Source organism: Sporobacter termitidis DSM 10068 (assembly GCF_900130065.1).
Classification (GTDB): domain Bacteria; phylum Bacillota; class Clostridia; order Oscillospirales; family Oscillospiraceae; genus Sporobacter; species Sporobacter termitidis.
This window is the reverse complement of the sequence record NZ_FQXV01000002.1, coordinates 169,798-285,140: the sequence shown is the minus strand read 5'-3', so window position 1 is coordinate 285,140 and position 115,343 is coordinate 169,798. Positions and strand designations below refer to the sequence as shown.

Annotated in this window: 94 protein-coding genes and 1 tRNA gene (1 of these 95 running past the window's edge); 56 read left to right on the top strand and 39 right to left on the bottom strand. The window is 59.1% G+C overall.

What is annotated here, in order from left to right; all coding sequences use genetic code 11:
* From BUB60_RS04840 to BUB60_RS20370, 11 genes are all read left to right on the top strand, one after another.
* Positions 1 to 639, top strand: partial view of an ATP phosphoribosyltransferase regulatory subunit gene (locus tag BUB60_RS04840; protein ID WP_073076524.1) — the 3' portion only. The gene continues 486 nt to the left of window position 1, outside the view; 639 of the gene's 1,125 nt are visible here — the last part of the coding sequence; the start codon falls outside the window, past its left edge; it ends in the stop codon at positions 637 to 639.
* Positions 623 to 1,267 carry an ATP phosphoribosyltransferase gene (gene hisG / locus BUB60_RS04835; RefSeq protein ID WP_242941153.1) on the top strand — a complete coding sequence of 215 codons (645 nt, stop codon included), beginning with the start codon at positions 623 to 625 and terminating at the stop codon, positions 1,265 to 1,267. Before BUB60_RS04840 ends, hisG begins: the two co-directional genes overlap by 17 nt.
* On the top strand, positions 1,264 to 2,538 hold the full coding sequence (hisD, locus tag BUB60_RS04830; protein ID WP_073076523.1) for a histidinol dehydrogenase: 1,275 nt from the start codon (positions 1,264 to 1,266) through the stop codon (positions 2,536 to 2,538). Before hisG ends, hisD begins: the two co-directional genes overlap by 4 nt.
* 14 nt (positions 2,539 to 2,552) lie before the next feature.
* Positions 2,553 to 3,635 carry a histidinol-phosphate transaminase gene (hisC, locus tag BUB60_RS04825; RefSeq protein WP_073076522.1) on the top strand — a complete coding sequence of 361 codons (1,083 nt, stop codon included), beginning with the start codon at positions 2,553 to 2,555 and terminating at the stop codon, positions 3,633 to 3,635.
* 231 nt (positions 3,636 to 3,866) lie between these two features.
* A complete protein-coding gene (gene hisB, locus BUB60_RS04820; protein WP_073076521.1) occupies positions 3,867 to 4,454 on the top strand; it encodes an imidazoleglycerol-phosphate dehydratase HisB in 588 nt (195 codons plus the stop codon).
* 97 nt (positions 4,455 to 4,551) lie between these two features.
* The gene (hisH, locus tag BUB60_RS04815; RefSeq protein WP_073076520.1) at positions 4,552 to 5,169 is read left to right on the top strand and encodes an imidazole glycerol phosphate synthase subunit HisH; all 618 of its coding nucleotides are present in this window, start codon (positions 4,552 to 4,554) and stop codon (positions 5,167 to 5,169) included.
* An 11-nt stretch (positions 5,170 to 5,180) separates the two neighbouring features.
* Positions 5,181 to 5,912, top strand: a complete 732-nt coding sequence (gene hisA, locus BUB60_RS04810) for a 1-(5-phosphoribosyl)-5-[(5-phosphoribosylamino)methylideneamino]imidazole-4-carboxamide isomerase (protein WP_073076519.1) — start codon at positions 5,181 to 5,183, stop codon at positions 5,910 to 5,912.
* Positions 5,909 to 6,667 (top strand): imidazole glycerol phosphate synthase subunit HisF, encoded by a 759-nt coding sequence (gene hisF / locus BUB60_RS04805; RefSeq protein ID WP_073076518.1) that lies wholly within the window; start codon positions 5,909 to 5,911, stop codon positions 6,665 to 6,667. Before hisA ends, hisF begins: the two co-directional genes overlap by 4 nt.
* 225 nt (positions 6,668 to 6,892) lie before the next feature.
* Positions 6,893 to 7,540, top strand: coding sequence for a bifunctional phosphoribosyl-AMP cyclohydrolase/phosphoribosyl-ATP diphosphatase HisIE (gene hisIE / locus BUB60_RS04800; protein ID WP_073076517.1), 648 nt, complete (start codon positions 6,893 to 6,895; stop codon positions 7,538 to 7,540).
* Positions 7,541 to 8,356 carry a histidinol-phosphatase HisJ family protein gene (locus BUB60_RS04795; protein ID WP_073076516.1) on the top strand — a complete coding sequence of 272 codons (816 nt, stop codon included), beginning with the start codon at positions 7,541 to 7,543 and terminating at the stop codon, positions 8,354 to 8,356.
* Positions 8,357 to 8,497: 141 nt separating this feature from the next.
* Positions 8,498 to 9,748: a hypothetical protein gene (locus tag BUB60_RS20370; protein ID WP_073076515.1), complete on the top strand. Its 1,251-nt coding sequence runs from the start codon at positions 8,498 to 8,500 to the stop codon at positions 9,746 to 9,748.
* A gap of 2 nt (positions 9,749 to 9,750) precedes the next feature.
* Here the strand turns inward: BUB60_RS20370 and BUB60_RS04785 are convergent, their stop codons facing one another.
* Positions 9,751 to 10,308 carry a CBO0543 family protein gene (locus tag BUB60_RS04785; RefSeq protein WP_084726248.1) on the bottom strand — a complete coding sequence of 186 codons (558 nt, stop codon included), beginning with the start codon at positions 10,306 to 10,308 and terminating at the stop codon, positions 9,751 to 9,753.
* A gap of 95 nt (positions 10,309 to 10,403) precedes the next feature.
* Positions 10,404 to 10,904 (bottom strand): CBO0543 family protein, encoded by a 501-nt coding sequence (locus BUB60_RS04780; RefSeq protein WP_073076514.1) that lies wholly within the window; start codon positions 10,902 to 10,904, stop codon positions 10,404 to 10,406.
* 211 nt (positions 10,905 to 11,115) lie between these two features.
* Here BUB60_RS04780 and BUB60_RS04775 point away from each other — a divergent pair, with 211 nt between their 5' ends.
* Both BUB60_RS04775 and BUB60_RS04770 read left to right on the top strand, forming a co-directional pair.
* Positions 11,116 to 11,982, top strand: coding sequence for a tocopherol cyclase family protein (locus BUB60_RS04775; protein WP_242941152.1), 867 nt, complete (start codon positions 11,116 to 11,118; stop codon positions 11,980 to 11,982).
* A 36-nt stretch (positions 11,983 to 12,018) separates the two neighbouring features.
* Positions 12,019 to 13,014 (top strand): SPL family radical SAM protein, encoded by a 996-nt coding sequence (locus BUB60_RS04770; RefSeq protein WP_143162268.1) that lies wholly within the window; start codon positions 12,019 to 12,021, stop codon positions 13,012 to 13,014.
* Between the two features lie 12 nt (positions 13,015 to 13,026).
* On the opposite strand, the gene BUB60_RS04765 is transcribed toward BUB60_RS04770, so the two are convergent.
* Positions 13,027 to 13,905 (bottom strand): metallophosphoesterase, encoded by an 879-nt coding sequence (locus BUB60_RS04765; RefSeq protein ID WP_073076511.1) that lies wholly within the window; start codon positions 13,903 to 13,905, stop codon positions 13,027 to 13,029.
* A gap of 183 nt (positions 13,906 to 14,088) precedes the next feature.
* On the opposite strand from BUB60_RS04765, the gene BUB60_RS04760 reads away from it, so the two are divergent.
* From BUB60_RS04760 to BUB60_RS04725, 8 genes are all read left to right on the top strand, one after another.
* Positions 14,089 to 15,591 (top strand): NCS2 family permease, encoded by a 1,503-nt coding sequence (locus BUB60_RS04760; RefSeq protein WP_073076602.1) that lies wholly within the window; start codon positions 14,089 to 14,091, stop codon positions 15,589 to 15,591.
* Positions 15,592 to 16,123: 532 nt separating this feature from the next.
* Complete coding sequence (locus BUB60_RS04755) at positions 16,124 to 17,206, top strand: ABC transporter ATP-binding protein (RefSeq protein ID WP_073076510.1); 1,083 nt, start codon at positions 16,124 to 16,126, stop codon at positions 17,204 to 17,206.
* Positions 17,207 to 18,118, top strand: a complete 912-nt coding sequence (locus BUB60_RS04750) for a carbohydrate ABC transporter permease (RefSeq protein ID WP_200796597.1) — start codon at positions 17,207 to 17,209, stop codon at positions 18,116 to 18,118.
* 11 nt (positions 18,119 to 18,129) lie between these two features.
* The gene (locus tag BUB60_RS04745; RefSeq protein ID WP_073076509.1) at positions 18,130 to 18,957 is read left to right on the top strand and encodes a carbohydrate ABC transporter permease; all 828 of its coding nucleotides are present in this window, start codon (positions 18,130 to 18,132) and stop codon (positions 18,955 to 18,957) included.
* A gap of 29 nt (positions 18,958 to 18,986) precedes the next feature.
* Positions 18,987 to 20,369, top strand: coding sequence for an extracellular solute-binding protein (locus BUB60_RS04740; RefSeq protein WP_073076508.1), 1,383 nt, complete (start codon positions 18,987 to 18,989; stop codon positions 20,367 to 20,369).
* A gap of 72 nt (positions 20,370 to 20,441) precedes the next feature.
* On the top strand, positions 20,442 to 21,275 hold the full coding sequence (locus BUB60_RS04735; RefSeq protein WP_073076507.1) for a glycerophosphodiester phosphodiesterase: 834 nt from the start codon (positions 20,442 to 20,444) through the stop codon (positions 21,273 to 21,275).
* An 85-nt stretch (positions 21,276 to 21,360) separates the two neighbouring features.
* Positions 21,361 to 22,035, top strand: coding sequence for a glycerophosphodiester phosphodiesterase (locus tag BUB60_RS04730; protein WP_084726245.1), 675 nt, complete (start codon positions 21,361 to 21,363; stop codon positions 22,033 to 22,035).
* Between the two features lie 552 nt (positions 22,036 to 22,587).
* A complete protein-coding gene (locus tag BUB60_RS04725; protein WP_073076506.1) occupies positions 22,588 to 24,192 on the top strand; it encodes a peptide chain release factor 3 in 1,605 nt (534 codons plus the stop codon).
* Positions 24,193 to 24,254: 62 nt separating this feature from the next.
* On the opposite strand, the gene uraA is transcribed toward BUB60_RS04725, so the two are convergent.
* The 6 genes from uraA to BUB60_RS04695 all read right to left on the bottom strand — a co-directional run bounded on the left by uraA (position 24,255) and on the right by BUB60_RS04695 (position 31,209).
* Positions 24,255 to 25,550 carry a uracil permease gene (gene uraA / locus BUB60_RS04720; RefSeq protein ID WP_073076505.1) on the bottom strand — a complete coding sequence of 432 codons (1,296 nt, stop codon included), beginning with the start codon at positions 25,548 to 25,550 and terminating at the stop codon, positions 24,255 to 24,257.
* A gap of 260 nt (positions 25,551 to 25,810) precedes the next feature.
* Positions 25,811 to 26,851 (bottom strand): DUF4340 domain-containing protein, encoded by a 1,041-nt coding sequence (locus BUB60_RS04715; RefSeq protein ID WP_073076504.1) that lies wholly within the window; start codon positions 26,849 to 26,851, stop codon positions 25,811 to 25,813.
* Positions 26,851 to 28,320: a Gldg family protein gene (locus BUB60_RS04710; RefSeq protein ID WP_084726244.1), complete on the bottom strand. Its 1,470-nt coding sequence runs from the start codon at positions 28,318 to 28,320 to the stop codon at positions 26,851 to 26,853. The genes BUB60_RS04715 and BUB60_RS04710 overlap by 1 nt, the downstream gene beginning before the upstream one ends.
* Positions 28,321 to 28,334: 14 nt before the next feature.
* Positions 28,335 to 29,237: an ABC transporter permease gene (locus BUB60_RS04705; protein WP_073076503.1), complete on the bottom strand. Its 903-nt coding sequence runs from the start codon at positions 29,235 to 29,237 to the stop codon at positions 28,335 to 28,337.
* On the bottom strand, positions 29,234 to 30,238 hold the full coding sequence (locus BUB60_RS04700; RefSeq protein WP_341444140.1) for an ABC transporter ATP-binding protein: 1,005 nt from the start codon (positions 30,236 to 30,238) through the stop codon (positions 29,234 to 29,236). Before BUB60_RS04700 ends, BUB60_RS04705 begins: the two co-directional genes overlap by 4 nt.
* Positions 30,239 to 30,447: 209 nt before the next feature.
* Positions 30,448 to 31,209, bottom strand: a complete 762-nt coding sequence (locus BUB60_RS04695; protein WP_073076501.1) for a TatD family hydrolase — start codon at positions 31,207 to 31,209, stop codon at positions 30,448 to 30,450.
* A 126-nt stretch (positions 31,210 to 31,335) separates the two neighbouring features.
* Between BUB60_RS04695 and secG the strand changes: the two genes are divergently transcribed.
* Positions 31,336 to 31,566: a preprotein translocase subunit SecG gene (gene secG, locus BUB60_RS04690; RefSeq protein ID WP_073076500.1), complete on the top strand. Its 231-nt coding sequence runs from the start codon at positions 31,336 to 31,338 to the stop codon at positions 31,564 to 31,566.
* A gap of 73 nt (positions 31,567 to 31,639) precedes the next feature.
* Here secG and pduL read toward each other — a convergent pair whose 3' ends face one another.
* Positions 31,640 to 32,212 carry a phosphate propanoyltransferase gene (gene pduL, locus BUB60_RS04685; RefSeq protein ID WP_073076599.1) on the bottom strand — a complete coding sequence of 191 codons (573 nt, stop codon included), beginning with the start codon at positions 32,210 to 32,212 and terminating at the stop codon, positions 31,640 to 31,642.
* A 198-nt stretch (positions 32,213 to 32,410) separates the two neighbouring features.
* Here pduL and BUB60_RS04680 point away from each other — a divergent pair, with 198 nt between their 5' ends.
* The 3 genes from BUB60_RS04680 to BUB60_RS04670 all read left to right on the top strand — a co-directional run bounded on the left by BUB60_RS04680 (position 32,411) and on the right by BUB60_RS04670 (position 36,586).
* A complete protein-coding gene (locus tag BUB60_RS04680) occupies positions 32,411 to 33,016 on the top strand; it encodes a helix-turn-helix domain-containing protein (RefSeq protein WP_073076499.1) in 606 nt (201 codons plus the stop codon).
* A gap of 24 nt (positions 33,017 to 33,040) precedes the next feature.
* The gene (gene lepA / locus BUB60_RS04675; RefSeq protein WP_073076498.1) at positions 33,041 to 34,846 is read left to right on the top strand and encodes a translation elongation factor 4; all 1,806 of its coding nucleotides are present in this window, start codon (positions 33,041 to 33,043) and stop codon (positions 34,844 to 34,846) included.
* Between the two features lie 321 nt (positions 34,847 to 35,167).
* Complete coding sequence (locus tag BUB60_RS04670; RefSeq protein WP_073076497.1) at positions 35,168 to 36,586, top strand: copper amine oxidase N-terminal domain-containing protein; 1,419 nt, start codon at positions 35,168 to 35,170, stop codon at positions 36,584 to 36,586.
* 228 nt (positions 36,587 to 36,814) lie between these two features.
* Here the strand turns inward: BUB60_RS04670 and uvrA are convergent, their stop codons facing one another.
* The 3 genes from uvrA to BUB60_RS04655 all read right to left on the bottom strand — a co-directional run bounded on the left by uvrA (position 36,815) and on the right by BUB60_RS04655 (position 44,263).
* On the bottom strand, positions 36,815 to 39,646 hold the full coding sequence (uvrA, locus tag BUB60_RS04665) for an excinuclease ABC subunit UvrA (RefSeq protein WP_073076496.1): 2,832 nt from the start codon (positions 39,644 to 39,646) through the stop codon (positions 36,815 to 36,817).
* A 61-nt stretch (positions 39,647 to 39,707) separates the two neighbouring features.
* Positions 39,708 to 41,045 carry a 2-hydroxyacyl-CoA dehydratase gene (locus BUB60_RS04660; RefSeq protein WP_073076495.1) on the bottom strand — a complete coding sequence of 446 codons (1,338 nt, stop codon included), beginning with the start codon at positions 41,043 to 41,045 and terminating at the stop codon, positions 39,708 to 39,710.
* Between the two features lie 278 nt (positions 41,046 to 41,323).
* Entirely contained in the window at positions 41,324 to 44,263 is a 2,940-nt protein-coding gene (locus BUB60_RS04655; protein ID WP_073076494.1) for an acyl-CoA dehydratase activase, read from the bottom strand.
* A 281-nt stretch (positions 44,264 to 44,544) separates the two neighbouring features.
* Between BUB60_RS04655 and pyrE the strand changes: the two genes are divergently transcribed.
* From pyrE to uvrB, 4 genes are all read left to right on the top strand, one after another.
* The gene (pyrE, locus tag BUB60_RS04650; RefSeq protein WP_073076493.1) at positions 44,545 to 45,198 is read left to right on the top strand and encodes an orotate phosphoribosyltransferase; all 654 of its coding nucleotides are present in this window, start codon (positions 44,545 to 44,547) and stop codon (positions 45,196 to 45,198) included.
* Positions 45,195 to 45,869: a RadC family protein gene (radC, locus tag BUB60_RS04645; RefSeq protein WP_073076492.1), complete on the top strand. Its 675-nt coding sequence runs from the start codon at positions 45,195 to 45,197 to the stop codon at positions 45,867 to 45,869. Before pyrE ends, radC begins: the two co-directional genes overlap by 4 nt.
* A 99-nt stretch (positions 45,870 to 45,968) precedes the next feature.
* Positions 45,969 to 46,766, top strand: a complete 798-nt coding sequence (locus BUB60_RS04640; RefSeq protein WP_073076491.1) for an inositol monophosphatase family protein — start codon at positions 45,969 to 45,971, stop codon at positions 46,764 to 46,766.
* A 200-nt stretch (positions 46,767 to 46,966) separates the two neighbouring features.
* Positions 46,967 to 48,937 carry an excinuclease ABC subunit UvrB gene (gene uvrB, locus BUB60_RS04635; RefSeq protein ID WP_073076490.1) on the top strand — a complete coding sequence of 657 codons (1,971 nt, stop codon included), beginning with the start codon at positions 46,967 to 46,969 and terminating at the stop codon, positions 48,935 to 48,937.
* 1,074 nt (positions 48,938 to 50,011) lie between these two features.
* Here uvrB and BUB60_RS04630 read toward each other — a convergent pair.
* The 11 genes from BUB60_RS04630 to BUB60_RS19660 all read right to left on the bottom strand — a co-directional run bounded on the left by BUB60_RS04630 (position 50,012) and on the right by BUB60_RS19660 (position 60,026).
* Entirely contained in the window at positions 50,012 to 51,445 is a 1,434-nt protein-coding gene (locus tag BUB60_RS04630) for a HAMP domain-containing sensor histidine kinase (RefSeq protein WP_073076489.1), read from the bottom strand.
* Entirely contained in the window at positions 51,442 to 52,131 is a 690-nt protein-coding gene (locus BUB60_RS04625) for a response regulator transcription factor (protein WP_073076488.1), read from the bottom strand. Before BUB60_RS04625 ends, BUB60_RS04630 begins: the two co-directional genes overlap by 4 nt.
* Before the next feature lie 259 nt (positions 52,132 to 52,390).
* Positions 52,391 to 52,840 (bottom strand): GtrA family protein, encoded by a 450-nt coding sequence (locus BUB60_RS04620; RefSeq protein WP_159435342.1) that lies wholly within the window; start codon positions 52,838 to 52,840, stop codon positions 52,391 to 52,393.
* Complete coding sequence (locus BUB60_RS04615; RefSeq protein ID WP_073076487.1) at positions 52,800 to 54,131, bottom strand: AI-2E family transporter; 1,332 nt, start codon at positions 54,129 to 54,131, stop codon at positions 52,800 to 52,802. The genes BUB60_RS04620 and BUB60_RS04615 overlap by 41 nt, the downstream gene beginning before the upstream one ends.
* Before the next feature lie 17 nt (positions 54,132 to 54,148).
* Positions 54,149 to 54,391 (bottom strand): RNA-binding S4 domain-containing protein, encoded by a 243-nt coding sequence (locus tag BUB60_RS04610; RefSeq protein WP_073076486.1) that lies wholly within the window; start codon positions 54,389 to 54,391, stop codon positions 54,149 to 54,151.
* A 232-nt stretch (positions 54,392 to 54,623) separates the two neighbouring features.
* The gene (locus tag BUB60_RS04605) at positions 54,624 to 54,899 is read right to left on the bottom strand and encodes an HU family DNA-binding protein (protein WP_073076485.1); all 276 of its coding nucleotides are present in this window, start codon (positions 54,897 to 54,899) and stop codon (positions 54,624 to 54,626) included.
* Between the two features lie 54 nt (positions 54,900 to 54,953).
* Complete coding sequence (mazG, locus tag BUB60_RS04600) at positions 54,954 to 55,763, bottom strand: nucleoside triphosphate pyrophosphohydrolase (RefSeq protein WP_073076484.1); 810 nt, start codon at positions 55,761 to 55,763, stop codon at positions 54,954 to 54,956.
* A 56-nt stretch (positions 55,764 to 55,819) separates the two neighbouring features.
* A complete protein-coding gene (locus tag BUB60_RS04595; RefSeq protein ID WP_073076483.1) occupies positions 55,820 to 57,445 on the bottom strand; it encodes a putative polysaccharide biosynthesis protein in 1,626 nt (541 codons plus the stop codon).
* Between the two features lie 262 nt (positions 57,446 to 57,707).
* The gene (locus BUB60_RS04590) at positions 57,708 to 58,703 is read right to left on the bottom strand and encodes an ATP-binding protein (RefSeq protein ID WP_073076482.1); all 996 of its coding nucleotides are present in this window, start codon (positions 58,701 to 58,703) and stop codon (positions 57,708 to 57,710) included.
* Positions 58,704 to 58,705: 2 nt separating this feature from the next.
* Complete coding sequence (locus BUB60_RS04585; protein WP_073076597.1) at positions 58,706 to 59,647, bottom strand: DnaD domain protein; 942 nt, start codon at positions 59,645 to 59,647, stop codon at positions 58,706 to 58,708.
* 124 nt (positions 59,648 to 59,771) lie between these two features.
* Entirely contained in the window at positions 59,772 to 60,026 is a 255-nt protein-coding gene (locus tag BUB60_RS19660) for a hypothetical protein (protein ID WP_143162267.1), read from the bottom strand.
* 33 nt (positions 60,027 to 60,059) lie between these two features.
* Here BUB60_RS19660 and BUB60_RS04580 point away from each other — a divergent pair, with 33 nt between their 5' ends.
* The 11 genes from BUB60_RS04580 to BUB60_RS04530 all read left to right on the top strand — a co-directional run bounded on the left by BUB60_RS04580 (position 60,060) and on the right by BUB60_RS04530 (position 72,337).
* Positions 60,060 to 62,150 (top strand): U32 family peptidase, encoded by a 2,091-nt coding sequence (locus tag BUB60_RS04580; protein ID WP_073076481.1) that lies wholly within the window; start codon positions 60,060 to 60,062, stop codon positions 62,148 to 62,150.
* On the top strand, positions 62,150 to 62,731 hold the full coding sequence (locus BUB60_RS04575; RefSeq protein ID WP_073076480.1) for a Maf family protein: 582 nt from the start codon (positions 62,150 to 62,152) through the stop codon (positions 62,729 to 62,731). Before BUB60_RS04580 ends, BUB60_RS04575 begins: the two co-directional genes overlap by 1 nt.
* A 36-nt stretch (positions 62,732 to 62,767) precedes the next feature.
* Complete coding sequence (mreC, locus tag BUB60_RS04570) at positions 62,768 to 63,622, top strand: rod shape-determining protein MreC (RefSeq protein WP_073076479.1); 855 nt, start codon at positions 62,768 to 62,770, stop codon at positions 63,620 to 63,622.
* Position 63,623: 1 nt separating this feature from the next.
* Positions 63,624 to 64,127, top strand: a complete 504-nt coding sequence (locus BUB60_RS04565) for a hypothetical protein (RefSeq protein ID WP_073076478.1) — start codon at positions 63,624 to 63,626, stop codon at positions 64,125 to 64,127.
* Positions 64,128 to 64,167: 40 nt separating this feature from the next.
* Positions 64,168 to 66,249 (top strand): penicillin-binding transpeptidase domain-containing protein, encoded by a 2,082-nt coding sequence (locus BUB60_RS04560; protein WP_073076477.1) that lies wholly within the window; start codon positions 64,168 to 64,170, stop codon positions 66,247 to 66,249.
* A gap of 198 nt (positions 66,250 to 66,447) precedes the next feature.
* Positions 66,448 to 67,200 (top strand): septum site-determining protein MinD, encoded by a 753-nt coding sequence (gene minD, locus BUB60_RS04555; protein WP_073076476.1) that lies wholly within the window; start codon positions 66,448 to 66,450, stop codon positions 67,198 to 67,200.
* A 35-nt stretch (positions 67,201 to 67,235) separates the two neighbouring features.
* The gene (locus tag BUB60_RS04550) at positions 67,236 to 67,637 is read left to right on the top strand and encodes a methylglyoxal synthase (protein ID WP_073076475.1); all 402 of its coding nucleotides are present in this window, start codon (positions 67,236 to 67,238) and stop codon (positions 67,635 to 67,637) included.
* 79 nt (positions 67,638 to 67,716) lie between these two features.
* A complete protein-coding gene (gene hisS / locus BUB60_RS04545) occupies positions 67,717 to 69,081 on the top strand; it encodes a histidine--tRNA ligase (protein ID WP_073076474.1) in 1,365 nt (454 codons plus the stop codon).
* Positions 69,082 to 69,108: 27 nt separating this feature from the next.
* Complete coding sequence (aspS, locus tag BUB60_RS04540; RefSeq protein ID WP_073076473.1) at positions 69,109 to 70,899, top strand: aspartate--tRNA ligase; 1,791 nt, start codon at positions 69,109 to 69,111, stop codon at positions 70,897 to 70,899.
* Positions 70,900 to 70,935: 36 nt separating this feature from the next.
* Positions 70,936 to 71,304, top strand: coding sequence for a hypothetical protein (locus tag BUB60_RS04535; protein WP_073076472.1), 369 nt, complete (start codon positions 70,936 to 70,938; stop codon positions 71,302 to 71,304).
* Positions 71,305 to 71,518: 214 nt separating this feature from the next.
* Entirely contained in the window at positions 71,519 to 72,337 is an 819-nt protein-coding gene (locus BUB60_RS04530) for a ParB/RepB/Spo0J family partition protein (protein ID WP_073076471.1), read from the top strand.
* A 108-nt stretch (positions 72,338 to 72,445) separates the two neighbouring features.
* Here the strand turns inward: BUB60_RS04530 and BUB60_RS04525 are convergent, their stop codons facing one another.
* Both BUB60_RS04525 and nifJ read right to left on the bottom strand, forming a co-directional pair.
* Entirely contained in the window at positions 72,446 to 73,462 is a 1,017-nt protein-coding gene (locus tag BUB60_RS04525; RefSeq protein WP_073076470.1) for a glycosyltransferase family 2 protein, read from the bottom strand.
* Positions 73,463 to 73,597: 135 nt separating this feature from the next.
* A complete protein-coding gene (gene nifJ / locus BUB60_RS04520) occupies positions 73,598 to 77,161 on the bottom strand; it encodes a pyruvate:ferredoxin (flavodoxin) oxidoreductase (RefSeq protein ID WP_073076469.1) in 3,564 nt (1,187 codons plus the stop codon).
* A gap of 260 nt (positions 77,162 to 77,421) precedes the next feature.
* Between nifJ and BUB60_RS04515 the strand changes: the two genes are divergently transcribed.
* The 15 genes from BUB60_RS04515 (at position 77,422) to wecB (ending at position 96,352) form a co-directional block, all read left to right on the top strand.
* Positions 77,422 to 77,877: a GNAT family N-acetyltransferase gene (locus BUB60_RS04515; protein WP_073076468.1), complete on the top strand. Its 456-nt coding sequence runs from the start codon at positions 77,422 to 77,424 to the stop codon at positions 77,875 to 77,877.
* 56 nt (positions 77,878 to 77,933) lie between these two features.
* Positions 77,934 to 78,455, top strand: a complete 522-nt coding sequence (gene dcd / locus BUB60_RS04510; protein WP_073076467.1) for a dCTP deaminase — start codon at positions 77,934 to 77,936, stop codon at positions 78,453 to 78,455.
* A gap of 22 nt (positions 78,456 to 78,477) precedes the next feature.
* The gene (locus BUB60_RS04505) at positions 78,478 to 79,998 is read left to right on the top strand and encodes a YifB family Mg chelatase-like AAA ATPase (RefSeq protein ID WP_073076466.1); all 1,521 of its coding nucleotides are present in this window, start codon (positions 78,478 to 78,480) and stop codon (positions 79,996 to 79,998) included.
* Positions 79,999 to 80,078: 80 nt separating this feature from the next.
* Positions 80,079 to 81,251, top strand: coding sequence for a tRNA uracil 4-sulfurtransferase ThiI (thiI, locus tag BUB60_RS04500; RefSeq protein ID WP_073076465.1), 1,173 nt, complete (start codon positions 80,079 to 80,081; stop codon positions 81,249 to 81,251).
* Between the two features lie 90 nt (positions 81,252 to 81,341).
* The gene (locus BUB60_RS04495; RefSeq protein WP_073076464.1) at positions 81,342 to 82,598 is read left to right on the top strand and encodes a competence/damage-inducible protein A; all 1,257 of its coding nucleotides are present in this window, start codon (positions 81,342 to 81,344) and stop codon (positions 82,596 to 82,598) included.
* A 277-nt stretch (positions 82,599 to 82,875) separates the two neighbouring features.
* On the top strand, positions 82,876 to 85,083 hold the full coding sequence (gene recD2, locus BUB60_RS04490; protein WP_073076463.1) for an SF1B family DNA helicase RecD2: 2,208 nt from the start codon (positions 82,876 to 82,878) through the stop codon (positions 85,081 to 85,083).
* Positions 85,084 to 85,132: 49 nt separating this feature from the next.
* Positions 85,133 to 85,783, top strand: a complete 651-nt coding sequence (locus tag BUB60_RS04485; protein ID WP_073076462.1) for a ComF family protein — start codon at positions 85,133 to 85,135, stop codon at positions 85,781 to 85,783.
* Positions 85,784 to 85,973: 190 nt separating this feature from the next.
* Positions 85,974 to 87,002: a rod shape-determining protein gene (mreB, locus tag BUB60_RS04480; RefSeq protein WP_073076461.1), complete on the top strand. Its 1,029-nt coding sequence runs from the start codon at positions 85,974 to 85,976 to the stop codon at positions 87,000 to 87,002.
* A gap of 159 nt (positions 87,003 to 87,161) precedes the next feature.
* Positions 87,162 to 89,075: a molecular chaperone HtpG gene (gene htpG / locus BUB60_RS04475; protein ID WP_073076460.1), complete on the top strand. Its 1,914-nt coding sequence runs from the start codon at positions 87,162 to 87,164 to the stop codon at positions 89,073 to 89,075.
* A gap of 253 nt (positions 89,076 to 89,328) precedes the next feature.
* Positions 89,329 to 89,400, top strand: a tRNA-Cys gene (locus BUB60_RS04470).
* Positions 89,401 to 89,826: 426 nt separating this feature from the next.
* Entirely contained in the window at positions 89,827 to 92,160 is a 2,334-nt protein-coding gene (locus tag BUB60_RS04465) for a SpoIIE family protein phosphatase (RefSeq protein WP_143162266.1), read from the top strand.
* 74 nt (positions 92,161 to 92,234) lie between these two features.
* Complete coding sequence (locus BUB60_RS04460) at positions 92,235 to 92,507, top strand: translation initiation factor 2 (protein ID WP_423242343.1); 273 nt, start codon at positions 92,235 to 92,237, stop codon at positions 92,505 to 92,507.
* A gap of 184 nt (positions 92,508 to 92,691) precedes the next feature.
* A complete protein-coding gene (locus BUB60_RS04455; protein WP_073076457.1) occupies positions 92,692 to 93,969 on the top strand; it encodes an amidohydrolase in 1,278 nt (425 codons plus the stop codon).
* Positions 93,966 to 95,225, top strand: coding sequence for an adenosylhomocysteinase (locus tag BUB60_RS04450; protein WP_073076456.1), 1,260 nt, complete (start codon positions 93,966 to 93,968; stop codon positions 95,223 to 95,225). The genes BUB60_RS04455 and BUB60_RS04450 overlap by 4 nt, the downstream gene beginning before the upstream one ends.
* A 29-nt stretch (positions 95,226 to 95,254) precedes the next feature.
* Complete coding sequence (gene wecB / locus BUB60_RS04445) at positions 95,255 to 96,352, top strand: non-hydrolyzing UDP-N-acetylglucosamine 2-epimerase (RefSeq protein ID WP_073076455.1); 1,098 nt, start codon at positions 95,255 to 95,257, stop codon at positions 96,350 to 96,352.
* Positions 96,353 to 96,429: 77 nt separating this feature from the next.
* On the opposite strand, the gene BUB60_RS20580 is transcribed toward wecB, so the two are convergent.
* From BUB60_RS20580 to BUB60_RS04410, 7 genes are all read right to left on the bottom strand, one after another.
* Positions 96,430 to 97,530 (bottom strand): methyl-accepting chemotaxis protein, encoded by a 1,101-nt coding sequence (locus tag BUB60_RS20580; RefSeq protein WP_242941158.1) that lies wholly within the window; start codon positions 97,528 to 97,530, stop codon positions 96,430 to 96,432.
* Positions 97,511 to 98,533 carry a cache domain-containing protein gene (locus BUB60_RS20575; RefSeq protein WP_159435341.1) on the bottom strand — a complete coding sequence of 341 codons (1,023 nt, stop codon included), beginning with the start codon at positions 98,531 to 98,533 and terminating at the stop codon, positions 97,511 to 97,513. Before BUB60_RS20575 ends, BUB60_RS20580 begins: the two co-directional genes overlap by 20 nt.
* Positions 98,534 to 98,590: 57 nt before the next feature.
* Positions 98,591 to 98,764 (bottom strand): MerR family transcriptional regulator, encoded by a 174-nt coding sequence (locus tag BUB60_RS04430; protein WP_073076452.1) that lies wholly within the window; start codon positions 98,762 to 98,764, stop codon positions 98,591 to 98,593.
* 197 nt (positions 98,765 to 98,961) lie between these two features.
* Positions 98,962 to 100,386, bottom strand: a complete 1,425-nt coding sequence (locus tag BUB60_RS04425) for a glycoside hydrolase family 18 protein (protein ID WP_073076451.1) — start codon at positions 100,384 to 100,386, stop codon at positions 98,962 to 98,964.
* Positions 100,387 to 100,458: 72 nt separating this feature from the next.
* Positions 100,459 to 101,634, bottom strand: a complete 1,176-nt coding sequence (locus BUB60_RS04420) for an AlbA family DNA-binding domain-containing protein (RefSeq protein WP_073076450.1) — start codon at positions 101,632 to 101,634, stop codon at positions 100,459 to 100,461.
* Between the two features lie 69 nt (positions 101,635 to 101,703).
* A complete protein-coding gene (locus tag BUB60_RS04415) occupies positions 101,704 to 103,518 on the bottom strand; it encodes an ABC transporter ATP-binding protein (RefSeq protein ID WP_073076449.1) in 1,815 nt (604 codons plus the stop codon).
* Between the two features lie 201 nt (positions 103,519 to 103,719).
* Positions 103,720 to 104,988, bottom strand: a complete 1,269-nt coding sequence (locus BUB60_RS04410; protein WP_073076448.1) for a hypothetical protein — start codon at positions 104,986 to 104,988, stop codon at positions 103,720 to 103,722.
* A gap of 113 nt (positions 104,989 to 105,101) precedes the next feature.
* Between BUB60_RS04410 and BUB60_RS04405 the strand changes: the two genes are divergently transcribed.
* Positions 105,102 to 105,836: a MerR family transcriptional regulator gene (locus BUB60_RS04405; RefSeq protein WP_341444131.1), complete on the top strand. Its 735-nt coding sequence runs from the start codon at positions 105,102 to 105,104 to the stop codon at positions 105,834 to 105,836.
* A 121-nt stretch (positions 105,837 to 105,957) separates the two neighbouring features.
* Here the strand turns inward: BUB60_RS04405 and BUB60_RS04400 are convergent, their stop codons facing one another.
* The 6 genes from BUB60_RS04400 to BUB60_RS04375 all read right to left on the bottom strand — a co-directional run bounded on the left by BUB60_RS04400 (position 105,958) and on the right by BUB60_RS04375 (position 115,171).
* On the bottom strand, positions 105,958 to 109,947 hold the full coding sequence (locus BUB60_RS04400; RefSeq protein WP_242941151.1) for a PolC-type DNA polymerase III: 3,990 nt from the start codon (positions 109,945 to 109,947) through the stop codon (positions 105,958 to 105,960).
* 27 nt (positions 109,948 to 109,974) lie between these two features.
* Positions 109,975 to 111,027 (bottom strand): flavodoxin-dependent (E)-4-hydroxy-3-methylbut-2-enyl-diphosphate synthase, encoded by a 1,053-nt coding sequence (ispG, locus tag BUB60_RS04395; RefSeq protein ID WP_073076446.1) that lies wholly within the window; start codon positions 111,025 to 111,027, stop codon positions 109,975 to 109,977.
* On the bottom strand, positions 111,020 to 112,081 hold the full coding sequence (locus BUB60_RS04390) for a M50 family metallopeptidase (protein ID WP_242941150.1): 1,062 nt from the start codon (positions 112,079 to 112,081) through the stop codon (positions 111,020 to 111,022). Before BUB60_RS04390 ends, ispG begins: the two co-directional genes overlap by 8 nt.
* 31 nt (positions 112,082 to 112,112) lie before the next feature.
* The gene (locus BUB60_RS04385; RefSeq protein ID WP_073076444.1) at positions 112,113 to 113,264 is read right to left on the bottom strand and encodes a 1-deoxy-D-xylulose-5-phosphate reductoisomerase; all 1,152 of its coding nucleotides are present in this window, start codon (positions 113,262 to 113,264) and stop codon (positions 112,113 to 112,115) included.
* A 339-nt stretch (positions 113,265 to 113,603) separates the two neighbouring features.
* Complete coding sequence (locus BUB60_RS04380) at positions 113,604 to 114,422, bottom strand: phosphatidate cytidylyltransferase (RefSeq protein ID WP_073076443.1); 819 nt, start codon at positions 114,420 to 114,422, stop codon at positions 113,604 to 113,606.
* Complete coding sequence (locus tag BUB60_RS04375) at positions 114,419 to 115,171, bottom strand: isoprenyl transferase (protein ID WP_073076442.1); 753 nt, start codon at positions 115,169 to 115,171, stop codon at positions 114,419 to 114,421. Before BUB60_RS04375 ends, BUB60_RS04380 begins: the two co-directional genes overlap by 4 nt.
* Positions 115,172 to 115,343: the final 172 nt, after the last annotated feature.

Below are 115,343 nucleotides of genomic sequence, written 5' to 3'. Positions count from 1 at the left end.
GCGCAGAAGGCGCCGGTCCTCAAATGCATCAGCGAGAAAAACGCGCCGGAGATCGAAAAGCTGGGCGCCGCGCTGCGCATCCGCCCGGACGACTGCGAAAAGCTCATGACGCTGGCCACGCTGTACGGGCCCTTTGAGGAGACTGTGGGCACGCTCCGCAGGATCGGCGGTAAAGCCACGGAGGGCGCCGTCCGGGAGCTGGAGGACGTCTTTGAGACGGTCCGGCGGCTGGGCGGCGGCCGGAACATGTATCTGGACTTCTCCATCGTCAACGACATGAGCTATTACAGCGGTATCATTTTTCAGGGCTTTGTGGACGGTATCCCCACGGGGGTCCTGTCCGGCGGCCGGTACGACAACCTGATGCAGCGCTTCGGGAAAAAATCGGGCGCCATCGGCTTTGCCGTTTACCTGGACCTCCTGGAGCGGTTGGAGGCGCCGCGCCGGGCGTACGACGTGGACGTCCTGCTTTTATACGGCGACGATACCGCGCCGGAGGCGCTGGCCGCGGCGGTCCGGACCCTCGCGGACGAGGGCCGCAGCGTCCGGGCGCTCAAAGGGCCGCCGGATCATATCAAATACAGGTTTTTAGCCACATTGAAGGACGGGAGGCTTGAGGGACTTGACGCAATTTATTAATATCGCCCTCCCGAAGGGCCGCCTTGGGGAAAAGGTCTACGCCATCTTCGAGGCCGTGGGCTACGGCTGCCCGTCCATTCTGAACAACAACAGAAAGCTGATCTTTGAAAACGAGGAGAACTGTGTCCGCTACTTCTGGGTCAAGCCGTCGGACGTGGCCATTTACGTGGAGCGGGGCGCGGCGGACCTGGGCGTGGCCGGCAAGGATATTCTGCTGGAATACCGCCCGGACGTCTATGAGCTCCTCGACCTGGACGTGGGCAAATGCCGCATGTGCGTGGCCGCGCAGAAGGGCTTCCGGGACGATCTGGACAGGACGCTCCGGGTCGCCACGAAATTTTCAAAAGTCGCCAAGGACTTTTACGCCGGCCAGAGCCGGGAGATCGATATCATCAAATTAAACGGCTCCATCGAGCTGGCCCCCATCCTCGGCCTGTCGGACGTGATCGTGGACATCGTGGAGACGGGGACGACGCTCCGGGAAAACGACCTGGAGGTGGTGGAAACGATCACCGGCATCAGCGCCCGGCTTATTGCCAATAAGGTCAGCCACAAGTTCAAATACGAGGAAATCAGCCGGCTTGCCGCCCGCGTGGCCGGCTATATCAAAGAGGGGGCAATGAGATGATCAGGATATTTAAATACAGTGACATTGACAAATCGGCGATCTTTATGCGGAGCGAACCGCCGGCGAACGTCGAAGAGACGGTGGCGGGGATCATCGCCGACGTCCATGAAAACGGCGACGCGGCCCTCGTCCGATACGCCAAAAAGTTCGATGGGGCCGAGCTTTCCGCCCTGGAGGTCACGCCGCGGGAGCTCGACGACGCGCTCAAATCGGTGGACCCGTGCTTTTTGGAGGTTATCGAAAAAGCCGCCGCCAATATCAAAGCGTTCCACCGCTGCCAGATACGGAGCGGCTTCGTCCTCACAAAGGAGAACGGCGTCGTCCTGGGGCAGAAGATTCTGCCGCTGCACAGGGTCGGCGTCTACGTGCCGGGCGGCACGGCCAGCTACCCCTCCACCGTCCTCATGAACTGCATCCCGGCAAAGCTGGCCGGCGTTTCGGAGATCATCGTCACCACGCCGCCGTCGCGGGACGGCCGCGTGAATCCGAATATTCTGGCCGCGGCGAAGCTCGGCGGGGCCGACAGGATATTTAAATCCGGTGGCGCCCAGGCTGTGGCGGCGCTGGCCTACGGCACCGAGTCCGTCCCCCCGGCCGACAAGATCGTCGGGCCCGGAAACGCCTTTGTGGCGGAAGCGAAAAAGCAGGTCTACGGACGGGTGGCCGTGGATATGATCGCCGGCCCCAGCGAGATTCTCGTCATCGCCGACGATACCTGCAGCGCGGAATATGTGGCCGCCGACATGCTCTCCCAGGCCGAGCACGACGTTCTGGCCAGCGCCGTCCTTGTCACCGACAGCGCGGAATTGGCGGAAAAGGTCGGCGCCGAGCTTGAAAAGCAGCTCCCCGCCCTGCCCCGGTACGATATCGCCCGGGCGTCCATCGACAATAATGGCAAGATCATTGTGGCGGAAAATCTTAAGCAGGCCGTGGAGATTTCAAACGCGCTGGCGCCCGAGCATCTGGAGATTTGCGTCGACAACCCGTTCGACTATCTGGACATGGTCAGAAACGCCGGGTCCATCTTCCTGGGGAAATACTGCCCCGAGGCTCTGGGCGATTATTTCGCCGGCCCCAACCACACCCTTCCCACGCTGGGAACGGCGCGGTTTTCCAGCCCCCTGTCCGTGGACGATTTTGTCAAGAAGTCCTCTTTTACCTATTACACGCCGGAAGCGCTGGCCGGCGTCAAGAACGATATCGCGTGCTTTGCGCGCAAGGAGGGGCTGGAGGCCCACGCCCGCTCCGTCACCGTCCGATTTGATAAATAAAGGGAGCGATAGAGATGAGCAGGTTCCTGACGGACCGGTACAAGGGTCTCACGCCCTACGTGCCCGGCGAGCAGCCCGCCGACATGACATACATTAAATTAAATACAAACGAGTCGCCCTACCCGCCGTCGCCAAAGGTGTTGGAAGCCCTCGATAAAACGGCGGTCGACCGGCTGAACCTGTACCCGGACCCCACGGGCGCCCGCCTGCGGGAGAAGGCGGCGGCCCTTTATGGGCTGAAGCCGGACAACGTGTTCCTGGCCAACGGCTCCGACGAGGCGCTGGCCTTTGCGTTCATGGCCTTCTGCGACGACCGGCGACAGGCCGTTTTTCCGGATATCACCTACGGCTTTTATCCCGTGTACTGCGCGCTTTTCAACATCCCCTGCATCCAGATCCCCCTCCGGGAGGATTTCACGCTCCGGAGCGAGGACTATTTCGGGATCAACAAGAACATCATCATCCCGAATCCCAACGCCCCGACGGGGCTTGCCCTCCCGCTGGGCGATATCGAGCAGATGCTGCAGACGAACCCGGGCCATGTGGTCCTCGTCGACGAGGCGTATGTGGACTTCGGCGGCCGGTCCGCCGTGGGGCTTGTGGGCAGATACGAAAACCTTCTGGTGGTGCACACCTTTTCCAAGTCCCGGTCGATGGCCGGCGCGCGCCTTGGCTTCGTGTTCGGCAATGCGGCGCTTATCCGGGATATCGACATGATGCGCTACTCCTTCAACTCCTATAATGTCAACCGACTCACCCTCCTGGCCGGCGAGGCCGCGCTGTCCGACGCGGCGTATTACAAGGACATGCAGCAAAAAATCGTCGCCGCCCGGGACAAGGCGGCGTCCGGCCTCAAGGCCCTCGGCTTTGCGATGACGGACTCGAAGGCGAACTTCCTGTTTGTCAGGCACCCCGATATTGCGGGCGGCGCGCTCTACAAGGCTCTCCGCGAAAAGGGCATCCTCGTGCGGCATTTTGACAAACCCCGCATTTCGGATTATCTTAGAATCACCGTCGGCACCCCCGAGCAGATGGATACCCTGATCGCCGCGCTGAGGACGATTTTAGAAAACAGAAATAACTTGCGTACGCCGTAGGGCGGGGCTCTGCCCTTGCCGCTCCTGTTGGGCGCGGCGGGGAATACGGGCGATTAATAATCGCCCGTACGAAATGACCTGGGATTTCCCGTCCCATCCACATGGGACCGCCTTCGGCGGCCGGAATGACGGGGCGATGTGGGCATCGCCCCCCACGATATATGACGATGCGCCCGCCGGGGGGCTGTCCGCGGGGACAAACAATTTTGCGCCAACGCACGGGAGGTTACTATGCGTACCAGTGATATCAAAAGAAAAACGGCGGAGACCGACATTAGCCTGACGCTCAGCCTGGACGGCGCGGGTGTGTCAAATATCGACACCGGCATCGGGTTTCTCGACCATATGCTGACGCTGTTTGCCCGCCACGGGCGGTTTGACCTCAGCCTGACCTGCCGGGGCGACACGCATGTGGACGACCACCATTCCGCGGAGGATATCGGCCTCTGCCTCGGCGCGGCCTTTGCCGCGGCGCTGGGCGACATGAAGGGCATCACCCGCTACGGCGACATCACCCTGCCGATGGACGAGGCGCTCGTTTTATGCGCCGTCGACATCTCCGGCCGCAGCCATCTGACGTATGCGCTTAGCCTGCCGGCCGGTAAGGTCGGGACGATGGACACAGAGCTCGTCGAGGAATTTTTAAACGCCTTTGTGCGGAAAGCGAACATCACGCTCCACCTTCGGCAGCTGTCCGGCGCCAACACGCACCACATCATCGAGGCCGGCTTCAAGGCCCTGGCCCGCGCCCTGGCCAAGGCCGTGAAGCTCGACGAGGCCTACAAGGACGAGATTCCGTCGACAAAGGGCGTACTTTAAAAACGGGACGCCGAGGGCGGCGTCCCCCACGGGGGACGTATTAACGGCGAGATTATTCGTAGGGGTCGCCCTCCTGGGCGACCCAACTGGAGGCTTTATGATTGCGATTGTAGACTACGGCGTGGGGAACCTCTTTTCCCTGCGCAGCTCTTTGAAATATATCGGGCAGGACGCCGAGATCACCGGGGACGCCGAAAAGATCGGCAGCAGCGACAGGATAATCCTCCCCGGCGTCGGCGCGTTTGGAGACGCGGCGGAAAAGCTGCGCCAAAGCGGGCTCGATACTGTCGTCTGCGATGAGGCAAAGCGCGGCAAGCCGCTCCTCGGCATCTGCCTCGGCATGCAGCTGCTCTTCGATGCGAGCGACGAGTACGGCGAGCACGCCGGCCTCGGGCTGATAAAGGGCAAGGTCGTCTCCATGGAGCCGGTCGTGCCGAAGGGCTATAAGGTCCCCCACATCGGCTGGAACGGTCTCGCTTTCCCAAAGGATAAGCCGGTCAGCCCGCTGTTCAAATACGTCCGCGAGGGCGACCACGTCTATTTTGTCCACTCCTACTACGCGTCGGAATGTCACGATGCCGTCATCGCCACGGCGGAATACGGCGCGATGCTCACGGCGGCGGTGGCCGACAAAAACGTCTGCGGGACGCAGTTCCACCCGGAAAAAAGCGGCGGCGTGGGTCTAAACATTTTGCGCGCGTTCTGCGAAATATAGGGGATTTATCGATGATTCTTTTTCCAGCCATTGATTTATATCATAAAAGCGCCGTCCGCCTCGTCAAAGGCGACTACGCGCAGATGACCGTTTACAGCGCGTCGCCGGCCGCCGTCGCCGCCTCCTTCCGTGACGCGGGCGCCACGCACATCCACGTCGTGGACCTGGAGGGCGCCCGGGACGGGACGACGGCCAATATCGGCACTGTCGGCGAGATCGTCCGGCAAAGCGGGCTCTTCGTCGAGGCCGGCGGCGGGATACGGTCGCGGGACGTGATCGAAAAGTATCTCGATATCGGCGTGGGGCGCGTCATTCTCGGCACGGCCGCCGTGGCGCAGCCCGGCTTCGTGGGCGAGATGGTGTCCCGCTTCGGCGGCAAGATCGCCGTGGGCGTCGACGTGAAGGACGGCTTTGTGGCCGTCAAGGGCTGGACGGAGGTGACGGGCCTGGAGTGCTTCGACTTCTGCCGGCAGATGGAACAACAGGGCGTCAAAACGATCATCTGCACCGATATCTCGAAGGACGGCGTCCTGGGCGGGACGAATCTCGAATTGTACCGGAAGCTGTCGGACGCGCTGGCGCTGGATATCGTGGCCTCCGGCGGCGTCACCTCTCTGGACGACGTCCGGGCCCTGGGCGCCATCGGGCTCTACGGGGCCATATTGGGCAAAGCCATCTACGAGGGCAGGATCGATTTGAAGGAAGCGGTGAGGCTTTCTCAGGAAATGAGGTGCGGCGAATGATCACAAAGCGCATTATCCCCTGTCTCGACGTCCGGGATGGGCGGGTTGTGAAGGGCGTCAACTTTCTCGGCGTCAGCGACGTATCGTCTCCGGTGGAGCTGGGCAAATTCTACAGCGACAGCGGGGCCGACGAGCTGGTATTTTACGATATCACCGCGTCCTACGAGGAGCGGCGGCTGTTTACCGATATTCTTAAAGAGGTGGCAAGCTGTATCTTCATCCCCCTCACCGTGGGCGGCGGCATCAATACGGTAGATGATTTCGACAGGGTGCTGAAATGCGGGGCCGACAAAGTGAGCGTCAACTCCGGGGCCATCAAAAACCCGGGCCTCATCTACGAGGCCGCCAAAAAATACGGCGACCAGTGCGTCGTCCTGTCGGTGGACGTCAAACGCGTTAACGGGCAGTTTCGGGTATTCGCCAAGGGCGGCCGCGAGGACACCGGCATGGACGCCATCGACTGGGTCAAACGCGGCGAGAGTCTGGGCGCCGGCGAGCTCGTCGTCAACAGCATCGACACCGACGGCGTCAAAAAAGGCTTCGATCTGCAGCTGCTGGACGCCGTCTGCAACGCCGTCGGCATCCCGGTGATCGCCTCCGGCGGCGCGGGAAACACCGGCGACTTCGTCACCCTGTTCAAAGCGCTCCCCAAGGTGGACGCGGGCCTTGCCGCCTCGATCTTCCACTTCGGCGAGGTCAATATACCCGATTTGAAAAAAGCGCTGAAAGACGAAGGCATTACGGTCAGGCTATAGAATATCGGGGCCGGTCTCGGGTGGAGCTGGGCTCCGCCCTTCGCGCCAGTATGTCATTCCCGCGAAGGCGGGAATCCATCCCCCGTATCGGAAAACGTGGATTCCCGCCTTCGCGGGAATGACAACGCGGCCGGCAGAGGCGTGCGTAGGGGCGATTATCAATCGCGCGCCGTATCCCCGCGCAGCCTGCCGCCGGTTTCTGGACACCATATTTTGGAGGTTAACATGATTCCAATAGACGAGCTGAAATTCGACGACAAGGGGCTCATTCCGGCCGTCGTCGTGGACACCGGCAGCAAAAAGGCGCTGATGGTGGCTTACATGAACAGGGAAAGCCTGGAGATCAGCATGAAAGAGGGCCGGACGTGCTTCTGGTCCCGCTCACGCGGGGCGCTCTGGCGCAAGGGAGACACCTCCGGCAATGTGCAGCATATCGTGAACATCAAAACGGACTGCGACCGCGACACGCTCCTCATCGAGGTCAAAAAGGACGGCCCGGCCTGCCATTTGGGGACGGATTCCTGCTTTGTCGACGACGTCTTCGTCAGCGATACGCTCTCCTCGTTTTCCATGGAGGACCTCATGGCGCTGATCGCCGGGCGTAAAACAGAACGGAAAGAGGGCTCCTACACCACGTACCTGTTCGACAAGGGCATCGACAAGATCCTCAAAAAGGTCGGCGAGGAATCCACGGAGGTCATCATCGCCGGGAAAGCCGGCGACAGGGAGGAGACGGTGTATGAGATCGCCGACCTCGTCTACCACGTGATGGTGCTGATGATCGAGATGGGCATCTCCCTGGAGGATATCCATGCCGAGCTCAAGTCCCGCCACGTGGTGGACAAAAAAGTGAAACAGGAGAAGATGACGTAAATGACGCTCCTCACAAATTTCCACGCCCACTCCACCTTCTGTGACGGTACCGAGACGCCGGAAGACATGGTGCGGGCGGCAATCGGTAAGGGCTGCGCGGCCTTCGGCATTTCGGGCCACGCGCCCATGGCCTTTGACACCGACTGGTGCATGACGGCGGCGGGCGAGCGGGATTTCGTCCGGGAGATGGACCGCCTGAAAGCAGTTTACGGCGGCCGCCTCACACTGATGACGGGCGTGGAGCGGGACTATTATTCGCCCGAGCCCGCCGGCGTTTACGATTACGTCATCGGCTCGGTGCATTACATCAAAAAAGACGGCGCCATGCTCACCGTCGACGAGAGCGAGGACGCGCAGCGCCGGGACGCGGCGCGGTATTACGCCGGCGATTTTTATACGTACGCCCGCGATTATTTCCGCACCGTCGCCGGCGTCGCGCCCGCGACAAAGCCGGACTTCATCGGCCACTTCGACCTGGTTGCAAAGTTCAACGACGGCGGGCGGCTCTTCGACGAGGCGGACCCGCGCTATACCGGCCCCGCCCTGGAGGCGCTGGCGGCGGTCGCTGAAACCTGCGGGCTGTTTGAAATCAACACCGGCGCCATGTACCGGGTCGGCAGGTCTGTGCCGTATCCGGCGCCGTTTCTCTTAAGGGCGCTCCGGGAGCGCGGCGGGGAGATCATCCTCTCCAGCGACAGCCATGACGGCGCCTCCATCGGCTATAGGTTTGCGGAGGCCGCGGAACTGGCGAAGGCCTGCGGCTTTGAGTACGCCAAAACGCTGACGCCGTCCGGCGCCGAAACATATAAGCTGTAAGAAAAATAAACTGAGGCCCGCACCGGAACGTATCCTCCGGTGCGGGCCTCGGCTTGTTAAAATAATAACAGCGCCGGGAATTTATACGGCGCGGCGGTGAATACTAAGGGCAAAATATTTTCAGGCGGAAATTGGTCAACGATGAACAAACAGCCGACGAATGCAAAACCACGCAGAGTATTCGCGCATGTCAACCTGCTCGGGACAACACAGCTGCATCACCGCAACCCCTATGTGGTCGCGTTCTGGTCGGCAATGTTTCCGGGCTTTGGGCATTTGCTGCTGAGCAAATATTTGAGGGCGTATATCCTCTTTTTGTGGGAGATCATTATTAACCTGAGGGCCCACGTCAATCTGGCGCTGCTCCACACGATTCTCGGGGAGTTCGACGCGGCAAAGCATGTGATCGACATCCGGTGGTCGCTTTTGTATATTCCCACCTTTATTTTTTCTGTCTGGGACAGCTACAGGTCTGCCGTGGACTTGAACCAGCAGTATATCCTCGCCGCCAGGGAGAACGCGCCCATCGAGCCGTTTTCGATCGGCCCGTTCGGTATCAGCTATATCGACAAGCGCTCCCCGTACGTGGCGTCGGCCTGGTGCACCCTGACGCCGGGGCTTGGGCACATCATGCTCCAGCGCATCCACCACGGCGTTTTCGTGCTGTTCTGGTGGATACTTGTCGTCTATTTTTCCAATATCCTGACCGCCCTGCATCTGACGTTTTACGGCGCGTTCGCCTCGGCGCGGGACGCGCTCAACCCGCAGTGGTTTTTAAACATCCCGTCGCTGTTTTTCTTTTGCGTTTATATCACATATGTCAATTCTGTCGAGAGCAATAAGTTATTTGACGCAGAACAGTCTCAATTTCTTCAAAAGAACTATCAGAGCGCGGGATTTCCGTTCCCCGGAGGGACAGAAATAAGAGGTGCCGGTATGTTTGTCGTCTCAGTTTTTCAGCAATCCATTCAGGTAGAGCTGGCGGTCACCGCGCTCGAGCAGGAGGGCGTGGCCAAGAGCGAGATTCTGGCGGTCCCCGTGCAGAAGGAGCAGCCGGGAAAGGGACTTTTTGACTCCATGCATTCGGCGTCCGGCGAGAGCGTCCTGGACCTGCCGATGATCCTGGGCGCGCTGGCCACACTTTTCGGGTGCATTTACGGCTTTCGGCTGGCCTGGGGGCCGGTCCTCTGGGGCATCATCGCCGCCGTGCTCGGTTTCGGCGTCGGCTTTGTCCTCAAGCTCCTGTTTCTGAAAAAGAAGAAGGCGTCGAGTCACCAAAGCGAGGTCGTCATCTTCGTGAAGTGCGACGGCGGCAAGCTGGAGAGGATCGAGCGGCTCCTGCACGACAACGGGGCGCAGGGCGTCAGCTTTGTCGCGCCGTCTCCGTCGTGACGCTACAGCTTTTCAAAATGCTTCCGGCCGGCGAAGTAATGCCCGGCCAGATAGATCGCAAAAATGAGCGGGAGCGAATAATAATCCCGCCAGGCCTTTCTGTTGTAAAACCCGATCCACTCGAAAACAGGCTGGACAACAAAGGAACCGAGCAGCGAAAAAATCAAAGCCTTCAGGTATGGGTTCACCTTCGGCTTCACCTGATAAAACAGCATCGCCGTGACCGGGATGATCGAAAAATCCCAGGGGATATACGGCGGAATGATGGGAATCACGATGGAATTGTAGCCCCACAGGCCGAAATTCAGGCCCAGCATGTCCAGAAAGGACGACAGGACCAGCACGACAAATCCGGCCAGGAGCAGGCGGTGCGTGCTCTCTTTTTTTCGCACCAGGACCCATAGGACCCACGGCAGTACCGACAGCCCCGCGTTGACCCACCAGTGCCATGTAAAGACAATGCTGCCGCACCACAGGCCGAGCGTTTCCAAAAACGCGTCGTGCAGCTTATTGTCGATTTGAGAGACCGCATCCGAGATAGACTGATCGACTTCCAGCATACGTTACCACATTAAAGAACCAAAATAATAAATATGCTGTCTATTATCAGCTGCCCCAAATCGATTTATACGCATAATGAATATCTATGCATTTTTTACCGCGCCAGATTGACCTTGAAAATCAAGACCATCGCAAAGGCCAGAGCCGTCGAAACGGGCCAGACCAGGAGCTGGTGCTTATAATGCAGCCGGAGCATGGGAAACATGACAAGGTTGAACAGCACCGAATAGCCGATGTTCCAGCTGTTGAAGTATTTAAAATCCCCCACGAGATACCCGATGAGTTCAACCGAGGAGTAAATGCCCGCCCACAGCAGCAGGTATAAAGGCTGACGCCGCCGCTTTTCCGGAAAATACGTCAAAAATAATATGGTCGTGCTCGGGTACAGAAACGCCGTGATTATCAAATCAAGGAACGGATAATTAAAGCTGAACTGGCCAAAGGCCCACAGGGGCCTGTTATACATGAGGATGTCGCAGGCCAGATCGCCGATATAAAAATACAGCATGGTGGGATAATATTCTTTCCAGCGCCGCCACCCGCCGCCTTTCCAGCAAAGGACCACGCTGAGGAGCGCGAAAATCGAAAATACCATGCAAAGCCATCCTTTTAAAAGTGTTGGGGCCATAAAATCCGGACGGCAGCGCGGGCGCCGCGGGCCGTGTACAGCACTTGTTTTTAACATATCGCGTTAATTTATACCGATTGGGGCAGATTTTCCGCCCGGCGCATTTTAGCCCGGCTGTTGGCGCGCCATAATTAATATCAGAATCCGGACTATCGGAGAAGGCACAGGAGGGCGCGCTTTGGCGGGTTATTTTGAAGGCTGGTATTTCAAGCAGCAGGCGGGGCGGGAGATGCTCGCGCTGATCCCCGCCGTCCATACGGACGGCGGCGGGCACCGGACGGGGTCCCTGCAGCTCATCACCCCGGACAAGTCCTGGTATGTGCCGCTGCCCGGGGAGGCGTTACGGGTCGTGCGGCGCGGTGCCGGGCGGCTGCCCGTGATATACGCGGGCGACAGCACGTTTTCACCCCGGGGCGTCGATCTGAACATCCGGGGCGACGGCATCAGCGCCTCCGGGCACCTGCGCTACGGCGGCATGGCGGCGCCGCGGGGCGACATCATGGGGCCCTACCGGTTCGTTCCGCTGATGGAATGCCGCCACAGCGTGTTCAGCATGACGCACGAGGTGCAGGGGAGCCTGACCCTAAACGGCAAGGTATTTGATTTCTCCGACGGCGCCGGCTACATGGAGGGGGACCGGGGCCGCTCGTTTCCCAGGCGCTATGCCTGGGCGCAGTGCAGCTGGCGGGACGGCGGGACGTGTGCGCTGATGGTTTCCGCGGCGGACGTCAGGGCGATCGGCCGGGATTTCGTCGGCGTCGTCGGGTTTGTCTGCCTTCGGGGGCGGGAGCTCCGGCTGGCCACCTACCGCGGGGCGAAAGCCGATCTGGCCGGCGGCGCCCTCGCCGTCCGGCAGGGCGATCTCACGCTGACGGTGCGGCTGCTGGAGGACCGGCATCAGGCGCTGCGCGCGCCCCAGGGCGGTGAAATGGTCCGTCTGATCAAGGAGAGCCTGGCCTGCCGGGCCCGGTTCACGCTGACCGATAAAAGCGGCCCGGTTTTTGATTTTACGACCGATCAGGCGAGCTTTGAGTATGAATTTTAACGCCCGGAACGAATAAAAAACAGAGGAGTGGAGCAATTGTTTCCAGAAGCGGTCTATTATGAGCCCGATGCGCTGGGCTATCCCCTGGGCGTAAAGCTCAGGGAAAAATACGGCGAAAAAAGCTGGATCGAGATCACAAGCCACAACAGCATTGAGGAGCTGCAGAAAAAGCAGAACAGCGAGTTTGCGCGGCTGAAGCAGTATCTCATTGTCGGCACCCGCAAGACGCACAAATATGTGGAGAACCACAAGGTCTCCGATTTTCTGGTCCCATACACCTCGTCCGGGTGCAGCGCCATGTGCCTGTACTGCTATCTCGTCTGTAATTACAACAAATGCTCCTATCTGCGCGTCTTTGTCAATCGGGAGCAGATGATGGACCGCCTTGTGAAAACGTCTCTCGCCGCGCCCGCCCCCCTGACGTTTGAGCTCGGCAGCAACAGCGACCTTGTGCTGGAAAATACGGTCACCGAAAACCTGCCCTGGACGATCGAGGAATTTGCAAGGCGCGGGCGAGGCCAGATCACCTTCCCGACGAAATTTGATATGGTCGATGCGCTCCTGCCCCTGGACCACCGGGGGAAAACCATCTTCAGGATGAGCGTCAACCCGGATTATATCGTGCGCCGGATAGAAATTGGGACCTCTCCCCTGAAAAGCCGGATCGAGGCGCTCAATAAAATGAACGAGGCCGGCTATCAAACCGGCCTTCTGATCGCGCCTGTCATCCTGCTGGAGGACTGGCAGGCGATGTACGGGGCGCTGATCGACACGCTGCGCGCCGAGCTGAGCGACCGCGTTAAAAAAACGTCCTTTATCGAGGTCATTTTTATGACGTACAGCTATGTGCAAAACGCCATCAATAAAGAAGCGTTTCCCCACGCCCCGCCGCTTTTCGACAAAGAGCGCCAGACCGGCCGCGGCAAGGGCAAGTACTGCTACCGGGAACCCCTCCGCGCCGAGGGCGAGCTGTTTTTGCGGGACAGGCTCGAAAAAGCGCTGCCGGAAATGAAGCTCCTGTATATCGTGTAGCGCCCGCCGGTACTACAGTATCTTTCGCCGGACGGCGATCTCCTGGCGGTTGACATACAGGCGCAGGTCCCCGGTCGTTTTGACGCTCCATTTCACCAGCGTGATTTCGGAGTTTTCGATTTCCAGCGCGGTGATGCTGGTGGGGTGGACGCAGCTGCCGTCGTTAAAGTAAAGGTTGTCCTGGTCCAGCGGGCAGCTGGGCCGGTGCGTGTGGCCGGCGATGAGGAACCTGCCGTTTTTGGCCGCCCAGTCGTACAGTCTTTTCTCCACGTGCTTTTTCTTGACGTTGTTTTTCGCGGCGCTGGTGATGTCCTTAAAGCCCAAAAGCTCCATCCGGCGCCAGAAGTGGCGGACGAAAAATTTACCCGTTTTCCAGAACCTGTCGTCCCGCGGGTCTCCCTGGTGCCCGTGGACGACGAACAGCTCCCTGCCGGTGGGCCTGTGCTTCAGGACAAGCCCCTCGTACGCCGTGATGTTTTCAAAGAGAGGCTCGTACCTGTCGGCGTGGTTGTCGTAAAAGGCCGCCATGTTTTTCCGCACAAAGTCCGGGTCTTTCTTTTCGATGTCATGGTTGCCGTAGATCATATAAAGCCGCCGCTCGTGGTAAAAGCGGTGCAGCAGCCGGAAGATGTCGATATAGATGCTGCTGATGTCGTGCAGGCTCCTGAATTTCCACAGCTCGTCCCCGTCGCCGTTTTCAATATAGGTAAAGCCGTTGTCAAAATAGTACCGCAGCGCCGCGTAATAGATATTGTGATTGTGCGAAAAATTGTCGATCCAGCTGCCGTCGCCCCTGTGGCAGTCGCTCATCACGACGATTTTAGAGCCCTCGTCGATCTCTATGACGGGGGCGGCGGAGAATACCTGGCACAGGCGGCTGTAAGTGGACAAAGCGCATTACCTCTATTCGATCGTGACCTGTTTAACATGGGCCGGTTTCCTGTCTCTACAAATTTTAGGGCAAAATAAAGAAATTCAATCTTGTACGCCGAAAAAATTCAGCGTAATATAGCTTCTGTGATTTTTCGGCAAAATACGGCAAATCACGACAGAGAATTCGAGAGGGAGCTGTTTATGGAGAAATTCTTTAAGATCAAGCAGTACGGCACCAACGTCAGAACGGAGCTCGTCGCGGGGATCACCACGTTTTTCACCATGGCGTACATCATCTTCGTCAACCCCAATATCCTGTCCCTGGCCGGCACGCCGGACAACCCGTTTTCCCCCCAGGGCATTTTTGTGGCCACGATCATCGCCTCCTTCGTGGGCACCATGGTCATGGCGCTCTTCGCCAACGTCCCGTTCGCCCTGGCGCCGGGTATGGGCATGAACGCCTTTTTCACCTTCACCATCTGCCAGATCATGGGCTTTACCTGGCAGCAGGCGCTGGCCATGGTGCTCATCTGCGGCGTCATCAATATCATCATTACGACGACCGGCCTCCGGAAAGCGATCATCCGATCCCTGCCCAAGGTCCTGCAGGGGGCCATCGGCGGCGGCATCGGCCTGTTCATCTCCTACATCGGCGTCAAGGACGCCGGCTTTTTAAAGTTCACGTCCGACCCCGGCACGTATCTCTTCCTCGGCAAAACCCCGGCGGACGCCACGGTCATCGCCAACGCCTCCGCCGTGCCGTCGCTGGTGAATTTTTCTGACCCCGCCGTCCTTTTGGGGCTCATCGGCGTTTTGATCATCGTCACCCTGATGGTCCGCAAGGTCAAGGGCGCCATTCTCATCGGCATCGTCTCGGTGACGGCCGCCGCCCTCATCGCCGTCGCCGCCGGCGCGGACCCCCATATCTTTTTCCCCTTGCTCCCGGAGGATGTCACCACGGCGGGGGCGTTTTTCGGCACGGTGTCCATCACGCCCGCGTCCATCGGCAGCTCGATCGCGTCCATCAAGGACACCGCCTTCAAGCTGGACTTCGCCGGGCTTTTCAGCGACCCGTCCCGGATCGTCCTGGCCTTTACCGCCATCATCGCCTTCATCCTCACCGATATTTTCGACGCGCTGGGCTGCTTTGTGGGCATCGGCCGCCGGACGGGCATCTTCGACGCCGAGGACGAAAAGCTTATGTATGAGGGCTCGGGCGTAAAGTCCCGTATGGACAGGGCGCTCTTCGCCGACCTGTGCGCCACGATCACCGGCGCCATCGTCGGCACCTCCAACACCACCGCCTACGCCGAGAGCGCCGTCGGCATCGCGGAGGGCGGGCGCACCGGCCTCACCTCCGTCACAACGGCCGTCCTCTTCCTTTTGAGCCTCGTCCTCGCGCCGGTGGTCGGCCTCGTGCCCTCCTGCGCCACCGCTCCGGCACTCATCGTCGTCGGCATCCTGATGATGGGCTCCGTCATGGAGATCGACTGGCGCAACTTTGAGGAGGCGGCCATCGCCTTCGTCACGGTGGCGCTGATGCCCTTCACCTACAGCATCACCACCGGCATCGCCTTCGGCTTCATCTTCTTCGTCCTCATCCGCCTCCTCCGCGGCAGATACAAGGAAATCCACCCCATCATGTACGGCGCCACCGCCCTGTTCATCGTGAACTTCGTCCTCCTGGCGGTTAACCATATATAAGAAGAGGCCGGGGGTTCAACGCTCCCCGGCCCCACCAAAAGGCCGCTATATCGCAAGATATAGCGGCCTTTTGTAAATTCTTCTATACCGTGGCCTGGTAATAGGGGCTTGCGGTTATGGGAGCGTCGGGCCGGCTTTCGGCGATGGCGTCCGAATAAAGCGATTGTGCCAAAATATAACAGGTATTTAACATTCACTTAATTGCCTCAAGACGACCGGCAGTATAAAATAATTAACATCGGCGCATGTTGCGGTTGTCCAAGAAAGGCGCGTGCGGCGCAAAAACCCAATACTTTAAGGTGGAGCAAAGAAAAAACCTATTTGAGGGACATACCGTCCTTTAATCAGTTTGATTGAACGATTTTATGTTCCAGGGTAAGTTTTGCTTTGCTTTTTTTCTTGTCGCGAAATCGGCGCGACCGGGCGGCGCACGATTTGCGATGATTTTACCCTCCTGAGATAGCGGCGGGGTTTCGGCAAAATCTAAAATAAAACCGCAAAAAAATAACGCGGGATATACCGGAGGGAATCTATGGGTGAAATTCGTCTTGAAAACGTTGATAAGAGTTACGGCGACAAAGAGATCATCAAAAGTCTCAGCCTGACGATCGAGGACGGCAGCTTTACCGTTTTGGTCGGGCCTTCCGGCTGCGGAAAATCCACTATCCTTCGGATCATCGCCGGACTGGAAAAGAAAACGGGGGGAAACGTTTTTATCGGGAATAAAAACGTCGAAGGCGTGGAGCCCGGGAAACGGAACCTGGCAATGGTCTTTCAAAACTACGCGCTGTACCCGACAATGACGGTGCGGCAGAACATCGAGTTCGGCCTGAAAAACATCAAAATCCCGAAGCAGGAGAGGGACAGGCTCATCGACGAGGTGACGGGCATCGTCGGTCTGACGGCGCATCTGGAAAAGAAGCCGCAGTTCTTATCGGGCGGGGAACGTCAGCGCGTGGCGCTGGCCCGGGCGATGGTCAAAAAGCCGGCGGTTTTTTTGATGGACGAGCCGCTGTCAAATCTGGACGCCAAGCTCAGGCAACAGCTGCGCCTGGAGCTCATCGAGCTGCACAACAGGCTTGGGGCAACATTTTTGTACGTGACGCACGACCAGGTCGAGGCCATGAGCATGGGAACGAAAATCGTCCTGATGGACAACGGCCGGATTATGCAGGAGGACACCGCCCACGACATCTACAATTATCCGAAGAACGTCTTCTCATCTAAATTTATCGGCTCCCCCCCGATGAACGTGCTGGAACTCGGCGAATTGAGCGAATATCTGCCGACGCCTCTCCCAGCGGGTGTCAAATTCGTCGGCTTCCGCCCCGAAAAGGCAAAGATCGCCGAAAACAGGCGCGGCTCTGGCGGAGACGGTCTTTCTCTGGAGGCAACGGTGACAGGCCGGGAGATGCTGGGTTCCGAGATCCTTTATTCCGTCGAGCTTACAAACAAAAGGAAGCTCGCCGTTAAGGTCATGGACGACACGGAGATTTCGCAGCTTGAGTACGGCACCCAAATCGGGCTCTTTATCTCCAGCCGTCATATCATTTTCTTTAATGACGCTGAAGAGCGCGTTACGGCGCCTTACCGGGCGGAAAGCAAGGTGATATAGATGGAGCGGTCCGTCCGCCTGAAGCCCCGGAACGGCGAAAGAACCGGCTGGTCTATGGCGCGGCCCTACATATTGGTCCTGCCGGCGATCGCTATTTTGGCGGTATTCTACATCTACCCCATCTTCTATAACGTCTATCTCAGCTTTCACAGCTGGAATATGCGCGGGAGCATGAAATTCATCGGTCTGCAGAACTATCTGGAGCTATTTAAAAGCGCCGATTTCCGGCAGATCATCATGAACACGCTGGTTTATATGCTGATGAACGTCAGCCTCACCGTTGTGCTGGCAATCGCGCTGGCCATGTTCTTGAGGAAAAGTACCCTCATAAGCCGCTTTATCCAGACACTGAGCTTCACGCCGAATATCATCTCCCTCGTTTCGATTTCAATGATATGGTCCTGGCTTATGACGGCGGACGAGTCGGGCCTGTTCAACTACGTGCTGTCCTTCTTGGGACTCGGGCCCTTCGGCTGGCTTTCGGACAAGCACCTGGCGCTCTTTTCACTGGTGCTCGTGGCCATCTGGAAATCTGTGGGGCTCAACGCGCTGATCATCACCTCCTCCCTGGGGAGCATCCCGGACTATCTCTACGAGGCTGCGCGGCTGGATAACGCCTCCAAATCCGCAACTTTTTTCAGCATTACCCTGAAAATGATCAGCCCCACGCTGTTTTTTCTGATTCTGATGAATATCATCTCGTCGTTTGAGGTATTTGAAACGATCAACGTCATGACGCAGGGCGGGCCGGACAACGCCACGAATACCCTTGTTTTCAGCATTTACAAGCAGGGCTTTGAGTATTACAGAATCGGCTACGCGTCCGCCATGGCCGTGATTCTCATGATCATGATCGGGCTCATTACGGTGTTCTATTTTAAAGCTCTTGAGAAAAACGTCCATTACCGCTGAAGGAGGCCGGAATGAAAATTTTAGGTAAAAGTGCCAGCATCCTCGGCAAAATCCTTATTTCGGCGCTGCTGATCTTAATATTTGTCGTGCCATTTTACTGGATGATCCTGACGGCGGTCAAGACTTTGGGCGAGGTGGTGCAGTTTCCGCCGAAGTTCTGGACGGACGCCATCCAGTGGCATAACTTCAAGGACGCGTTCGACGCCATCGATTTTTTGCACTACACCAAAAACTCGCTGGTCATCACCGCCGGGACGCTGCTTGGCCAGGCCCTGTTTATCCTGCCGGCCTCCTACGCCTTCGCCCGATACGATTTCAAAGGGAAAAAGCTGCTGTTCTCAATAGTCCTGCTGACAATGATGATCCCCGGGCAGCTGATATTCCTGCCAGTCTTCGTGATGTATGTGAAGCTTGGCCTGCTCAACAGCTATATTTCTCTCATCATCCCGTTTGCTGCCAACGGGTTGGCAATTTTCATGCTCCGACAGACCTTTATGCAGGTGCCCGACTCGATACTGGAGGCCGCGCGGCTGGATAACGCCGGCGAATTTAAAATCATCTATTCGATCATGCTGCCGATGGCTGTACCGACGATTTCCACGCTGGCCCTGTTTACGTTCATCACCTCGTGGAACAGCTATTTCTTCCCGTTGGCATGGACGACGACGGATGCCGTGAGGACTCTCCCCGTCGGCATCCAGCAGCTGCAGAGCTCTCTCGGACTTAATCCCCAGGTCGTCATGGCCGGCGTCGTGCTGATGGTCGTGCCGATACTGGTGATATTCGTCATCGCGAGAAAGCAGATTATCAAGGCTTTTACCTATATGGGTATTAAGTAAATCTATCAATGAAAGAGTGAGGAATGATAATGTCAAAGCTGAAAAGAGCTGCATCGGCGGCGCTGGCGACCTGTCTGGTTCTCCTGGCGGGATGTTCGGGCGCGGGTTCAGGTGCGATCAGCACACCTTCGCTGGCAGGAACCTCCGCCGTGCCATCGGGGAGCGGTGACGCAACGCCCGCCGCGACGGACCTGTCTTCTTACAAGTACAGTAAAACGGGCAGCGTCGTCGAGGTCACCTTCTGGACCGCCGCTGTGGAAGAGATCAACCAGCAGCTCGTGGACAAGTTCAATGAGACGACGGGAAAGGACCAGAACATCCACGTCACCGCCCAGTATCAGGGCGATTACTGGGAAATGCAGCAGAAGATCAATGCCGCGTCCATCGCCGGGACGCTCCCCAACGCGTTTATCGACGAGGTGTCCATGACCAGGGGTTTTGCCGATGACGACGTCATTTTAAATCTGGAGCCGTACATGCAAGCCAATAGCTTTGACAACTCGGCGTTCCAGATCGGCGACCTGGGCAACCTTTACATGGGCGAGGACATGTACGCTTTCCCTCACATGAGAAGTGTGCCCGTGATGTATGTCAACAAAACGCTGGCTAAATCGGTTGGCCTGAGCGAGGCGGGCCCCGCCACCTTTGACGAGCTCACAACATATTTGCAAGCCTGCTACGACAAAACGGGGCAGCCCCCCATGTACCTGTTCAACTACGATTTCTGGGTAATGGAAGCACTGCTGCACTCCTATTCCAACACGAATATCCTAAGCGACGACGAGAAGTCTTGCAACATTAACAGCGAGGGCGGCGTCAAGCTGGTCACCTACCTTAAGGGTCTTGTGGACAAGGGGCTCGTCAAGGTGCTGCCGATCACGGACATGAACGCGTTTTACGCCACTATCGCCAATCCCAGTACCGCTTTATGGCTGACGAGTATCGGCGGGTATAAGGCCTTTGCCCCGATGGCGTCCCAGTATGGCATAGACCTTGGCGTCTCCATGATCCCGGAGGGGGAAAACGGCACGAGAGGCGTGCCTGTCGGCGGCTCGAACACATACCTTGCCAACGCCGGCACCGACCAGCAGAAGGCCGCGGCGTTCATCTTCATGACATGGCTTTCCGATACGGAACAGGCGGCGTTCGCATCCTCGCAGACAGGCTATTTGCCGACGAAGCTCGCCTCCCTCGAGACGTCCGTCATGAAGGAAACTCTGGCCCAGTTCCCCGGCTTTCAGGTGGCTTTCGACGAGCTGCAGTACTGCAAGATGCGGCCGACCACCGGCTCTTATCACGAGGTCGAGGACCTGATGTGCGAGAAGATCAACTCCATCCTGCTGGATAACCTGGATATCAAATCAAGCCTCGACACTCTGGCAAAAGACGTTAACGCCATACTTAATCGCTGATAACGCCATGATGGACACGACGGCGGCCGCCGCCGTGTCCATCAAATTCAATCGGGTATAGGAGATATGAACATGCGAGATTACAAAATACTGGCCCATAGAGGGGCCAGCGCCTACGCACCGGAAAATACGATGCCGGCGTTTGAGCTCGCCGTGGCGCAGCATGCGGACGGGTTTGAAATCGATATTTATTTCACCAGAGACGGGAGAATCGCGGTCATCCACGACGATACCATCAACCGAACCTCCGACGGGAAAGGGGCCATTGCCCAGTATACGCTGGAGGAGCTCAAGGCCTTCAATTTCAATAAGGGGTTTGAAAGCAAGTACCCTCTCGCACGCATCCCGTCTCTTGAGGAGGTGCTCGATATCGTCAAAAAACACAACCTGATCCTGAACATAGAAATCAAGGACAGTTTGCTCAACAGAAGCGTCTCCAACGGACTTGGCGAGGCTGCCGCCGAGCTGGTCCGAAAATGGGACCTGACGGAAAACGTGATTTTTTCGTCGTTCAACCACATCGCGCTCGTCGGGCTGAAGAAAGCCTGCCCGGAGGTCAAGACGGGGCTCCTCTATTTTGAGAACCTCTACAACGCCGGGCAGTATGCGCTCACGGCGGAGGCCTATGCCCTGCATCCGTTTTTCGTGAACGTCAGCGAAACGATGGTCAGTGCCGCCCACGAGGCGGGCGTCGTTGTCAATCCTTATACGATTAACAATCCGGAGCTTATGAAGCTGTTTCGTAAATTCGGGGTGGACGGCATCATTACGGACTGCCCCGACGTGTGCTACGACGTTCGGAGCGGGGACGCCGAGGGGCCGGACGGCGGCGAAGAGGTGCTTGCCGCCCTCACCCAGGAGTACCTCCAGATGATTACGGACTATTTAAGCCGGGACGAAAAATAGCCTGCCGACAGGGAAAGGAATTGCTATGAATCGCTGCATGAATATCGCGCACCGCGGGGCCAGCGCTTAAGCCCCTGAAAATACGATGGCGGCCTACGAGCTCGCTTTGGACATGGGCGCCGACGCCATCGAGCTTGACGTCCAGCTGACGAAGGACGGGCAGGTCGTCGTCATTCACGACCTGAGTATCAACAGGACCTCTGATGGGAAGGGCTTTGTCAGGGACATGACGTACCACGAGCTGTCGCGCCACGTTTACGCATATAAATTCAAAGAAAAATACGATCTGTCAAAGTGCCGGCTCCTGAAACTGGAGGAGGTTCTCGATTTCGCCTCTAAAAACGATCTGTTCCTCAATATTGAAACAAAGGATTACACGGACCCCCGCGGAAAGGTCAACGCCATGACGGCCAGGCTCGTCCGGGAATTCAATTACGCCGAAAAATCTCTTATCTCCTCGATAAACCACAACGCCGTGGCGTACCTGAAGGAAGAGTTCCCGGAAATTAAAACGGCCATCGCTTTTATGACCGGCATCTATGATCTGCCGGCCTACGCCAGGACCTGCCGCGCCGAAGTGCTGCATCCGATTTCGTATATCGTGGACGAGCCGTTCATGGAAATGGCGAGGGGCGCCGGCTTTGAGGTCAACGTCTGGACGGTCGACAATATCGAGGAGCTGTCAAAGCTCCAAAAGCTCGGCGTCACCGGGATCATGACGAACACGCCGGACCTGTTTTGCGAGGCGTTGAATAAGTAACCGTTTGACAAAGTATTGATTGTACAGAATGAATAAGCGTCAAAAGAGATCCCGCCCCAAAAACGGTGAAACCTCTTTTGACGCTTACTTGCCATGTTGGCCATTGCCTGGGGAAACTGCCGGTAAGGCAAGTTTTTCTAATGTTCTTTATCAGCATCAATCGCAAGATAGTTGTGAAAAGATTTATATATATCATTTTAATTGCGGCTTCCATGGCCGCCCTTTTGGCGGCCTGAGGCAGTAAAGCTAAAAGCAGTATCCGAATCCGTATGATTTTACCTGTGTTGATACAGACTTTACTGTGGATGCCAAAGAGGGGAGCGCGCTTGCCAGCGAGACATATTATTATACATTCTGGCTTGTAAAGGGGAGCAAGAGTGCGGACTGGATGATCGTATCGTATGGTATGGGCTGAGCCGGCGGAGACGAGCCGCCCATGACGGCATGGGTGGTTTTGTATGCCGCCGCGCCGATAGGAAACAATTGACGCAGTCATACCGTTTGATGTATCATATACTCTTGCCGCACTTATTTATTTAGGATGATTATTGAATGACAACGAACGAACTAAAAACCGAGGTCAGCCGCCGGAAGACCTTTGCGATCATATCCCACCCGGACGCCGGCAAAACCACCATGACGGAGAAGCTTTTGCTGTACGGCGGGGCGATCCGGCTGGCCGGGACGGTCAAGGGGCGCAAGGCCAGGCAGTACGCGGTGTCGGATTGGATGGAGATCGAAAAGCAGAGGGGCATCTCGGTGACCTCCAGCGTTTTGAATTTCGACTATGAGGGCTACCGTATCAACATTCTGGACACGCCGGGCCATCAGGACTTCAGCGAGGACACGTACAGGACCCTGGTCGCCGCCGACAGCGCCGTGATGCTCATCGACGGGGCCAAGGGCGTGGAGGAGCAGACAAAAAAGCTGTTTCACGTCTGCCGGATGCGGGGCATCCCCATCTTCACCTTCGTCAACAAATGTGACCGCGCCTGCAAAAATCCGCTGGAGCTCATGGAGGAGATCGAGGAGACGCTTGGAATCCGGTCCTACCCCATGAACTGGCCCATCGGCACCGACGGGGACTTCAAGGGCGTTTACGACCGGCAGCAGATGAAAATCGAGCTTTTCGAGGGCGGGAACCACGGCCAGAACATCGCCGCGTCCGATACGGGCAATGTGGACGACGTGCGCTTTGAGGCGCTTTTGGGCGAGCGGCTGTACAATAAGCTCCGGGAGGACGTGGCTTTATTAGACATCGCCGGCGATGCGTTCGACATGGAAAAGGTCCGGGCGGGGGAGCTCACCCCCATGTTTTTCGGCAGCGCCATGACGAATTTCGGCATCCGCCAGTTCCTGGAGGCGTTTTTGAGCATGGCGCCTTCTCCCGGCGGCCGGACCCACAGCGAAGGCGGCATCACGCCCGAGGACGAGAATTTTTCCGGCTTTGTCTTTAAGATTCAGGCCAATATGGACGCCGCCCACCGGGACAGGATCGCCTTTATCAGGATCTGCTCGGGCAAGTACGAAAAGGGCATGGAGGTCAGTCACGCGCGGACAAAGCGAAAGGTCCGCCTGGCTCAGTCCCAGCAGTTCATGGCCCAGGAGCGGACCTCGGTGGAGGAGGCGTACGCCGGCGACATCATCGGCGTGTTCGACCCCGGCACCTTCAAAATCGGCGACACGCTCGTCGCCGGGCAAAAGCTCTTTCGGTACGAGGGCATCCCCATGTTCCCGGCGGAGCATTTCGCCGAGGTGCTGGCTAAGGATTCCTCCAAGAGAAAGCAGTTTTTAAAGGGCATCCAGCAGATTTCCGAGGAGGGCGCTATCCAGGTTTTCAAGGACCCCAACATCGGCATCGAGCTGTACACCATCGGCGTGGCGGGGGAACTGCAGTTCGAGGTGCTGGAGTACAGGCTGAAAAACGAGTATAACGTGGATATCCAAATCAGAAGGCTGCCCTATTCCGCCGCCCGCTGGGTCGTTTCCGATCAGAAATTCACAAAGGACAATATCGGCTATTACGAAGCCGCCGTCGTGGAGGATCAGTACGAAAGGACCGTCGTCCTGGCGAAAAACCAGTGGACGCTCGGCTATATCCAGGAGAAGAACAAGGACGTGACCTTCCTCGACATCGCCCCGCCCATTGAAGAATAAAGAAATATAACGACAAGCAAGGCTCCGGCATCTGCCGGAGCCTTGCTGTATGCTTGACTTTTTTATTTCGCCGGAGCGTCGTCTCTGTCGTTAGTAAGCTTGGCTTTGTCCAGCACCCAGAAGATGAGGCCGAGGAGCATGCCCACGATGGTTGCCAGCGTGAGGCCCGTCAGCTGGAAAGAGCCGAGCGGGATATACGCGCCGGAGAGGCCCGTGACGAAAACGACCGAGGTGAGCGCCAGATTGCGCGATTTGCTGTAGTCGACCTTCGCCTCCACCAGGAGCCTGAGGCCGGAAGCGGCGATCATGCCGTACAGCATAAAGCTGACGCCGCCGATGACAGACCAGGGGATGGACTGGATCAGCGCGGAGATCGGCCCGATGAACGCGATGACGATCGAAATCACGGCAGCGCCGCCGATGACCCAGACGCTGTAGACCTTGGTGATCGCCATAACGCCGATGTTCTCGCCGTACGTCGTCGTCGGGACGGCGCCCACAAATCCAGAAAGGGCCGTTGAGATGCCGTCGCTGAGGAGCGTTTTGTGCAGGCCGGGGCTCTTGATAAGGTCGCGCCCGACGATTTTGCTTGTAACCATCTGGTGGCCGATATGCTCCGTCACGATGACCAGGGTCGCGGGCAGGATGGTCAGAATGGCCGTGGAATTAAAAACCGGCGCCCGGAAGTCCGGGAGCGAGAAAATCGACGCGTGCGCGACGGGCCCGAAATCCACCAGTCCGAACAACGCCGCGGCGATATAGCCCACGACGATGGAAATGAGGATCGGGATAACGGCCAGGAATTTTCTGAAGAGGACCGACCCGAACACGGCCACCAGCAGCGTGATGCAAAAGACGATGACGTTTCTGTAGTCGATGGCCGACAGGTCGATGCCGGTAACGGGCAGGCCGCCGTTACTTGCCGCCGTGCCGGCCAGCGTCAGGCCGATCAGGGCGACGATGGGGCCCATGGCCGCCGGCGGGAGGATGATATCGATCCACTTCGTGCCGAACAGCCTGATGATGAGCGCCACAACGCAGATCGCCAGGCCTACCACAACGAAGCCGCCCAGTGCCAGCGGATACTTGGACGGGTCGGGCGTTGTCCCGATGATCATGAAAACGGGCGAAAGAAAAGCAAAACTGGAGCCTAAGTAGGCCGGAGCTTTGCCTTTCGTGATCAATATAAAAATTAAAGTGCCGATACCGTTCATCAATAAAACAACGCCTGGATTAATTCCAAATAACATAGGAACCAATACCGAGGCGCCGAACATTGCGAACATGTGCTGAAGACTTAACGCAAAACCTTTCCCTAATGGGACCCGTTCCTCCACCTGAATTATTTTACCTTGCATATAAACACTCCCCTTTGAACATTTGCGACATTATAGCACATCATATGGATGCAGACAAGGAGAAATTGACGATATTTTGTAGAAATATCGCGGGAAAAATCGAAGGCTCCGATGACGGAGCCTTCGATACATTATTATTTTCGGATAACGCACGATTTATTTGCATGCTGCGGAACGAGCAACGGGCGATCGCAGATCGCCCCTGCGGCATATTTCACGTGTAGGGGCGAACTGCGTTCGCTACTTTAAGGGGAATGGGGTTATTTGCCGCTGCCCAAGGCGGCGAGGGCGTCGGTGAGGGGCGTCACGGCGGTTGCGGGGAGGACGTTCACCTGGCTGGAGCCGGGGAGCATGGCATAATAGCCGCTGCCGTCGTCAAGCGCCGCGCCGATCAAAAGGGAGACGGTCCCCGTCGTCGTCGCCTGGTCCAGCGTGCCGGTGCCGGTGGTGTCGGCGTAATCCACGTTCACCGTCAGCTGCGGCGCGTCGAGGCCGAATTTTTTCAGGTCGTCGGCCGTCGGCTTGAACGCCGCGCAGGAGGAAAAGGAAACGGAACTCAGGCCGGTCACGGCATTGTCGATATATTTCTGGGGCGATTGGTCCGTGGTCGCGGCCGTGGTGAACTCGTCGGCCGTGGTATACGTATCGCCGTCCACGATAAACCAGGTGTACGTGCTGTCCTTGTTCTGGTGCTTGTCCAGCTTCAGCGACCGACCCCCGGCCGTGACGGTGATCGCGCTCACGTTCGTGGAGCTCAGGGAGTGGATGGTTTCCAGCGCGATCATGTCGAGGTAGTCGGTTTTCAGGTCGCCCACCAGCGCGTCGGAGATGGTGTATATCTTATTGCCGTCCTTGGCCATGGCGTAATAGTTGCCGCCGTTTTCCGCGCCGATCAGCAGCGTCAGCGTATTGCCGCCGGCATCGGCCGCCGTCACCGTGTACGCCGGCTTGTCCAGCCCGTAGACCGACAGCGGCGAGGAGATATCGATGGTCCGCACCGCGCTCAGGCTGCCGACCGTTGTGGCCAGATTCGTCAGCGAGGCCTGCTGGAGCGGGAAGTCCCTATCGTCCGTCACGTACCATTTGCCATCCTCCAGGGTGAAGGAGAGCGTTTTGTCCCCGGCGGTATAGGCGATGCTGGCGGGGTCCCCCCGTCCGTCGGACCAGATCTGCGCGGCCTTTGTCTCGTCGGCGGTTTTTTGCGCCTGCGCGTTGTTGTAGACCGAAACGCCGATATAAGCGCCGATGCAGACGACGAGGACGGCCCCCAGGATAATGAGCGTCCTGGCCTTCTTTTTCATCAGCGGTTCCTCCGTTTGTTCCAGTAGACAAAGCCACCGCCCAGCACCACGAAGGGGATGATGCTCACAAGCGCGATGCCCCACAGCATGTTCTGGCCGATCTTCGTCGGCGTCACCTCAAGGCTCTTCGACGGAACGCTGACGCTTTGCACGTCGCTGTAATTCTTGTTGACGGCGTTCATGAAAATGTCATAATTCGAGAAGCCGGCGGTCATCGGGATCTGATCGCTGATGAGGTCGATGGCGGAGATCACCGTCAGCCGCGTCTGGACGTCGGCCTTGTCGGCAAACGTTTCGATGGCCGTCGCGCCCAAGATATACGTTCCCTTCGCCGTGCTGCCGTCGTCGGCGATCAGAACGCCGTTTTCCGACGTCGACATAAACGGCGTCACCGTGGCGGCCCGGCGCCCGGGCGTGATCTGCAGCAGGCCCCGGGCGGAACGCACGATGGCGTCTGTGGAAACGCCCGTGGTGACGTCGCTGCCGGTGGAAAGCACCGGATCGATGCACCTGTTGCCGTACTGCTGATAGTAATATTTATAGTAGCGGTCGTCGTCGCCCACGGTCCCGCTTTGCATCTGGAGGCCGTAGACCTCCATGAGGACGTTGAAGTTCTTCAATTGGGCGTTGTCGATGAGCAGCAGGAGCTTGCCGCCGTTTTTCAGGTACGTCTCCAGCGTTGAGAGCTCGTCGTCGGAGAGGTCCCTGGCCGGGTTATAGCTCACGATCAGCTGGCAGTCGTCCGGGACGCCCCCATCCGTCAAAAGATTCAGGGACGCCGTTTCGATGTTGGCTTTCGCGATCAGAGACGACGCGTTTGACCCCAGCGCCGCCTCGTCGTGGCCGCCCAGAAGATACAGCTTGTTCGCGGCCTCGCTGGTCACGTAGCCCACGGCGCTCGTCAGCTGGCCCTCTGCGTCCAGGGCGACCGGCTTGAGCTGATTGTAGTACTGGTAGGTGGTCGGATCGTACAGGATCAGGCCGTCGCTGTAGCCCTGGAAACCCCCAAGGCTCAGGATTTTGTTTTTGCCGGTGGCGTCGCAGCTGACGACCACGTTGTTTTCCTTCGCGTTATACTTGGTCAGCGCCGTCGGGTCGAGGACGGGGTCGATGATCTGCAGCTTGATGTGGGAGGACAGCTTTGCGTAATTATTGATGAATTTCTGCAGGTGCTGGTCGATGGCGCCGCTCTGGGCCAGCACGATGACATTCACGTCCTTGTCCAGCGTCTTGAGATAGTCCACCGACTGGGCCGTCACCGTGTAAAGGTCCTTGCCGGTGATGTCGAATTCCAGCGTGCCGTCCGGCAGCCCGCCGATCACCAGGTTGAAGACGATGACGATAGCCACCACGAGGGCCGAAATGGCCGCCGTGTACATCCCGCGCTTAGAGCTCGGGGACATTTTGCGCGCGCGCTTTTCCGTATTTTCTCCGCTCTCGGGAGCGGGGGTCATTTTATTTTCATCCATGTCAGGCACCTCCCTTAACTCCAGCGCCGTTTCTGCACGGACTGGACCGTGAGAAACACGAACAGCGCCGCGACGGACGCGAACAGCAGGAGACCCTTGAGATCAAAAACGTAGTAAGAAGCGAAATTGCCGATGGAATCCGTGATGGAGAAAAGGCCGAGGAATTTTTTTAAAAGCCCGTTTAAAATGGCCTTGTCCAGAATATACAGGGCGATGAGGCCAGCGCCGCCCACGGCGCCGACAATGGCGGTCAGCGTCGTGCTGTGAGCCAGATGGTGCAGGATTAATAAGATCGCGGCCAGAATGATCATAAAGCCCACGAAGGTGGCCGTCGACGACTCGGGGATGTAGCCGACGAGCCCCGACCAGAAGAACATCAGCAGGAAAATGCCCATCGTCACCACCGCGGCGATGACCTGGCTCTCCGTCAGGGACGAGATGAACATCCCGATGGCCACAAACAGGCCGCCCAGGAAAATCATGGCCAGGATCGTGGAATAATCGATCAGAAACGAGCCGCCGCCGGCCGTGATCCAGGAGATCACCAGGGGGCACAGGCAGGAGATGAGCAGCGGGATGGCGTAAACCGTGACCATCGCGAAATATTTGCCGGTGATGACGGAGGACACCTTGACGGGGTACGTCAAAAGCATCTGGTCCGTCTTCAGGCGGCGCTCGTCCGCGATGGATTTCATCGTCAGGATCGGGACGGCGAACACCAGTATGATGATGGAGCTGGACAAAGCCCCGGCGAAATAGGGATAGCCCCCGGTCTGCTGCGCGGAATTGGAGTAGCTGGCGATCATGTTGTTCAGGGTGAACATCAGCGCGATAAAGATCAGGACGATAAAGATGTACACATACCCGATCATCGAGTTGAAGTAGGAGGCAAGCTCCCTTTTATATACGGCTTTCATTCGTCGTCACCGTCCTTCGTGCCGTCGTCTTCCACCTCCGCCTCCGTGCTGTTCTCCCCCGGCTCCCCGGGGGCCGCGCGGTCGGAGGTGAGCTCCAGAAAGATGCTCTCCAGCGATACGCCGGAGGGCCGCATCATCAGCAGCGGGCAGTCCGCCTTCGCGCAGGCGCGGAAAAGCGCTTCCCTGAGGTCCAGGTTGTCCTTCGGGTCGACGGCCACGGAGATTTCGTTTTCGGCCCCCGCCGGCGTGCAGGTGACGCGGCCCGCGCCCTCCACGGACTCAAAGAGCTTTTGGACCGCCGCAATATCGTCCGATTTGACCGTGAGCTCGATCGTCGTGCCCTTGAGCTGCCGTTCCAGCTCCCCGGGGCTGCCGGTGGCGATAAGCCGGCCGTGGTGGATGATGAGCACGCGGTCGCAGACCTCGGAGACCTCGGAGAGGATGTGCGAGCTCAGTATGATCGTATGCTCTTTTGAAAGGCTCCGGATCAGCTCGCGGATTTCGAGGATCTGCTTCGGGTCCAGGCCCACGGTGGGCTCGTCCAGAATGAGGATCTCCGGCATGCCCAGGATGGCCTGCGCCAGCCCCACGCGCTGCCTGTAGCCCTTGGACAGGTTTTTGATCAGCCTGTCCTGGACATCGTCGATTTTCGTGAGCTTCATGACCTTTTGGACGGATTCCTCGAGTTCTCCGGGGTCGAGGCTTTTGAGCTCTGCGGCGAAATTCAGGTACTCGCGGGGCGTCATGTCCGTGTAAAGCGGCGGCAGCTCCGGCAGATAGCCGATGGAGCGCTTGGCCTCCTCGGGCTCGTCCAGGATATTGTGGCCGTTGATGATCACCTCGCCCTCCGTGGGGCCGATATAACCGGTCATGATGTTCATCGTCGTCGTCTTTCCCGCGCCGTTCGGCCCGAGGAATCCGTAGATCTGGCCCTTTTCGACCCTGAAGCTCAGGTGATCCACGGCGAGGTGGTCTCCGTACCGCTTCACCAGGTCACGCACTTCGATCAAGAGAGTTTCCCCCTTTTTCATTTAATTACGCAGGCCCTGATTCCAGCGGCGTTCCGCGCAGGCAGGAGAGGCGCGGCTGTCGGTGCGTTGTCGTCAGGGCTTGTCTATCTGAAAGTATATAAATATGAAGGCGGAAGAATTAAACAAAGTGTGAACACTCTATGAACTTTTTTACAATAATGTTAATTCTCCGGCGGCTGTCAGCCGATCCCGAAAAAGCGCTTTCCGTTGGCCGTCGTCAGCGCCGCGGTTTCCTCCGCCGATATCCCCAGGAGCTCGGCGGCCTTCGCGGCCGTGTATTTGAGGTTCAGGGAGCTGTTCCGCCTGCCGCGCACCGGCTCCGGCGCCAGATAAGGGCAGTCGGTCTCAATCATGAGCCGGTCCCGGGGCATGTTGACGATCACCTCATGGGATTTCCGCGCGTTTTTAAAGGTGATAACACCCGTGAAGGACAGGTACCAGCCCTTGTCCAAAAGGAGCTTCGCCGTCTCCCAGCTGCCCGAAAAGCAGTGGAACACGCCGGTGACCCGGGGAAACCGGCCCAGAATGTCCAGCACGTCCCGCGCCGCCTCCCGCTCGTGGATGACGACGGGCAGGCCCACGCTTTCCGCCAGCGCCAGTTGCTCCTGAAAACGCCGCTGCTGCACGTCCCGGGGCGAGAGGTCGTAATGGTAGTCCAGCCCGATCTCGCCCACGGCCACGGCCTTCGGATGCCGCAGCAGCGCCTCCAGCGCCGGGAGCGTATCGCCGTCCATGTCCTTGGCGTCGTGGGGGTGCACGCCCACAGCCGCGTAGATAAACGGATATTTGTCGGCCAGTGCCAGCGCCGCCCTGGACGACGCGAGGCTGCTGGCGGCGTTCATGATCAGGGCGACGCCGTTTTCGTTCATGGAGGACAGCAGCGCGTCCCTGTCGCCGTCAAACTGCTCGTCGTCGTAATGCGCGTGGGTATCGAAAAGCATAAAAAAGCCCGCCTTTGTCAATGTTAGAAAAAAACTCTTGTCAACGGCCCGCGTTTGTGTTAACATGACCAGTACGACAATACCGCGAATTTTGCGTGTTCCGATATTCTGAAAGGAATGATCCTTATGCTGACAACCATAATTACGATCGTCCAGCTTCTCGCCTGCGTCGTCCTCATCGCCGTTGTTTTGCTCCAATCCGGCAAGACGGCCGGCCTCTCCGGCGTCATCGGCGGCGGCTCGGATACCTATTTGTCCAAAAACAAATCGAAAACGCTGGATTCCAAGCTGGCCAGAGCCACAAAGTGGGTCGCCATCGTCTTCGTCGTCCTGACGCTGGGGCTCAGCATTTTCTAAGTTTCGGCTTCATAAAAGGCTGCCGCTTTGCGGCAGCCTTTTTTCGTTGTCTTAAAGCGGTGCGCCGGCGGAGTCAGTCCAGGATCTCGCCGATGGTTTCGCCGAACAGCGCCGCGGCGTTGACCTCGTCGTAATCGACGTGGGCGAACGTGGCATAATCCGGGCTGACACGGGCAACGACCTCGTCAAAAATCAGGGCGCGCTCGCCGCCGACCTTCAGCTTCACATTCTGCTTGTCCTTCAGGCCGAATTTCGCGGCGTCCTCCGGCGTCAGGTGGATGTGCCGCTTGGCGATGATGACGCCCTCGTTAATGGCGACCTCGCCCTTGGGCCCAACAAGCTTGCAGCCGGGCGACCCTTTCAGGTCTCCGCTTTCACGCACCGGGGGATTAAAGCCCAGCGCGCGCGCATCCGTATAGGACAGCTCCACCTGGTCCGCTTTGCGGCAGGGGCCGATAATCGATAATGTGGTCTGCCCCTTGGGACCGACGACGGTGACCTTCTGCTCGGAGGCAAACTGCCCCGGCTGAGACAGCATCTTCTTGACGACCAGCTCAAACCCTTTTCCGAAAAGGGTGTCCAGCGTCTCCCGCGTCACATGGCAGTGTTTTCCCGAACCCTCGATAGTGACCTTTCTCTCAGACATGTAAATTACCTCGGTTCCAACATTTTTGATATACTTATCCATCAATTTACTTTACCACCGCCGGGTTAAAAGTGCAAGCGAGCATTCGTAAATCTTAGATATTTCAAGGCGCAGTTTTTTATAGCGTATTTACAAAAGGGCGCTTTGCGGATATACTATACTGACTGTAATATCCCAGGACGTACGAGGTGGCGGAGGATGAAGCCGGATTTTGCCCATATACTCAGTAATCTGAGGCACGAGAACAGCCTGAGCCAGAAAAAGGCCGCGGATGAGCTGGGCGTTTCCCAGGCGCTCCTGTCCCATTACGAAAACGGCGTGCGCGAGCCGAAGCTGGAATTTATCATCAGGGCGTGCGAATATTACGGCGTGACCACCGATTACATCCTCGGCAGGACGGCGGAAAGAACCTATGACGGCGTGTCGCTCCGCTGCCAGGGCGACTGCGACAGGCGCAATGCCGACGCCGCCTCCCTCATCATCGCCCTGCTCTCCGAAATCGGGGATGCGCCGCTGAGCCAGGCAACCGCGAGATACATGAACTACAGCATCTTCGTCATACTGTCCGCCCTGCGCTCCAGCCGCCGGCAGTACGAGCCGCTCTTCGACGCGTCGTTCAAGGCCGCGGAGGCCGATTTTATCGAAAACGCCCGCCGGGTCCTGGAGGGCGGCGATGTCCGGGAAAAGCTGTCCGACGCGCTGCTCCGGGAAAAATACCCGAAGCAGTATGGCGCTGTGCTTGAAATGGAGGAAATCATCAAAAAAGCCGTCTTGAGCCTGAAGCAGACATCTGAGAATTCTTAAAGCCGCCCGGAGGTGATTTCCGTCATGATACAGCAAGACAAGATCCGCAACTTCTCTATTATTGCCCATATTGACCACGGCAAATCAACGCTGGCCGACAGGCTCCTGGAAAAGTGCAATGCCGTCGACGCCCGTGATATGGAAAACCAGCTTTTAGACAACATGGACCTGGAGCGCGAGCGCGGCATCACCATCAAAGCGCGCGCCGTGGGCCTGTCCTACACGGCCAAAGATGGGGAGACGTATACGCTCAACCTCATCGACACGCCGGGCCACGTGGACTTCAACTACGAGGTCTCCCGCTCCCTGGCCGCCTGCGAGGGCGCCGTCCTTGTGGTGGACGCGGCCCAGGGCATCGAGGCCCAGACCCTGGCCAACACGTACCTGGCGCTGGAGCACAACCTGGAGATTCTTCCCGTGGTCAATAAAATCGACCTGCCGGCCGCCGACCCGCAGCGCGTCAAGGCCGAGATCGAGGATATTATTGGCCTGCCCGCCCTCGACGCGCCGGAGATTTCCGCCAAGCTCGGCGTGGGCATCGAGGACGTGCTTGAAAATATCGTCAATTGCATCCCCGCGCCGAAGGGCGACCCCCAAAAGCCCCTGCGGGCGCTCATCTTTGACAGCCAGTACGACGCCTACCGCGGCGTCATCGTCTATCTGCGCCTGATGGAAGGCGAGCTCCGCCGGGACATGACCGTCAAAATGATGGCCACCGGCGCCGAGTACCGCGTGGTGGAGATGGGCCACATGCGCCCCATCGGCCTCGAGCCGTGCGATGTGCTGAGTGCCGGCGACGTGGGATACCTGACGGCCAGCATCAAAAACGTGGCCGACACGCAGGTGGGCGACACGGTCACCGGCGCGGACAGGCCCGCCACCGAGCCGCTGCCGGGCTACAAGCCCGCCCATCCCATGGTTTTTTCGGGCGTCTATACCGTGGACGGGGCGGAATACCCCGACCTGCGCGACGCGCTGGAAAAATTAAAGCTCAACGACGCCGCCCTCAGCTTCGAGCCGGAATCGTCCATCGCCCTGGGCTTTGGCTTCCGCTGCGGCTTTCTGGGCCTTCTGCACATGGAGATCATCCAGGAGCGCATCGAGCGGGAGTTTAACCTGGACCTTATCACCACCGCCCCCAGCGTCATCTACCGCGTCACGAAGACGGATGGGTCGGTGATCCTGGTGGACAACCCCCTCAATTACCCGGACCCCGCCCAGATCGAAACGGCGGAGGAGCCATTTGTCAAGGCGTCCATCATCTGTCCCCCGGAGTACGTGGGCAACATCATGGACCTTTGCCAGGACCGCCGCGGCGAATACAAGGAGCTCACCTATCTCGAAGCCACCCGCGTCGAACTCAAGTACGACATGCCCCTTAACGAAATCATTTATGATTTCTTCGACGCGTTAAAATCCCGTTCCCGCGGCTACGCGTCCCTGGATTACGATTTTGAGGGCTACCGCCCCTCCGAGCTGGTCAAGCTCGATATCCTCCTGAACAGCGAGAATGTGGACGCGCTGTCCTTTATCGTCCACAGGGACAAGGCGTACGAGCGCGGCCGCCGCATCGCCGAAAAGCTCAAGGATAACATCCCCCGCCAGCTCTTCGAGGTGCCCGTCCAGGCCGCCATCGGCGGCAAGGTCATCGCCCGCGAGACGATCAAGGCCGTGCGCAAGGACGTTCTGGCCAAATGCTACGGCGGCGACATCACCCGCAAGAAAAAACTCCTGGAAAAACAAAAAGAGGGCAAAAAGCGCATGCGGAAGCTGGGCAGCGTGGAGGTCCCGCAGGAAGCCTTTATGGCAGTGCTGAAGCTGGACGAATAGAGCGGTTTTTGCTATAAGCGGTTAGCATGATTCGATCGACAGGCGAACGCAGTTCGCCCTACGGGCATTTTGCAGTAGCAGCGTACGGGCGAACTGTGTTCGCCGTCGTTCTTTTCCCTGTTTTTTGCCGAAAAAGCCCATTAAAAAGATTTTTTTGCCGAAAGAAATATTTGGTTATTGAATATTGTCGAATCTGCTGGTACGATATACCAAGGCGCACTGTTTTATCCAATACCGGCATATGCTTTAGGCAGGACACCGCGCCGGGCGTATAAAGCGCCGGGGCATGTATCCATTTCAATCAAAACTGGAGGGGTCTTTTTGTTCGGGAAAATCAAGAAATCCGCATTTATCGTTGCTTTTATCTTAATTATCAGTCTTTCCGTGTCCGTTTTCGCCGCCGCCGCGGGGAATTCGAAGGTCATCGTCAAATTTGGCGACAGCGCTCTGGACATGAGCGTCCGCGTGGGAGACGAAAACCGGCTTTACGCGGATTCCAGCGTTTTATTCGGCGCGCTGGACGCCACGGCGTCGTATGACAGCCAGGCAAAGACGGTCACCGCCGTCTCCGGCGATACATCCGTCGCGTTCAGTCTTGGCGATTACAGCATGACCGTGACGTCCGCCGGCGCGGCCAGGACCATTGATATCGACGCCGCCGCCTTTCAGGACAACGCCGCCGGCCCGATTTACATACCGGTCCGTTACGCGGCGCAGGCCCTCGGTTTCGTGGTCGACTGGGACGGCGCAAACAGCGCCGTTACCCTGCAGTCCATCGATGGCCTCATCGCCCAGAGCGGCGCGACGTATACGCTGATAGACCGCTATCTGGAAAGCCAGAAAGGCTTCTCCGCCAAAAAGCATGCCGTCTCCGGCGATTTCAGCATGAATCTGAGCTTTGCCGACCTGGAGGACGCGCCGACCGTTCCGATGACCATCAACGGCACCCTTTCCGGCCTTGTCAATCAGAGCGACGCCGAAATGAACATTCAAATGAAAACCAACGCCTCCGCGTTTGCCGCGGGGCTGGCCGGCGATGAAGAGATGGATGATCAGGACCTGATGATCCTGTCGCTGCTGGACGATATTGACCTGAATCTCATCATGAACAGCAAGACGGGGATGCTCTACATCCAGTCGCCGCTCCTGACGACGCTCGTGGGCCAGCAAACCGGCACATGGCTGTCCATGGACTTCAGCGACCTGACCTCCGACGTCTCGCTGGCCGGCCTGACCAGCCGGCTCCAGGACAGCACGAGCTTTAAGGATTATCTGTCGGCAACGCTGAAGGAGCTGTGCCTTCTCGATACCGGTGCCAGCGCCCAGACTATCCGGGATACGCTGGCATTGTACAGTGCGATGTTCGGCGATACCGCGTTTGTCAAAAGCGGAAACGATTATGTCTCCACCTTTACCCCCGACCTGGGATCGGACGCCGAGGGACTTAAAATGAACATGAAAACGACGCTGAAGTTCAACGGCACGGCGTATGCCGGCATGGCCATCGACGTTGATTTTGATTTCGACGGCCAGGGGAGCATGACGATGGGCAGCACCGCCGACGCGTCCGGCAACGGCAGCGTCAAGCTGACCATGGAAATTCCGTCCGCCCTGACCATGGACTTAACGGCGTCCTTCAAATACACCGATACGGCCCAAGCGCCGGCCTCCCAGCCGCCCGCCGGCAGCACGATCATCCCCATTGACGAGATGATGTCCTCCAACGCACTGTCATATTAATAAAATTATAAAAATAAAAACGCAGGGCGGGAGCGAAAGCTCCCGCCCTGCTGCAGAAAGAGGCCGCAATGGAAAAACCGTATACGGGGATCATTATTGAAGAGAGCTTTGACGACAAACATAACTGTTGCCCGCCGACAAGAGAGGCGTCAAGGATGCCGCGCCCTACAAATCCGGCTCTTAAAAAGGCAAAAAAGCCGATGCGTTTTTTCCGCATCGGCTTCTTCGTTATTCCATTCCCAGCATCGGCTTCAAAAACTTCCCCGTGTAGCTCCGCTCGCACGTCGCGAGTTCTTCCGGCGTTCCGGCGAAGACGATTTCGCCGCCCTTGTCCCCGCCCTCGGGGCCCAGGTCGATGATGTGGTCGGCCGTTTTGATAACGTCCAGGTTGTGCTCGATGACGACGACGGTGTTGCCGGCGTCGGCGAGGCGGTTCAAAACGTCGATGAGGCGGTGGACGTCGGCGGTATGCAGGCCGGTGGTCGGCTCGTCCAGAACGTAGAAGGTGCTGCCGGTGGAGCGCTTGGCCAGCTCGGTGGCCAGCTTGACGCGCTGGGCCTCGCCGCCGGACAGCGTCGTGGACGGCTGCCCGAGCTTGACGTAACCGAGGCCGACGTCGAGCAGGGTCTGGAGCTTCTGGGCGATCTTCGGCATGTTCTCAAAGAAGCCCACGGCCTCGTCCACCGTCATGTCCAGAACCTCGAAAATGTTCTTGCCCTTGTAGCGGACCTCCAGCGTCTCCCTGTTATAGCGCTTGCCCTTGCAGACCTCGCAGGGGACGTAGATGTCCGGCAGAAAGTGCATTTCGATCTTTAAAAGGCCGTCGCCGGAGCAGGCCTCGCAGCGGCCCCCGCGGACGTTGAAGGAGAAGCGCCCCTGGCCGTAGCCCCGCGTCTTGGCGTCCTGCGTGGAGGCAAAGAGCTCGCGGATGTCGTTGAAGACGCCCGTATAGGTGGCGGGGTTGGAGCGCGGCGTGCGTCCGATAGGCGACTGGTCGATGTCGATGACCTTGTCCAGGTACTCCATGCCCTCCACGCTCTCGTGCCTGCCGGGCTTGACCTTGACGCGGTTTAATTCCGCAGCCAGCGTCTTGTAAACGACCTCGTTGATGAGAGACGATTTGCCGCTGCCGGAAACGCCTGTGACGCAGGTCATGACGCCCAGCGGGATCGACGCGGTCACGTCCTTCAGGTTGTTTTCGGCGGCCTTTTTGATGGTGAGGAACTTGCCGTTCCCCTTCCGGCGCATTGAAGGGACGGGGATTTTCTTCGTCCCGCTCAGGTACTGGCCGGTGACGGACTTTTCACAGGCCTTGATCTCGTCCACCGTGCCGGCGCAGACGATCTCGCCGCCGTGGACGCCGGCGCCGGGGCCCACGTCGACAATATAATCGGCCTCGGTCATCGTCTCCTCGTCGTGTTCGACGACGAGCAGCGTGTTGCCCAGGTCTCTGAGGTGCTTGAGTGTGGCAAGCAGCTTTTGATTGTCCCGCTGGTGCAGGCCGATGGACGGCTCGTCCAGGATGTACAAAACGCCCATCAGCGACGAGCCGATCTGGGTGGCCAGCCGGATGCGCTGGCTCTCGCCGCCGGAGAGGCTGCCTGCCTGCCGGCCCAGCGTCAGGTACTCCAGCCCTACGCTGCGCAGAAAGCCGAGCCGCTCGCGGATCTCCTTGAGAATACGGCTGGCGATCATCTCCTCTTTTTCGCTGAGGGTCAGATGGTCGATGAAGTCCAGCGCCTGAACGATGGACTTGTCCGTATAGTCCACGATGTTGATCCCGCCCACGGTGACGGCCAGGACCTCTTTTTTCAGCCGCTTGCCCTGGCATTCGGGGCACGGGTGCTCGGACATGTACTGCTCCAGCTCCCAGCGCATGGATATGCTCTGGGTCTCCTTATACCGGCGCTCCAGGTTCGTGACGATGCCCTCAAAGGGCTGGTTCAATACGCCCTTGCCCCGGGGCTGGTCATAGTGGAGCGTCAGCTTTTCGCCCTTGGTGCCGTACAAAATGATGTCCAGAACGCCGGGGGGCAGGTCCTTGATGGGGGTGCTCAGATTGAAATGATATTTCTTTGCCAGCGCCTCGAAGTACATCTTCGCGATGCCGTCGTTTTTGATGTTGCCCCAGCCGGAGGCGGAGATGCCGCCCTCCGTGATGGACAGGGCGTGGTTGGGGATGATGATGTCCGGGTCCACGCGCAGCTGCGTGCCCAGGCCGGTGCAGGCCGGGCAGGCCCCGTACGGGCTGTTGAAGGAAAACAGGCGCGGCGTCAGCTCCTCGATGGAAATGCCGCAGTCGTCGCAGGCGTAGTTCTGGGAGTACATGAGCTCCCTGTCCTCGCCCACGATGTCGATGATGACGAGGCCGCCGGCGAGGTTTGCCGCCGTTTCCACGGAGTCGGTGAGGCGCCGGGCGATGTCGTCCTTAATGACGAGCCTGTCCACGATGATCTCGATGTTATGCTTTTTGTTCTTGTCGAGCTTGATCTCCTCGCCCAGGTCGTAGGTGATGCCGTCCACGCGGGCGCGGACGTAGCCGCTCTTGCGCGCGTCCTCAAACACCTTGGCGTATTCGCCCTTCCTGGCCCGGACGACAGGGGCCAGGACCTGGATGCGCGACGCGGGCGGCAGCGTCATCACCTGGTCGATGATCTGGTCCACCGTCTGCTGCCGGATTTCCTTGCCGCAGTTGGGGCAGTGGGGCACGCCGATGCGCGCCCACAAAAGGCGCAGGTAATCGTAAATTTCCGTCACCGTGCCCACCGTGGAGCGCGGGTTCCGGCTCGTGGTCTTCTGGTCGATGGAGATGGCGGGCGACAGGCCGTCGATATAGTCCACGTCGGGCTTTTCCATCTGGCCCAAAAACTGCCGGGCATACGCCGACAGCGATTCCACATACCGGCGCTGCCCCTCGGCATAGATGGTGTCGAACGCCAGCGACGACTTTCCGCTCCCCGAGATGCCCGTTAATACCACGAGCTTGTCTCTCGGTATCTCCACGTCGATGTTCTTTAAGTTGTTCTCTCTCGCGCCTTTTACAAAAATATTGTCACGCATTAAAATATTCCTCTTTTTGTGTCTGTCGCTGCCGCGGGTTTATTTATATCAGGCCGCCTCGTCAGTGTGCCGCGCCCACGAGTGAGGGTTCGCTTTCCGATACGGCGGTACTCGCTACATTATCCTCCTCACGCTGTCCGATAATCCGGCCAGCGTTGGAGATCATGAGCTTGATTCGGTTTTCCTGGTTGATCTTCGTGGCGCCCGGGTCGTAGTCGATGGCGACGATGTTGGAGTCGGGATAGTCGTCCTTCAGCCTTCGGATCATGCCCTTGCCCACCACGTGGTTGGGCAGGCAGCCAAAGGGCTGCGTGCAGACGATATTGTTCGTGCCGGTGTGGATGAGCTCCAGCATCTCCGCGGTGAGGAGCCAGCCCTCGCCCATCTTGTTCCCGTAGCCGAGATAGCCTTTTATCAAACGCTGCAGGTCGCTGAATCTCCCCATGGGCCTGAAGGACGGCTGGGTTTTTACGGCCTCGATCATCGTGGCCTGGAGATTCTCGATATACCGCTGCAGAACGCCCACCACGAGCTTTTTGAGCTTCGAGCCCTTGTACAGGTCCACGTCCACGGCGCGGTTGTTGATCTTGAAGATCATGAAGTCGGTGAGTCCCGGGACGACCGGCTCGCAGCCCTCGCTCAGGAGGAAATCCTCCAGGCCGTTGTTGCCCAGGGGCGCGAATTTCACGTAGATTTCGCCCACGATGCCCACGCGCACCTTCGCCTCGCCCTGCCGCTCGATCCTGGCATAGTCGGCGGCGATCTCGGTCATGGTCTTCCGCATCTCTTTTTTGCCCAGGCCCCGGCCGTGGCCGAACATGGTGACGAGCCGGTCCGTCCAGTGGGTGGTGAGCTTTTCGGTGGCGCCTTTCGTTACCTCGTAGGGCAGGCACTGGTTTTTAAGCCACACCATGAGGTCCCCGTAGATCATGGCCGTGGCCAGCCGCCGCAGCGTTCTGACCGGAATGGAAAAGCCGGGGTTCTTCTCAAGGCCCGAGAGGTTCACCGATACGACGGGGATGTACTCCAGCCCCGCCTTTTCCAGCGCCTTCCGCAAAAGGTGGATGTAGTTGGACGCCCGGCAGCCGCCGCCCGTCTGCGTGATCAGAAGGCCCAGCCTGTGCTTGTCGTACTTGCCGCTGTTGACGGCCTCTATGAGCTGCCCGATGACCAAAAGCGCCGGGTAGCATGTGTCGTTATGGACGTATTTGAGTCCCGTGTCGACGATGCCGCGGTGGGTCGTTGTGAGCATGTCGATCTTGTACCCGTCCAGCTCGAAGACCTTTTTCATCATCGTGAACGTCACCGGCAGCATCTGCGGCATCAGGAGGGTATACTCCTTTTTCATCTCCTTCGTAAAAAGGAGGCGGCCTGATTCGTCATATGTAAGTTTAGCCATACTATTCTCCAATGAGCCGATTCTAAATCACACCGCGCCTTGCTCAGGTGCACGGTGGACCCTGCGGGGCGGGTGTTTTCAATTGGGGACGCTGTCCCCCGCATCCTGTCTCCATGGCTCCCTCAGACGAGGGAGCTGTCGCCCGCAGGCGACTGAAGGAGGGAGCTTGCCGGCGCGGCAGGATGTCACATACAGCGGCGCGAAAAAGGTCTCTCCTTCCGTCACGGCCTTCAGCCGTGCCACCGCCCTCGTCCGAGGGAGGCTTGGAAATGTGCCGCCTAAGCTGATTCCTTTTCCCGGGATTCCATGGCGGCGATCAGGCTGCGGAGCCTGATGCGCACGGCGCCCAGGTTGTTGATGTCGTCGATCTTGATCTGCGTGTAGAGCTTGCCGCCGCCCTCCAGGATGCTGCGCAGCTCGTCCGTGGTGATGGCGTCCGTGCCGCAGCCAAAGGAGACGAGCTGAATGAGCTGCATGTCGGGCTGCGTCGTCACGTACCGGGCGGCGTTGTACATGCGCGCCTGATACGTCCACTGGTTCAAAACCCGGCGGCTCTCCTTGCCGAGAATGTGCGAGACGGCGTCCTCGGTGACAAGCACGAGCCCGAAGGAGGTGATGAGCTCGTCGATGCCGTGATTGATTTCCGGGTCGATATGATACGGCCGCCCGGCGACGACGATGATCCTCTTGCCGGTATCCCGGGCATATTTGATGGCCTTCGCGCCCTCGGCGATAATGTCGTTTTTATAAGTGTCGTACGCGCCGTAGGCGGCCAGCGCCGCCTTTTTCGTCTCGCTTTTCGGTATATTGAAGTTCTCCGCGAAATATTCGCCCGAGCGCGTTATAAAGCCCTTCTTCTTGTGCAGGCCGAAATACGGGTTCAGAAAGCGGACGTTCTTCAGCCGCGGCATGTTGGCCGCGAGGAGCTCCGGATAGTACGCCACCACCGGGCAGTTGTAGTTGTTGTCCGACCTGCCCTCGTCGAAGTTGTACGGCATGCAGGGGTAGAAGATCGTCTCCACGCCCATGTCGCACAGGTGCTCGATGTGCCCATGCATCAGCTTGGCCGGATAGCACACCGTGTCCGAGGGGATCGTGCGCTGGCCCTTGATGTACAGGGACCTGGACGACTCCGGCGACAGCACGACCTCGAAATTGAGCCTTGTGAAAAACTCAAACCAGAAGGGCAGGTTTTCGTACATGTTGAGCCCGAAGGGGATACCAATCTTCCCCCGGGACCCGTCGCCCTCGCCCTTGCCGCTCATGGCGCGCAGGCGGTCGTATTTATATTTCATGAGGTTCGGCTCCGTGGACTTCTGGAGGCCCAGCGGCTTGGAGCAGCGGTTGCCGGAGATGTACCGGCGGCCGCCGTCAAAGGTGTTCACCGTCATGCTGCAGTGGTTTGTGCAGCCCTGGCACGTCACCGGCTTTGAGGAATGGGTAAAGAGCCCCAGCGCCGCGCTGTCCAGGAGCGTGGAGGACGCCGCCCCGGCGTCCCTGGCGGTGAGCGCCGCGCCGTAGGCGCCCATGAGGCCGGCGATGGTCGGCCGCGTGACGTTCCGCCCGATCTCGCGCTCAAAGCCCCGGAGGACGGCGTCGTTTAAAAACGTGCCGCCCTGGACGACGATGTTTTGCCCCAGGTCGTCGGCGCTGGCGGCCCGGATGACCTTATAGACGGCGTTTTTGACGATAGAAATGGACAGTCCCGCGGAGATGGCCTCCACGGAAGCCCCCTCCTTCTGCGCCTGCTTGACGCTGGAGTTCATGAAAACCGTGCAGCGGGAGCCCAGATTCACCGGCTTTGGGTCAAAGAGCCCCAGCCGCGCGAAGTCCGCGATATTGTAGCCCAGGGCCTTGGCAAACGTCTCGATAAAGCTGCCGCAGCCGGAGGAGCAGGCCTCGTTGAGCATGATGCTGTCGATGGCGCCGCCGTGGATTTTAAAGCACTTCACATCCTGGCCGCCGATGTCGAGGATGAAGTCCACGCCGCCGTCAAAGTGGCGCGCCGCCCGGAAATGCGCCATCGTCTCCACCAGCCCGATGTCCACGCCGAAGGCGTTTTTGATAAGGTCCTCGCCGTAGCCGGTCACGGCGCTGCCGCGGATGGCGACCCGGCCGCCAAAGCGCGCGTAGATATTCTGCAGCTCCTTTTTCACGATAGAGACGGGGTCGCCCTTGTTGGAGGCGTAGTAGCTGTATAAAATGCCGCCGTTTTCGGCGATGAGCACGAGCTTCGTGGTGGTGCTGCCCGCGTCGATGCCCAGCCACGCGTCGCCCGCGTATGTCTCAGGGTCAATAGTATCCGGCGTTGCCTTGGCGTGCCGCGCGGCAAATTCGTCGTATTCCTCCTGCGAGCGGAACAGGGGCTCCATCACGTCGGTCAGGTGCGAGGCGTCCACGGCGCTTTCCAGGAGGCGGAGCATTTCCTCAAAGGTCGTGGCGTCCTTGTCCTCCGTCGTCAGCGCCGCGCCGAGGGCGGCAAAGCAGTCCGCGTTTTCCGGGAAAACGGCGTGCTCGCCGTCCAGCTCCAGCGTCTCGATAAAGCGCTGGCGCAGGCCCAGCAAAAACGTCAGCGGCCCACCCAGAAAGACGATTTTGCCGGCAAGCTCCCGGCCCTGCGTCAGTCCCGCCACCGTCTGGTCCACAACGGCCTGGAAGATGGAGGCTGCGATGTCCTCCCGGCGGCCGCCCTGGTTGAGGATCGGCTGGATGTCCGACTTGGCGAAAACGCCGCAGCGGGAGGCAATGGGGTAAATTTTTTCATGCTTTAAAGAAAGTTCGTCCAGCTCCTGGATACTGACGTTCAAAAGCGTCGCCATCTGGTCGATGAACGCGCCGGTGCCGCCGGCGCAGGAGCCGTTCATGCGCTCCTCCAGGCTCCGGCCGAAGAAGATGATCTTCGCATCCTCGCCACCCAGCTCGATGACCGCGTCGGTGTCCGGGATGTATTCCCGGACGGCGGAGGCCGTGGCGTACACCTCCTGCACAAAGCGGATGCCCGAGGCCTTGGCCACGCCGAGGCCGGCCGAGCCGGTGATCACCGTCGTGACCCTTTGGTCCGCGAGGATATGTAAGGCCGAGCGGAGCTGCTCCGCGGCCTTTTCGCGCACCTTGGAAAAATGGCGCTCGTAGGCCCTGAAGACCATGTCGCCTTTATCATTGAGCACGACGGTTTTGACCGTGGTGCTGCCGATGTCTATACCGATTTTAAAATTCATATGTCCACCTGAATAATGTAATCCGTTATCTCAGTTCCATCGACTGTCATTTGAAGAAAATCATTCCTTCGGCGCCCCTCCGGAAAATGCCCGGAACTCCGGTATTTTCCTGGCGGCAGGCCCAACATGCGATAAAGATAATTATACATCAAAAACGCGCATAATTCAACATTCCGGGATGATTTGTTTTTTGCCAAAAAGATTGATAGACCCAGGCCGGAATGTTATAATACCTGCAGCGGACAAGCACCAAAAATCCCACATTTGGCGGAGGTATACGGATGAACGGTACGGATGCGTTTATTGAATTTATGGTCGGCGCGGGCGTTTTGACCTTCGGCGATTTCACAACGAAGAGCGGCCGGAAAACGCCGTACTTCATCAATACCGGCAATTATAAGACGGGCGCGCAGATCGCCGTCCTGGGCGACTGGTACGCCGACTGCATCATGAAGAGCGGCGAGCAGTTTGACGCGCTCTTCGGCCCGGCCTACAAGGGCATCCCCCTGGCCGCGGCCGCGGCCTCGTCCCTCTGGCGCAGCCACGGGCGCGACGTGCCCTACTGCTTTAACCGCAAGGAAATCAAGGACCACGGGGAGGGCGGCGTCCTCGTCGGCTATCAGCCACAAGACGGCGATACCCTTGCCATCATCGAAGACGTCGTCACGGCGGGCACGGCCGTCCGGGAAAGCATCGATATCCTCTCGCGGCTGGCCGACGTCAAGCTCGGCGCGCTGTTCGTGTCCGTGGACCGGATGGAGCGCGGCACCGGCAGCCTCTCGGCGCTGGACGAGCTCCGCGACACCTTGGGCATCCGCGTCTATCCGATCATCACCGTCCGGGATATTATCGCCTCCCTGCCGGTGGAAGACGGCAGAAAACGCCGGATGGAGGAATACCTGGCGGAATACGGGGCGAAACAGGTGGGGACATGAATATCCACGACGGCCACAGGGAGCGGATGAAAAGCAGGTTTACAGAGCACGGGCTGGAGAATTTCGACGATCACAGCGTGCTGGAGCTCTTCCTGTTCTACGCCCTGCCCCGCGCCGACGTGAACCCTCTCGCCCACGCGCTGCTGGACAAATTCGGCACCCTGGCCGCCGTGTTTGACGCCCCGGCGGACGAGCTTGCAAAGGTGCCCGGCATCGGCCAAAATACGGCGCTGTATTTAAAGCTCATCCCCCAGGTCAGCCGCCGTTATCTCGTGTCCCGCAGCCGGTTTGACGATATCCTCGACTCCTCCGAGAAAGCCGGGGCATACCTGCTGCCGTGCTTTTACGCCGAGCGGGACGAGGTTGTTTACATGGTCTGCCTGGACGCCAAGGGCAAGGTTATAAACTGCAAGCGGCTCTTTCGCGGCAGCGTCAATTCCGCCAGCGTGAGCGTCCGCAAGATTGTGGAAAACGCGCTCAATTACAACTCCACCAGCGTGATTCTCGCCCACAACCACACCAGCGGCATCGCGCTCCCCTCCGAGGAGGACGGGGAGACCACCCGGCGCATCGAGTCGGCGCTACGCGCCGTGGACGTGGTCCTGGCCGACCATATCGTGGTGGCCGACGACGACTTTGTTTCCATGGCCGACAACGGCTTTTTCAAATAAAACGCCCATCCCGGCTCGGGAATCCTATCTCGTAGGGCCCGATGCCCACATCGGGCCGTCGGGATTTTTCGCATTCGGCATAATTTACAGTATCGGAGAATGAAGCAATTGGAACAGATTCTGCAGGAAATGCTTCGCATCGCCCGCCTGGCCGGCGCGAAGGTCAAGGAGCTCCGCGACAAGGGCGCGCTGACGGAGGATTTAAAGGACGGCGTCGAGCTTGTGACGAACGCGGACCTCATGTCCAACGACATTATCAAGCATGAGGTCGCAAAGCTTTTCCCCGCCCACGTCTTTCTCTCCGAGGAGGACGCGGTACGGAGCTATACGCTGGATAAGCCCACCTGGATCATCGACCCTATCGACGGCACGGTGAACTTCGCCAACGGCCACTTTATGGCCGCCGTTTCCATCGCCTACGCCGAAAATTATGAGGTTCGCGCCGCCGTCGTCTATAACCCGTTTCTGGACGAGATGTTTTACGCCTCGGAGGATTCCGGCGCTTTCCTGAACGGCCGGCCCATCCGTGTCAAGGACGTGTCGGCGCTGAAGTCGTGCCTTGTGGCCACCGGCTTCCCCTATGTCAAGCTCAAGGAGGACGTCCGCGCGCTTTTCGGCCGGATGGAACGCCTGCTGCCGAACATCGGGGACTTCCGCCGGCTGGGCTCCGCCGCCCTCGATATCTGCTGGGTCGCCTGCGGCCGCCTGCAATGCTATTACGAGGGCCACCTGAACGCCTGGGACGTGGCCGCCGCCCGCCTGATCGCCAAAGAGGCCGGCGCGTCGATCGGCTATTTCAAAGAGCCGACGGACGAGCTCCCGGATACCATCCGCAGCGAAAACCTCATCGTCTCAAGCCCCGGGGTATACGAGGAATTGAAAAGCCTGCTTGTTTGATGATATAACGGCAATAATGTAGGGGGCGATTCGTGAATCGCCCGCCGTCTCCTAAGGCTCCCTCAGACGAGGGAGCTGTCGGCGGAGCCGACTGAGGGAGGGATAACGGGCACTTGTGGTGCGGCGTATCTCTCCTTCCGTCATTTGCTCCGCAAATGCCACCTCCCTCGTCCGAGGGAGGCAAGAGAACGAGGTATCATATGCCTGACTTTAAAGTTGTAAGTGAATATAGCCCCTCCGGGGATCAGCCGGAGGCCATCGAGGCGCTGGCGCACGGGGTGGAGCTGGGGTTCGAGGAGCAGACGCTTCTGGGTGTCACCGGTTCCGGCAAGACGTATACCATGGCCAAGATCATCGAGAAGCTCCAGCGGCCGACGCTCATACTGGCGCACAACAAGACGCTGGCCGCCCAGCTGTGCAGCGAGTTCAAGGAGTTCTTCCCGGAAAACGCCGTGGAGTTCTTCGTCTCCTATTATGATTATTATCAGCCCGAGGCGTATATCGCCCATACGGACACCTATATCGAAAAGGACAGCGCCATCAACGACGAGATCGAGCGGCTCCGCCACTCGGCCACCTCGTCGCTCTTCGAGCGGCGGGACGTGGTGGTGGTGTCCTCCGTCAGCTGTATCTACGGCCTGGGCGACCCCATCGATTATCAGAACATGGTCATCTCCCTCCGCGTCGGCCAGACCCGCGACAGGGATGAGCTCCTGAAAAAGCTCGTGGAGATCCGCTATGGCCGCAACGACATCGCCTTTGAGCGGAACATGTTCCGTGTCCGGGGCGACACGGTGGAGATATTCCCGGCCTACGCCCGCGAAAACGCCGTCCGCGTGGAGTTCTTCGGCGACGAGATCGACCGTATCAGCGAGGTGAACGTCGTCACGGGCATGCCCGTGCGCAGCTTGTCCCACGTGGCCGTCTACCCGGCGTCCCACTACGTCACCACGGCGGAAAAGATGGAGCGCGCCATCAAGGAAATCCAGGAGGAAATGAAGGCGCGGGTCGAGCACTTCGAGCGGGAGAACAAGCTTATCGAGGCCCAGCGCATCCACCAGCGCACCATGTACGATATCGAGATGATGCGGGAGCTGGGCTACTGCACCGGCATCGAAAACTATTCCCGCGTCATCACCGGCCGCCCGGCGGGCTCGGCGCCCATGACGCTTCTGGACTACTTCCCCAAGGATTTCGTCATGTTCATCGACGAGAGCCATGTGACGCTGCCCCAGGTCCGCGCCATGTACAACGGCGACCGGGCCCGCAAGGAGAGCCTGGTGGAATACGGCTTCCGCCTGCCCTCGGCCTTTGACAACCGGCCGCTCAAGTTCCATGAGTTCACTGAGCGCGTCCGTCAGATGATCTACGTCTCGGCCACGCCCAGCGATTACGAAAAGTCGCGCTCGTCCCAGATCGTGGAGCAGATCATCCGTCCCACCGGCCTTCTGGACCCCGTCATCACCGTCCGTCCCGTGGACGGGCAGATCGACGACCTTATCGGCGAGATCAACGCGCGCACCGCCAAAGGCGAGCGCACCCTTGTCACCACGCTGACAAAGAAGATGGCCGAGGACCTGACGGCCTATCTGACAGGCGCCGGCATTCGCGTCCGCTACATGCACCACGACATTTCCACCATCGAGCGCATGGAGATCATCCGGGACCTGCGCCTGGGCGAGTTCGACGCGCTGGTGGGCATCAACCTCCTGCGCGAGGGGCTCGACCTGCCGGAGGTGTCCCTGGTGGCCATCCTCGACGCCGACAAGGAGGGCTTTCTCCGCAGCGAGACGTCCCTCGTCCAGACCATCGGCCGCGCCGCCCGGAACGCGGAGGGCGCCGTCATCATGTACGCCGACACGGTCACGCGCTCCATGCGCGCCGCCATCGATGAGACGGAGCGCCGCCGGGCCAGGCAGCAGGCGTTCAACGAGGCCCACGGCATCGTGCCGAAAACGATCGTCAAGAGCGTCCGGGACCTTCTGGAGATTTCCAAGGACGAGGAGACGGCGGCCCATCGCGCCGGCGACTTGAAGATGACCCGCCGCGAGCGGGACGAGGCCATCGCCAAGCTGGAAAAAGAAATGCAGGCTGCCTCCAAAATGCTGGAGTTTGAGTACGCCGCTGTCCTGCGCGACCGAATCATTAAGCTGCGCGGCCAAGCGGATTAGATAAGCCCACCCGCCCGCCCATAAAGGTATAGGGGGCTGTCGCCCCCTATGACCCCTTAATGGGGCTGCGCCCCATACCCCTTGCGGGGCTGTGCCCCGTACCCCGTGTTGTCATTCCCGCGAAGGCGGGAATCCAGGCCTTCCCCTTGGGGAAGGTGGCGCGCAGCGCCGGATGAGGGCCTCCCGTGCCGCGCCCCGGCAAATTTTTATAACCGAACGCCCTCTCGGGGGCGCTGTGACCCCCTCGCCGGCACGCTCAGTATGTTATATGTTATACTGAGTGTGCTTTTTCGTTATAAGAAAGCCGTGTATCCACCCGCATACTCATTCGACATAAAACGACAAACGCCGCCAATCGGCGTTTTTAAAAATATAAATATTTTTGTCGAATCTGTCGTAGGGGGCGATGTCCACATCGCCCCGCTGGTCCTTCCCCACAGGCCGCCGCTGCGCCAACAAATCCGAACGGCCGATGGCCGTCCCTACGGCATATCCCCTTGTTTACCCGTAGGACGACCATTGGTCGTCCGCTCCTCCCCGCGCCACACCGCACAGGAATCGTGGGCATGGAACCCCGCCATCGCCCCGGCTTCTTCCCCGGCTCCCTCAGACGAGGGAGCTGTCGCCCGCAGGCGACTGAAGGAGGGAACTCCTCCCGGCGCCGCACCGCACAAGAAGGGCGGCATGGGACCCCGCTCCTACAGCTATCCTCATAGTTATATGTAGGGGCGATTCACGAATCGCCCGTCGTCCCCCGTCCCCGTCGGGGCCGGTTCCCATACCGGCCCATTCCTGTCGGCGCCGTGCGGAGGCAGCGACGCATTCGAAAAGCCCCCGACGGTCGGTCGGGGGCTTTTCGAAAAGAGAGGGAGTTATTCGGGATAATTTGAAGCGGGCCATTCAGCCAGGGGAGGAAGGTACGGTGAAAAAGCGGGTAGGAAAGCTTTTGTACTTAGGGCACCGTGAAGGCTTTATGATCCGTTTCAACAATATCATCATAACTCTGATTTACAGATTTTGTGTGAATAGACTTTTAATAATTTGTGAATTTAAATTTGTCGCTTCCCGGCGCCGTCAGTGGGCCGCCAGCTTCAGCGTAAAGGTGAATTTTGTCACGCCGTCGCTACTGGTGACAAAGATGTCCTCGTTGTGGTTGTCGAGGATCGTTTTGACGATGTAGAGCCCCAGCCCGACGCCGTCGCGGTTCTCGCTGCGGGACCGGTCCGTCTTATGGAACCTGTCGAAGATGAGCGGCATTTCCTCCGCCGGGATCGTCTCGCCCTTGTTTTCCACGGAGACATAGGCCTTGTGCCCCTGCTTCCAAAGGGCTAGGCGGATGGCGGAGCCCTTTTCCGCGAATTTGACGGCGTTGTCGATGAGGTTGTAGACGACCTGGGTGATGGCGTCCTTGTCGCCGCGGGTGACGATGGCCTCTTCCGGGAGCTCGGCGTCCACGTCCAGCCCCTTGTCGTCGATTTTGCCGCCCAGGCTCAGCAGCGCCAGGCGGATGACCTCGGCGATATCAAAGGTGCCGCGCAGCACGGACTCGGCGGAGGCCGACTGGATGCGGGACATGTCCAGCATCGTTTTCACAAGGCGCGACAGGCGCTTTGTCTCAGAGGAGATGACCTCCAGATACTTTTTCTCGTTCTCCGGCGGGATGGTGCCGTCCAGGATGCCGTCGGAAAATCCGGAAATGACGGTCATGGGCGTTTTCAGCTCGTGGGAGACGTTGGCGATAAAGTCCCGCCGCAGACTCTCCGACCGCTCCAGGGAGTCGGCCATGGTGTTAAACGCGTCCGTCAGTTCGCCGATTTCGTCCACCCGGCAGTCCTCGTTGTTGACCCGGGTCGAAAAGTCGCCCCTGGCGAAGCGCCGGGCGGCCAGCGCCATCTCGTTGAGCGGCTTGGCCTGCTTTTTGGTGGTAATGAACGATACAATAAAGACAACCAGCAAAACGATGGCCGAAACGAAAAGGAAGACGCCCGCAAACTGCCGCCAGAGATGGACCGTGTCGGTGGAGTCGCCGGACAGAAAGACGTAACCGATGGTCTTGCCGTAATCCGGGCTGACGAGCGCGACGCCCATGACATACCGGACCTCGTCATAAATGCCGTCCAGGTTGGTGTTCTGGCTAAAGCCCTTGCCCGATTTGATCTGCGACAAAATATTGCCGGGCACGATTTTGCCCAGCTGCGGGCTGAAGTACCGAGGGTCGGAGGTGGAGGCCACGGTGCCGTCGGGGTATGCCAGCAGGACCTCGAAGCCCGTGCCGTGGGAGATGCTGGTAAGAAACATGCGAAGCCGGACATCGGAGAGGTCTGAATCCTCGCTGAAAGCGACGGCCAAATTGGCGACCTCGTCCAGATTGTAGGCCATGGCCTTCTGTTTTTCACTGACCACGAGCCTGTAGCTCCACGTGACAAACACACTGCCGAGGATGAGAAAGCTCAGGAAGACGATGCTGGCCGTCGTATAGAAATTGCGGATATAGATGCTTTTTTTCATGCGCCGTTCAGCTCGAATTTATAGCCCACGCCCCACACCGTTTTCAAAGACCACTTGTCGCTCACGTTTTCGAGCTTCTCCCGCAGCCGCTTGATATGTACGTCCACGGTGCGCGAATCTCCGAAATAGTCAAAGCCCCACACCTCGTCCAGGAGCTGGTTGCGGGTATAGACTCTGTTGGGCGTCTGGGCCAGGTGGTATAAAAGCTCCATTTCCTTGGGCGGGGCGTCGATCTTCTTTCCGTCCACCAGCAGCTCGAAGGAGTCCATGTCGATGACCAGCTTGTCGAACACGAGCTTTTTCGTCTCCTTGTCGTCGTCCGTCTCGGACCGGCGCATGACGGCGTGGACGCGGGCCAGCAGCTCCTTGACCTCAAAGGGCTTGACGATATAGTCGTCCGCGCCCATCTCCAGGCCGGAGACCTTGTCAAAGGTTTCGCCCTTGGCCGTCAGCATGATGATGGGGACCTTGGAGGTGCTGCGGATCTCGCGGCAGACGGCCCAGCCGTCTAAAACGGGCAGCATGATATCGAGAAGGACGAGGTCCGGCTTCAGGCGCTCAAAGTCGGAGACACCCTTGCCGCCGTTGTCGGCGATGTGGACTTCGAATCCGTCCTTTTCCAGATACAGACGCAGAAGCTCGGCGATATTGATGTCGTCTTCGATCACAAGCGCTTTTTTCGGCACTGAAATACCTCCCTTGAATCGTCTTTATCAGTACAATTATGTACAAAACATATAAAGTTTATCATTGAGATTGATGATACTATCATAATACGCTTTTTGCAATAATGGTGAACAATTTGTAAAAGTACCTTAAAGGGGCCGAAAGCATCGAAATGGCGCTGATATCCGCCTCCGAAGGTATATCCTGACAGCACGCGCCGGCGCGATACGCAAACGACAGCCCCGGGCAGCATGTGACTACCCGAGGCCGGCAGGAGCTTTACTGCGGTTGATCTTTGCGGAAGACGAACAGCTTGCTGAGGACATAGTTGACGATGACGACGAGCACGATCGTTTCGGCTTTCCCCAGCCGGTAGTCCTGCCCGAGTATATTGACGAGCAGGTAAACGCCGGCGAATTCCAATACCATCGTAAAAAGCCGCGACGCGAGGAACCGCGCAAGCTCCAGGGCCAGCCCGGCAAGACCCACGGTCCGGCTGAAAAAGACGACAAGCTTGTTGGTGATGTACGCAAACAGGATGGCCAGCGCCGTGCTGACCGCGTTGCTGGCGGTGACGCTCATGTGCAGGAAGGCGATCATCATCTGATAAGAGAAATAGTCCACAAGCGTCGTGCAGCCGCCGATGATGACGTACCGGAGGGTTTCACCGCGGGGGCTCTTCAAAAACTCAATGGTCTTTTGGAGCGTCGTCCTGATGGTCCTGATCATGTTTCTTGGCCGTGTTCCCTTTCGCTTTTTTGCCCGTTTCCCCGTCGGCCCTGCAGACAGGGGCGCCGGTTTCCGGATCGATGCACAGGATGTTCTCATAGGCCGCCGTCGATACCGGATAATTCTTTTTACGGAGCTGATTTCTATTATAGCCCGAGATGGCGGCATAAATCACGGCAAAGACCGGCACGCCCAGCAGCAGCCCCCAAAAGCCGAAAAGGCCGCCGAAAAGCAGGATGGCAAACAGGACCCAGAACCCGCCCAGGCCGATCGTCTCGCCCTGGACGCGGGGCGCCAGGATGTTGCTGGCAAACATGTGCAGCACGATGATATATATGACGAAGATAAGGCATTTCAGGGGGTCCTCCAGGAGGATCATGAGCGCGGAAGGCACAGCGCCGATAAAGACGCCGAAAAACGGGATCAGGTTCGTCACCGTCAAAAGGACGGCGATGAGCACCGCATAAGGCATCCTGAAAATCACCAGGAAAATGTAGCTGATCATTCCGACGATGATGGATTCAATGATCTTGCCCAGGAAGAAGCCGCCGACGGTCTTGTCGAGAAAGCGGGCGCTTTTGAGGATGCTGTTGGCGCGCCGGGGCTTGAAAAAGCCGTAGAGAAGGCGCTTGCACTGGGCGCTGAACCGCTCCTTGTGATGGAGGAGGTAGATCGAGACGATAAAGCCGATGACGATGCTGGCGAGCTCCTTCAGGAAGTTGAAAACGCCGGTCGTCACGTTGGTGATGATCTGGTCCGTTCTGGACAGCAGCGTCGTCTGGAGCCAGCTTGTCAGGCTGTTCGTGATGTTGCCGAAAAATTCCGCCACGGAGCTTTCCAGGTTCGGGTTGTCCGACAGAAACGCGCTGGACCAGCCGACTACCGATGTGTAGTAGCTCGGAAGCCGGTGCACGAGGCTCTGGACGCTCACATAGATCTGCGGGATGATGAGCGCCAGTGTCCCGCCGACGATGACGAGCAGGACGATGAATGTCAGGATGACGCCGAAGGCCCTGGAGATGCTCTTGGCCCGCGCCGGGTTGTCGGGAGACAGGCGCCGGCCGGCCCGGTCAAGGAAGCTGGCTTCAAATAAGCTCATCAGCTTGTTGAGAAGATACGCGAAGACAAGGCCGTAGAGGATCGGCGAAAGCGCGGCGACGATGCGCCTGAGCGCCGCCCAGATGACCGACAGCCTGCTGAGACCGAGGAAAAAGACGATGCTGCTGATAATGACAAGAAAAGCGGTGATGCCCCAGTAGAGGTATTTCTTATCCCATTTGAACGGTTTCAAATGCTCACCCCGCCGCTTTAGACGATCTCGCGGTACATCGCGCCGGCCTCCGCCTTTGGCGCGTGCTCGCTGAGGCTCAGGACCTCCACTTTTAACAGGCGCTGGCCGAAGCGGATTTCAATGACGTCGCCGAGCTTTACCTCGTAGGACGCCTTGGCCTGCCGCCCGTTGACCGTGACGTGGTCGTTGTCGCAGGCGTCGTTGGCCACGGTGCGCCGTTTGATCAGCCTGGACACCTTCAGGTATTTGTCGAGCCTCATAGTACCTCCCGCGGATATAAAAATAACGGCACGAATTTATCCGTGCCGTTATTATATCACACCTGCGCGCAGATGTGGTATATGTCATGCGGTGCTTTGCACCGCGGCGTAAATTCAGGTGCACGGGCGCAATGCGCCCATGCACGGTATAATACCTGCTCGGCAGGCATTGCGAAAAACGATGAACCGCTGCGCTTACAAGCCCTATAAACAGGCGCGCGCAGCAGGCAGACTACTTCGCAACAGCGTCCTTCAGAGCCTTGCCGGCCTTAAACTGCGGCGTTCTGGACGAAGGAATCTTGATCGCCTCTTTTGTCTTCGGGTTGCGGCCCGTGCGGGCGGCGCGCTCCTTGACGTCGAAAATGCCGAAACCCACAAGCTGAACTTTTTCGCCGGCCTTGAGGGAATCGGTGATTGCGTCGATGGCGGCGGCAAGAGCCTTTTCGCTGTCTTTTTTGGAAAGACCGGAATTCATGGCGATTTTGCTGATGAGGTCTGCTTTATTCATTAGTACCATCCTCCTATATATGTGCTTCTTTTATTGTTAAAGAAAAATACGAAATCATGCGTCGTATTTGTTCTCTAATGCAAGTTTGGCCGATTTATAGAGCTCGTCCAGCTCCTGGAGGGTCATTTCCTCCAGCTTGCGCCCCTGCGCCAGCGCTGCGGCCTCCAGATGCCTGAATCTCAGGATGAACTTGTCGCAGGAGGCCTGGACCGCTTCCTCGGGGTCGATTTTCAGAAAGCGCCCCACGTTGACGGCGGAAAAGAACAGGTCGCCCAGCTCCTCGCGGGTATTGCCGCCCGTCCTGACCGCGTCCGCCAGCTCGTCCAGCTCCTCCTGGAGCTTGTCCAGGGCGCCGGCCGCGTCCGGCCAGTCGAAACCGACCTTGGATGCCTTTTTCTGGATTTTCTCGGCGCGCCACAGGCCCGGCAAGCTTTTGGCCACCGCGGCGAGGGAATCGGCCACCGTCTCCTGGTGCTTTTCGATGCGCTTGAGAACATCCCAGTTGGCGAGGACGTCGCCGCTCCCGCTGACAGCCACGTCGCCAAAGACGTGGGGGTGGCGCGAGATCAGCTTCTTCACGGTCATATCGGCCACGTCGTCCAGATTGAACCGCCCGGCGTCGGCCTCGATGTCGGCATGAAACATGACCTGCATCAAAACGTCGCCCAGCTCCTCGCAGAGATGGGTCGGGTCCTGTTCGTCGATGGCCTCGACCGCCTCGTACGCTTCCTCCAGAAAATTGCGCCGGATGCTCTCGTGCGTCTGCTCCGCGTCCCACGGGCAGCCGCCCGGACCGCGCAGGACAGAGATCAATTTTCTGAGGTCTTCCACGCCGTAGCGATCTTTGTTTTCAAAATTTACCATACTTTCCCCTGTTCCGCAAGCCTATTTCTGAATATTTTTAAAAAAAAACATTGATTTCACTTGATTTTTAGGAAATTTGCGATCCTTTCGCCCCTCGGAATGAGCCTCATGTCGTCTCTGGTGACCGTTTTGGTGGCGATAACAAGAATGCCGTAGACGAGTACGGCGGCCGCGATGGCGCCGAACAAGTACACCGCGAGGGCCAAACGGCCGTCGCCCAGCGTCTCCGCGCCGGCCTTGAACAGGAGCTCGTAGACCGCCCAGGCGGCAACGCCCATCACGGCGGTGCACAGGGCGGGCTTTACAAAGACCTTCGACAGCTCCGGCCTTTCGGAGACCTTGAAATTGATGAACATGAGGTTCAGTATCGTGATGGCCCCGTAGCAGATGAGCGTCCCGAAGGGCGAGCCCATGATGTTGATATCCGGCTGGCCGGTGAGGTACGCGTCCAGCGCGATCTGAAATAGCCCGCCGACCGTGCATGTGACGAGCGGTATTTTTTCATGGCCGGTGGCCTGGAGTATGCCGATGGTCACCAGCTGGGCGCACATGAAGTAAGAGGCGATGCCGAATGTGGCCAGCAGCGCCGGCCCGATGGGGTTGCTGTTCCAGTACAGGACCTTGAAGATCGGCACGGACAGGATGGCCATACCGACGCCGGCCGGCATGGCGATCAGGTTCGTCAGCTTCAGGGAGGACTCCATGATCCCCTTGGCCTCCCGGTGGCGGCCGGTGGCGATCGCCGCGGCGATCACCGGGACGATGCTGACGGCGACCGGGACGATGAGCGACGACGGGAAGTTGAAGACGGAAAGCCCTTTGGTATAGACGCCGTAGAGGGCCAGCGCCTGCTCATAGGTAAAATGCGCGCCGTCCTGAAGCCTGCTCATGACGATCTTTGTATCGGCAAAGGTCATGATATTCAGAATGGACGAGCCCAGCGTGATCGGAATGCTGACCTTGAAGATCTGGAGCAGGACGGCGCCTCTCCCCGCCGTCTCGCGGTCGTGGACCGGCAGGCGGTGATGGGCGCTGCGCTTATCGAACCGGAATTTCAGGAAAATCAGGACGGGAATACAGAGCCCGAGGCCGATGGTGCTGCCGACGTAGGAGCCGGCCGTGGCCACGGAGGAGTCGTAGCCCGCCTGGATCAGGAGCCAGACGATCAAAAGGCCGATGATAAACTTGCTCAGGGCCTCCATCAGCTGCGACACGGCCGTGGGGATCATATTGTTGTGGCCCTGGAAATAGCCCCTGTAGATCGAGATGACGCAGCTGAAAAATACGGCGGGCGCCAGGACCTGGATGCCGAGGCCGCCCTGGACGTCCCCCATAAACGACGCCAGTGGGTCGGCGAAAATCAGCATGATGAGTGTCAGAACAAGGCCGAGGAGCGCAAAAAAGGGAAGCGCAACAGAAAAGTATCGCTTGACGAGCCGGTCCCGCCCCGTGGAGGAGGCCGCCGAAACGAGCCTGGAAAGCGCCACGGGTATGCCGGCCGTCGAGATCGTCAAAAGCAGCGTGTACAGATTCAGCGCGATCTGAAAATGTCCGGCGCCCGTATCGCCCAGCAGATTGAGCACGGGGATCTTGTAGACGGCGGTGATGATCTTTGTGAGGATGCCCGTCGCCGCCAGAATCGCCGCGCCCTTCAGATAATTTTGTTTTTTTGTTTCGGACAATCAGACCACCCTTTAAATCACCTGTCGGAATTATAAACGAATGCGTATCATCTATATTCACAGGCGGCTCATTTTACACCCCGATTGGCCAAAAATCAAGCTGCGGCGCGGCTGTTGTGCATAAAACGGCGGCAGCGTTGACATAACGCCTGTGGAAAAACATGTGGATAATGTGCAAAACCTGTGTTATTCCAAAGGATATTTCCTGTGGGAAATAATTTTTACGTATGATGCAATATCCAAACAGACTGAATACTCCGCTTTAAAACCCCTTTTTAAGGAGCCGGATATCCCGCCCGCAGAAGTTCAGCACGTGATATTCCCCCTCGATTCTGGAGGCGATCTGGGGCGAATACCGCCCGTAAAGCTCGCCGGCGGAGAGGTTGGAGCTGATGATGGTCTTCCGGCCGGCGATAAGCCGGGAGTTGACGAGCTCGTACAGCGCGCTCACCGTAAAGGACGTGGTCATCTCCGTGCCCAGATCGTCCATGATAAGCAGGTCGCAGTCGAGATAGCGCCGGAGCTCGTCGCGCGTGGCGGTGAGGTCGCCGCCTTTATAGAACTTTTCCTCCTCGAATTTTGAAAAGATCGAGGCCGCCGTGTCGTAGACGACGGAGAAGCCCTTGTCGGCCACGACGCGGGCGATGCACGCGGAGAGAAAGGTTTTCCCCAGGCCCGTCCCGCCGGACAGAAAGAGGTTCGTCGACCGCCTGGGAAACCGCGTGGCGTAATCCACGCACGTGTCGTAGATGAATTCCATCTTATATCTGGGGGACACGCCGGTGGCGGGGTCGGGCGTATCGTCGTACCACGACAGGTCGAAGCTGTCGAACGTCTCGCTCCCCAGCTTGAAAAGGCTGCTGAGGGACGCGCGCTGCTCCTCGAGATACAGGTCCCGCAGGCAGGAGCACAGCTCGGTGCCGGCATACCCCGTATCGTGACAGGTATTGCATAAATATTCGTGATCCAGATAGTCGCCGGGAAAGCCCGCCGCCGTCAGCGCCTGAATACGTTCGGCCTGCAGGGCGAGGTTTTTGTCGCGGATGGCGTCGACGGCCTCGGCGGGGTCGCCGTCGCCGCGTAGGGCAAGGCCGATCACGTCCATCACGGAGGCTTTGAGCGCCAGGTCGAGGGCGCGGACGCGGGGACACCTTGCGTAGACCTCCTCGAGCCGCTTGGCCTGGAGGGCCTCGTTGTCCCGCTTTTTCGCCTCAAGCCTGAGCTTGGCCCGGCTAAGAAGCTTTCCGTCCAGAGACATACTTACTCCTCCCTCAGTTTTTCCAGGTATTTTTTCATGCGTTCTATATCGGCCAGGTCGTCCCCCGCCGGGCGCGCCGGCTTTTTCGGGTCCTTTTTCGGCGCGGGGGCGGCGCGGCCGTCCTTCTTAAGGATCTCGTCCAGCGTCCGCAGGCCCTTTTGATGCCAGCTCCCGATGATCGAATCCATATAGCTCCACGCAAGCCTGCCGGTCTTCAGCACAGTTTTGTCGTAGGCCAGCTCGATGACCTCGGGGGGAAAGCCCATGGCGATCCAGCTCTCGACATATTTCCGCTCGCCGGCGGAAAGCTCCCGGTCCTTGATCTGCAGGACGCGCTTAATGTCGGCGGTAAGGCTCCGCTTCGACTCCAGGACTTTCAGATACCGCTCGGCCTCCTCCAGCGTGAAAACGCCCTCGCGCTCCCAGGTGTAGGCCGCCTTTTCTATGTACCGCATTGTGGGGAGGCGCCCCGGCCCGTACCGCCGCCTGTTCTCGTCGATGCAGTGGGTGACCAGGTGCAGTATCACCTCCGGCGGCAGGCCCAGGCTGTCGTAGATGCCGAACAGCTTGATAAGATCGTCCGAGGACAGGATTTTTCCCAGGCTCCGCTGGACCTCCTGCACGAGGGAGGAGAACACCGTCCCGTTGTCCAGCTCGCGCTTTATATCCTCGGCGGTGTATTCCGGCAGCTCGTCCTTTTGGGGCGCCGGCGCCGGCGCGTCGCATTTGAGAAGGCCCAGCCTGTTGAGGAGCGCCATGGACTCGGCAATAGAGCTCTCGTCCCGCCCCAGTGTCCTGGCGGCCTCCCTGACCGACAGGGCGCCCCCTGTCCGGAGCACATAGAGATAGAGGAGGACGGCGCCGCCGTCGCCGGCGCGGATGAGCTTGTCCGCCGCCTGTCCGCTCAGTGTGATCGTATCGGTACCGGATAAAACAAAACGCATGTCCGCCACTGCCCGTGCTCCTTTCCGTCGTATATCGCGCGCGGGCTGCCGGCCCGCGCCATTATGATATTGCATTATAACAGCATTTGCCGGGCGCGGCAATGCGCGAAAGATTAAATCCTTGTCATTTTGTCAAAATTAAAAATTGTCGGGGCGGCGCCGGTGCCGGGCCAAATTTATCCAGGATCGTTTCATTGAAATAACCTGAACCGTCAGGATATGGGCGGGCGGCATGCGGCGCTGCTGGTATTAAATTCAGTGGTGTTATCTTAAAAATTGGAAAATTGCGTTGATTTTTGGCGCCGGATTGACTATAATCATTAGTTACGGCTGCAAAGCCGCGCGGCGTCCCATGGACCCGCCGATGGATCGGATACACATTCTGCAGCCCCTGTTGAAAGGCAGATGACACATGCTTGAAATACTGTCCCCTGCGGGCTCTCCCGAGGGGGTCATTGCCGCCGTCCAGAACGGCGCCGACGCCGTTTATGTCGGGTTCGGAGATTTTAACGCCCGCAAAAACGCGAAGAATTTTACGGCGGAGGAGTTCAGGAAAGCGGCGGAATATTGCCGGGCGCGCGGCGTCAAGGTTTACGTCACGCTCAATACGCTTGTTTCGGACAGGGAGCTCCCGGCGGTCGCCGAGCAGGCAAAGGTCGCCTGCCGCTACGGGGCGGACGCCTTTATTGTCCAAGACCTGGGCGTGATGCGGGCGTTGAAGCAGGCCGTGCCGGAGGTTCCCATTCACGCCAGCACGCAAATGACCGTGCACAACCTGGAGGGCGTCAAGCTGGCGGCGGCCATGGGCTTTTCCCGCGTTGTCCTGGCGCGCGAGCTGTCGCGGAGCGAAATCGCCTATATCTGTAAATACGCGCCGATCGAAACGGAAGTCTTTGCCCACGGCGCCTTATGCATGAGCTATTCCGGCCAGTGCTATATGAGCGCCGTCATCGGCCGGCGCAGCGGCAACAGGGGCCTGTGCGCACAGCCCTGCCGGCTCAATTACGCCGCCAGCGGGCATGACGCGGAGTATCTGCTGAGCTTGAAGGACAACTGTCTCATTGAGTTTGTTGAAGAGATCGAGCGGCTGGGCGTGGCCTGCGTCAAAATCGAAGGGCGCATGCGGCGGGCCGAGTACGCGGCGGTCGTCACGGGGATATATTCCCGGGCCATCAAGGATAAAAAGAGCCCGTCGCTGGATGATATGCGGGCGCTGAAGAGCGCGTTTTCGCGCCAGGGCTTTACGACGGGCTACTATCTCGACCAGAAGGGGCCGGACATGTTCGGCGTCCGCGAGGAAGAGAGCAAGAGCGATCAGGTCATTTTTGCCACCGCCCGGAAGAATTACCTGAACGGCGAATTCCAGCGGATACCCGTCCGCTTTGCCGGCATGATCCGCCGCGGCGAGCCGGCAAAAATGGCGGCCGTCGACGACAAGGGCAATAACGCCGTCACCCAGGGGCCGACGCCGGAACCGGCGTTCCACAAGGAAATCACGTCGACCATGCTGCAAACGCAGCTGCATAAAACGGGCGGCACGCCTTTTTGCTGTATCGGCGTGAAGAGCGAGGTGGAAAGCGGACTGTCTCTGCCGACCTCGGCCATCAACGAGATGCGGCGCGACCTTCTGGCGGAGCTGCTGGAAAAAAGAAAGGACCTGCCGCCCCGGAGAGAAGGCGAGTTTTCCCCGGGATACCGGCTTTTGAACAGGGAGGACAAGCCGATCATGACGGTCTCCGTCATGAAGATATCGCAGCTGTCTAAGGAACTGGCCGCCATGAAGCCGCGTATTCTGTATATTCCCGTCGAGGAGCTGAAAAAGGACAGGACGGGCCTGGAGCCGTTTTTGGAGGACAGCGATATCAGCATTGTCGCCCGGCTGCCGCGCATTATCTTCGACAGCGAGAAAAAAGAGGTCACGGCGCTTTTGGAGTCGGCCAGGGAGCTGGGCGTCAAAGAGGCGCTGATCGGCAATGTCGGCCACCTGCAGTATGTCAAGGGGCTGGGCTTTGAGGCCAGGGGCGATTTCGGGCTGAACATTTACAATTCACAGTCGCTGCGGGTGATGAAGGACCTGGGGCTTCTGTCGGCCACGCTGTCGTTCGAGCTCCGCATGGAACAGATTGCGGATATGTCGAAATGCATCGACACGGAGCTGATCATTTACGGCCGCCTGCCGCTTATGCTCACGGAAAACTGCATCATCAAAAACAGCACGGGCGTGTGCACCTGCGACAATTTTTCGGGGCTTCTGGACAGGCAGGGCGCGTCGTTCCCCGTGGTGCAGGAATATAAATGCCGGAATGTGGTGCTCAATTCCAAGAAGCTGTTTCTGGCGGACAAGAGAGCCGCCACGTCCTCGGCGGGCCTCTGGGCGGAGCGCCTCATGTTCACGACCGAAAACGCCCACGAGTGCGCCGCCGTCATGAAGCGGTACCTGGGCCAGGGCGATTATGAGCCGGGCACCTTTACGCGCGGGCTCTATTTCAGAGGGGTGGAGTAATGGAGATCGTACTGGCTTCCGCCTCGCCGCGCCGCAGGGCGCTTTTGGAGATGCTCGGCGTCCGCGGCTTTAAAATCATCCCCGCCGAGACGGGGGAGGAGGCGCCGGACGCCGGCCCGGCCGACGCTGTCTGCCATATCGCGCTGATGAAGGCCAGAAAGGTCTCGGAGGAATGCCCGGCCGGCGCGCTCGTCATCGCCGCCGACACGCTCGTTTATCTGGACGGCGAGGCCCTGGGCAAACCGAAAAGCGCGGACGAGGCCGGGGCGATGCTCCGGCGGCTCTCCGGCCGCGACCATACGGTATACACCGGCGTCGCGCTCGTAAAAGACGGCAGGGAAATGACCTTTGCCGAAAGCACCGGCGTCTTTTTCCGGCCCATGTCGGACGAGGAGATCGCCGCCTACGTCAAAACGGGGGAACCGATGGACAAGGCGGGCGCGTATGGGGCGCAGGGGCGCGGCGCGGTCTTTATTGAAAGGATCGACGGCGATTTTTTCAACGTCATGGGCCTGCCGCTGTGCCGGCTGGTTACCATGCTGCGCCGCTTCGGCGTCGACCTGATTAACACCGAAGAGTGAAAAAGCTCCATACACTGCAGAAAGGCGTGTGGCACCATGAGAAGATTTTTAAAACCCAGAGTCATCGGTTTTTTGGCCATTGCCGTCGTCATCGCGGCGGTGACGATCATCTCGGTCAATACAAGAGGCAATTCCGGGTTTATCACAAATTCGCTGATGTCGCTATCCAAACCGCTGAAGAGCGCCGCCTCGTCGGTGGCAAAGACCTTTGAGAGCTTCTACGGCTACATGTATAAGTATGAGCAGCTCGAGCAGGAGAACAAGGAGCTGAAGGCCAAGCTTTACAAGCAGACGCAGGACAATCAGAATGTCGATGAGATCTCAAAGGAAAACGACGATCTGCACGCGCTTTTTGATTTCAGCTCCCGGCATCCGGATTACACGCAGTACGACATGGCGGAGGTCATCTCCTGGAGCTCCTCCAACTGGGATTCCTCCTTCACCATCGACAAAGGCTCGTCAAACTCGAAAATCAAGGCGGGCGACTGCGTCATCACCGAGGTCGGCGCGCTGGTCGGCGTCGTCAGCGAGGTGGGCGCCAATTCCTCCACCGTCATTACCGTGGTGGACACCAAATTTTCTTACGGCGCTTACATTGAGCGCAACGACGAGCGCGCCGTCGCCACGGGGGACTTCACGCTCATGAAGCAGGGGCTTTTAAAGCTGAGTTATCTTCAGGACACGACGGAGATCGTCACGGGCGACACGATCATCACCTCCGGCAACGGCGGCACGCTGCCGGCCAAGCTCGTGATCGGCAGCGTGCAGGAGGTGCTGACCGATCCGACGGGCATCAGCCGGTATGCCACCATCAAGCCGGCGGCGGATCTCACAAGCCTGTCCAACGTCTTTTTGATCACCAGCTACCAAACCACGGAAAGCGGAGGCTGAGATGTCGAAAATCCGCATACCGTTCGTCCTGATCGCACATATCATCTTTATCGTCACCGTTTACATCTTCCAGGCCATGGTTTTTACCTATCTTCCCGTCAGCGGGGCCGTCCCCGTCCTGCTGCCTATCGCCGTCGTCGGCATCGCCACCTTCGAGGGCAGCTCCAGGGGCGGCGGGTACGGCCTTTTGGCGGGAATGCTCTGTGACATCGCGTTTAACCATCCCGTCATCGTGATGACGATCACGCTGACGATTGTCGGCATCGTGGTCGGGGTGCTCTCGGAGACGGTGATGGCCCGGGGCTTCCCCACGTATTTTCTCGGCTGTCTCGCCGCGCTTGTCCTCACTGCGTTTGTTTCCTTCTTTTCGCTGCTGTTCTTCAGCAGTGTGGACGTGACCTCGCTGCTGAAAACGGCGGCGCAGCAGACGCTGTATTCGCTGATATTCACGATTCCGATTTATTTTGTTGTCCGGGCCCTTGGGCGGAGAGTTTCGGCCGAATGACGGCAGTCCTCCGCGCCGCATTTTTTAAGAAAGGATTCGTATGCAAAAATATTACAAACCGTCCCGATTTGTCGTGATCTTTGTGCTCATGGGGCTGCTGCTCGCCATATATATGACGACGCTCTACAAGCTGCAGCTTTTTAACTCCGGCGCCGACGCCAACGCGGCGTACCTGGCAGACGGCACGTCAAAAACACAGACGCTGACGGCCAACCGCGGAGAGATCCTCGACAGAAACGGCGTCCCGCTGGTGTCGTCGAGCCCGGTCTATAACGTCACGATTTCGCGCCCGGCGTTCCAGGGCCGGGACGATATCAATACGGTTATCCTGGATCTCATCCATACGGCCATCGACAACGACGTCGCCTATACCGACACGTTCCCGGTGACGCCCGGCGCGCCCTTTGCGTATGTCCTCGATATGTCGGATACCCAGAGAAAATATCTCAATGCGTATCTGGATTATTGCCATTGGAGCCCGGACATCTCGGCCTCCGACCTGATCGTGAAGATGAAGGAGCGTTACGGCATCGACTACACGATGAACATCTCTGACGCGCGGCTCGTTATCGGCGTCCGCTACGAGCTGGAGCTCCGGGCGGTCATCTACATGAATTCGTATGTGTTCGCCAGCGCCATTGACATCGATTTTATCACCCTCCTGGAGGAAAAACGCTATCCCGGCGTCAATATCGAGACGTCGGCCAAACGCGTCTACCATACGACCTACGCCGCGCATCTTTTGGGGTATATCGGCTCCATGAGCCAGGAGGAGTATAACAACACCTATAAGGCCAGGGGGTATTCCTACAGCGCCCAGGTGGGAAAGTCCGGCGCGGAAGTCGTCTATGAGCAGGAGCTCCACGGGACGGACGGCAGCCAGACAGTCACCACCGCCGACGACGGCACCGTCCTCAACGTGGAAACGACGACGGCGCCGATCCCCGGGAAAAATGTTTTCCTGTCCGTCGACATCGGCCTGCAGGCGGCCACCGAGGACTCGCTGACCGCCCAGATCGACGTCATCAACGCCGATCCCGAGCGCGCCGATAAGGACAGGGTCACCGGCGGCGCCGCGGTCGTGACGGACGTCAATACCGGCGAGGTCCTGGCCCTGGCCTCTTACCCGTCGTACGATCCGTCGACGCTGTTCACCGACTATGCCGACCTTGTACAGAATCCGAGCCAGCCTTTGTATAACAGAGCGATAAAAGGCACCTATAACCCCGGTTCCACATTTAAGATGGTCACCGGGCTGGCCGGCCTGAGGACGGGGACGATCACGCCGTCGACGGTCATTTTCGATGGGGGCCGATTCATGAAATACGCCACCACGAACCCGCCGTTCATTCCCCAATGCTGGATATATCCCACAACCCACGCCGGCCACGGCAACGAAACCGTCGTCACGGCGCTCCGGGACTCCTGCAACGTCTTTTTCTATACGGTCGGCGACGAAGTGGGACAGCCAGCGCTGGCCCAGGCGGCGGCCGACTTTGGGCTCGGTTCGCCGACGGGCATCGAGCTGCCGGAGGCTCTCGGCGCCCGTCCGACGCAGGAGAACAAACAGCGGCTGCTTAAAACGGACGACATATGGTACGCGGCGAATACCGTCCTTTCGGCCATCGGCCAGGACATCAACTACTACACGCCCGTCCAGCTGGCAAAATACGCGGCAACCATCGCCAGCGGCGGCACGAAATACCCGCTGACGATCCTCAACAGCATCCGGAGCGCCGATTTCACGTCCGTCGTCGACCAGCCGGCCCATCAGCCGGAGGGGACGGTCCCCGGCAACGAATATATCAAATATCTCCAGGAGGGCATGAAGCTGGTCGCCTCGGAAGGCTCAGCCTCCAGCGCCTTTAAGAAATTCTTCATTCCTGTGGCGGCAAAGACGGGCACGGTCCAGTCGAGCAATACGATGGGCAACTCCCTGCTCAACAACGGCGTCCTAGTCTGCTATGCGCCGGCCGATAACCCCCAGATCGCCATCTCCGTCGTCGTCGAAAAGGGAACGTCGGGCTCCACGATCACGCAGATCGCCAAGGACATCATGAGCTATTACTTCAGGAACAAGCCGGACGTCACCGTCGCGCAGGACAACACCCTCCTGCCGTGATTGCCGGTTCCGCTGCCCGCGTAAAAGTTTCGTAAAGCCGTAATGGCGTGCCGATTTGTGCCGAAATTAGATAATATGAGACAAATTATGTATGGATAGGCCGATGAAATTAACAATTCTGTACGAATTTGCGACTTGTCAACCGGCAATAAATTGTATATAATGATAAGAAAATTCTGTGGCAGATTGGAGACGGACATGGGCAAGGTTATCGTTGTCGCCTCCGGCAAGGGCGGCACGGGCAAAACAACATCTGTCGGCGCCATATCTTCCTGTCTGGCCGCGCTGGGGCATAAGACGCTTTGCATCGACTGCGACGCCGGCCTTCGGAACCTCGACATCATCATCGGGATGACCGAGTATACGGTCACCGATTTTTTCGACGTCCTCCAGGGACGTACCGAGCTTCTTGAGGCCTGCGCCGAGCATCCGAGAATCAAAAACCTGTATTTTCTGCCGGCGCCGGCCTTTCACGGCCCGGAGGAGATCGATGCCGACGATATGGCGGGGCTCACGGCGCAAATCAGGGAGCAGTTTGACTACTGCCTCATCGACGCGCCCGCCGGCATCGGGCCCGGCTTCCGCCTGGCCGCGCAGGGCGCCGACATGGCGCTCATCGTGACCGTGGGCGACATGTCCAGCATGCGGGACGGCCAGCGGGTGGCGGAAGAGCTGCGCAGTCTGGGCGTCCGGGAGCTCCGGCTCATTGTCAACCGCGTCAGCGGCCGGAATTTTCGAAAGCTCTCGACCACGGTGGATGATGTGATCGACGCCATCGGCGCGCGCCTCGTTGGCCTTGTGGAGGAGGACGAGGAGGTCTTTCTCGCATCGAACAGCGAGACGCCGCTGATTTTATATGAAAACAAAAGGGCGGCTCTGCAATTCCTCCAGATCGCCCGGCGCCTCACCGGCGAACGCATCCCTCTTGTCAAGCGATGGTCAAGAGCATAATCTGACGGAATAAATTCAGAAAGAAGGCGGCTGTTTTGAACATAGCACTTATGGCACACGACCGGAAAAAAGAACTGATGGTGCAATTTTGTATCGCCTACTGCGGCATTCTGGCCGGACATTCACTCTGCGCAACGAATACGACAGGCCGTCTTGTCTCCGAGGCGACAGGGCTGCCGATTACACTATATCTGTCCGGAAATCAGGGCGGCGACCAGCAGATCGGCGCGCGTATCGCCTATAACGAGCTCGACCTCGTGCTGTATTTCTGCGACCCGTCCATCACGGATTCCGGCAACAGCGTCAACGACATCGCGCGGCTGTGCGATCAGTACAATGTGCCGTTCGCGTCCAACGTGGCGACGGCCGAGGTTCTCATACAGGGCCTCAAGCGCGGCGACCTCGACTGGCGCGACATCGTCAACCCAAAACACTAATGCGGTAGGGCAACATTTGGCTGGGCGGGGGCGTGCCCCCGCCTATGTTTGTTTATTCCCGCTGAACAAGGAGAAAAACATGGAAAAAGTCACACCCCGCACATTGTCGGGCTTTATGGAGCTTCTGCCGGAGCGCCAGGTGCTGTTCGACAAAATGGTCGAGGCGCTGCGCGCGTCCTACGCGCTTTACGGCTTTACGCCGCTGGACACGCCGCTCATCGAGTCCTCCGAGGTCCTGCTGGCCAAGGGCGGCGGCGAGACGGAAAAGCAGATTTACCGCTTTACAAAGGGCGACAGCGACCTGTCCCTCCGCTTTGACCTGACGGTGCCGCTGGCCAAGTACGTGGCGCTGCACGGGAATGACCTGACCTTTCCCTTCCGGCGGTACCAGATCGGCAAGGTCTACCGCGGCGAGCGGGCCCAGCGCGGCCGCTTCCGGGAGTTTTACCAGGCGGATATCGATGTCATCGGGGACGGGACACTGGATATCATCAACGAGGCGGAGATCCCCAGCATCATTTACCGCTGCTTCGACACGCTGGGGCTGAAGCGCTTCGTCATCCGCGTCAATAACCGCAAGGTTTTAAACGGGCTGTTTGAGCTTTTGGGCGTCGGCGGCAAGGCCGGCGACGTGATGCGCACCATCGATAAGCTCGATAAGCTCGGGCGGGAGAAGGTCCTCGGCCTTCTGGAAAATGACGTCGGCGTGCCGGAGGACGTGGCCCGCCGGATCGTCGATATCATCACCTGCCAGGATACCGGGGCCGACCCGATTGAAAAGCTCGGCGAATACCGGGGCCGGAACGCGGCGTTTGACCTGGGGCTGGAGGAGCTGGCGACGGTTACGAAATACATGTCGGCCTTCGGCGTGCCGGAGACGCATTTTACAGTCGACCTGACCATCGCCCGGGGGCTCGATTATTACACAGGCACCGTCTACGAGACGGCGATGCTCGACCACCCGGAGATCGGTTCGATATGCTCCGGCGGGCGCTACGACAACCTGGCCGGGTATTATACGGACCGCAAGCTCCCCGGCGTGGGCATCTCCATCGGCCTGACGCGGCTGTTTTTCGTCCTGGAGGATCAGGGGTACTTAAACGGCGCGCTGCTGACCGCCCCGGCGGACGTGCTCATCCTCCCCATGACGGAGGACCGCGCCCCGGCCATCGCCCTGGCCACGATGATGCGCCAAGAGGGGCTGCGCGTGCAGGTGTACAGCGAAAACAAAAAGTTCAAGGCCAAGGTCTCCTACGCCGACAAGCTGAAGATCCCGTTTGCAGTGTTTCTCGGCGAGGACGAAATTTCACAGGACCTGGTGACCGTCAAGGATATGGCCACCGGCGCGCAGACCACGGCGTCGGCCGCCATGGTCACGGCGGCCGTCAAGGCAAAGATATCCGGCCTGCGCGAGGGCGCGCCGGTGAAGGAACCGCAGAAATAAAGAAATAACGAATCAGGAGTGTATCAAATGGAATCTCTCAAAGGCTTCAAACGCACAACGTATTGCGGGACGCCGCGGCCCGGCGATATCGGCAGGGACGTGGCCGTCTGCGGGTGGGTGCAGCGCCGGCGTGACCTGGGGCAGCTCATCTTCATCGACCTCCGGGACCGCACAGGCATCCTGCAGCTGGCGTTTGACGACAGTACCGACAGAGAGATTTTCAAAAAAGCGTTTACCGTCCGGAGCGAATTTGTACTGGCCGCCCGCGGAAAGCTCCGCGAACGGTCCTCCAAGAATAAAGACCTGCCCACCGGAGAGGTGGAGCTGGAGGTGACGGAGCTGCGTGTTCTGGCCGAGTCCGAAACGCCGCCGTTTGAGATCGTGGACAACTCCGATGTCAACGACATGCTCCGCCTCAAGTACCGCTATCTGGACCTGCGCCGCCCCGAGATGCAGCGGGCCATCGCCGTCCGCCACAAGGTGGTCAAAACCGCCCGGGACTATTTCGACGAGAGCGGCTTTTATGAGATCGAGACGCCGATGCTCACAAAGTCGACCCCGGAGGGCGCGCGAGACTATCTCGTGCCCAGCCGGGTCCACCCGGGCAAATTTTACGCGCTGCCCCAGTCGCCCCAGCAGTATAAGCAGATGCTGATGCTGGCCGGCTTCGACAAGTATTTTCAGATCGCCCGCTGCTTTCGGGACGAGGACCTCCGGGCCGACCGCCAGCCGGAATTTACCCAGATCGACCTGGAAATGTCCTTTGTGGAGACGGACGATGTGATCGCCGTCAACGAGGGCTTTTTAAAGACAGTCTTTAAAAATGTGCTGAATATCGACATCGATACGCCGATTCTGCGCGTGCCTTACGCCGAGGCGATGGAGCGCTACGGCTCGGACAAGCCGGACCTCCGCTTTGGCCTGGAGCTCAAAAACGTCAGCGACCTCGTTCAAAACTGCGGCTTTAAGGTATTTTCCGACCCGGTCGCCGCCGGCGGCAGCGTGCGCCTTATTAGCGTCCCCGGCGGGGCGGAGGCCTTTCCGAGAAAGCAGATCGACGCTCTGGTGGAGTTTGTCAAAACTTACGGCGCCAAGGGCCTGGCGTGGATGCGCCTGGGCGCTGACGGCGTGAGCTCCTCCTTTGCCAAGTTCATGACGGAGGAGGAAAACGAAAAGATCATCGCCCGTGCCGGGGCGAAAACGGGGGACCTCATCCTCATCGTCGCCGACGGCAGGGATAAAACCGTTTTCACCGCTCTGGGAGCGCTCCGCATCGAGTGCGCCAGGCGGCTCGGCCTCATCCGGAAGGACGATTACAAGCTCCTGTGGGTCACGGAATTTCCCATGTTCGAGTACTCCGAGGAGGAGGGGCGCTATGTGGCCGTGCACCATCCCTTTACGGCGCCTATGGACGAGGATATCGACAAGCTGGAGACGGACAAGCAGAACTGCCGCGCCAAGGCATACGACATTGTTCTGAACGGCATCGAGCTGGGCGGCGGCTCCATCCGTATTTCCACCCCCGAGATGCAGGAAACGGTGTTCAGGGCCCTCGGCTTCACCAGTGAGGAGGCGCAGGAGCGGTTCGGGTATTTCATCAACGCCTTCAAATACGGCGCGCCGCCCCACGGCGGCCTCGCTTACGGCCTGGACCGGCTTGTCATGCTCCTGGTGGGCGCCGACAGCATCCGCGACGTCATCGCCTTCCCGAAGGTGCAGAACGCCTCCGAGCCCATGACGAGCAGCCCCGACGCGGTCGACAAAAAACAGCTGGACGAGCTGAAGATCGGTCTGACCCGCGACACCTTGACAACCTGATACCGGAAACATATAATTCCATCAAGGGGTGCTTCTATGACGAACGAAGAGAAGATTCTGCAAATGCTGTCAGATATGAACGCAAGATTGGCCAATATTGAGCAGGAAGCCGTTAAAACGGGCGAAAGATTGACCGGTATTGAGCAGGAAGCCGTTAAAACGGGCGAAAGATTGACCGGTATTGAGCAGGAAGCCGTCAAGACGGGCGAAAGATTGACCACTATTGAGCAAGAGGTCGTTAAAACAAATCTCAAGATAGAAAACGATATCGTAAAGCGTCTTGATTCATTGACAGACGGATATATTTTGACCCATGAAAAGCAGTACGAGACTGAGCGCAAGCTTGAGCGCAAAATTGAAGCTCTGGAAAAGCGTATAGAGCAGCTTGAGATAAAAGCCAGCTGAATTTTTATGCCGGTGACCTCGTCGGTTTCCGGCATATCGTACCGGCTGCGGCGTAATCCGAAGCCGAAAAAAGAAATTTTACTGAAAATTTAAGCCGAAAATATAAAAAAATCGGGCGGGAATAAATTTCCCGCCTTTTTTCTGCCTATTTCTTGCTATATATAGTGTAACATCAAAGCATGACCACTATATATACGAAGGGAAGCGCAGTCGTATGCAGCTCATGAAAAAGCGCGGGCTCTATGAAGCCAGCCGCATCGTCTATCTTCCGGCGGGTGAGATTCTGCCGAACCCCGCGCAGCCCCGCAAAACGTTCGAGCCGAACGCGATGCGGGAGCTGGCCGGCAGCATTTCGCGGTACGGCATCCTGCAGCCGCTGTCGGTGCGGAAGCGCGGCAGCGGATACGAGCTCGTCTCCGGCGAGCGGCGGCTCAGGGCGGCAAAGCTGGTGGGACTCAAGGAGGTGCCTTGCATCATCCTGGACGTAGATTCGCAGGAGTCGTCCATCCTGGCGCTGGTGGAAAACCTCCAGAGGAAGGATCTGGACTTTATCGAGGAGGCCGAAGGGCTGTACAGGCTTGTGAATATCCACGGCTACAGGCAGGAAGAGGTGGCGCGGCTGGTGGGCTTGTCCCAGTCGGCGGTATCCAATAAGCTGCGCATTTTGAAGCTCTCCCCGGAGCTCCTTTTTATGATCCGGGACACCGGCCTGACGGAGCGCCACGCCAGGGCGCTGTTAAGGCTGGAGGAGGAGCAGGACCGCCTGGAGACCTTCGAGCAGATCGTTAAGAAAAACCTGAACGTGGCGAACACCGAGGAGTACATAGAGGAGTTGCTGCAGAAAAAGGGGCAAAAAGAAAAGGCGCCGCCGAAAAAGCCCGTCTACGTCCTGAAGGACGTGCGCCTTTTTATGAACACGGTGGCGCGCGGCATGACGATGATGCAGCAGTCCGGCATCGCCGCCCGGTACGGCCGCGACGAGACGGAGGAGGAGATCATCCTGACGATCAAAATCCCGAAGGCAAACAAATAAAATGGCTGTCGATAAAGCCCGGTGCGCTTTATTTCAGTCTGCGATAAAGTCAAAAGGGCTTTATTTGCTGATATACCGGGAGGCGGGAATCATCCTGCCTCCCGGCCTTTATTGTCCCGGTGACCAGTCGCCGGCCAGCTTTTTATATTTTTCGGCGTCCTCCTGAAAGCCCATCAGGCGATAACATTCCGAGAGCTTTGCCAGCGGCTCCGCGCCGCCGGCACGGGCGCTCAGCTCGCACTCGGCGCCGAAGGCCGCGGTATAATACCAGGTGGCGGCTTCCTCGTAATCGTTTTGGTCAAAATAGTGATCGCCCAGGACGCAGGAGACCTCGGCGCTCGGCTTGCCGACCACGTTTTTCAGCGCGGCCTTGAACAGGCCGCCGTCGTCTTTTTTCAGAAAGCAGCACTTCGCCGCAACGCATTGGGACTGCCTGACGGTGTCCGCCCCGAAGCCCTCCTCGTGCAGGGTCCACTCAAAGTAATCATACGCGCCGAGAAAGTCCTCCTCGTCGCCCGACAGGAAGAGCTCCTGCGCGTAGAGCCGGTGGAGCCGGGGTGACAGGGCGGCGCCGGGCTGTGCCACGCGCCGGAAAATCGAAAAGTCCCTTTTTGAATGCCGCGCCGCGGGCCGGTGGATAATGGCGATATCGCTGTTCAGGACGCGGACCTGGGTGTCGACAGTCTCGTGGACGGGGTCGATCCAGCGAAAGGGGCGCAGGCGCCTGAAGAGCTTGGGGCGGTACTCCGTATCGAAATTGTACACGGAGCCGTTATCGGTCTGGTTGGTGTAGTGCATCTGGACGACATCCACGTCGTCCGGGAGCGCGGCGAGCAGGGCCTTCAGCTTCCGCTGATTTTCGTCGTCGATCACCTCGTCCGCGTCGGCGGAATAGATGTAATCCATCGTGCATTTTGAAAACGCGAAATTCCTGGCGGCGGAAAAGTCGTCGTGCCAGGCGTAGTCAAAAACCTTGTCGGTAAAGCCGAGCGCGATGTTTTTCGTGTTATCCGCCGAGCCGGTGTCGACCACGACGATCTCATCGACGAGCCCTTTAAAACAGTCGATGGCCCGGGCGAGGACGGCCTCCTCGTTTTTTACGATCAGGCATGCGCTGACGGTCATATATATCGCGCTCCTTTGCTAAGCTCTTCTTCTGCAAGAGATTGAAACGATCCCAGTATATATGAAAATCCTGTCAAAATAAAGCGAGACATTTTACATGCTGCAAAATGTCTCGCTCGGTTTTATAGATTGCCGCTATTTGGCGTCATACATTTCCTTCTGCTTCACAAGGCTGTTATACCGCGCCTGCGCCTCTTTTTCGGCGGTGGAGAAGAGCACCTCGGCGCGCTCGGGGAATTCCAGCTTCAGCGAGCTGTAGCGGACCTCGCCCATGATAAAGTCGTTGTAGCTCTCGGTGGGCGCCTTGCTGTCGATGCTGAGCGGATTTTTGCCCTCAGCGGCGAGCCTCGGGTCAAAGCGCAGCAGGTTCCAGTAGCCGGAATCGACCGCTTTTTTCATCTCGGTCTGGGATTTGCCCATGCCGGCCCGGATGCCGTGGTTGATGCAGGGCGCGTAGGCAATGACAAGAGACGGGCCGTCGTAGCTTTCCGCCTCGAGAATAGCCTTGAGCGTCTGCTGCTGGCTGGCGCCCATGGAGACCTGCGCCACGTACACGTAGCCGTAGGACATGGCGATCTGCGCCAGGTCTTTTTTCTTGACGGATTTGCCCGCCGCGGCGAACTGGGCAACGGCGCCGGTGGGCGTGGATTTTGAGGCCTGGCCGCCGGTGTTGGAGTAGACCTCGGTGTCAAAGACGAGGATGTTGACGTTCTCGCCGGAGGCGATGACGTGGTCGAGCCCGCCGTAGCCGATGTCGTAGGCCCAGCCGTCGCCGCCGAAGATCCAGACGGAGGGCTTGACGAACTGGTCGCGCAGGTCATAAAGCGCCTGCAGCTGCGTTTTGAAGGGGAAATCCCCGGGCTTTTTCAGGGCGCTTTCCAGCGCGTCCTCCAGCGCCTTGCCGGCCGCCTTGGAAGCGTCGCCGTCGTTGAAGGCGGCGAGCCAGTTCTCGATGGCCGTTTTGACGGCGGCGTCGCCCACCTTGTCCGTGAGCTCACGGGCCGCCAGGCGGACGCCCTCCCGGCGCTGGACGGAGGCCGTCGCCATGCCGAGCCCGAACTCGGCGTTGTCCTCAAACAGGGAGTTGGACCAGGCCGGCCCCTTCCCGTCGGGGCCGACGGTGTAGGGCGTCGTGGGCGCGCTGCCGGCCCAGATGGAGGAGCAGCCCGTGGCGTTGGCGATGAACATCCTGTCGCCGAAGAGCTGGGTGACGAGCCGGGCGTACGGCGTCTCGCCACAGCCGGCGCAGGCGCCGGGGTACTCCAGGAGCGGCTTTTTGAACTGGGAGCCCTTCAGAGAGGCGGGCGCGAAGCCGGTGTCCTTATTGCGGGAGACGTGCTTGTCGGCGTAATCGAAATATTTCTGCTGGTCGGCCTGCTCATCCAGAGGCTTCATGACGAGGGCTTTGTTCTTGGCGGGGCAGACGTTGGCGCAGGAGCCGCAGCCCGTGCAGTCGAAGACGGAGGGGGTGATGGCGAACTTGCGCTGCTCGTTGCCCTTGCCGGTCATCGGGACCATTTTCATGCCCTCGGGCGCGTTTGCTGCTTCCTCGGGGTCGAGGGCGAACGCGCGGATGACGGAGTGGGGGCAGACGTAGGAGCACTGGTTGCACTGGATGCAGTTTTCGGGAATCCATGTCGGCACGTCGATGGCGATCTTGCGCTTTTCAAAGGCCGCCGTGCCGGCCGGGACAAAGGAGCCGCTCTCCGTGTCCAGAAACGCGGAAACAGGCAGCTTGTCGCCGCGCATGCTGTTCATGGTCTCCATGACGCCGCAGACGTATTTCGCCACGTCCGGCCTGTCGGTTTCGATTGCCGGGGCCGGTTTGTCGGCGGCCGGGGTCTTCCAGGAGGCCGGAATGTCGATTTTTACGAGGCTTTCAAGGCCCGCGTCAATGGCCTTGACGTTCATGTTGACGATGTCCTCGCCCTTGCGGCCGTAGGTCGTCCTGACGGCGTCCTTCATATATTTGACGGCGTCGTCAAGGGGCAGGATATCGGACAGCTTGAAGAAGGCCGCCTGCAGTATGGCGTTGGTCTTGTTGCCAAGGCCCAGCTCCCGGGCGATCTTTTCCGCGTCGCAGGTGTAGAAGCGGATGTTGTTGTCGGCAAGATATTTCTTCGCGCCGGCGGGGAGCCGCTTGCCAAGCTCTTCAACGTCCCAGGCACAGTTTGCCAGGAAGACGCCGCCGGGCTTGACGTCCTGCACCATGTCGAAGATTTCGAGATACGACGGGTTATGGCAGGCCACAAAGTTCGCCTTGGACACGTAGTATGTGGATTTGATAGGGCTCTTGCCGAAGCGGAGATGGCTGATCGTCACGCCGCCGGATTTCCGGGAGTCGTACTGGAAGTACGCCTGCGCCTTCAGGTCGGTGTGGTCGCCGATGATCTTGATGGAGTTCTTGTTGGCGCCGACGGTGCCGTCGGACCCGAGGCCCCAGAACTTGCAGGAGATGATGTCCTTCGGCGTGGTGTCCGGCTCCTCCGTGATGGGCAGGGACAGGCGCGTCACGTCGTCCTCGATGCCGATGGTAAAGTTCGTTTTCGGATTTTTGCCCTGGATATTCCGGAACGCGGCGATGACGGCGCCGGGCGTCGTGTCCTTGCTGGCCAGGCCGTAACGGCCGCCGACGACGGTGATGCCCTTTCCGCAGAGCGCCGAGTAAACGTCCAGATACAGCGGCTCGCCGACGGAACCGGGTTCCTTCGTGCGGTCCAGAATCCCGATAGTCTCCACGGTGGGCGGCAGAGTGTTCAGGAAGTGCTGCACGCTGAAGGGGCGGTACAGGCGGACCTTGACAAGGCCGGTCTTCTGGCCGGAGGCGTTCAGATAATCCACGACCTCCTCCGCCGTCTCGCAGACGGAGCCCATGGCGACGATGACGTGCTTGGCGTCGGGCGCGCCGTAGTAATTGAAGAGCTTGTAGTCCGTGCCGAGCTTTTTGTTGATCGTGTTCATGTAGCCCTCCACCACGTCGGGGAGCGCCGCATATTTGCCGTTGATGGCCTCCCTGGCCTGGAAGAAGATGTCCCCGTTCTGCGCCGAGCCGCGGAGGACCGGATGATTGGGGTTGTTCGCCCGGCGGCGGAAGGTGTTCAGCGCGTCGTAATCGAGCATCTCGGCCAGATCGTTATAGTCCCACACCTCGATTTTCTGCATTTCGTGAGAGGTCCGGAACCCGTCGAAGAAGTGCATAAACGGCATGCTGCCGCGGATGGCCGACAAATGCGCCACGGCGCCCAGGTCCATTGCCTCCTGCGGGCTGCTGGAGGCCAGCATGGCAAAGCCCGTTTGCCGGCAGGCCATAACATCGCCCTGATCGCCGAAAATGGAGAGGGCGTGGGTGGCGACCGTCCGGGCGGAGACGTGGATGACAGCGGGCATCTGTTCGCCCGCCCACTTGTACATGTTGGGGATCATGAGGAGAAGCCCCTGGGATGCTGTGAACGTGCTGGTCAGCGCACCCGACATGATCGAGCCGTGAACAGCGCCTGCCGCGCCTGCTTCCGACTGCATTTCAAGCACCTTGACGGGCTGGCCGAAGATATTCTTTTGTCCGTTCGCCGACCATTTGTCGACGTATTCCGCCATCGTCGAGGACGGGGTGATCGGATAGATTGCGGCGACGTCGGTAAAGGCGTACGCAACGTGAGCGGCTGCGTTGTTGCCGTCCATGGTCTTGAGCTTACGAGCCATAAGTGTTCATCCTTTCCTGGTTTTGATTTTATCTTTGTTCCATCTTTCATCATTTATCCGCTGTTTATCGCTTTAACGTATAGTCAGACTATTATATCATTCCCCAAAGACGGTGTAAATTGTATTTTTCCATGAATTACCCCGGGGATCGAATGTCAGCCGTTGCAATAATAACATGATTGATGATATACTTAACTGACATATTTTGCCCTCCACATGAAAAGAAAAGAGCAAGGCGGCGAATTTGCGGGGTTTACGGCATGCGGATAGAAAAAGCGTCCGGAGAACATTTCAATACGGTCAGGGCGATCGTCCGGGAGACGATCACGGCGGTCTATCCCCGTTATTACCCCAAGGGGGCGGTGGACTTTTTTCTGGCGCACCACCACGACGCCGGTATTCTGGAGGACATTGAGCGGGGCCGCGTCTACGTTTTCAGCGCCGGCGGCGCCGTGATCGGCACCGGCTCTGTCAAGGAAAACGAGATCTACCGCCTGTTTGTCCTGCCGGCCTTCCAGGGGCGAGGCTTCGGCCGGGAATTCCTCGATTTTATGGAGAAAATGCTCTTCGCCGTCTACGGCGAGATTCGCCTCGACGCCTCGCTGCCCGCGCAGTCCATGTACATAAAGCGCGGCTATGAGGAGCGCGCCTATCACAAGCTCCCGGCGAACGGCGATTACCTGTGTTACTATGAAATGCGGCTGAAAAGAGAATGAAAAATGAAAAGCACTGCTGACTGCAGCGTTATTTTTGAAAGCGAGATTGTTATTATATGATTCTGTCGGGCAAAGAGATATTGCGCCATATCGGAAAAGAAATCATTATTGAGCCGTTTGATGAAAGCCGGATAAATCCCAACAGCTACAATCTGTCACTGGCCAACGAGCTGCTGGTTTATGAAAATGACGTCCTCGATATGAAAAAGCCGAATCCGGCAAAGAAGATTGAGATACCTGAAAGCGGGCTGATGCTGGAGCCCCGCAGATTGTATCTGGGCAGGACGAACGAATTCACAAAGACCGATAAATACGTGCCGATGCTTGAGGGCCGCTCCTCCACCGGCAGGCTCGGACTGTTCGTCCATGTCTCCGCCGGCTTTGGCGACGTCGGCTTCGCCGGGTACTGGACCCTGGAGATATTCTGCGTCCAGCCCGTGAAAATATATCCCAACGTCGAGGTCTGCCAGATATATTATCATGACATCAGCGGCGAATACGACTTGTATAACAGCGGCAAATACCAGAACAATACCGGAATCCAGCCGAGCCTGATGTACAAGGATTTCGAAAAATAACGCCAACGAAAGGAGCCATCGCATGGTCTCCAAAATCCGTTCCCTCGGCCTCGGCGGTATTTCCGGCTATGAGGTTTCCGTCGAGTGCTATCTGTCGGGGGGCCTGCCCAGCTTTGATATTGTCGGGCTGGCCGACATTGCCGTCAAGGAGGCGCGGGAGCGCGTCCGGGCGGCGATTAAAAACTGCGGGATCAAATTCCCGGTCAGCCGCATTACGGTGAACCTGGCTCCCGCCAATACGAAAAAAGCCGGCACGGTCTACGACCTGCCGGTTATGCTGGGCATCCTCGCCGCCGCGGACTACATCGGCCCGCTGCCGGAGGACGGCGCCTTTTTCGGAGAGCTGTCGCTGTCGGGCGAGCTCCGGCCGGTGACGGGCGCCTTGCCGATGGCGTTGGCGGCCGAGCGGGCCGGGATAGCAAAGCTCTTCGTCCCGGCGGACAACGCCGCCGAAGCGTCGTATGCCTCCGGCGTCACGGTTTATCCCATTGCAAACGTCAGCCAGCTTTTGAATCATCTCGACGGCACGGAGCCCATCGCGCCCGTGGAGCCGAAGGAGCCCGCGCCCGTCTATCCGCAGACGCTGGACTTCTCCGAGGTCAAGGGGCAGGACAACGTCAAGCGCGCCCTGGAGGTGGCGGCGGCCGGCGGGCATAACATCCTGCTGGTGGGCCCGCCCGGGGCCGGAAAAAGCATGCTGGCCAAGCGGCTGCCGACGATCCTGCCGGACATGAGCCGGGTTGAAATGCTGGAATGTACGGAGATTCACTCCGTCATGGGCCTCACGGACCGGGACAATCCCATCGTGACGACGCGGCCCTTCCGCTCGCCCCACCACACCATCTCCGCCACCGCCATGGCGGGCGGCACCTCCAACCCCAGGCCCGGTGAGATTTCCCTGGCCCACAACGGCGTCCTCTTTCTGGACGAGCTGCCGGAATTCACCTCCGACGTGCTGGAATCCCTGCGCCAGCCCCTGGAGGACGGACAGGTCACCATTTCCCGCGCCAGCGCGTCCATGACGTACCCCTGCCGGTTCATGCTGGTGTGCGCCATGAACCCCTGCCGCTGCGGCTGGTACGGTCACCCCTCCCACCGCTGCACCTGCTCGGAAAACGCCGTCCAAAGATATCACGAGCGCCTGTCCGGCCCGCTTCTGGACCGCATCGACATGGTCATTGAGGTGCCGGCGCTGGAATTCGAGGAGCTGCGCGACAAGCCGAACGCCGAGTCGTCCGCCGCCATCCGCGAGCGCGTCAACGCGGCCCGGGCGCTGCAGCAGACCCGCTATGCCGGGACAGGCGCCGAGTGCAACGCCTACATAGGTTCAAAGCTTTTAGACACATACTGCGCCCTGGACAGCACCTGCGAAAAGCTCATGAAGGACGCCTACGACCGTCTGGGCCTCACCGCCCGCTCCTACGACCGCATCCTGCGCGTGGCCCGCACCATCGCGGACCTGGCCTCAAGCGAGAGCATAGAACGCCAGCACCTGGCAGAGGCTATACAATACAGGACGTACGATTTCAGAGAAGGCGGATAGTGCTCAAACCGAATTTAAATACTTAAAACAATGAAGATTCCCACGGGAGTTTTTATAACGAAGCAGAACAGGACAAATACATGGAAGATATTATTTTACTCAAGCAGGGCGAGATCGTCCTCAAGGGGCTCAACAGGAAAAGCTTTGAGATGAAGCTTGTCTCCAACATAAACCGGCGGCTGAAGCCGTTCGGAAAATTCAGGGTCTACAGCGTGCAGTCGGCGATTTACGTTGAGCCGCAGAGCGACGACTGCGACATGGACGGCGCGTATGAGGCCGTCAAGACCATTTTCGGCATCGTGGCCATATCCCGCGCGGCGGCCTGCGAGAAGGACAAGGACGCGCTTCTGGAAACGGCGAAGCGCTATCTGGGCGACGCGCTGAGCCGGGCCGGGTCCTTTAAGGTGGAGACGAAGCGGGCGGACAAGAGCTTTCCGATGACGTCCATTCAGCTATCCCAGTACGTGGGCGGGCTGCTGGCCGACGCGTATCCCCATGTCAGGGTCGACGTGCACAACCCGGATTTCACCGTCCATCTGGAGGTCCGGGATTACGCGGCGTACGTCCACGGCCCCAGCGAGCAGGGGGCGGGCGGCTTGCCGGTGGGGACAAACGGCCGTGTGGTATCGCTTTTATCCGGCGGCATCGACAGCCCCGTGTCCACCTACATGATCGCCCGGCGCGGCGTGTCGGTCATCCCGGTGCATTTCTTTTCCTTCCCGTACACCTCCGAGCTTGCCAAGGAAAAGGTCGTGACGCTTTCCCGCCTCCTGACGAAATACTGCGGGCGGCTCCGGCTGAAGGTGGTGCCGTTTACACACATCCAGGAGGAGATCCGGGAAAAGTGCCCGGAGGAGCTCTTTACGGTCATCATGCGGCGGTTCATGATGCGCATATCGGCCAAGGTGGCGGAATATAACGGCTGTAAGGCGATCGTCACCGGGGAAAACCTCGGCCAGGTGGCCAGCCAGACGCTGGAGGCCATGGCCGTTACCGAGGCGTGCGCCGGGCTGCCTGTCCTGCGCCCCGTCATCGGCCTCGACAAGCGGGAGATCGTGGAGACGGCGGTGAAGATCGGCACGTTCGACACGTCCATCCTGCCGTACGAGGACTGCTGCACCGTTTTCACCCCCCGCCACCCCAGGACGAAGCCGCGGCTTGACGACGTTGTGGCGGCGGAATCGGCCCTGGACGTGGACGCGCTGGTAAATGAGGCTTTTGAGAACATCGACAGGATCGATATTGAAATGTAAACTGTTATCCGCACGCATTGACGGCGCCCGGATATCCGACTAAAATAATAGAATTATATCGGCCAATTTGACCGTAAGGAGGCTTGGAGCATGGCTTATACGGCGGAGATTATCGGCGTCGGCACAGAGCTGCTTTTGGGGAATATCGCCAATACGGACGCGCAGGACGTTTCAAGGGCGCTGTCCGAGATCGGCGTCAACGTGTACTTCCATACGGTGGTGGGAGACAATCCCGAGCGGCTCAAGCAGGCGGTGGCCATCGCCCGCGCCCGCGCCGATATCATCATCACCACCGGCGGCCTGGGGCCCACCTGCGACGATCTCACCAAGCAGACGCTGGCCGAGGCGTTCGGGAAAAAGCTGATTTTCAATGAGGACGAGGCGGAACAGATCCGCGCGTTCTTTAAAACCCGCCTCCACAATATGGAGCTGACGGAGAACAACTACCAGCAGGCGTACCTGCCCGAGGACTGCACCATTTTCCACAACGGCTGCGGCACGGCGCCCGGCTGCGCCTTCGAGTCCGGAGGCACCCATGTGCTTATGCTGCCCGGCCCGCCCAGAGAGTGCCGGGCCATGCTGGAGTCCTGCGCCCTGCCGTATTTGAAAAAGCTCTCCGACGCCGAGATACACTCCCATAACATCCACATCTTCGGCCTGGGTGAAAGCGCCGTCGAGGCGCGGCTCCGGGACATGATGCTCGCGCTGGAAAACCCCACGCTGGCCCCCTACGCCAAGGACAGCGAGGTACTCCTGCGCGTGACGGCCAGGGCCCGTTCAAAAGAGGAAGCGGAGTCGATGATGGCCCCGGTCCTCGAAAAGGTCCGCGCCGTCCTGGGCGACATCATCTACGGGATCGACACGGAGACATTGGAGAATACCGCCGTCGGGCTTTTGAAAGAGAAAAACAAGACGCTTTCCTGCGCCGAATCGTGCACCGGCGGGCTCCTGGCCAAGCGCCTCACCGATATACCCGGCGCCTCCCGCGTCTTCCCCGGCAGCATCACCACGTACGCCACCGAGACGAAAACTGCCATCCTGGGCGTTGACGCCGGCCTGATCCGCGAGAAAGGCGTCGCCAGCCGGGAGGTGGCGGAGCAGATGGCCCTCCAGGTCCGGGAGAAATTCGGGTCCGACCTGGGCGTCGGCATCACCGGCATCGCCGGGCCGGACTCCGACGATTCGGGCCTCGCGCCGGGGACGGTCTTCGTGGCCCTTGCGACCCCCGACGGCCTTTGGTGCCGGAGCCTGGCGCTCCCCTTCGACCGCGCCCGCGTCAGGACGGCGGCCTCCAGCCACGCGCTGGACATGATCCGGCGGCATCTGACAGGGCTGCCGGTAGAGTAGGATTGGGCATAATACAGTGTCCGGATTGGCAGCTTGCCCTACTTTGGCTCCCTCAGCCGAGGGAGCTGTCGCCCGCAGGCGACTGAAGGAGGCCCCCCGCGTCTCGCGCGGCAGAATCTGACCCGCAGCGGCGCGAACGAAGCGCACGCCTTCCGTCATTTGCTGCGCAAATGCCACCTCCCTCGTCCGAGGGAGGCATGGATGCGGCAGAACAAGGGCCCGTGCACAAAGACATATGTTTATGCAGACATGATACAACACCTGTTGGAGGGATACGATGGACGAGGGGCGGCAGTACATACAAATAGAGGGTACGGTCGTCTCCCTCATCTATCAGAATCCGGAAAACGGCTATGCCGTCCTGCGCCTGGATACGCCGGACGGCGTCGTCACCGCCGTGGGGTGCATGCCGGGTCTGAACCCCGGGGAGGCGCTCATACTGACGGGCGCCTGGGCGACGCACCACAGCTACGGCGAGCAGTTCAAGGCGGAATTCGCCGAGCGGCGGATGCCGACGGGGCGGGACGCCATCTACAGCTATCTGGCATCGGGCGCCATCAAAAACGTCGGGCCGGCCAAGGCCCGGGACATTGTGGACAAGTTTGGGGATAAGGCGTTGGAGATCATAGAAAACGAACCGGAAAAGCTCGCTCAGGTGCGCGGGATCACGGAAAAGCGCGCCCGCGAGGTGGGCGTCGCGTTCCGCCGGCAGGTGGGACTGCGGCGGCTGATGGAATTTCTGGCCCAGTACGGCCTCAAGCCGCTGGTGGCCATGAAGCTTTTTAAGCTGTACGGCGACGAGGCGCTGCCCGCCGTGAAGGACAACCCTTACCTCATGACCGTGGACGAGATCGGCGCCGACTTTTTCGAGGCCGACGCCATGGCGCTCGCCCTCGGCTTTGAAAGCGACTGCGCCGAGCGGGTCGAGTCCGCGGTCCTCTTTGAGCTCGGCCACAACCTCGATAACGGGCACACGTTTCTGCCGTACGACAAGCTCGTGGCGGCGACGAACCAACTCATCGACGTGGGCTATCAGACGGTGGCCGACGCGCTGGAGGCGCTGTGCGAAAGCGGCTTTGTGGTCCGCGAGACGGTGGCCGGGCAGGACGCCTGCTATCTGGCGCTTTTCCGTGAGGCGGAGCAGTTTGTGGCAGGCCGCCTTATGGACATGGCCGCCGACCCCGCCCGGGGCGAGGCCGACGTTAAAAAGCTTGTGTCCTCCATCGAGCGGGAGTACGGCATCACTTACGCCGAAAGCCAGTTCAAAGCGGTGGAGCTGGCGGCGGAAAGCCGCGTCATGGTCCTCACCGGGGGGCCGGGCACCGGGAAAACCACGTGCGTGCGCGGCATCATCGCGCTGTTTGACAAGCTGGGGCTGAAAACCGCCCTCTGCGCGCCCACCGGGCGCGCCGCCAAGCGCATGAGCGAGCTCACCGGCCGCGAATCGGCCACGATCCACCGCCTTTTGGGCGCCGCGATCGGCGAGGGGGACACCCTCGTTTTCGAGCGCGACGAGACCAATCCCCTGAACGCCGACGCCGTCATCATGGACGAGACGTCCATGGCGGACCTTTTGCTGATGCGCTCGCTTTTGGCGGCAATGCGGCCGGGCGCCCGTCTCGTCCTCGTGGGAGACGCCGACCAGCTGCCCTCAGTGGGTCCGGGCAACGTCTTTGCCGATATCATCCGCAGCGGAGCGGTCCCGGCGGTGGTGCTGACGGAGATTTTCCGGCAGGCCACCGAGAGCGGCATCGTCAAAAACGCGCACCTTATCAATAAGGGCGTCCTGCCCGAGCTGTCCGTGAAATCAAGCGACTTTTTCTTCCTGCGCCGGGCAACGCCAGACAAGGCGCTGGAGACGATCGTCGAGCTCTGCACGGAGCGCCTGCCGAAGAACATGGGGATCGATCCCGCCCAGATCCAGGTGCTCTCCCCGACGCGGAAAAACGTGGCCGGGACGGAGAATCTGAACGCCCGCCTGCAGACGGCGCTGAACGCGCCGGCGGCCGGCAAAAAAGAAAAGACCTTCGGGGAATATATTTTCCGCGAAGGCGACAAAGTAATGCAAATTAGGAATAATTATGATATAATATGGAGAAACCCCGACGGCCTTGAAAGCGGCGCCGGCGTCTTTAACGGCGATATCGGCTATATTAAGGAAATCGACCTTGTCCACGAGACCGTCACGGTCGATTATGAGGACAAGCTGGTCACCTATCTCTTCGAGCAGCTGGCCGAGCTGGAGCCGGCCTGGGCCCTCACAGTCCATAAATCGCAGGGCAGCGAGTACCGCGCCGTCATACTGGCGGCGTCCCAGGGCGCGCCGCAGCTTTTGGTGCGCAGCGTTTTATATACCGCCATCACGCGGGCGCGTGAGCTTCTGATCATCGTCGGTGACCAGGGCGTACTGGCGACGATGGTGCATAACGACAAGCGGCAGAGGAGATATTCCGGCCTCCGCGCGAGGCTGGCCGAGCGGCTCTGATAAAAAAGGCAGGACGATTTTATCCCGCGGCGTTCAGGGAGGGGTTCAAATGAGTATATTCGTCAGCATTCTCGACCTTTTATTTCCCCCAAAATGTATTTTCTGCGGTAAATTTCTGAAAAAGGGCTCGGATTGCCTCTGCCCGGCCTGCAGCGAAACGCTGCCGTTCACAAAGGGCGCGAATGTCAGCCAGAAGGGCGAGTTTTACGACGTGTGCGTCTCGCCGCTCCTCTACGAAGGCGACGTGAGGAAATCGATCCTCCGCTTCAAATTCAAGGGCGCGGTGGCTTACGCCGACTGCTACGGCCGGCTGCTTGGGGACTGCATCAAAGAAAACCTCGCCGGGAAATTCAACCTGATCACGTGGGTCCCCCTGAGCGTCAAAAGGGCCAAGGATCGCGGTTACGACCAGGCGATGCTCCTGGCGCTGGCGGCGGCCCTGACGCTGGACGACGTGGCTGTTGAAACACTCGTCAAAAGCACCCATGTCCAGGCGCAGTCGTCGATCACCGGCAAGGACCTGCGGCGCGCCAACGTCAGCGGCGTTTACGAGCTGAAGGACAGGGAGCTTATCGCCGGCAAGCACATCCTCCTCATCGACGATATTGTCACCACAGGGTCAACGCTCTCCGAATGCGCGCGCACGCTCCTTATGGGCGGCGCGGAATCCGTCGTCTGCGCCACGCTGGCGCGGGCATGACGCTTTTGCCCGCAAAATAATGTTTTGGCCCGGCCATTTACGTCTATACTAAAATACTAGGATAAATTTTCCAAGGGCGTCATAGTGCGCCATCCGCCGGTTATTCGACGCGCGGCGGGCTGAACGACCGCCCGACTGATCGCCGCAGCGCCCGCTGCGGTATACTTTCTTCTTATTTTGGGGGTATCAAATGCTTTTTGGTAGAGATATCGGCATCGACCTTGGTACGACATCCGTGCTCGTCTCGACGCGCGGCAAGGGCGTCATTCTGCGCGAGCCGTCCGTCGTCGCCATGGATAAAAATACAGGCCGCCTTTTAAACGTCGGCATGGCGGCGCAGCGCATGCTGGGCCGGACGCCCGGCAATATCGTGGCCATCCGCCCCCTGCGGGACGGCGCCATTTCCGATTACGACATGACCGAGCGCATGCTCAAGGAGCTTGTGCGCAAAGCTATCAATTTCGGCCTCTTCAAGCCGCGCATCATCATCTCCGTCTCCTCGGGCATCACCGAGGTCGAGGAGCGCGCCGTCATCGACGCGGGCATCGAGGCCGGCGCCCGCAAGGTTTACCTCATGGAGGCGCCGCTGGCAGCCGCTGTCGGCGCCGGGATCGACATTGCCAAGCCGGACGGACATATGGTCGTCGATATCGGCGGCGGGACGACGGACGCGGCCGTCCTGTCACTCTCGGGCGTGGTGGAATCGGAATCCATCAAAGCCGGCGGCGAGGCCTTTGACGACGCGATCATCAAGTACATCCGGCGCAAGCACAACGTGCTCATCGGAGACTCCACGGCGGAGGAGCTGAAAAAGAGCATCGGCTGCGTTTTCCCGCGGTCGGAGTCCACGTCCGTGGACGTCAAGGGCCGCTGTCTCATGACGGGCCTCCCCCGCATCGTTCCCATCAGCACAACGGAGATTCTGGAGGCGTTCGAGGAGGTCACCGAGCGCATCCTGGAAACGATCCACCGCGTCCTTGAGAGCACGCCGCCGGAGCTGGTGGCCGACGTGTCCCAGAACGGTATCGTCCTCACCGGGGGCGGCAGCCTTCTGTGGGGCTTCGACAAGCTCATCGAGACCAGGACCAACATCCCCACCCACATCGCCGACGACGCGGAGCTCTGCGTCGGCTACGGCATCGGAAAATCCCTGGAGCTTGTGAACGACATGCACGAGGGCACGATCAACCTCGCCCGCAGGAAACAGATGAAATCTTGAATTGATGCTTGCCAGAATCGGGTTTCTGCTGTAATATTAAATTAGCCGCGGCGGGACAAGTTCCCGCCCTTTTGGCGCGCCAGCCCCGTTTTGACGCGGTAATTTGCTCCCCTGCGGGAGTCGAATATAAACCTTAAGCTTAAGGAGGTCAAAAGAAATATGGCAAAAAAACAATTCAAATCGGAATCGAAAAGGCTTCTCGACCTGATGGTCAACTCGATCTACACGCACAAGGAGATATTCCTGCGTGAGATCATCTCCAACGCGTCCGACGCCATCGACAAGCTCTGCTACATCTCCCTGACCGACGACAAGGTCGGCCTGAATCGTGACGACTTTAAGATCACGGTCACGGCAGATAAGGAAAACCGCACCATCACCGTCAGCGACAACGGCATCGGCATGACGGCCGAGGAGCTGGAGCAGAACCTCGGCGTCATCGCCAAGAGCGGCTCCCTGCAGTTCAAGAAGGACATCGGGGACAAGAAGGAGGACGTCGACATCATCGGCCAGTTCGGCGTCGGCTTCTATTCGGCGTTCATGGTCGCCTCCAAGGTCACGGTCGTCACCCGGGCCTACGGCCAGGAGGAGGCCAACATGTGGGTCTCCACCGGCTCGGACGGATATACGATCACGCCCTGCGAGAAGGACTCCGCCGGCACAGAAATCATCATCGCGCTGAAGGAGGACGAGGAGGGCGAAAGCTACGGCGAGTTCCTGGAGGAGCACGAGCTCCACAGGATCATCAAGAAGTATTCCGACTACATCCGCTGGCCGATCGTCATGGACGTCACCAAGAGCCGCCAGGTGGAGACAGACGAAACCGACAAGGACGGCAGCAAGAAGAAAACCTGGGAAGACTATACCGAAAAGGAAGTCGTCAACAGCCGCGTCCCCATCTGGCAGCGCTCCCGGAGCGAGGTCAGCGACGAGGAGTGCATGCAGTTTTATAAAGAGAAGTTCTTCGACATGGAGGACCCGGTGTCCGTCATCCGCATCAGCGCCGAGGGCGCCGTCACCTACAAGGCGATGCTCTTCATCCCCGCCAAGGCGCCCTACGACTACTACACCCGCGAGTACAAGTCCGGCCTGCAGCTGTATACCTCGGGCGTCATGATCATGGAAACGTGCGCCGACCTTCTGCCGGAGCATTTCCGCTTCGTGCGCGGCATCGTCGACTCCCAGGACCTGTCGCTGAACATCTCCCGCGAGATGCTCCAGCACGACCGCCAGCTGAAGGTCATCGAAACGAACCTGGAAAAGAAGATCAAGGCCGAGCTGAAGCGGCTTTTGGAGAATGACTACGACAAATACGCGGCCTTCTATAAAAGCTTCGGCCTGCAGCTGAAATACGGTATCGTCAACGGCTACGGTGCCAACAGGGACCTTTTGTCCGACCTCATCATGTTCTATTCCTCCAAGGCCGAAAAGCTCATCACGCTGGCCGACTACGTCAAAAATATGCCGGAGGACCAGAAGTACATCTATTACGCCTGCGGCGAGAGCGTCCAAAAGCTCGACAAGCTGCCCCAGGCGGAAAATGTCCGGGAAAAGGGCTACGAGATCCTTTATCTCACCGACGACGTGGACGAATTCGTCGTCAAGACCCTGATCCGCTTTGAAGAAAAGGAGTTCCGCTCCGTCAACGACGACGACCTGGGACTGGAGACCGAGGAAGAAAAGAAGGAGACCGAGAAGCTCGAGACGGAGAACAAGGACGTTCTGGACTTTATTAAGGAGAGCCTCGGCGGCAAAATCGCCGCGGCCAAGCTCTCCCACAAGCTGAAGAGCCATCCCGTCTGCCTCACGGCCCAGGGCGGCATCTCCCTGGAGATGGAGCGCTATTTCGCCGCGACGCAGGGGGACATGGCCGAGCACATGAAGGCCGAGCGCGTCCTGGAGCTGAACGCCGGCCACCCCGTCTTCCAGGCGCTGAAAAGCACCTTCCCGACGGATAAGGAAAAAGCCGCCAAATACGCCGAGCTCCTCTACGGCCAGGCCCAGCTCATCGCCGGCGTCTCCCTGGACGACCCCGCCCATTTCGCCGAGCTCGTGAGCTCTCTCATGATATAATCAGACTGTCGATAAAGCCTTTTGGATTTTATCCGACAAGAGGCTGCATGCAGCGCGCTCAGCCGCGCGCTGCATGAGAAGAGTCACTCCGGAGGCGCATGTCCTCCTGCGTGACAAATGATGAATTTATTTGCCGCTCCGGCGGCAAGCGCTGCGAGGCCTTGTCCTCTGTTTGCAGGTTTTTTGATAAGCTGGTGAGCCGCCCAAAAGGGCGGCTCATCTTTTTGGGTGCGCCGTCATATAATAGTTTCGCGGCGGCATAGCCAAGTGGTAAGGCACGGGTCTGCAAAACCCTCATCCCCCGGTTCGAATCCGGGTGCCGCCTTTGAAAAAACCAAGCCGACGGCTTGGTTTTTTCAACTATATTCGCCTTAGACGAGATATATTGCTCGGCAGGGGTATTCGGCTTCGCCGAGTGATATTGCCTGTGGGCAGTCAGGGCGAATATGATATCACTGCCGCAAAGCGGTAATATCACTTGCGGCCGGAGGCCGCAAATATCATTGCCGAAGCTTCCGCATCACAGGGTTATGTAAACAAAATAAACGCCGCAGACAGCTCCCGGGCCGGCGGGAGATATAATGAATCCGGCATTTCCAAGTATTTCCCGACCTAATGTTACATCCTGGGCTGTCATGGTTTGACCGTATTTTCGGGAGGCGTCTTTTAGAATTAAGTTACTATTTTATGACGACTTTAAGGCAAATATGCCCCTTCTGAAAGGACGATTTCTATGGCCGGAAATACGCTTATGAACAAGCTTTCTGAGTTAAGGGCCACCTCGCCGGGAAGGGGTACCGCCGCGCTGACGAGAATGGACAGGCCGCTGCTTGTGGAATGTTTCGTGCGCTTCGCAATGGCGTTCGTGCTCTCCGGATCGCAGATTTTTTCCGGGATCGCGCCGTTTGCCGTCGGCTTTACGGCGGCAGCCGGCAGTGCCTCCGGCAGCGCCGCGTCGCTCCTCGGCGCCGTCGGAGGATATCTGCTCAGCGGCTCCATGTTCTGGGCCATCAAATACATATGTATCGCCGTCATCGTCTGTACGGCGGTCGTGGTCTTCAGGGACACGGGCGTCTTCCACACCGCCTGGTTCATGCCGGCCTTCGCCGCGTTTGTCACGCTGTGCGTCGATATCGTCCCGGCGTTTGACGACGGGTGGGCCCTGCCGGCCGTGGCGCTGCTGCTGTCGGATACGGTTTTGGCGGGCGCCAGCGCGTATTTCTACAAAACGGCGCTGTCGCCGTGGTCCGGGCGCTTTAACCTGGAGCAGGGCTCGGAGATCGTCCACACCGTCAGCGTCCTGATTTTGATATCGACGCTGCTCCTGTCCCTGGCGCAGCTCAAAATACTCGGCGTCATCTCGGTCGGCCGCACGCTGGCCACCCTCCTCGTCTTCCTGGCCGCCTTTAAGGGCGGGGTCGGCATGGGCTGCGCCACGGGCATCTCCGTGGGGCTGGCGATGGACGCCGCCTCGGGCGCCGCGCCGATGTTCTGCACGGCGTACGGCCTGGCCGGAATGATCTCGGGGATATTCTCAAAGCGGAGCAAGCTCGTTTTCGCGCTCTCCTATGTGCTGGTGGACGCCGTTGTCGCGGCGGTCTCCATCGGAAACGCCGGCGTCCCGGGCATTTTATACGAGGTATTTATCGCTTCCGTCATCTTCATGGTGCTGCCGCCGTCCTTTATGTCGCGCCTGTCGGTGCTCCTGCCGGGGACGGGCTCCGGCTTCGGCATCATCCGGGCGCGGGAATACACGAAAGGCCGCGTCGACCAGACGGCCCTGGCTTTCAAGGACCTGTATGAAACCGTGAAAACGGCGGTCGGGGAGGGCGTGAACGACGGCGACGTGGCCACGGTTTTCGACAGGGCCGCCGACGTGGTATGCCTGTCCTGCACGAAAACGGCCAAGTGCTGGCACCACGACTACCAGCAGACCGTCGACGCCATGAACAACGCCACCGCGGCCATGATGGGGCGCGGCAGCCTGCTGGAGGACGACCTGCCGGAATATTTCAGGCGCTCCTGCATCAATGTCGGCGAATTTACAAAGGCGGCCAATCAGGAGCTCAAGGCGCTGCTGTACCGCCGCCAGTATAAAAAGCGGCTGCGGGAAAACCAGAGCGCCGCCTTCAACCAGTACGCCGACATCTCCGCCATACTAAAGGGCATCTCCGACGAGTTGGGCGGCGGGTCAAGCTTTGAGCCGGAGCTGGAGAGCCGCCTTCGGAAGTATCTCCGCAGCGTCAATGTCCAGGCCGAGACGGCCGTGTTCCGGGACCGCAGCGGCCGGCTGCATGGGGAGATTTTCGGCGCCAACTTTGGCGCCCTGAAAAAAATCCCCGACTATCTCGACCGGCTGTCGGCGGTCTTCAATGTCCGGCTGTGCACCGTGGACGGCCCGCCGGAGTCCGACAGGATATTCCTTCTGGAGGCCGAGCCCCTGGCGGCGTCCGTCGGCATTTGCAGCAAGAAGAAAAACGAAAAGGAGCAGAGCGGCGACAAGGGCGCCTATTTCAAGACGGACGAGGGCATCCTGTATGTCGTCCTGTCCGACGGGATGGGCACCGGCGATCAGGCCGCGCGCTATTCCGGAGACGCCGTGCGGATACTGGAGCGGTTTTTGCGCTCTGGCGTGGCGCCGGAGACGGCGGTACGGCTTTTAAACGACCTGATGCTTTTGAAAAATGAGGACGACACCGGCTGCGCCACCGTCGACCTTGTCTGCATCAACCTCTTTACGGGCTCCGCCCGCATGTTCAAGTACGGCGCCGCGCCGTCTTACCTCCGCCACGGCAGCACCGTGCGGCGGATGAAGGGCAAGAGCCTCGCCGCCGGCCTCGGCGTGCCGCCGCACGACGCGCCCGACCAGCTGAAAATGGAGCTGAAGGCCGGCTCCGCCGCGGTCATCGTCAGCGACGGCGTCACCGCCGGCCTCGAGGACGACTGGCTTTGCGAGCATATCGCCAAATATGAGGGAAAGGAGCCGCGGGAGCTGGCGGCCTCGATCATTGAAGCGGCGTCGCCGAAGGTCGGCGCGGAGGACGATATGACGGTTATCGCCATCTTCGTCACGGAGAGAGAATAAGCCCCTTTGTTACCTGTATATTCCACCACCTAAACGGGCAAAATGTTACCAAATCGTGTAGGGGTGTGATGGAAGTGGTAAAAGGTGTATCGCGCCGCGTCATTGTTATCAAGTCGCCGGACCGCCATCTTTTTGAAGAGGCGATATTCATCGTCAAGGAGGAAGCGCTCCGCGGCGGCGGCGTGACAGGCGACGAGATCATCAAGCAGGCGCAGGAGGTAGCCGACAATTACGTCCGGTATCATATCAAAAAAAGACGATTGCCCAGACTGCCCGCACCCGCCTTTGCCGCTTTCGGCGCGGCTGCAACCGCCCTCGCGTGGGTCCTGGCGCTGTATGTCTTATAAGCTTTGATATCAAACCAAGGGCGTCCCCGGCCGGGGACGCCTGATTTTATGCTTTTTCAGCATAACGGGCGGCGAATATCACATCAATCGTACCGGCGCGCCGGTCCTTTGCTGTTGTAATCGGGCCGCACAGATGATATATTGGTAAAAAAACGGGACCTCATATTTTCTTTGGAGGGCTTTTATGAATATCATCATCCGGGACATTCTCGCCGTCCTGCCCGACGGGGTGAAGGTCGCAACGGTCTATATCAAAGACGGCGTCATCGCGGCGATCGACGCGGCCCCTGAGGGCTTCAAGGCCGAAAAGACCATTCTGGGCTCGGGGAAAATCCTGATGCCGGGCCTCGTCAACGCCCACACCCACGTCTACATGACGCTCTTCCGCAACTGCGCGGACGATCTGACCTTCAACGACTGGCTCTTCGGCAGGATTCTGCCGCTGGAGGATAAGCTCACGCAGGAGGACTGCTACTGGGGTACGCTCCTGGGCTTTATGGAAATGCTGTCCACCGGCACAACGGCGTTCAGCGACATGTATCCCATTGTGGACGCGACGGCCAGGGCGGCCCACACAACGGGCATCCGCGCCGTTCTCGCCCGCGGCCTCGTGGGCGGCCGGGACAACGCCGAGGGCGGGCAGATGCGGCTCAACGAGGCGTTTGCCGAGCTCGAGAAATGGCGGGGCTTTGAAAATATCAGCTTCATGCTGGCGCCCCACGCCCCGTACACCTGCGACGACGTCTATCAAAAGGATGTGGCCGCCGAGGCTGGGCGCCTGGGCCTCCGCATCCACACCCACATCTCCGAGAGTCGGAGTGAGATCGAGACCATCCGGGAAAAGTACGGCTGTACGCCGCCGGAGCTCATGGACGGGTGCGGCCTTTTGACAGACCGGACCGTCGCCGCCCACTGCGTGCACCTGACGGACAGCGATATCGCGCTTTTGGCCCGGCGCGGTGTCTCCGTGGCCACAAACCCCGTGAGCAATTTAAAGCTCGCCAACGGCGTGGCCCCGGTGCCGAAGCTGATAAAGGCCGGCGTCAACGTGGCGCTGGGCACCGACGGCGCCTCCAGCAACAACACCTTAAATATGTTCCGGGAGCTGGGGCTCCTGTCCCTTATTCACAAGGGCACGACGGGCGACCCGCAGATGATTACCGCGCCGGAGGCCCTCAGTATCGCCACGAAAAACGGCGCCAGGGCGCTGGGGCTCGTGGGTGTCGGCGAAATCAAGGCCGGCTATAAGGCGGACCTCGTCATATTCGACCCCGACCGCCCGAATATCCAGCCGCTGAACGATCCCATTGCCGCGCTTGTTTACTCCGCGACCGGCACGGAGGTCGAGACCGTCATGGTGGGCGGCAAAATTCTTATGGAAAACAGAAGCTTTACGACGATTGACAGAGAAAAGGTCCTGTTTGAAGCAAACAGGGTCTGCGAAAGGATCGGGACACGATGAGCGAAATTCGAGATAAATCCCTGGCGGCGTCCGGCGAGAGGAAAATCGCCTGGGCACGCCGGAATATGCCACTTTTAAACAGCATCGAAAAGGAGCTGTCCGTCACAAAGCCCTTCAAGGGGCTGAAGGTGACGCTCTCCGTCCATATGGAGGCCAAGACGGCCAGCCTCTGCCGCGTGATGCAGGCCGCGGGCGCCGAGATGCACGTCACGGGCTGCAATCCCCTGTCCACCCAGGATGACGTGGCCGCGGCGCTGGCCGTGGGGAACGGGCATGACGGCCCCATCGACGTCTACGCCTGGCACGGCGCCACGACCGAAGAATATGAGCGCCATCTCACCGCGGCACTGGAGACGGGGCCGAACATCATCATCGACGACGGCGGAGACCTTGTGAACCTCGTCCACACAAAGCTGACGCACCTCATCCCGGACATCATCGGCGGCTGCGAGGAGACGACCACGGGCGTCATGCGCCTGCACGCCATGGCGCGGGACGGTTTGTTGAAATTCCCGATGATCACCGTCAACAACGCCCAGTGCAAATACCTGTTCGACAACCGCTACGGCACGGGCCAGTCGGTGTGGGACGGCATCAACCGCACGACGAATCTCATCGTGGCCGGGAAGGACGTCGTCGTGGCCGGCTACGGCTGGTGCGGCAAGGGCATCGCCATGCGGGGGCGCGGCTTCGGCGCGCGCATCATCGTCACCGAGGTCGACCCGGTAAAGGCCCTGGAGGCGATGATGGACGGCTTTGAGGTGATGCCCATGGCCGAGGCGGCAAAGCGCGGCGACCTCTTTATCACCGCCACCGGCTGCCGCGATATCATCACCGAAAAGCATTTCGGACTTATGAAGGACGGGGCCGTGATGTGCAACGCCGGCCACTTCAACGTGGAGGTCGACGTCAAGTATCTCGAGGAGCACGCCGTTAAAAAAGACCCCCAGAAGCCGAATATCATGGGCTACACGCTCCAGGGCGGCAAAACGCTCTTTGTGCTGGCCGAGGGCCGGCTTGTGAACCTCGCCTCCGGCGACGGGCACCCCGTGGAAATCATGGACATGAGCTTTGCCATCCAGGCGCTCTCCGCCAAGTACCTCGCCGACCACCGGGGGACGCTGTCTCCCGGCGTTATCCCGGTGCCGGAGGAGATCGACACGGCCGTCGCCATAAAAAAGCTCTCCGCCTGCGGCCTTGCCATCGACACGCTGACCGGCGAGCAGAAAAAATATCTCGGCAGCTGGGGCGTTTAAATTAAAGATAAAATGATCGAGGTTACTCCATGAAAAAAGTCATGCTCGTTTTCGGCACGCGGCCGGAAGCGATCAAAATGTGCCCCCTCGTCCTGGAGCTGAAGGCACGATCCGATATCGAAACGCGCGTCTGCGTCACCGGTCAGCACCGGGAAATGCTCAGTCAGGTGCTGGAGGCCTTCGGCGTCACGCCGGACTATGACCTGTCCGTCATGACGGACAAGCAGACGCTCTTTGATGTCACCGAAAAGGTCATGCGCGGCATGCAGGGGATTTTAAGCGGCACAAAGCCCGACGTCGTCCTCGTCCACGGCGATACCACCACCACGTTCGCCGCCGCCCTGGCCTGCTTTTATATGAACATCCCCGTCGGGCATGTGGAGGCCGGCCTGCGCACCTATGACATCGCCTCCCCGTTCCCGGAGGAGTTCAACCGCCAGGCCGTGGACATCGTCACCCGGTTCCTCTTCGCCCCCACGGAGGTCTCAAAGGCCAATCTCCTCAAGGAGGGCAAAGCCGAGGCGTCGATCTTCGTCACCGGCAACACCGCTATCGACGCCCTGAAGACCACGGTGCGGCGCGATTACCGCCACCCGGAGCTTAATTGGGCCTCCGACAGCCGCCTCGTCATGCTGACGGCCCACCGGCGCGAGAATCTCGGCCAGCCCATGCGCCGCATCTTCGGCGCCATCCGCCGGATCGTTGAGGAGTTTCCCGACATCAAGATCATCTATCCCGTCCATATGAATCCCGCCGTCCGGGAGGCGGCGTCGGAGGTTTTGGGCGGGCACGGGCGGGTGCATCTCATCGAGCCGCTGGACGTGCTGGATTTCCACAACTTCCTGGCGCGGTCGTATATCATCCTCACCGACAGCGGCGGGATACAGGAGGAAGCCCCGTCCCTGGGCAAGCCCGTCCTCGTCCTCCGGGATACGACGGAGCGCCCCGAGGGCGTCGCCGCCGGGACCTTAAAGCTCACCGGCACCGACGAGGAGACCATCTACCGCGAATTCAAAACGCTCCTCGTCGACAAGGCCGCCTACGACGCCATGAGCCACGCCTCCAACCCCTACGGCGACGGATACGCCTCCAGGAGAATCGCGGATATACTGGAAGAGAAATTGTAAAATTTAAAGGCCAATACTTGCGGCGGGGTGAAAACCCCCCCGCCGTTTTTGCCGTACAGTTGCCCGAGGGAGCTGCGTTAATACTTTCCGAAATCCGAAACGGTTTCCAAAAGCGCCGGGTGCACCTGGACGGATGAGACCTGGTCGGCGCTCTCATCGTTATTCAGCCTGAATTTGGCGACCTGCTCGCGCAGCATGGCGGCAAGGGTGGACATTTCCTCGCTGGTAGCGGAGTTTTCCTCGGCCGCGGCGGCGTTGATCTGCACAACAGTGGAAATTTCGCTCAGCCCGGTCCTGACCTGTTCGATGGCGGCCGCCTGCTCGGCGGAAGCGCGGTCGATTTTTGTAATGCTGTCGTTGACCTTCTGCGCCTTTTCCGCCGCGTCGCGGAGGACCTGCGCTGCCTGGGCCGTGATCTGCGTCCCCTCGGAAACGGTGCTGACGGAGACGGAAATGAGGTCGGCGGTCTGCCTGGCCGCCTCGGCGGATTTGGCGGCAAGAGAACGGACTTCGTCCGCCACAACGGCAAAGCCCTTTCCGGCGCTGCCGGCCCGGGCGGCCTCGATGGAGGCGTTCAGGGCGAGGATATTGGTCTGGAACGCGATATCCTCCATGACCTTTGTGATGTTTGTGATCTGATTTGACGCCACGCCGATGTTGGCCATCGCCGCCGTCAGCCGGCCCATATGCGCGTTTCCGGCATTGGCGCTGTCCCCGGCCTGCGCCGCATAACCCGCCGCTTCTTTGACGCTCTCGGAATTCTCCAAAGCGTCCCCGGCAATTTTGGAAAGGGCGTCGTTGAGATTTTCAATGGAGGCCGACTGCTCTGTGGAGCCTCTCGACAGCTCCTGCGCCCCGTCCGCGACCTGAGAGGCGCCGGCGCTGACCTGGCGCGCCGCGCCGCCGATACGGGCAAGCGTCTCGTTCAGGTTCGAGGCGATGTGCACCATGGCTCCCTTGATGGCGGCAAAGTCGCCGATATAGTCCAGGTCCACGTTTACCCGCATATCCCCGCCGGACATCTGCCCGAGCTTGTCGGAGATATCGCCGATATAGCTTTTCAGGGAAGAGACCGTGGTGCGGAGCGCGCCCGCCAATATGCCCAGCTCATCCCTGGCGGTAAAGCCGAGCTCCAGGTCCAGATTCCCGCGGGAGAGCTCAGAGGCGACCCTGGACATGGCGGCAACCGGCCTCGATATGACCCGCCGCACAAAAACCAGCAGTACCGAAATCACAGCCGCGATCAGCACCAGCACGATCACCGCGGATATGACGGCCGACCTGTCCATCAGCGCGTTCACGGCCGAGATGGGGACGCCTGAGATAATAAACGCCGATGGCGTTGCCGTCGATATCCAGTATCGGCTGGTAGGCCGTGGCGTAAGGCGCGCCTAGAATATCCGCCTGGCCCAGGTAAACGGTCTTTTTGCCCAGCACGGCATCCGCGATCTTGGGATCGAGCGTCGTGCCGACGACCCGCTCCCCGTCCTTTATAATCGTCGTATTGGCGCGCGTGTCGCCGATAAACACGGTGAACTCGTTGCCGGTCATCTTCTTGAGGCGGTCCACCACGTCGGGCTTTACCAGGGAATAACCTGCCGAAATAACGCCGATAACGTCTCCCTGCGCGTTTTTGACCGGCGTGTCGGTGCGGATGCCCAACTGCGCCTGTGCGTCGGCCCCGGTGTGTGTGACGGTCTGACCGGCCAGCGCCGCCGGGATGCCGCTTTTGTCGACGGCCGAATCCCCGGCCCCGCTGTCAAGGGTGCTCGTTATGACGTTTCCCCTGGCGTCGGTCACGTTGATAAAATCAACATCCAGCTGGACGGTGTCGATCACGCCGTTGACGGCGGAAAGCACATCCGCCTTATTGCCGCCTTTCACGGCGTCCACCACGGCCGTGGCGCTGGAAACGACGTCTGCGGCCTTTTTGGAGCGGAGCTCGTAATCGCCGAAAACCGTCTCCATCGTCACAAGAGCCATATGGCTGCGGTCGGTATTGATCTGGTCCACGACCCCGCGGTAGATGGTCGACATGTAGATGAGGGTAAAGAGGCCCACAAGTAAAATACCGCAGGCGGTGAAAACCGCCAGCTTGAAGCCGAGGCGCCTGAAAAAGGGCAGCTTCACGGGAGTGCCGCCGTTATCCGCGCCGGCCTCCAGGGGCCTTTTTCTATTCATGATGGTCATTCCCTTCGGTTCTGTTTCTGTTCCGGGTGCTTCATCGCGGGCGATTATTTACCGGCTGCCTTCCTTCCGGCAGTCCCGGGGCTTTGGAGCCCCGCTTGGCACCAGCCACATGTTGCCCTTTTTTACGGCGCCGTCAATCCGGCCGCGGGTACAGTAGAGCGCCGCCATTCTGCTGCCGCCGCCCCATTTTTCAGCGGCTTCCTTAACCGTCATGTAATCCATAAGCGCATCTCCTAAACAATAATAGTAATTATTACTGATAAGGATTATATAGTATATTTCCGCAAAAAGAAATGTACAGAAATGAGAAATTCAATAATAATAATTATTACTAATTTATGAAAAATAATGAACAGCACCTGAAATCAAGCCGATTCGAGGTGCTGTTGATGCCTTATGGCGCTGGAAAAGAGGGGGACTTACGTCCCCAGCAGCTTGCGCACCGTAAAATTGTCGTTCAGCAGCGCCCAATTCTGCGGGAAGGGGTAGCCTAAAGCCCAGTAACTGATGCCTCTCAGGCCGTAAGCCTTCACGGTGTCGAATTTCGCCTGAGCGCTGCGCGCGTCCTCAAACCAGACGATGTGCCCCCGGCCCCGCTCGTCCGTATATCTGTAATACGGCGACTGGGACGCCTCGTCGAATTGGATCTCGGCGCCGTACCGGACGGCCCGGAGCCGGGCCTCCTCGCAGCTGAACGTTTCGGCCTCCTGCCCGGCCACGTGCGGCAGGAGCCAATCCCTGGCATAGATCTGAAAGCCGAAGAAAATCTTATCTCTGGGGATGACGGTCACGGCGTAATCCAGCACGCGCCTGATGGCGTTGAGCGGCGAAATCGCCTGCGGCTCGCCCCTGCGGGCGCCCCATTCGTACGTCATCAGTATGACGAAGTCGAGGATTCTGCCGTGGGCGGCATAATCGTGCGCTTCGTATAAGGCGCCGGCCTGCGCCGCGCTGTATTTCGGCGCGAGGGCGGAGGAAACCTGGTACCCCAGCGGATGCAGGCGGTCCACGGCCCGCTGGAGAAAGCTGTTGTACAGCTCCTGGTCGGCCGGGAGCACGGCTTCAAAGTCAATGTTCAGCGCCAGATACCCCTTATACTGCATGGCGCCGATCACGTTGTCAAGGAGCCTTTCAACAACCTGCGGGTTCGACAGGACCGCGTGCGCCAGATTATCCCCCAGCGACGTCGAGGTAAAGTTGGTCAGGCACATCATGGGGACGACGTTGCCGCGGTAAGCGGCCGCGATGGCGGGAGTGTCGTCCACCTCCTGGAGGCTGCCGTCCTCCCGGATGAGATACGCAAACGGCGTCAGATAGGTTAGGCTGCCGGCGGCCTCGGTGACGATCGGGACGGCCTCCTGCCCGAAAACATAGATGTAGCCGTTCACGTCGATGCCGGGCCGCTGTCTTTTCAGTGGGATCACAAGCACGGTCCCCGGGTAGATCAGGTTCGGGTCGGAAATCCCGTTGGCCTGCAAAAGGCGCTCGAGAGGAACGCCGTAGCGCCGGGCGATGCCATAAAGCGTATCGCCCGTCCTGACCGTATAGCGGCCCGCGGGGATGTACAGGACCTGTCCCGGGGTCAGGCGGTTGGGGTCGACGTCCGGGTTTTTCCGGATAATGGCCTGCACGGTCGTGCCCAGCGTATCCGCGATGCGCCAGAGCGAATCCCCCGATTTCACGGTGTAATTCATATCCTCCGTCGGGATGACCAGCGCTTCGCCCACGGCCAGCCGGTTCAAGTCCGGCAAAGAGTTCACCGCGGCGACCGCCGCCATGGTGACGCCGTAGCGGCCCGCCAGCTGCCGGAGCGTGTCTCCTGGTTTTACAATATGTATGAGCATAAAAATATCCTCCTGTCACCATTTATCATATTCGCCGTCACGGCCAAATGATAAGAGGCGGGCAGGAGGAAATTAACCGCGGGAGCGGGTCTCCACCGCGTGGAAGTTATTGATCCCGATAAGATAGCCGAATTCATCCAAGAGCGCGTCGATGTCGGCCTGAACCGCGTCCGCGCTTTTTTCGCCGATCCGGACGGCGAGCGTCCTGAGGCGGGCCCGGTCGATGGTGGCGGACAGCCGCGGGCTGACCGAGGCGAGGTAGCCGCCGGCGTTTTCAATGCTCAGCACCGTGGAAAACGGCTCGTTCATGCCGATTGTTTCGTAATATCCGATAACGGCGCTCACAAGGCCGGGGATCACGCCGCACATCAAATCCGCCCTGAAATGCGGCGCCGCGATGGCGCCGCGCCCCTCGCTGAAGCTCCTGTTGGACGCCAGCTCCACGATGCCGTTCCAGAACAGCTGGATGTGGGACATTTTGCCGCCGCCGGCGCTGAATTTGACGAGGCCGTCCATATTGATCTTTGACTGCGCCGCCTTGAACAGCCTGCCGGCCTCGGTGCCCTCAAGCCCGAAGAGCGCGTCGGAGTTTTCAAAGTAATTTTTGATGGGGTATCGCTTCTCGTGTCCGGAAATCGAGGACAGGGGCATAAAATGCAGCGCCAGAAAGGGGCTGCCGTGGTACTGGATGTACAGCGGGTTGTTCGGCTCCTTAAGAAAAGACAGCCGCGCGTCGATCATCTGCCCCAGCTTGTCTTTCTGCGCGTTTGTCCGGAGGAACATCTCCTCGATGACGAGATAGCTCATCACCTCGTTCCCGGCGTTGCCCCGAATCCAGAAGCGGCCCTCGTTCCGGACCCGGTACGGCTTGTCGTAGCCCTCGAAGACATGGATGATCAGGACGCATTTGTTGTTTTCCATCGGGATCAGGTGCGACTCATAGGCCGGGCGGGAGGGCTCGATGCTGGAGGACAGGGCGTTGCTGATGCCGAGATTGAAGCTGTCGATGCCCACATTCTCGATGCCGGCCACGGCGGTGGCCAGCCCGTCGTCCTCGTCGATGCCCATGAACAAATAGCCGCCCTGGGCGTTGGCAAACGCGCAGACGTCCTTTTTAAAGCCCTCGTCCCGGGCCTTGAACTCCCGCTTGTAGTCGATCGTCGACGACTCCCGCCATTGCTCGTCGCCGATGAGGGTCATAATATCGTCGATTGTCCATTCGTTCAGGGATTTGTCGTTAATTTGCATCGGCTTCATCCTTACAGCGTCATATCAGGTGTCTGATCGCTTTATTAATATGCCGGTCCGCCGGATATATTAATCGGCCGCCTCATACATGGCGCCGAACTGCTTGTCGTACAGCTCCTTATAGACCCCGCCGGCCTGCAGCAGCTCGTGATGGCTGCCGCGCTCGGCGATGCGGCCGTCCTTGACGACAAAGATGACGTCCGCCGAGACGATGGTGGACAGGCGATGGGCGATGACGAGGCTGGTGCGGGATTTCAAAAGCGGCTCCACCGCCTGCTGTATGAGCGACTCCGAATTGGAGTCCAGGGACGAGGTGGCCTCGTCGAAAATGACGATGCCGGGGTTTTTCAAAAGCGTTCTCGCGATGGAAATGCGCTGCTTTTCGCCGCCGGAGAGCTTGATGCCCCGGTCCCCGACCGCGGTGTCATAGCCGTCGGGGAGGGCGGCGATGAAATCGTGGATATTGGCCGTCCTGCAGGCGGAGACAAGCTCCTCCTCCGTGGCGTCGGGCTTTGCCAGCAGGAGATTTTCCCGGATGGACGCGTTGAACAGGTATGTGTCCTGCGTCACCATGCCGATCTGGCCGCGCAGCGACGTGAGCGTCATATCCCGCACGTCGGTGCCGTCGATCAGCACCGCGCCCTCCGTGACGTCGTAAAGCCGCGGGACGAGGTAGGTGATCGTCGTTTTGCCCGCGCCGCTGGGGCCCACAAACGCCGCCATCTGCCCCGGCACGATTTCAAAGGTGATGTCGCTGAGCACGGCGGATTTTTCGTTATAGGAAAAACCGACGCCCTCAAACCTGATAAAGCCCTTGATCCCGCGCACGTCGACGGCATCGGGCTTTTCACTGATCTCGCTCTTGAGGTCGAAATACTGGAAAATGCGCTCGAAGAGCGCCATGGACCGCACCACGTCCACATGGATGTTGGCAAAGGTGTTCACCGGCCCGTACAGCCGGCCTAGCAGCGTCACAAACATCACGATGCCGCCGATGGTGACGGTCTGGTACTTGATCAGGATAAGGCCGCCGAAAAGGTAAATGAGCATGGGGCCCAGGGCCACAAAGGTCTGCAGCGTCATGAAAAACCAGCGCCCTACCACGGCCTCCCGGATGCCCAGCTGCGTGACCTCCTCGTTGATCTTTTCAAATTCCCGGCTTTTATCCTTCTCCCGGGTGAAGAGCTTTATCAGCAGCGTCCCGCTCACGTTCAGGGTCTCGGTGATGAGCGTCGTCAGCTCCGCCAGCTTTGACTGGGTCTCGCCCGCGATCTTCCAGCGCGTTTTCCCCACCTTCCTGGTGGGGGCCAGGAACAGCGGCAGTGTCAAAAGGCTGATGAGGGCCAGCATCCAGTTCGTATAAAAGAGGGTCGCCGTCGTGGTGGCGAAGATGAACACGCCCTGGACGATCTGGATGAGCGTGCCTGAAAAAATGCTCTCGATGCCGCCGATGTCGTTATTGATCCTGGAATTGATCTCTCCCGCCTTGACGTTGGAAAAGAACTTCAGGGACATGTCCTGCATATGGCTGAACATCTCCGAGCGCAGGTCCCGGATGATCCGCTTGGAGATCAGCGTGTTCAGATAGCTCTGGCCGACGGTGACGAGGTTGAGGACCACCAGCGTGCCAAAGGTCAGCAGGATATAATAAACCAGCAGCCGGATGTCCCTGTTCGGCAGCGCGATATCGATGATGTCCTTCGTCAGCAGCGGGGACACGACGCCCAGGGCGGAGGTGACGACGATCGCGGCCAGCATGACGATAAGGAGCTTCCAGTACGGCCTGAAATAGGACAGTATCCTGAGCAGCAGCGCCTTTGTGATTTTGGGCTTCTCCGGGGTGTCCCCGCTGAAGTGGACGCCCCTGTAATGTGGGATTGCCATAAATCCGTCTCTTTTCCGAGCGTTGAAATCGGTAGCTCTTAAAATTCTGCTACCTGTATTTTAACGCAAATAAAGAGTAGTGACAATCGCTTTGTTTTATAAGACGTTTTGTTCATGGCAGCAGAAATGCCGATAGAGCCGCAGGCTTCTAACCGGCGGCTTTGTTTGAATGACGTCACATCGCTTAAAACCCGTCAGGCATCATACCGGTGCCGCATCGTCAAGCGCCCGATCCATTTGCGCCAAAAACTCCTGGATTTTTTCGTGATCCGTGCTGTCGCCGTACAGGTTGACGGCAAGGGTCATTTTATCGCCGAAGCTGCTGAGGGACAGCTGAAAATGCGGCCGGTATTTTATGGAGCCGGTAATATAGGCGTTATCGATTTCGGCGCCGTCGAAAACCAGGCGTCCGGCGTCGATGACGCCGATATTTGTGATGCAGATATTGGGGTTGCGCAAGTGCTTCTCAAGCAGCTTATAGGCCTTGCCGCGTCCGCTGATTTTGAACAGCGTATAGAGCTTTACAAATGAATTGAGTCCAAAGCTGCGGCCTTTCATGGCGGCGGTCTCACCGGCGACCTTTTTTAAGGTTTCGAGAAAAGTCTCGCCCGGACTGGCAGCGATACGCAGTATCTCTGTCGACGCCAGATTTGCCAAAGCGCTGAAGCTCTTGTCTTCTAAATAACGGCGCATGTCGATCATGAGCGGTACGCTGAGTGTTTTTCCCTGCAGGCCCGGTATGGAAGAAAGCACGCGAAAATAAGCGGTGAGGATCACATCATTCACCGTGGCGTTGTTTTGCTTGCTGAAGGCGATGATATCACGGAGCTTTTCGGGGGTTAGCGCATGGGTGCAGATAAAAGGCTGCACACATCTCCCATCTGATAAGGGGAACGTATCGTCGCCGGACGAATTGTTATCCTTGCCGCGGAAAAAAAGAATCCCAAGCCTGTCTTGAAGCCGGAGCCCGGTAAGTACCTTATTGTAGCTCCTGATTCCGTCAATTACAAAGTCCGGCTTATACGCCGGGTCTTTAATAAGGCCGGAATATATCTGAGACAGCAGACAGGCACACTCTTTCATGCCGGCCCCGTCGGTGACCATGTGGTTCATAACAATCGACAGCGCATCGCTTTTTCCGAAGAGGAGACAGCCCTTGATTTGCGGTCCGGCCGTTTCACTTGTTTTAGAAAAAGTAAACGCATCAAATGCCTTGGCATTGTCGACGACGGAGAATAAATCGGGATAACGATGCTCGCTCGTATCCTCCCAGTATGAATTTCCGCCGTGGTCTCTGTAAACTCTCGACAGGATAGGCACGGCGTCAATCAGCAGCCGGAAAGCCTTCTCCATAATGGCTGCGTTCACTTTGTTTTTATACTTGATAACGCAGTGCAGCTGATGGTCGTTAAAGCCCGTCGTATCAAACAAATATTGTACCAGGTCAAAAATTTCTGCCGAATGCTTCATATAGGGTCTCTCCTGTATAAATGTAAGAAGTATTACTTGATACACCATACTAAACAAGAGGCAGTGTGTCAATGCGTTGACATGTAAAAAGTAATAGTTTATACTTTTAACGGATGGTGATTTGTATGGAGGATACTCAAAACCGAAAGAAGATACCAATGCGTGAGCTGGAAAAACTGACGAATTTAACGCGTGCCACAATTAATTTTTATATTAAGGAAGGCTTGCTGCCGCCCCCGGAGAAATCTGCGAAGAACATGGCCTATTATGATGAGGCGTTTATTGAAAAGCTGCGGTTTATCGAAAAAATGCGGAAATCCGAATTTACCCTCAATCAGATCAAGCGGCTCATCCGCTACGATCCCAACACTGTCAACGAATTCGGCCTTCAGATTCTGGAGTCGGTTAACAGACTGCTGCCCCTTGAAGGCGCTGAAGCGCCTGTGACCAAAACGCAGATTAAAGATATCGGGTTCAACGATGAGGACCTTGAAACGCTGATTAAAATGCGGATCATTATATCGGAAGATAAAAATGATACGCAGTTTCCTGCCTACAGCCTGACTGTGTGCCGGTTTGTGAAGTACTTCCTGGACCTTGGAATTCCCATCGCCGTCGCAAAGGATATTCTGGGAAAGCTCAAGGAGCTGGCCGACCTTGAAAAAAACGCGTTTATCAATTACATCAGGAGCCCCATGCTGGACAGCAACGTACCCCAGGATGCCCAGAAAACAGAGGTCCGGAAGTGCATCGAAAATATCAGCGGTCTCCTGCCGATCCTGCATCTTCAGTTTATCAAGCTGCCCAATGAGGATTTTCGGAGATTCGATGATGAAGCCTGTCGATAAAGCCCGAAGGGCTTTATCCCACGCGGCGGAAGTTCTGCGAAGCTTTTATCTCGAAAATGGTTTGTCTACAAACTGAAAAGAGAGGGTAACCCCTCTCTTTTTTGATCCGATCATTATGTACCTAGAACAGCGTCAGCTGGCTCGTTTCCGGCATCGCGGCCAGGGCCCCGAGATTTTTCATCTGCTCGATGTGCGTCTTGGACACCTTCGGGCAGCTCATGGAAAATTCCTCGATGGAGATGAACTGCCGGCCGTCGCGGTTTGCCACGATGTCCCGCGCCGCCGTCTCGCCCAGGCCGCTGATGGCCACGAAGGGCGGACGCAGGAGCCCGTCGGGGGTGACCTTAAAACGCACCGCGTCGGACTCATAAAGGTCGATCTCGGCAAATTCAAAGCCGCGCATGTAAAACTCGTAGCACGCCTCCAGCGTTGTGAGAAGGTCCTCCTCCTTGGCCGTGGCGCCCGGATTGTTTCTGATCTCGCGGATTTTCGCCAGAACCACGTCGATGCCGCGGGTCATGGACTCGGCGTCAAAGCCGTCCTTCTGGCTGCGGCGGTAGAAATACGCGCTGTAAAACGCCAGCGGCTCATGGACCTTGAACCACGCGATGCGGAAGGCCATCGTCACGTAGGCCACGGCATGGGCCTTCGGGAAGAGGTATTTGATCTTTTTGCAGGAGGTTATGTACCATTCCGGCACGCCGGCGGCGGCCATTTTTTCCTCGGCGCCCTCCGGCAGCCCCCGTCCCTTGCGGACGCTTTCCATGATCTTGAAGGCGGCCTTTTCCTCCATGCCCTTTGATATGAGGTACAGCATGATATCGTCGCGGCAGCCGATGGTTTCGCTGATGGTGGCCGTACCGCTTAAGATGATGTCCTTGGCGTTGCCCAGCCACACGTCCGTGCCGTGGGAGAAGCCCGACAGGCGCACCAGCGTATCGAATTTGTCCGGCTGCGTGTCATTGAGCATCTGGCGCGTAAAGCCCGTGCCGAATTCCGGGATGCCGATGGAGCCCGTCTCGCCGATGATCTCGTCCCCGCGGGCAAGCCGCAGCGGCTCCGGTGATTTGAAGATCGCCATGGTGTCCGGGTCGTCCAGAGGGATCTCCTTGGCGTTGACGCCCGTGAGGTCCTCCAGCATGCGGATCATCGTGGGGTCATCGTGGCCCAGCTCGTCCAGCTTTAGGAGGTTGTCCTCCATGCAGTGATATTCAAAGTGGGTGGTGACGATGCCGGTGTCGCTGTCGTCCGCCGGGTGCTGGGCCGGGCAGAAGTCGGTGATCTCCATGTCCTGGGGAATGACCACTAGGCCGCCGGGGTGCTGCCCCGTGGTGCGCTTGACGCCGACGCAGCCCTGCGCCAGCCGGTTTTCCTCGGCGCGGGGCACCTTGCGGCCGACGCTTTCAAGATATTTTTTCACGTAGCCGAACGCCGTCTTCTCGGCCACGGTGCCGATGGTCCCGGCCCTGAACACGTGGTCGGAGCCGAACAGCTCGTTGGTATATTTATGGGCGTTCGCCTGATATTCGCCGGAGAAGTTCAGGTCGATATCGGGCACCTTGTCGCCGCCGAAGCCCAAAAACGTCTCGAACGGAATGTCGAATCCGTCCTTGAAATACAGTTCCCCGCAGACGGGGCAGTTATCATCGGGCATGTCCGCGCCGCAGCCGTAGCCCTTCCCCGCCTGAAAGTCGGAGTGCCCGCATTTTTTGCACCGGTAATGGGCCGGCAGCGCGTTGACCTCCGTGATGCCGGACATGTACGCCACGATGGACGAGCCGACGCTGCCCCGGGAGCCGACGAGATAGCCATGGGCCAGGGAGTCGGCCACGAGCTTCTGGGCGCTCATGTAGATGACGTCGTAGTGGCGCATCAGGATGTCGTTCAGCTCCGTCTCCACGCGCTTTGTGACGAGCTCCGGCGGCTCCGGGCCGTAGAGCTCGTGCATGCGGTCGTAAACGAGCTTTTTGAGGTCCTCGGCGCTGTTCTCGATCTTCGGGGCGTACAGTGTCTTGGCCGGCGGCAGCGGCCGCACCACGTCACAGAGCTCCGCGATAGCCCGCGTGTTCTTCACCACGACCTCATACGCCGTCTCTTTCCCGAGATAGGCAAATTCCTCGAGCATCTCGTCTGTGGAGCGGAAGTAAAGCGGCAGCGCCCTGTCCGCGTCCTCAAAGCCCTTTGATGTCAGAAGGATGTGCCGGTAAATCTCCTCGTGCGGGTCCATGAAGTGAACGTCGCATGTGGCGACCACGGGCTTTTGGAGTTCCCGTCCCAGCTCGATGATCCGCCTGTTGAAGTTGCGCAGGTCCTCGGTGTTTTTCGCCTTCGGGTGCTCGCCGAACAGCATAAAGTTGTTGTTGCTGATCGGCTGGATCTCCAGGTAATCGTAAAAATCGGCCAGCCGCCGCTGCTCCAGGCGGCTGTGTCCCTCCACAACGGCGTTGAATACCTCGCCGGCCTCGCAGGCCGAGCCGATCAGTATTCCCTCCCGGAGGGCCTGGAGCTCGCTTTTCGGGATGATCGGGTATCTGTTGAAGTGGTCCAGGTGGCTCTTCGTGATGAGCTTGTACATATTTTTAACGCCGGCCTGGGTCCGCGCCAGCAGGATGATATGCTTCGGCTTGAAGCGGCCCTTCTTGACGCCGGCCCGGGAGCGGGTGATAAAGCCGTTGATATCGGCGATATCGGTCACGCCGTTTTTCCTGAGGCGCTCGAACAGCTTCATCAGCACAAGGCCCGCCGTCACCGCGTCGTCGGACGCCCTGTGGTGGTTGAATTCCGGCAGGGAGAAGAAGTCCGCCAGGGTGTTGAGCCGGTGGCTTTTCAGGTCGGGCAGCAGCGCCCGCGCCGCGGCGAGCGTGTCGATGTACCGGGGTTCAAAATCGATGCCGTACCGACCGCAGGCCTCGTAAATAAAGCCGATGTCAAAGCTCGCGTTGTGCGCGCAGAGTGTTCTGCCCCCGGCAAACCCTAAAAAGGCGCGCACGGCCTCCTCCTGGGACGGCGCCCCCTTCACGTCGGCGTCGGTGATGCCGGTCAGTTGGGTGATGTTGGGCGGGATATGCATGCCCGGGTCGGCAAACGTCTGGAACCTGTCGATCTCCTTGCCGTCCTTCATGACGACGGCGCCGATTTCCGTGATGGTGTCCGACTGGGACTTAAGGCCCGTCGTCTCGATATCGAAGACGACGATCTCGTCCTCAAAGCCGCCGGCGCAGTCGCCGAACACCGCCAGCTTGTCGTCCACATCGTTGATATAATAGCCCTCCACGCCGTAGAGCACCTTGATTTTGTCGCCGGCGGCCTTCATGGCGTCGGGGAACGACTGGACCACGCCGTGGTCTGTGATGGCGATGGCCGGATGGCCCCACTCGATGGCCCGGCGGACGACGTCCCCCGTATCGGTAACGGCGTCCATGGCGGACATTTTTGTATGTAAGTGCAGCTCCACGCGCTTTTCCTCCGCCGTGTCGAGGCGCGGCTCCTTTTCCGCGCGTACGATGCCGGTGGGCTCCAGCGTGAGCTCCCCGTCGAATCTGTTGAAGCCGAGATTGCCGGAGACCGTCAGGACCATGCCCTTTTTGATTTTAGCGATGATATCTCCGGCATTTTCCTCCGTCATGAACTTCGATACGTGCACCGAGCCGGTGTAGTCCGTGATATCGAAATTCATGACCCAGGCGTTGCGCTTTGTGATCTCCCTGGGCTGGGCGTCAAAGACTTCGCCCCGTACCGTCACCTTTCCCAGCTCCAGCGTGACCTTGTCCATGGGCGTGATGCTGCCCCGCGCTTCCCGGCCGTAGATGACGGGGTTTTCAGAGGGCTTTCTGTCGGCCCGCCGCTCCGCCCGCCTGTCGCTTTCCGCGCTCCTGGGGTAAACCGGCAGGACGGAGACGGCGTTAAGGCCGAATTCCGCTTTGATGCCCTGCTCGATCATCGCGATGTCGATCGGCGCGATGGGCTGCGGCAGCAGCAGCGTGAGCTTCATTGCCAATTTGGTCTTGTCCACCGTGGCGGAGACGACAAAAGAGTTTTCCAGGGTGCCGGAAAGCGTGTCCCGGCAGCAGGAAAACATCTCGAAAAAAGGTATATGATTCTGCCCGCTCAAATAATAACTCCCTTTCGAAGCTTCGGATCATTTCTCTGAATAAGACTCTCCGATCAGTTTGAAAAGCTCGTCCACCAGCGCGGCCATCGGCACCTTTCTGACGATCTCGCCGCGCCTGAAGAGGACGCCTTCCCCATCCCCGCCGGCGATGCCGAAATCGGCGCGGCGCGCCTCGCCCGGCCCGTTGACCGCGCAGCCCATCACGGCCACGGTGATCGGCCTGTCCATTCCGGCCAGGCGCTTTTCCACTTCCTCGGCGATGGGGATGAGGTCGATTTTTGTGCGCCCGCAGGTGGGGCATGAAATGAGGTCGGCGCCGCTTTCCCGGAGGCCCAGGGCCTTTAAGATCGCGATGCCGGCCTTGACCTCGCGCTCCGGCAGGGCCGTCAATGACACGCGGATCGTGTCGCCGATGCCCTCGGCCAAAAGCGCGCCGATGCCCACGGAGGACTTTATAATGCCCATGTACTCCGTGCCCGCCTCGGTGACGCCCAGGTGCAGCGGATAATCGGTGGCCTGGCTCAAAAGCCGGTAGGAGTCGATGGTCAGGGCCACCTCGGAGGATTTGACCGAGATGCAGATATCGTCAAAATCGAATCTGTTGAGGAGCCGGACGTGGCGCATGGCGCTCTCCAGGAGCGCCTCCGGCGTGACGCCGCCGAACCGGGCCAGAATGTCTCTTTCCAGGCTCCCGCCGTTGACGCCGATGCGGATGGGTATGCCTTTTTGGCGGCAGATATCCGTCACGGCGCGCACATTTTCCTCGGCGCCGATGTTGCCGGGATTGATGCGGATCTTGTCGGCGCCGGCCTCCGCCGCGGCCACCGCCAGCCGGTAATCGAAGTGTATGTCGGCCACGATGGGCACAGAAACCTCTTTTTTTATCGCCTCAATGGCATGAGCCGCCGCCATATCCGGGACGGCAAAGCGCACGATGTCGCACCCGGCCGCCGCAAGGCGCCGCGTCTGGGCCGCCGTGGCGGCCACGTCGCTCGTTTTTGTATTCGTCATGGACTGGACGGTGACCGGCGCGCCGCCGCCGATCAAAACGCCCCCCACGCTCAGCTGTTTTTTAGCCATGGACGAGTTTCAACACGTCGCTGACCAGCACGACGCACATCAGCCCGATGAGCAGGAAGAAGCCCGCCGTGTGGATATACCCCTCGTATTTCGGGTCCACGCGCCGCCGGCTGATTTTCTCCACGAAAAACGTGACGATCAGGAAGAATATCCGCCCGCCGTCCAATGCGGGGATCGGCAGGAGGTTCATCACCGCCAAGTTCACGGCCACCAGCGCGCTGATAGAGGCGATATTCGCCAGCGCGGCCCAAAAGGCCTGCCCTTCCGCCGCCTGGTTCATGACGGAGACGATGCCCACCGGCCCGGAGACCTGGTTGAGGCCGACGGCGCCCGTGAAGAGCATGGTCAGGCTGACGCGAACGAGCCGGACGTAATTTAAGGTGGTATATGTGGCGTACTTGATTTTTTCGCCTGCCGTCGGCTGGATGCCGTTGAAGGAGATGCCGTAGCGCATCGTTTTAACGCCGTCATCCGTATACTCGCGCTTTTGGAGCGGGAAGTCGGTCAAAGTGACCTCCTTGCCGTCCCGTTGGACGGTGAGGTCCACCGGCTTGCCGCTGGCCAGCTCCATGAACACGGAAAAGTCATTGACATAATAAAGACGCTCGCCGTTGACGGACATAAGCTTATCGCCCACCATCAGCCCGTTCTGGCCCTGGAGGGAAGTCGGGAAACCGTCCGCCAGCTGCGTGACGGTCGTGCCGGTAAAGCCGCCCATCTGCGATACAAGAATGAAAACGACGACCGCGCCGAATACAAAGTTCATAAACGCGCCGGCCACGAGGATGATGACCCGCTTCCAGCGCCGCTGGGCCGTAAAGGACCGGGGGTCCGGCGTCTCCTCGTCCTCGCCCTCCATCAGGCAGCTGCCGCCGAAGGGGAAGGCGCGCAGGGAATAAAGCGTTTCCTTGCCCTGCTTTTTCAGCAGCCTGGGGCCCATGCCGATGGAGAACTCCAGAACCTTGACGCCGAAGGCCTTGGCCGCGGCGAAGTGGCCCAGCTCATGCACCGCGATAAGTATGCCGAAAACAATGATCGCAATAATAATATACAATAGTATCCCGCCCTTTCCGACAGGGTGTCAGTTATTTATGATATAAGCCCGCGACAAACCCTCTGGCCTCCAGGTCGGCGGCCAAAATATCGTCAATCGACGGCGCTTCGATATTTCTTATCCTGTCCAGCGCGGCGGCAACACATTCGTAAATCGCGCTGAAAGCAATTTTCTCCTCCAGGAAGAGGGACACCGCCGCCTCGTTGGCCGCGTTCATAACGGCGCAGGCCGTGCCGGGGATTTCCGCCGTGTCCAGCGCCAGTTTCAGGCACCGGAAAACGTCAAGGTCCGGCGCTTCAAACGTCAGCGGGCCGATTTTTGTAAAGTCCAGCGGCGCCGTCAGCGACGGGCGGCGCTCCGGATACGTCAGCGCGTACTGGATCGGCAGGCGCATGTCCGGCACGGACAGCTGCGCGATCACGGCGCTGTCGCAGAACTCCACCATGGAGTGGACGATGCTCTGCGGGTGGACGAGGATTTCGATCTGGTCCGGCGCTGCGCCGTAAAGGTGCATCGCCTCGATGAACTCCAGGCCCTTGTTCATCAGCGTGGCGGAATCCACGGTGATCTTTTTCCCCATGGACCAGTTGGGGTGGCTCAGCGCTTCATTGAGCGTGATATGTTCAAGCTCGGCCCGCGTTTTCCCCCGGAAAGGGCCGCCGGAGGCCGTCAGCAGGATTTTTTTAAACGCCTTGCCGGGGTTCCCCCGCAGGCACTGGAAAATCGCCGAATGCTCCGAATCGACAGGCAGTATCTCCGCCCGCCGCGCCTTCGCCAGGCGCATCACATGCGCCCCCGCGCAGACGAGGGTCTCCTTGTTGGCCAGGGCGATGCACTTGCCGGCCTCAATAGCCGCCAGCGTGGGAGGTAAGCCGACGGTGCCGACCACGGCCGTCACGACAATGTCGGCATCCGTGCCCGCGGCGGCCTCGATCAGGCCCTCCGGCCCGGAGGCGACCCTTATCGGCGTGTCCCGGAGCCGGGTCTTCATGTCCCGGGCCGCGTCCTCGTCGTAGACAGCCACGAGGCCGGGCGCGTATTTTCTGGCCTGTGCCTCCAAAAGCCCCGTGCTGCGGTTGGTGCTCAGGGCGCGGATATCAAGGCCGTTCAGGTCCGCGACCTCCAGCGTCTGGCGGCCGACGGAGCCCGTGGAGCCCAGGAGCGAAATTTTCTTTTTTTCCACGAAATTTACCTCGAACCAAGCGATGCCTTGACCGCCTCGGTCTATACTATTCCTGTACCGTTGTTTTAAATACGGAAAGTTTTTTGTAAAAATCTGCTTCTCCGTCCATTATACCGTGATAATTGTGAACAAATCAAGCACGGCGGGAGCAAGCCCCCGCCATACGGTGCCCCCCTGTCATTCCCGCGAAGGCGGGAATCCATGCGCAAGCATAACAATATAGATTCCCGCCTTCGCGGGAATGACAAAGGGAGTTGGGAATGACAAGGGGAAATCAGGGACGACAATGGACAAGCGGGAGCAAGCCCCCGCCATACGGCATTATCGTTGAGCACCAGACTAAAACGCGGGGAATAAAACCACGAGCAGATAAAGGACCGGCGCGGCGAAAATCATGCTGTCAAACCGGTCCAGCACGCCGCCGTGGCCGGGGATCAGGTTGCCGTAATCCTTGATGGAAAACTCCCGCTTGACGAGAGAGAACGCCAGATCGCCCAGCTCCGTCACAACGCCGCCGACGAGGCCGTAGGCCGCCAGCGCCCAAAAGCTGACGTTCAGCCCCGCTGCCAGGTGCAGGATCACGCCGTAGACGACCATGGCCGCAACGCCCGTCAGTATCCCGCCGATGCAGCCCTCCGCGGTTTTCTTGGGGCTGACATTCGGGAAGGGATGATGCTTTCCGAAAAATACGCCGGTGAAATAAGCGCCGCCGTCGGTGATGAAGGCGATGATAAACGGGATCAGCACAAAATACCGGCCGTTTTCAAAGAGCTTGAGGCTCACGATCGCGGACAGAAAATACGGGATGACAGCCCCGCCGAACACGGCGGCCGTCAGCTGGACGAGCGTGATCTTACGGTCCGTCTTGTAGGACAATACAGCGTCCCCGAACACGACGGCCAGCAGCAAAAACAAAACGGCGCGGAAAATGAGGTCTTCCGGGCCGAGCTGCACGGCGAAGGGGATGGCCACGGCGGAAACGGCGGCATAGACGCACAGCCGCCTGACGCCGGCGGAACCGGTCGCCCGGAAAAGCTCATACGAGCCGACCGCCGCGATGGCGGAAATCAGTATCGTCACCGAAATGGCCGGCAGGAAGAACAGTATCACGAAAAGCAGCGGCACGCAAACGACGGCGACGATAATTCTCGTTTTCATTTTCCCTGTCCTTTCACGCCGCCGTACCGGCGGTCCCTGCTTTGATAGGCGATGATCGCGCGGTCCATTTCCCGTTCGCTGAAGTCGGGCCACAGCACATCCGTAAAATAAAATTCCGAATACGCCGCCTGCCACAGGAGAAAGTTGGACAGCCGCATCTCGCCGCTGGGCCGGATGATAAGGTCCGGGTCCGGCAGCCCCGTTGAGAACATATAGCCGGAAAATTTCTCCTCTGTGAGCGCGGCGCCCTTTTCCTTGTAGTCTTGGGCATAAGCGCGGGCGGCGCGCAAAATTTCGTCTCTCCCGCCGTAGTTGACGCACATGTTGACCTGTACGCCCTCGAACTTGTCGGAGATCCGCTCCGTTTCGGCAATGAGCCTCTGCAGCTTTGCCGACAGGAAGGTGGTATCGCCGAAAAACTTCATTTTCACCCGGTCGCGCTCCATCGTGGCGATGGCCTCGTGCAGATATTTCTCCAGGATGTCCATGATCGCCGACACCTCGTCGGCGGGGCGCTTCCAGTTCTCCGTGGAAAAAGCGAAAACCGTCAGATATTCTATGCCGATATTCTTGCAGTAGGTCGCCACGCGCCGGAAGGTTTCCGCCCCCACGGCATGCCCCGCCTGCCGCGGCAGTCCTCTTTTTTTAGCCCACCGTCCGTTCCCGTCCATAATCACCGCAATATGGCGGGGGAGCCGCGTCATATCCAGCCTCCCCGCCTGCAATTCTTTTTTTCCGAATAGTTTCATAGACCTCGAGCGGATATACCGCCTAATACAGCACCCAAAAGCTAAACCGCCGCACCCACACCGCACCAGGCCGCCAGGCCGAGTCAAGAACCGATTAAAACAGAATCGCTTTAGACCTGACATGGCTGCACAATCTAAATGCTTCGGAGTGAGGGTTTCCAAAGGGGGAGGC

Coding starts and splice junctions, on each gene's coding strand:
- BUB60_RS04465 (WP_143162266.1), top strand. CDS start 89,827: ATGAACAAGCTTTCTGAGTTAAGGGCCACCTCGCCGGGAAGGGGTACC.
- uvrA (WP_073076496.1), bottom strand. CDS start 39,646: ATGCGTGACAATATTTTTGTAAAAGGCGCGAGAGAGAACAACTTAAAG.
- BUB60_RS04730 (WP_084726245.1), top strand. CDS start 21,361: ATGGCGGCCTACGAGCTCGCTTTGGACATGGGCGCCGACGCCATCGAG.
- pduL (WP_073076599.1), bottom strand. CDS start 32,212: ATGTCTGAGAGAAAGGTCACTATCGAGGGTTCGGGAAAACACTGCCAT.
- ispG (WP_073076446.1), bottom strand. CDS start 111,027: ATGGCTAAAAAACAGCTGAGCGTGGGGGGCGTTTTGATCGGCGGCGGC.
- hisB (WP_073076521.1), top strand. CDS start 3,867: ATGCGTACCAGTGATATCAAAAGAAAAACGGCGGAGACCGACATTAGC.
- BUB60_RS04530 (WP_073076471.1), top strand. CDS start 71,519: ATGCAGCTCATGAAAAAGCGCGGGCTCTATGAAGCCAGCCGCATCGTC.
- BUB60_RS04505 (WP_073076466.1), top strand. CDS start 78,478: ATGGTCTCCAAAATCCGTTCCCTCGGCCTCGGCGGTATTTCCGGCTAT.
- BUB60_RS04415 (WP_073076449.1), bottom strand. CDS start 103,518: ATGGCAATCCCACATTACAGGGGCGTCCACTTCAGCGGGGACACCCCG.
- BUB60_RS20370 (WP_073076515.1), top strand. CDS start 8,498: ATGAACAAACAGCCGACGAATGCAAAACCACGCAGAGTATTCGCGCAT.
- BUB60_RS04750 (WP_200796597.1), top strand. CDS start 17,207: ATGGAGCGGTCCGTCCGCCTGAAGCCCCGGAACGGCGAAAGAACCGGC.
- BUB60_RS04485 (WP_073076462.1), top strand. CDS start 85,133: ATGAGTATATTCGTCAGCATTCTCGACCTTTTATTTCCCCCAAAATGT.
- BUB60_RS04715 (WP_073076504.1), bottom strand. CDS start 26,851: ATGAAAAAGAAGGCCAGGACGCTCATTATCCTGGGGGCCGTCCTCGTC.
- BUB60_RS04660 (WP_073076495.1), bottom strand. CDS start 41,045: ATGGCTAAACTTACATATGACGAATCAGGCCGCCTCCTTTTTACGAAG.
- BUB60_RS04525 (WP_073076470.1), bottom strand. CDS start 73,462: ATGACCGTCAGCGCATGCCTGATCGTAAAAAACGAGGAGGCCGTCCTC.
- mazG (WP_073076484.1), bottom strand. CDS start 55,763: ATGGTAAATTTTGAAAACAAAGATCGCTACGGCGTGGAAGACCTCAGA.
- BUB60_RS04725 (WP_073076506.1), top strand. CDS start 22,588: ATGACAACGAACGAACTAAAAACCGAGGTCAGCCGCCGGAAGACCTTT.
- BUB60_RS04760 (WP_073076602.1), top strand. CDS start 14,089: ATGGAGAAATTCTTTAAGATCAAGCAGTACGGCACCAACGTCAGAACG.
- secG (WP_073076500.1), top strand. CDS start 31,336: ATGCTGACAACCATAATTACGATCGTCCAGCTTCTCGCCTGCGTCGTC.
- BUB60_RS04605 (WP_073076485.1), bottom strand. CDS start 54,899: ATGAATAAAGCAGACCTCATCAGCAAAATCGCCATGAATTCCGGTCTT.
- BUB60_RS04755 (WP_073076510.1), top strand. CDS start 16,124: ATGGGTGAAATTCGTCTTGAAAACGTTGATAAGAGTTACGGCGACAAA.
- hisC (WP_073076522.1), top strand. CDS start 2,553: ATGAGCAGGTTCCTGACGGACCGGTACAAGGGTCTCACGCCCTACGTG.
- BUB60_RS04405 (WP_341444131.1), top strand. CDS start 105,102: ATGGTGATTTGTATGGAGGATACTCAAAACCGAAAGAAGATACCAATG.
- BUB60_RS04580 (WP_073076481.1), top strand. CDS start 60,060: ATGCTTGAAATACTGTCCCCTGCGGGCTCTCCCGAGGGGGTCATTGCC.
- BUB60_RS04425 (WP_073076451.1), bottom strand. CDS start 100,386: ATGCTCATACATATTGTAAAACCAGGAGACACGCTCCGGCAGCTGGCG.
- pyrE (WP_073076493.1), top strand. CDS start 44,545: ATGAACGGTACGGATGCGTTTATTGAATTTATGGTCGGCGCGGGCGTT.
- hisA (WP_073076519.1), top strand. CDS start 5,181: ATGATTCTTTTTCCAGCCATTGATTTATATCATAAAAGCGCCGTCCGC.
- BUB60_RS04710 (WP_084726244.1), bottom strand. CDS start 28,320: ATGGATGAAAATAAAATGACCCCCGCTCCCGAGAGCGGAGAAAATACG.
- uraA (WP_073076505.1), bottom strand. CDS start 25,550: ATGCAAGGTAAAATAATTCAGGTGGAGGAACGGGTCCCATTAGGGAAA.
- BUB60_RS04780 (WP_073076514.1), bottom strand. CDS start 10,904: ATGGTATTTTCGATTTTCGCGCTCCTCAGCGTGGTCCTTTGCTGGAAA.
- BUB60_RS04535 (WP_073076472.1), top strand. CDS start 70,936: ATGACGAACGAAGAGAAGATTCTGCAAATGCTGTCAGATATGAACGCA.
- mreC (WP_073076479.1), top strand. CDS start 62,768: ATGAGAAGATTTTTAAAACCCAGAGTCATCGGTTTTTTGGCCATTGCC.
- BUB60_RS04455 (WP_073076457.1), top strand. CDS start 92,692: ATGAATATCATCATCCGGGACATTCTCGCCGTCCTGCCCGACGGGGTG.
- lepA (WP_073076498.1), top strand. CDS start 33,041: ATGATACAGCAAGACAAGATCCGCAACTTCTCTATTATTGCCCATATT.
- htpG (WP_073076460.1), top strand. CDS start 87,162: ATGGCAAAAAAACAATTCAAATCGGAATCGAAAAGGCTTCTCGACCTG.
- BUB60_RS04420 (WP_073076450.1), bottom strand. CDS start 101,634: ATGCAAATTAACGACAAATCCCTGAACGAATGGACAATCGACGATATT.
- BUB60_RS04575 (WP_073076480.1), top strand. CDS start 62,150: ATGGAGATCGTACTGGCTTCCGCCTCGCCGCGCCGCAGGGCGCTTTTG.
- BUB60_RS04640 (WP_073076491.1), top strand. CDS start 45,969: ATGAAGCAATTGGAACAGATTCTGCAGGAAATGCTTCGCATCGCCCGC.
- BUB60_RS20580 (WP_242941158.1), bottom strand. CDS start 97,530: ATGTCCAGGGTCGCCTCTGAGCTCTCCCGCGGGAATCTGGACCTGGAG.
- BUB60_RS04745 (WP_073076509.1), top strand. CDS start 18,130: ATGAAAATTTTAGGTAAAAGTGCCAGCATCCTCGGCAAAATCCTTATT.
- BUB60_RS04375 (WP_073076442.1), bottom strand. CDS start 115,171: ATGAAACTATTCGGAAAAAAAGAATTGCAGGCGGGGAGGCTGGATATG.
- BUB60_RS04590 (WP_073076482.1), bottom strand. CDS start 58,703: ATGTCTCTGGACGGAAAGCTTCTTAGCCGGGCCAAGCTCAGGCTTGAG.
- BUB60_RS04705 (WP_073076503.1), bottom strand. CDS start 29,237: ATGAAAGCCGTATATAAAAGGGAGCTTGCCTCCTACTTCAACTCGATG.
- BUB60_RS04795 (WP_073076516.1), top strand. CDS start 7,541: ATGACGCTCCTCACAAATTTCCACGCCCACTCCACCTTCTGTGACGGT.
- BUB60_RS04450 (WP_073076456.1), top strand. CDS start 93,966: ATGAGCGAAATTCGAGATAAATCCCTGGCGGCGTCCGGCGAGAGGAAA.
- BUB60_RS04630 (WP_073076489.1), bottom strand. CDS start 51,445: ATGAAAAAAAGCATCTATATCCGCAATTTCTATACGACGGCCAGCATC.
- wecB (WP_073076455.1), top strand. CDS start 95,255: ATGAAAAAAGTCATGCTCGTTTTCGGCACGCGGCCGGAAGCGATCAAA.
- BUB60_RS04565 (WP_073076478.1), top strand. CDS start 63,624: ATGTCGAAAATCCGCATACCGTTCGTCCTGATCGCACATATCATCTTT.
- BUB60_RS04380 (WP_073076443.1), bottom strand. CDS start 114,422: ATGAAAACGAGAATTATCGTCGCCGTCGTTTGCGTGCCGCTGCTTTTC.
- BUB60_RS04785 (WP_084726248.1), bottom strand. CDS start 10,308: ATGCTGGAAGTCGATCAGTCTATCTCGGATGCGGTCTCTCAAATCGAC.
- aspS (WP_073076473.1), top strand. CDS start 69,109: ATGGAATCTCTCAAAGGCTTCAAACGCACAACGTATTGCGGGACGCCG.
- hisF (WP_073076518.1), top strand. CDS start 5,909: ATGATCACAAAGCGCATTATCCCCTGTCTCGACGTCCGGGATGGGCGG.
- uvrB (WP_073076490.1), top strand. CDS start 46,967: ATGCCTGACTTTAAAGTTGTAAGTGAATATAGCCCCTCCGGGGATCAG.
- BUB60_RS04680 (WP_073076499.1), top strand. CDS start 32,411: ATGAAGCCGGATTTTGCCCATATACTCAGTAATCTGAGGCACGAGAAC.
- BUB60_RS04620 (WP_159435342.1), bottom strand. CDS start 52,840: ATGATCAGGACCATCAGGACGACGCTCCAAAAGACCATTGAGTTTTTG.
- BUB60_RS04735 (WP_073076507.1), top strand. CDS start 20,442: ATGCGAGATTACAAAATACTGGCCCATAGAGGGGCCAGCGCCTACGCA.
- BUB60_RS04585 (WP_073076597.1), bottom strand. CDS start 59,647: ATGCGTTTTGTTTTATCCGGTACCGATACGATCACACTGAGCGGACAG.
- hisS (WP_073076474.1), top strand. CDS start 67,717: ATGGAAAAAGTCACACCCCGCACATTGTCGGGCTTTATGGAGCTTCTG.
- dcd (WP_073076467.1), top strand. CDS start 77,934: ATGATTCTGTCGGGCAAAGAGATATTGCGCCATATCGGAAAAGAAATC.
- radC (WP_073076492.1), top strand. CDS start 45,195: ATGAATATCCACGACGGCCACAGGGAGCGGATGAAAAGCAGGTTTACA.
- minD (WP_073076476.1), top strand. CDS start 66,448: ATGGGCAAGGTTATCGTTGTCGCCTCCGGCAAGGGCGGCACGGGCAAA.
- BUB60_RS20575 (WP_159435341.1), bottom strand. CDS start 98,533: ATGAATAGAAAAAGGCCCCTGGAGGCCGGCGCGGATAACGGCGGCACT.
- BUB60_RS04610 (WP_073076486.1), bottom strand. CDS start 54,391: ATGAGGCTCGACAAATACCTGAAGGTGTCCAGGCTGATCAAACGGCGC.
- recD2 (WP_073076463.1), top strand. CDS start 82,876: ATGGACGAGGGGCGGCAGTACATACAAATAGAGGGTACGGTCGTCTCC.
- BUB60_RS04495 (WP_073076464.1), top strand. CDS start 81,342: ATGGCTTATACGGCGGAGATTATCGGCGTCGGCACAGAGCTGCTTTTG.
- BUB60_RS04560 (WP_073076477.1), top strand. CDS start 64,168: ATGCAAAAATATTACAAACCGTCCCGATTTGTCGTGATCTTTGTGCTC.
- BUB60_RS04430 (WP_073076452.1), bottom strand. CDS start 98,764: ATGGATTACATGACGGTTAAGGAAGCCGCTGAAAAATGGGGCGGCGGC.
- BUB60_RS04695 (WP_073076501.1), bottom strand. CDS start 31,209: ATGCTTTTCGATACCCACGCGCATTACGACGACGAGCAGTTTGACGGC.
- hisIE (WP_073076517.1), top strand. CDS start 6,893: ATGATTCCAATAGACGAGCTGAAATTCGACGACAAGGGGCTCATTCCG.
- hisH (WP_073076520.1), top strand. CDS start 4,552: ATGATTGCGATTGTAGACTACGGCGTGGGGAACCTCTTTTCCCTGCGC.
- nifJ (WP_073076469.1), bottom strand. CDS start 77,161: ATGGCTCGTAAGCTCAAGACCATGGACGGCAACAACGCAGCCGCTCAC.
- mreB (WP_073076461.1), top strand. CDS start 85,974: ATGCTTTTTGGTAGAGATATCGGCATCGACCTTGGTACGACATCCGTG.
- thiI (WP_073076465.1), top strand. CDS start 80,079: ATGGAAGATATTATTTTACTCAAGCAGGGCGAGATCGTCCTCAAGGGG.
- BUB60_RS04515 (WP_073076468.1), top strand. CDS start 77,422: ATGCGGATAGAAAAAGCGTCCGGAGAACATTTCAATACGGTCAGGGCG.
- BUB60_RS04655 (WP_073076494.1), bottom strand. CDS start 44,263: ATGAATTTTAAAATCGGTATAGACATCGGCAGCACCACGGTCAAAACC.
- BUB60_RS04740 (WP_073076508.1), top strand. CDS start 18,987: ATGTCAAAGCTGAAAAGAGCTGCATCGGCGGCGCTGGCGACCTGTCTG.
- BUB60_RS04410 (WP_073076448.1), bottom strand. CDS start 104,988: ATGAAGCATTCGGCAGAAATTTTTGACCTGGTACAATATTTGTTTGAT.
- hisD (WP_073076523.1), top strand. CDS start 1,264: ATGATCAGGATATTTAAATACAGTGACATTGACAAATCGGCGATCTTT.